The organism is Lacrimispora algidixylanolytica, from assembly GCF_003609635.1.
GTDB lineage: Bacteria > Bacillota > Clostridia > Lachnospirales > Lachnospiraceae > Lacrimispora > Lacrimispora algidixylanolytica.
In genome coordinates this window covers 57,672-173,014 of sequence record NZ_MCIA01000032.1, presented here as the reverse complement: position 1 = coordinate 173,014, position 115,343 = coordinate 57,672, and the positions used below count along the sequence as shown (strand labels likewise).

Here is a 115,343-nt window from a genome sequence, read left to right as displayed (position 1 = left end):
AGTCATATAGACGCCTGCTTTTTCAAGAGCTGGTCTACCGGCTGGGAAACGATCTTCCACTACAAGATACTGGGGAACCTCCGCATTTACAAAGGGAGCGATATAGGTGTTTTTGCTGGTGATGACCGGTGCCATATCCTCTATTCCGTCTTCCAATAGTGCTTTTTCCACTACCTCTGCTGGTCTTGGTGTGATTTTATCAATCATGGACCAAGGGAAGGATACTTTGTTCTCATCATCTACCCAAGCCTTAAATTCTGCTGGTACAAAGCCTGCAGTTACCCACGCCTCAGCGATCGAAACGACACTGGACTTAAGCTTTTCACCATTGTGACTGCAGTTGTCCATGCTAACCAGTGCAAGAGGAAATCCACCTGCCTGAAATCTCTCTAAAAGAAGAGCGGTTACCACACTCATGGCATGGGTTGCCTTATGGGGACCAGCTTCCATATCCTTCTTTACAAAAGGAAATAATTCTCCCTTAAAATCAGTGAGTGCATATCCTTTTTCAGTTATGGTAAAGCTCACCATCTGAAGGGAAGGATTCTTAAATGCTTTTACCAAGTATCCAAAATCAGCTTCATTGCTGATGTCTGCCTTTACTCCTTTAGCAATGCTTGCAATTACCTCCCGTTCCATGGTGCCATCGGGTTTTAAACGAACCATCATGGTCATGTTATCATAGGGAATATATATTTTATCAATGATATCAAAGTCAAAGGTATCTGCCGCAATGATGCCGCTTTCTTCCAGACCTTCTTCCAAAAGGCGTTGCTGCAGTTCTGCAATAAAACCTCTGAAGATATTTCCCGCTCCAAAGTGTATCCATCTTGGAGCTTCCTCTGTAGCCTGTACCATCTTATCCCAATCATAGTTTGGAAGCTTTACGGAAATCTTTTCAAATGATTCCCGGTTCTTCAAACAAGAACGATTCAATTTCATATTATTTCCCTCCTATCTTTTGTTTTTATGGGATTTCTCAACTGCCTCCCATAAACCAAGCAGGTAATTTGCGCCGATTGCTCGATCATACAGACCATAACCTGGGCGAGCCTGCTCCCCCCATATCATACGGCCATGATCCGGGCGAATATAACCTTCAAACCCCGATTCATAAAGAGCATTTACAATTTCATACATATCCAGATCCCCACAGGAAGAAAGATGGGCTGCTTCGTCAAAGTCTTTTTCAGATATGTGCTTTACATTGCGAAGATGAGCAAAATGAATCCGCTTCATTCCTCCAAACTCTCTCATCAGTGCAGGAATATCATTGCTTAAATCACTTCCTAAGCTTCCTGTACATAAAGTCAGACCGTTATATGGACTTTCATTCAAGGAAAGAAAAGTGCGAATATTCTCTGCATTTGTTATGACTTTTGGAAGACCGTAAAGAGGCCAGGGTGGATCATCCGGGTGAATGGCCATTTTAATATCGTATTTTTCCGCATAAGGAATCACTGCATCCAGAAAATACTTCATATTATCCCAATACTTCTCTCTTGTCATGCTTTGGTAAAACTCAATGTCCTGTGCCATGGCAGAAAGCCGCTCCGGTTCCCAGCCTGGTAAGGAGTAACCTCTTGCTTTTCCCTCCATTGCTTTTGCCATTTTTTCTGGATTCATCTCAAGTACTTCATCGTGACGGTAAGCCATTACACTGCTGCCATCTTCCGTAACGTAAGAGAGATCACTTCTTGCCCAGTCCATGACTGGCATGAAGTTATAGCAAAGACATTTAACCCCAACATCTCTTAGATGCTCCAGAGTTTTCTGATAAGCTTCAATATACTTATCTCTGGTGGGAAGGCCTTTTTTAATATCTTCGTGAATATTTACGCTCTCAATTACCTCCATCTCAAGACCTGCTTCTTGAATCTCATCCCGAAGTGCTTTTAACGTTTCAAGCGGCCAGACTTCTCCAACTGGAACCTTAGGAAGGCAGGTAGCCACTCCCGACACTCCAGGAGTCTGGCGGATCTGAGAAAGCGTAACGCTGTCATCCCCAAAAGGGAACCAACGCATAATCATTTTCATGGTTCTACTCCTCCTTTTTTAGAATATTTTGTATCTTGTCTATGAGTATACAACTTGTATACTAGTATTTCAATCTTTAAATTATATAAATAAAATAAATATTTCTATATAATCTGCACAAATTTAAACGTAATTTTTAAGCTCGGCTTAAAATCCCGGATACAAAAAACGGTAATAGAAGGAAAATCCCTTATATTACCGCATTCTTTTTATAGTATGGAAAAAATCACTTAAAATATCCTGGATACTCTTTGCGCAATGCTTCTTCATCAAATTTATATCTGGACAGATGTTTTTCCATGAGACGTTTTGCTTCCTCTCCACTCTTAGCCGCGATCGCCTCTACAATTTCTTTGTGATCAGAAATTGTCTTTAAGTCCTTAACGACTGCTAGGGACATTCTTCGTACCCGGTCAAAGTGAATGGTAATACTGTCTAGGAGATGGTAAACCTGATCCTTGCTGGTGATGTGAAACAGCATCTGGTGAAACTCATTATCAAGCTCTAAAAGCTTATCGGGAAACCTATTTTCCATATAGAATTCCTGAAGTCTTACATTCTCTCTAAGGTCCGATATATCTTTCTCCGTTGCCATACGACAAGCAAGTTCAACAACTGCCCCCTCTAGGACATCTCGCATAAACCTTGCTTCTTCCACCAATTCGTAATCTACAAATGCAACCGCACTTCCCTTCTGCGGATAAACCTCAACAATCTTTACCTTGGAAAGTTCAATCAAAGCTTCTCTCACAGGAGTCCGGGACAAATTCATCTCAGCGGATAGTTCATTTTCACTCAACATGCTTCCTGGTATGAGATCAAGGTTAATGATATTCTCCTTTAGCATTCGAAGGGCATATTCCCGCCCAGTTTCTTTTAAATTTCGTTCTGTCAGCCTCATTGTTTGCCCCCTTTTTTATCTGTTTTTAGAATAAGCGAAATCAGGACTGCTGTCAAGCACTGGTATACTAGTTGCCGCAAAAGAAAAAGTGCGATAGGACCAAAACTTCCTATCACACTTTCTTTTTTAGTTGTTTACCAGATCTCTTCTGAAATTTCTTTTACCAACTTTAATTTATTCCACTGCTCTTCTTCTGTTAAAACATTGCCTTCCTCGGTGGAAGCAAACCCGCACTGAGGGCTTAATGCAAGACGCTCCAAAGGAATATACTTTGATGCTTTTCTAATCTTTGCAATGATTTGCTCTTTTTCCTCTAACTTCGGTGATTTCGAAGTGATGAGTCCAAGAACAACCTGCTTATCTCCATCTACATACTTTAATGGTTCGAAATCACCGGAACGGTCATCGTCATATTCCAGATAATAGGCTGACACATGCTCCTCTCCAAATAAGTGAGGTGCAATGGGAGCATATCCGCCAGAAGATGCCCAGGTGGAATGGTAATTTCCTCTGCATACATGGGTATTAATAACAAGATCCTCTGGCTGCCCCTCTATGGCAAGATTGTTGATTCTTACATACTTTTTAGCTTCTTCTTCCACGGATTTTTTTCCACTCTGCCTTGCTTCCCAGTACTTCGCATCACAAAACATTCCCCAGGTACAGTCATCAAACTGTACATTTCGGCAGCCAGCAGCATAAAGGTCTGTTAGTACCGTACGGTAAGCGGCTGCAATATCCAAAATCAGACTTTCCTCATCCTCATAATAAACTCTGGTCTTATTCAGGTTTTCCCCTCTTTCAAGCTCTGCCAAAAACTGAGCCGGAGCAGGTATGGTCTGTCTGGCAACCACGCTATCATCTTCAAACAGCTTTACGAACTTAAAATGTTCCACAAAAGGATGATTTTCTCCTAAGATCTTACCAGTAAGCCCGGCAGACTCTCCTCTTGTCACTTCCCCCTGAAATACATAGCCTTTAGAAAGTTCCAGCTTTTCTACGCCCTGAAGCCCCCACATAAAATCAAGATGCCACCAGCTTCTACGAAATTCACCATCTGTAATTACTGGAAGGCCAACTTCTTTTTGCTTTTCAATCAATTCTGTAATTGCTTTGTCTTCTATATTTCTTAACTCGTCTGCGCTAACGGTTCCATGATTAAAACCTTCTCTTGCCTCTTTTAGATACTCCGGTCTTAAAAAACTACCAACGATATCAAATTTAAAAGGAGCTCTATTCTTTGTCCGACTCATATTTTAATCCTCCAGATTATATTTTGTTTGCTTACCTAAATAATATCTTATGACGGAGGAATTGTATAATTCTATAAAATTATGGCCTGATATAGTTTTAAACTATAGGGATCTGTGATAAACTACTAAAAACCACAGATGAAAGGAGCCTCTATGACCTTACAACAACTGCGTTACATCATTACCATTGTCAACTGCGGATCTATCTCAGAAGCAGCCAAACAACTTTATATCACTCAACCAAGCCTTTCCAATGCCGTAAAAGAGCTAGAACTAGAATACGGCGTTTCTATTTTTAACAGAACTTCAAAAGGCATTACGTTATCCTCTGATGGATCGGAATTCTTATCCTATGCCAGGCAGATTCTGGAGCAGACAGACTTAATGGAGCAACATTACTTGAATAAAAAGCCCTTAAAACGAATATGTTCTATCTCCACCCAGCATTATGCCTTTGCAGTAAATGCGTTTGTGAATCTGGTATCCAGACAAGAAAATGACGAATATGAATTCACCCTTCGGGAGGCTAGAACTCATGAAATCATAGAAGATGTGAAGAATTTCAGAAGTGAACTTGGAATCTTATATATGAATGATTTCAATGAGAATGTGTTAAGTAAGCTGTTTAAAGAAAGTGGTCTTATCTTTCACCCTTTGTTTGTGGCTTCTCCTCATGTATTTATAAGTTCCTCTCACCCCTTATCCTCTAAGGAATTTGTTACAATGTCTGATTTAGAGGAATTTCCTTTTCTTGCCTTTGAACAAGGAGAAAAAAACTCTTTTTATTTTTCGGAAGAGATTTTAAGTACAGTTCCTAGGAAAAAAATTATCTATGTCAGCGACCGCGCTACCCTTTTCAACCTGCTCATCGGTCTAAATGGCTATACCATATGCAGCGGAATCTTAAACAGCAATTTAAACGGGGACAACATCATCGCCATACCGCTTCATACTAAGGAATACATGAGGATCGGGTGGATTGCAAATCCAAGGGTACATTTAAGTATCTTTGCAGAGAATTATCTGGAAGAACTGAAAAATTTGATATCTAGTGACGGTCTTTTATTATGTTCCGAGGAATAAAAACTCAAGCAAAAATCAGCGTTTCACGATCTGTATGACTGTTTCTTACTTGGTTTCGATGTCTAATACCTCTAATTATTATATTGACAGGTTTAAAAATACGGACTATAATGGCATCAATTGAATAAAATCTTCGGGGCAGGGTGAAATTCCCGACCGGTGGTATAGCCCACGAACCGCAAGGTTGATTCGGTTAAATTCCGAAGCCGACAGTACAGTCTGATAGTAGAAGACAAAAGAAGTTTCGCGTTTTTACGTGGATATTTGAATTTACGCTCTGAAATGAATTGACATTTCAGAGCTTTTTTATATCCATGTAATATGATTGCGACACGTTTTATTAAGACGCCTTGAACAATAATATGTTCAAGGCGTCTTTTTACAAGACAGCTTCTATTTTTGACGCGGTAAAACCGTCGTGTAATTCTCCTGCCCTGAGCATTTTGTTCAGGGCATTTTTCATTATAAGGAGGTGTTAAATGGAGGAGATTTATTATATGCGTCTTGCAATAGAACTTGCAAGACAGGGTCGCGGATGGGTAAACCCAAATCCAATGGTTGGTGCAGTCATTGTAAAACACGGTAAGATCGTAGGTCAGGGCTTCCACAAAAAATGTGGAGGTCTACACGCGGAGCGAAATGCACTGGCAGACTGCCAGACACCGGCAGCCGGCGCAACCCTTTATGTTACTCTGGAGCCTTGCTGTCATCATGGAAGAACACCACCTTGTACCGACGCAATCATCAAAAGTGGTATCAGCCGTCTGGTCGTCGGTTCTTTTGATCCCAATCCAATGGTTGCCGGAAAAGGCATTTCAATTCTGCGTTCTCACGGCATCGAAGTAATAGAGAACGTTGCAAAGGAAGAATGCGACAAGCTTAACGAAAGTTTTTTCCATTACATTCAAAACAAAACGCCCTATGTTGTCATGAAATATGCCATGACCATGGACGGAAAGATCGCCACCCATACCGGTAGATCCCAATGGATTACCGGCTCGGAGGCACTCAAGCATGTTCATGAGGATCGGCACCGCTACTCTGCTATCATGGTGGGCCTAGGGACAGTACTCACAGATGATCCCATGCTGACCTGTCGGCTGGAAAACAGAAAAAATCCGCTGCGTGTCATATGCGATACCAACTTAAGAACGCCGCTGGGCGCAAAAATTGTCACCACTACCAATATCGCTTCCACTATAATTGCTACGACGATAATGGATACTAACAGACATCGTCCGTATCTGGAGGCCGGCTGTGAGATCATGGTAATTAGTCAAAAAGATAATCATATTGATTTATTCAACTTGATGCAAAGACTGGGCGAAAGGCAGATCGACAGCCTTTTGCTGGAGGGCGGAGGCACATTAAATTGGTCCGCCCTGCAAAGTGGCATCGTTAATAAGGTGCAAGCGTATGTCGCTCCTAAGCTCTTTGGTGGCAGTGGAAAAACTCCAGTAGGAGGTCTCGGAGTTGATTATCCTGAGGGAGCTTTTCAACTAAGCAAACCAGTCATCACACAAATTGGTGATGATGTTCTATTAGAAAGCGAGGTAATTCCTTGTTTACAGGATTGATCGAAGAAATTGGTAACATACAGGGCGTTAAAAAGGGGACAAATTCCGCTATCCTATCCGTTCAGGCATCAAAGATCATGGAGGATATCCATGTTGGTGACAGCATTGCTGTGAACGGAGTCTGCCTTACAGTTATTTCTATTTCCACAAATGGTTTTGCTGCAGATGTGATGCACGAAACTTTAAACCGATCCTCACTAGGAAAACTAAGGATTGGAAGCTTAGTTAATTTGGAACGGGCTATGCCAGCAAACGGGAGGTTTGGCGGACATATTGTTACCGGGCATATTGATGGCACCGGTACCATATCAGATATCCACAGAGATGATAATGCTGTTTGGTACACGTTAAAAGCTCCCTTGCCAGTTCTTCGTTACATCATTGAAAAGGGCTCCATTGCCATTGACGGAATCAGTCTGACCGTAGCAAAGGTTTATAAAGACAGCTTCCATGTTTCCATCATCCCCCACACAGCTACCAATACAACATTGTCCCTTCGTCGTATTGGGGATCTCGTCAATTTGGAAAATGACTGCATCGGCAAATACATAGAACGCCTGATGGAAAAAGAAATTCCAAACAACAATATTTCAGCCGGTTTTCTTACAAGACACGGCTTTTAGGAGGAATCAATATGTTCCAATTTAACACGATTGAAGAGGCGTTAAAAGACCTTCTCTTAGGAAAAATCATACTGGTGACTGACGATGAGGATAGGGAGAACGAAGGCGACTTTATCTGCGCTGCCGAGTTTGCTACCACCGAAAATGTGAATTTCATGGCGGTTCATGGGAAAGGCTTGATCTGTATGCCTATGAGCCAAGAACTTTGTCAAAAACTGCAATTTCCTCAAATGGTTAGCGACAACAAGGATAACCACGAGACTGCTTTTACAGTATCTGTGGACCATGTGGATACCACCACCGGCATTTCGGCAGCAGAACGAAGTATGACCGCAATGAAATGCGTGGCACAGGATGCCAAGCCAGAGGATTTCCGTCGCCCTGGCCATATGTTTCCCCTTTGTGCAAAGAAAAATGGTGTATTGGATCGCAACGGACATACGGAAGCTACCGTGGATTTGATGCGGCTAGCCGGGTTAAAGGAGTGCGGTCTCTGCTGTGAGATCATGGCAGAGGACGGTACCATGATGCGCACACCAGAACTAATGGAGCTGGCGCAACGGTGGGGAATTAAAATAATTACCATCAAAGCCTTACAGGAATACCGCAAAAGAAATGATAAACTTGTGGAACGGATAACTAATACCCTTATGCCTACAAAGTATGGTGATTTCAAGGCTTACGGATATATCAGCAAGCTAAACGGAGAGCATCATATAGCTTTAGTCAAAGGTGAGATTGGGGATGGCGAAAATTTGTTATGCCGTGTTCATTCTGAATGTCTGACGGGAGATGCCTTTGGTTCCATACGCTGTGACTGCGGACAGCAGTTTATCGCAGCTATGAAGAGAATCGAAAAGGAAGGCAGAGGCATTCTGCTTTATATGCGTCAGGAAGGCCGTGGAATTGGACTGATTAATAAATTGCGTGCTTATGAACTTCAAGATAAGGGAGTGGACACTCTGGAAGCGAATCTTGCCCTCGGCTTCCCTGGAGATATGCGAGAATATTTTATAGGCGCACAGATTTTGCAGGACCTTGGTGTCAAAACCATGCGCCTGCTTACTAACAATCCAGATAAAGTCTATCAGCTTTCCGGATATGGCATCGAAATTACAGAGCGTGTTCCAATTGAAATGGACGCTACTGACCACGACTTATTCTACCTGAAAACCAAACAGAAAAAAATGGGTCACATTTTACATTATTAAAAAATAAAGGAGATTTCAACAATGACAATTTATGAAGGAAAACTGGTATCCAAAGACATCCGAATTGGTATCGTTGCCGCTCGGTTTAATGAATTCATTACAAGCAAGCTCCTTGGCGGTGCTCTTGATGGACTAAAACGTCATGAGGTTAACGAAAACAACATTGATATCGCATGGGTTCCCGGAGCATTTGAAATTCCACTCATCGCTTCCAAAATGGCGAAAAGTGGGAAATACGATGCAGTCATCTGCCTTGGTGCCGTGATTCGCGGTAGCACCACCCACTATGACTATGTATGCAGTGAGGTATCTAAGGGAATTGCCCATGTATCCCTAAACAGTGACATTCCTGTTATGTTCGGTGTGTTAACAACCGAAAATATTGAGCAGGCCATTGAACGGGCTGGTACCAAGGCTGGAAACAAGGGCTTTGATTGTGCGGTAGGTGCAATTGAGATGGTGAACCTGATTCGAGATATGCAAGACTGATATATTCCTTATGAAACAAAAAGGATACCGTAACTAGAGCAAATTGATGTATTATTTCATTTGTAAAACAGACCTTAGAGCAAGAGAACAGCCGCAGGACTTAAGATCCTACGGCTGTTCTCATAAATTCAAATTATCCTTATTGAACCAGAAACTTATAACAATGTTACCTTTTAACGTTCCGTAACTGGACAGGTTTTATAATTTAGACCTTCCCGGAAGTATTTCACGATTTCTTCCACTGCCGTCCTTACTTCGATCCTGGGTCCGGTAAGGATTAAGGTACCACTGAACCGGTCCATAAAACCTATGATAACATCTCCACTTTTTACTGCGATATCAGCCGCTATGATTGTGGACTCGGGAGGTGTTATATGGACGGTTCCGATGGACATTCCCGTAAAATCCGCTCCTGCATTTGTACCGATATCAAGTCCCAGATTCTTATATATGGAAGCTTCGGATACACCGATCACATGGGCCAGAGATATCTCCCGTCCAGCTACTATCACTTTGACCACACGTCTTCGCTGGTTATTTACCGGTTCCATAACCCGTGCAAAGACTTCTTGTAACTCTTTATGGTTTCCAATACTATCTGTCATATTATCACACTCTCATCTTTGACGATTTCCTTTTATAGATCCCACTCACTAAGACCCATTTCCTGAGCTTCCATAATCTTGTCCCAAGTCAGCTTCTCTTTCTCATCTTTCTCATCTTTTAGAAAGTTCAAAAGATCTTCCATACCTTCCCTGCTCATGCTGCTAACGGGGAAAATCTTCTCACAGCCAGCCTCTACAAGCCACTGACGGACCATGGGGACATTGGCATCTGGACAGTCAATTTTCGTGATGATTCCAATGACAGGACGATTACAGGCAGCAGTCACTCCGGGAGGAAATAGATTAAAGGGTTCGTTGGCACTACACAATAATCCGATCACATCTGATTCATAGGAAAAACAACAAAGCCCCTGAAGCGCTATGTTCTTGTTTTCCATGTATTCCCCAGGCGTGTCTATGGTGATATCCCAATGATTTACATACTGAGTCTTATGATAAATCACTGGTTCTCCTTTTAACGCTTGCGTAAGAGAAGTTTTACCAGCTTCGCTCCTACCACATAAAAATAACTTTTTCATACTATCACCGCTTCGTAATAGGGCAGGTCACATATCCCAAAGAGTCATGAAAATAATTCACGATTTCCGTAATAGCGGTAATCACCTCTGCAATTTCCCCAGTTATAATCAGGGTTCCACTAAATCTGTCTGCAAAGCCAAGATAGATGTTTCCACTTTTCACTGCAATATCAGAAGCTATTACTGCGGATTCCGGGGGGGTCATATTCATGATACCAATTGCCGATGCGTGGTAATCAATCTCCGGATTAAGCCCAAGTTTACGATATACAATAGGCAAAGGTCCTCCAATGATATGTGCCAGTGTGATTTCTCTTCCTGCTACAGTTTCCTGTACAATACGGATCTGCTCACCGTTTTCTTTTTCCATTACAACCACCTCATTTTTTCCTGAACAATATAACTATAGCTTAATTATAACCATTGACCATGAGGGCAATGTCAATGATAATATGTAAGAATTTCTTATTTTTCTACTCTATTTCACTGTTTTTTAATGTTACAGATAAAGAAGTTATTAAAATCACCGGAGACTTCTTAGGCCGTTTCCCCCATACTCCACTTCATTAGCGATTTGGCAGAGAAACAGCAAAGAACCTTCCCCATATAAGGAAGGTTCTTTGTATCTCGCTCTATTAATATCTCATCGGAATCACATTCATGTAATCTTCTACGGTAGCTCCTTTGTAGAACATTTCAATGATCTGTTTTCCCAGAGGGTTTAACTCGTCTGTATTAAACTGCATAAGCTCTTGTTTAAAGAAATCTGTCAGTATCTTCGCACCAGCATCGTAGCCTTCCAGTCCAACTTCATGCTGGGTTTCTGGTCTTAAGAATGCTCTGCTGATATACTGTCCGTCAATCTTTAAAGATTCTAAGCCAAAACCTAAAAGGGGACAACGACATTCAACCAGATGCTCTGGTTTAAACTTTGCACTACCACGTCTTGCAATGTATTCCCTGGATACCCACTGTGGCATAAAGCTCACTTCATAAGCACCAATATGCTGATTCGGAATCAATACATAGCGGGTATTGCTTGAGTTGACGATCTGATCCAGAAGAAGATTTGCCTGTGTTACCTTTTTCCCAGTAGCAAACGGCCAGTAAGATCCAACACCTTCACTTGTCATCTCTAAAGTGTCAATAATACTTGGGTTGTTGTAACCACGAGGAGCAACCAGACGCCACAGCCATGCAAGTGCAGGTGGCAGAACCTGGAAGATACCCATAATACCGTAAGATGGATTCTCTTTGGTACATGCAGGTGTACGCACACCAAAGCTTCTTACATCGACCTCAACTGATCCCTTATATGCTTTTTCAATCATCTTTCTTGGAAGAATGACTCTTGGGTTTGGACATGGCTTACCATTAGAATCTAAGGTGTGTTCCCATGGAAGGGCGGTTGCACCAGGAATTGCCTTCATATTCAAGTATACAAGAGGCTCTTTTGTCTGGATCAGTAATTTTTCATACTGAGGAGAAGAACCATAGCTCTTAATATTGTCAAGACGAATGAACCAAGAAGACTCTGCGTCAGTTACAACCAGTTTTTTACTCTCATTTTGGATAGACGCTGGGCATAATGCCATATCATCCGTTACCGGAATCAGTTCGCAGGTCTCACTCAGTACAAGATAACTTTTCTCTCCTGTTACTGTGTTAACTCCAAATATGGTCCTGCCATCCATCTCTCTGTGAATATCCTCGATCATCTCACTCTTTCCGCCGCCGGAAGCACCTTCATGCATGATTACGATCTCATTGTCATAAGGAGTGATAACCTTAACCGTTGAAGCATGTGCTGTTACCCAGCCCTCAGATTCTCCAATGTCTAACAAAACGCTGTAAATACCTTTCTTTGCGCTTGGACCTGGATAAAGGTTATAGGAATAAACTTCATGGATACCGTCAAGACGGTTATGAATGACTGCCTGTCTTCCATTAAAATGGGTATGACGGAAAGGAGGTGCTAAATATACGATTGCTTTTAAATCAAAATCAGTGATATCGTCAATATTTTCAAATCCCTGAAGGTCTGCCAGTCCAGCTGCAAAAAAGCCTGCATTTACTGGAGCAATGAGTACAGAATCATAACCATATTCTACACCGCCTGATTTAAACGGGAAGAAAATTAATTCCTGGTCTTTGAGCCATTCATAGGTTTCTGCTCTTAAGGAATCAAAGCTGCTATTAAAAACCTCCTCATATCTTGGTTTATCAGTCGGTTTTTTATCTGCAATGTACATACAGTTTGGATCACGTCTTCTCATGTAATCTTCTACATAGTTAACTACAATACCGTTAGTACAGCGGGTAGCGGTTGCTTCCAATACCCTGCCTTTGCCCTTAACGTCATATTCAATGTTATATTCGTTATTTGTTCCATTTCCCATAGCAAGATCTAAAAGCTCTTCCCTCGTCTTTGGAACAATAACCCCTTTTGAATGGTTCAATATATCCAGTACATATTCCGGTAAATTTAATTTACGTAAACATTCAAGCATCTTTTCCTCCAATCCTGCGCACATTCATGCACATCTCACGTTTAAATCGAATATAACTTCGAAGCAAACGAAGTAACTAAGTACCCTATTTTCCCAAGTATTACAAATCCCCTTTACATAGCGAGAATACTACTTATCATATCCCTGAAATCCTTTTCCACCTTCATTAGAATCTTTTTTCCTGATTTTCTCTAAATGTAATGATCCATCTACCAGCCTCCTTTGCGGCTTATATTATAAAAGCCGATATCCAAAACTTGGATATCGGCTCACCTACAACTTAGAACAATCCCTACTTTGTGATGTTTTCTGGCACTATTTAACTGTATTAGGTAATATAATAATTCTATTCACAGTTATAAGAATAACCTTTCACCTGTTTTGGTTTTATATCAGAGTGGGTACTTGCGATGACAACATCCATGATATCCGTTACTATTTTCATAAGTTTGCTTCTATAAAATCAGTAGAAAATCCTGTATATAAAAAACCCATTGTAAAGGCTACGTCAATCGAAATCGGAAACAGCATACGCTTCCTATCGCTGACTGCTATCTTAATTCTTAATAAATTGGCTGATACAGAAATATAATATTAAGGTAACCATAAAAAGAAATTTCACATGACTTAGAAATGGTCGAAAAGCCTTTTATCACATACTCTATACACACCACATACTAAAAATAAGATACCATGAAATGAACATCATGTCAATGATTATTTAACAGTCTAGACGGATTTTATTAATATTTATTAAGGTTATCTATCTTTCCCTGACACGTCGTCTATGGCTTTTCCAATGTCATTTCTCATGTATTTATTCTCAAACGAAATCCACTCCGTTGCTTCATACGCATTTTTCCTGGCCTCCATTAAATCCGGCCCAAGTGCTGTAATTCCAAGGACTCTGCCACCATTTGTTACAGCCTCTTCGTTCTCATTGAAACAACTACCAGCATGAAATGCATAATACCCAGACTTATCACGAAACGCAGGCAGGCCCTTGATCGGTAGGCCTTTTTCATAATGCTCCGGATATCCTTCTGATGCCAGAACCACGCAGACAGCAGCATTGTCTTCAAACTCAAGATCTATTTGATCCAAATTACCATCAATACAAGCTTCAAATGCTTCCACGATATCATTCTTCATACGAGGTAACACTACTTGTGTCTCCGGATCCCCAAATCTGGCATTGTACTCAAGAAGTTTTGGCCCTTCCTTTGTCAGCATCAGTCCAAAGAAGATAATTCCTTTAAACTCAATTCCCTCCGCCTTTAAAGCCTGAACCGTTGGCTCATAAATATGCAATTGGCAGAAGTCAGCCATCTCTTTGGTATAGAATGGACTTGGCGAAAAGGTTCCCATACCTCCTGTATTAAGCCCCTGATCCCCGTCTTTTGCCCTTTTATGATCCTGGGCGGAAGTCATGACCTTAATGGTATTGCCATCTACAAAGGAGAGTACAGAGACCTCACGGCCAGTCATAAATTCTTCAACGACAATTCTGTCTCCAGAAGATCCAAACTGCTTATCTAACATGAGTGCTTTTACTCCGTCTTTCGCTTCCTCTCTGGTATTACATATTAAAACGCCTTTTCCAAGAGCCAAGCCGTCTGCCTTAAGTACGATAGGCATCTTTGCTGTTTCTAAGTATGTGAATGCATCCTCTGCCAAATCAAAGGTTTCGTAGGCAGCCGTAGGAATCCCATATTTTTTCATTAGATCTTTGGAAAAGGATTTCGAGCCTTCCAGGCGAGCCGCACTCTTGTTTGGTCCAAACACCCGAAGTCCTGCTGCTGCAAAAGCGTCTGCCGCTCCCGCTACTAGGGGATCATCTGGTCCGATAATGGTTAAGTCAATCTCATGTTCCTTTGCAAAAGCGATTTGCTTATCAGTATCCATGACCTTGATATCCACACATTCTGCAATTTCTGCAATTCCTGCATTCCCAGGCGCACAGTAAAGCTTTTGAACGCTAGGACTTTGAGCCGTTTTCCATGCAATTGCATGTTCTCTCCCACCGCCTCCTATGATTAGAACTTTCATTCTATCTCCTCCTGTCCATTGGCAATCATCTGTATGGCTTTTGGTAAAATAATCCACTCCGCTTCTTCCATCACTCGTTTTTGAAGTTCCTTAGGACTATCATCTTTAAGTACCTCTACGGCCTTTTGCAAGATAATAGGTCCCGTATCGGTTCCTTCATCTACATAATGTACGGTGGCTCCTGTTATCTTCACTCCCCGTTCCAAAGCAGCCTCATGAACGCTCAGCCCATAATATCCCACTCCGCAGAAAGAAGGAATCAGAGAAGGGTGAACATTTATAATACGATTTTGGTACTTTTTGATCATAGCTTCTGGTATTGCAACAAGGAATCCAGCAAGAACGATGAGGTCAAGCCGGTACTCATCTATTTTTTTAATGAGAGCATCGTGAAACTGTTCTCTACTTTCGAAATCTTTTGGTGAGATACAAACACGATCGATACCATTGTCCTCAGCCCGTTTCAGTGCATATGCATTTTTATTATTACTTATCACCACGCTTACCTCTGCATTGGTGATCGTTCCATCTTTTATAGCATCTAATACTGCCTGGAGATTGGTACCTCCTCCAGAAACAAGTACGCCAATCCTTAGCATAAAGTCACACCTTTTTCGCCAATTTCAGTACGTCCAATGATATGAGGAATCTCGCCAGCCTCACGGATGGCTTCCATAGCAGTATCCACATCTTTTTCATCCACTGCCAGAATCATTCCGATTCCCATGTTGTAGGTGTTATACATGATCTCCTCTGTAATATCACCCTTTTTTGCCATCAGTTTAAAAATTGCAGGTACTTCGTAACTGTTTTTATCTACAACGGCACAAATACCATCTGGAAGCATCCTTGGAATATTCTCATAAAAACCGCCGCCAGTAATGTGGCTACATGCCTTAATCAATACACCACTCTCTTTTACGCTTTTTAAAGCTTTTACATAAATCTTAGTGGGAACAATCAAAGCTTCTCCTAGTGTTTTTCCCAGCTCTTCATAGTAGGTATTAAGACTTTCCTTTGAAACGTCAAAAACCTTACGAACCAGGGAAAATCCGTTGCTGTGAACGCCAGAAGATTCCATTCCTATTAAAACTTCTCCAGCTTGTAATAAAGCTCCTGTAATTAGATCTTTTTCATCCACAACTCCAACAGCAAATCCAGCAAGATCATATTCATCTTCTGGGTAGAATCCTGGCATCTCAGCCGTCTCTCCACCAATCAAAGCAGCACCTGCCAGTTTACAGCCTTCTGCAACTCCACTGACTATTTCAGCAATCTTCTCCGGAAAATTCTTTCCGCATGCAATATAATCCAGGAAAAATAGGGGTTCTCCACCCGCACAAGCAATATCATTGACACACATCGCCACACAGTCGATACCAACGGTATCATGCTTGTCCATGAGAAAAGCAAGCTTTAGCTTTGTACCAACACCATCGGTGCCGGATACCAAGGTGGGTTTTTCCATATTTTTAAATGCTGACATGGAAAAAGCGCCTGAAAATCCTCCAAGACCTCCAAGAACCTCTGGCCTCATGGTTTCCTTCACATGCTTTTTCATCAGTTCTACTGACCGATATCCTGCTTCTATGTCAACTCCTGCATTCTTATAATCCATACTTTTTTCCTCCGTCTCCGATATTTACTATTTCATCTGGGATACATATTCTTTATATCCGATCTGATCCAGTTTCTCAGCCTTTTTTACTACATCATTCTTTAAATTTTCGGAATAATCCTTTAATCGTTTTAAAAGTTCATCATCACTGGTTGCCAGAATCTTTGCAGCCAGAATTCCTGCATTGGTCCCACCATTGATAGCAACTGTAGCGACTGGGATACCAGATGGCATCTGAACGATGGAATACAAAGAATCCACTCCGCCAAGATCAGAAGTCTTCATAGGAATACCGATTACAGGCATTGGAAAGAGTGCAGCACACATACCAGGAAGATGAGCCGCTTTCCCAGCTCCGGCAATCATTACCTTGATCCCTCTTGCCTCTGCTGTTTTCGCATATTCAAAAAATATATCAGGCTCTCTGTGAGCTGAAATGACTGTCATCTCAAATTCTACACCAAGCTTTTCTAACATCTCTGCCGCCTGAGCCATTATAGGCATATCTGAATCGCTTCCCATAACAATTGACACCTTTGCCATAGTAATTACTCCTTTTCACTTTGTATGATATGGTAATTCATTATTAACGGTTATATTATTAATTAGCTGTGTTAATATGTTTTACTTAAAAATTAATCGCTACTTATTAATTATAATACTAGTTTTTTGCTTCTTCGTCAATGGTTTTCTTTACAACTTTAAGTATATTCAAAGATGGCAAAACAATGGCGCATGGTAGGAAAGAAGTTCTCTCCACCATGCGCCTAATTATGTAATATTAGTATTTATTGCCGCCATAAGATGATGTATCTTCAAAATAAATAGGATCAATCTTTACCGTAGGAATCTCAACTTCTTCCTCATTGTAAGTAACCTGAGCCCGCGGTTCTTCTTTTACCTGCACAGTCTCACTGCCGTTATATAGATTAAACTGCTCTACCTGCCCTTTCATGATCTGAGCCTGGCCTGATAATTCCTCACTTGCTGCCGCACTCTGTTCCGCAGTGGCTGAGTTTGTTTGAACCACGCTGGAAATCTGATCAATTCCTTGAGTCACCTGATTTACTGCAACAGCCTGCTTGTCAGAGGCTTCTGCAACATTTTCTATAATCATTTTAATGCGTTTTGTGCTCTCCACCACCTGCTGCATGGATTTTGCGGTATCGGTAGAAATCTTTGTACCATTTTCAACCGCATGCATGCTCTCTTCAATCAGAAGAGTGGTGTTTTTGGCAGCGTCACCTGACTTGCTGGCTAGATTACGAACCTCGTCCGCAACCACCGCAAACCCTTTTCCTGCCTCTCCTGCTCTAGCAGCTTCTACAGCGGCATTCAAAGCCAATATGTTTGTCTGGAACGCAATATCTTCAATGGTCTTAATAATCTTACCTATTTCATTTGATTTGTCGCTAATCTGCGTCATAGCCTGATTCATCTCAACCATCTTCTGGTTGCTTGTCAGTACATTCTTCTCTGCACCCTCTGCTTCCTTACGAGCTTCTTTTGCATTCTGGGCATTGCTATTGATCTGATTTGATATATCATTAATCGTAGCTGCAAGCTCCTGAATGGAAGATGCCTGTTCTGTAGCGCCCTGTGACAAGGCCTGGGCACCAGAGGAAACCTGTTCGGAGCCGTTTGCGACCTGATCTGCAGATTCGTTGATGCGGAAAAGAGCGTCGCTTAGATTATTACGAATATTACGTAATGCTTCCATAATCGGCTCATAATCATAAACATACTGTTCCCTGCATTTGGAGCCCACCTGAAAGTCTCCTGATGCCATTGAACCCAAAAGATAAGTGATATCATCAATAATGTTACCAATATTAAATATGGTCTTTCTCATGCTATCTGCAAGATTACCAAGTTCATCTTTAGATTCGTAGCTTAATTCTACATGCAGACTACCCCTGGCCATCTCTCCTGCCGCCTTCTCAATTTCCTTCACAGGCTTCACAATACCTCTTGTGATGGTAGTTGCCAGCAATATCGTCGCTACTGCTCCAAGGATCTGGAACAATACGATAACGATCCCAGTAACTGTCATAAGGGACTGAGATTGTTTAAAGTCCGAATCTGCGCTTGCCTGAGCAGTACTACTGATATTGACCAGATCATCCTGGATTTTATTAAAAAGTGGTTCCAGTTTATCAAAGAAAAGATTGGATGCCTGACGGTTTTTATTTTCCTTAGACAGGTTATATACTTCCTCTTTAAACGGCTCCGCCTCTTTTAAGTTATTGGCAATATCATCAACTAACGCTTGATCCCCATTGAAGTTCTCTTTTAAATACTTAATTCCTTCTTCAAGCTTAGCAAAATCGCCTTCCGCAGTTTCAATGTATTTGGTCGTTGTATTCATATCCAAACTCATTGTGGCATAACTTACATTCTTAGCAGATGATTGTAAATCACGTCTCATCTCTACGGCTAACACGGTAATCTCGTGGCCGTTATTATAGAACTTAACAAATTTACTGTTATTTGTAATCAAGCCATACAAAGAAGTACAAGAAACAATTAAAAACAAAGCAAAAACAATTCCAAATGCAATTGTAATTCTTTTTCCAATCTTTAAATTTTTCATTTGGTACCCTCCATCAAATATCATCTTCCTTCGTATCTTATATGCCTTTATCGGCATCTTTACAAAATTCTTAAGCATTTCCACGAATTTTCTGGCAATAATTGTATTTTCTTGTCCAGTTTTCTTCTTTTTACTGGTTTATATCCAATAACGGAAGATTTAAGTCCTCAATTCCTTTTAATACAAACTGACCGTCTTTAATAATCAGTACTCTTTTCCCATCTGCGGTTACGGTTTCAATCTTATCAAGTTCTGCGTACGGTATGGTGATATCTGTGTGACAACTATAATAAGCCTTTGATAAATCCAGCTTCCTTAGTTCTGAAACCTCATTGTCCCTTGCAATCACTTCTTTTCCATTTGGATTATAGACTGGGCTATCCTCAGACCAGCTATAGCAGGTATCTCCCACCGCAAAATGAGGGCCCATCTTCTCTACAATTAAAATAGGAAGCTTGTCCAGGATTCCAAATTTTCTGGCCATTGCATAGGCTGTTGTATTGGTTCCAATTGCGAACTCTCCCATAGGAAGTGTATCATGATTCTTTAAGATAACTTGCTTAATCAGCGCTTTTCCTTGATTGGGATCTTCAAAGTTACTACAGGAATAATCCTTGATCATTCCATTTTCAAAGGTCATCATCAGGTCTTTAAACTGAAAATCAGCAATATAAACCGTGCTTACAAACAAGGTACCTTCGGTGCCAGCAAGCACAGGAGATGTAAATACTTCACCAAGAGGAATATTCACATCAGCGACACAGTTCTCAAAATTCGTTTCTTTTTCTCTGTTCTCTAAGTTATGAAGCGCCACTCTTAAGCTGGTTTTATTCTCTCCGCTACCAGTTATCTCCACATACTGTGCTTCATCAAGAGTATCGATGATAATCTGCTGAAGATCTTTATATTTTTCATAATCCAAAGTATTAATGGCTATGGTCTCTTCAAAGATTTCCTCAAACCGTTCCCCTATATCAGGAACTGGAAAAGCAATGATGGTAAAGCTGATCTCGTCTCCGCGGATAAATTGATTTAATATTCTGGAGGATTCGTTAGCCATCTCTGCCGCCAGTTTTTCCTGCTTTGCATCAAGAATATTGGCCTGCACCTTATTAACCGGCTTAAAACCTTCTTTTCCAAAGGTCTCTAAAACTGCAGGACCCGCATATTCAGAAGCTAGATCCTTATACGTCTCATACGCAACCTTCATAACGGAGGCTCTTCTGTCTTTGAATGCCTTATTTAAATAGATGGCATTATCATAGCGGTGATCGTAATCATACTGTCTGTTGGCAGGTGTTCCAAAATAACCACCTCTTCTGCCTACATTTACATTCACAGACCATACTGCCGCGCGACAGAGAATGATGTTAAGCCCCATCTTTTCAAAGTTTTCCATGGCATATTTTATCATGCGTTCAAAGCCAAGCTCATAACGAATCTGTACCGTTTTTTTCTTTGATAAATCTCTGCCCATTACCTCAAATCCCTTACGGTAACCTTCGGTGTAAGTATCTGCCATCAGGCGTACTTTCTCCTCTGGTAGAGAATTTAAAAAGCTAGCAACTTTAAGCTCTGAGTCAGAAATATAATCTCCAAAGTAATACAGGTAGCGAAGATCTGTTAAATCATTATCCTTAATAATATCCACTGCATAAGACAAGGACGGATCAAGACTTTCTCTAATCCGATAAGATATTGTATGATCTGTATAATCGCTGACAAACCAGTAAAGAAGCTCTTTTATGGTAGCTGCCTGAGGCATTTCTTCTTCAAACATATTATATATTTCGATAAAAGCTTCATTTAAGATAGTGATATCTGTCAGTCTATATTCATGGACAAATATAATATCTCCTCGTATTTCCTTGTACAAAAAGGAAAGGAGCTTGCCATATTCTTCTCCAAGCTTTTCAGTCGCATAAGCAGGATCGGCATAACTTTGCTCGTAATTACCTGGTAAAATATCCTCATAAAGTCTGTGGTTCCAATCCTTTAATTCATCGATGGAAGCACTTTTTTGATTTCCCTGTTCAAAGAACTGATAGTATTCTCCAATCATTTGAATGAATGAAGCAGTTCTCTTAAAATAATCCAAATACGGACCTTGCACCGTATCTTCTAAAAATATTCCTCGAATCCTGTCCATTGACAGTTCAAAACGTTCCATTACAATTTCATTGTCCTGCTGAAACATCTTACGATAGTCCAAATCGCTTACCCCCTTATTCCTATAATAATGAGAACTAACCAAAGAATGACAAGAGCAGCGCTAACTGCAATGCCAATCTGGGATAGTAAATATTTTTTCTCTTTTTCAAAAAAAGAAAGAACGCCGTAACCAATGGAAAAAAAGGATATCAGCAAACTGCAAAAACAGACAGCCGCAACATTAAGCTGCGTCTGGCCTCCTGCCATTACAGAGCTGGTAATCCCTATAATTCCCAAAACCAGCGCTCCAATAGAAAGCCCCAGTGACAGAAAACTCTTTCTGGCAAAGGGTTTTCTAATGTAGGATACTCTTTTTTGCTTTTTCACGTTTTTTCCTCCTTACTCTTATGTGCTGCACAATTTTATAAAGAATATAACCGAGGATACCTCCTGCCGTGTTTAAAATCATGTCGTCCACATCAAAGCTCCCAACCTTAAACACAAGCTGAATGGTCTCAATGCTTAAGCTAAAAAGAAAGCTTAACAGAACCGTATTAAAAAAACGGCGGCTCCTGCGGCTAATGACAGGTAGAAAAAAACCAAAGGGCATAAATCCAACTATATTTCCTACGATATTAAGAAGAAATGACTCAATTCCAACTACCTTACGGTAAACAATAAAACGCCGTATCTCCTTTAACGGGATCAGGTTGTAGGCATAGTCCTCCCGGATATGACTTCCTCTTCCGAAATAATCAGAAAAAAACAGAAAATAGACCAAAAGGATAACGTATAACAAAAAGATTACCCACCCCATCTTCTGCCGCCTTGTCGCATTTTTAATCATAACAGCTCCATCTTTATAAAAAGAGAAAGGCTGTTGGAAAACCATTTTTTTCCTACAGCTTCCTCTAAAAGTAATTATATTAGAATGTGATTTCAGATTTTCTTTTCAGCAAAAAGGATCCATTAATAATAGATATGATTCCCACTGCTAGGCCGATAACAGTTATAACAATTCCAACAGCAAGGCTCAGCGCTCCTGCATTTCTCATAGTCTTATAAACTCTTTCCATATCAGGCTCTCCTATCTTACTCCATATGTTTCATAATAAGTATCAATTGCAGCTTTTAAAGCATCGTCAATGATGATTGTGCCGTCATATTCCCTGTTGTACAAATGCTCAATGACCTCTTCCATAGAAACAATAGCTGATGCCTTAAACCCATACTTTTCCTGGATCTCATCAAGGGCACTTTTATCTCCCTTTCCTTTTTCCATACGATTTAAGGAAACCATAAGTCCTAATATTTCTACATCTCCCTGAGCTTTAATGATGGGAAATGTTTCTTCAATGGATTTTCCGGAAGTTGTTACATCCTCAATGATTACCACACGGTCGCCACTTTTAATGGGGCTTCCAAGAAGTATTCCAGTGTCACCATGATCTTTTACTTCTTTTCGGTTGGAGCAATATTTAATCTCTTTGCCGTAAAGATCCTGAAACGCAATGGTAGTTGCAACGCTTAATGGAATTCCTTTGTATGCTGGCCCGAATAATACATCAAAGTCAATACCAAAGTTTTCGTATATTGCCTTTGCATAGTATTCTCCCAGCTTTTTAAGCTGTGCTCCTGTTACATAAGAACCTGCATTCATAAAGAATGGCGATTTTCTTCCGCTTTTCAGTGTGAAGTCGCCAAATTTAAGGACTTTACAATCCACCATAAATTCAATAAATTCCTGCTTATACTGTTCCATTTTTATCCTCTCTATTCAAATAGTTCTTACTGAGACCCTTTTTATTTAACGTACTGCACCAATGAGATCATTGATGTCATCCACACCATACTTTTTCATATAAGCTTCAATGCCCTTTACCACTTCTTCTGTCGCATAAGGATTTCTGAAACTAGCGGTTCCAACAGAAACAGCAGTTGCCCCTGCCAGTATAAACTCAATGGCATCGTCTGCGTCCATAATTCCACCCATACCAATAATCGGAATCTTTACCGCATTTGCCACCTGATATACCATACGGACTGCTATCGGTTTAATGGCAGGACCAGAAAGTCCTCCTGTTTTATTGGCAACCGCAAAGGAACGGCGATTAATGTCTATCTTCATTCCAGTTAACGTGTTAATTAAGGAAAGCACATCAGCGCCTCCCGCTTCTGCTGCTCTTGCCATCTCTCCAATGTCTGTTACATTGGGGCTTAATTTCATAATCACCGGCTGTTTGGCATACTTTTTCACTTCACGGGTAATGGCTTCTACTGCTTTAGGATCTTGTCCGAAGGCAATTCCTCCCTCTTTTACATTAGGGCAGGAAATATTGATCTCCAACATGTCCACAGATTCATTGGAAAGACGTTCTACCACTTCAAGATAATCTTCGGTAGTCTTGCCACAGACGTTGACAATGATCTTTGTATCGTATTGTTTTAGAAACGGGATATCTCTTTGAACAAAAACCTCCATACCAGGATTCTGAAGACCAATGGCATTGAGCATGCCACCATGTGTTTCAGCAATTCTAGGCGTTGGATTGCCAGGCCAAGGGATATTTGCAACCCCTTTCGTGACCACGGCACCAAGGTGGTTTAAATCTATCATCTCACTATATTCTTCACCGGAACCAAATGTACCGGAAGCTGTCATCACAGGGTTTTTCAACTCAATTCCAGCCAGATTTACTTTTGTATTCATCTAAAAGTCTACCTCCTCTGCCTGAAATACTGGTCCGTCCTTGCAGACTCGCTTGTTGTGAACCTTGGAGTGATCATCGACCTCACTGCTTTTGCAGACACATGCAAGGCATGCTCCGATACCACATGCCATTCGTTCCTCCATAGAAAGATAGCACTCGATTCCATTTTCCTTTGCATATGCTTTTATGGCTTTTAACATAGGGGTGGGACCACAGGCAAAAATAACATCTGCACTTAATCCGTGCTCTTTTACCGCGTCTAATACATTCCCTTTTGTTCCTTCACTGCCGTCCTCTGTTGCTACATAAGTGACACCATATGGAGAAAACTCTTCCTTTAAAAATATACTGTCCCGGTATCCAAGAATAATCTGTTTTTCACAGGCAAGATGCTTTGAGAGCTCCAACATAGGAGGAATGCCGATACCACCACCGATTATAAAGGCCCGCTTCCCAGCAGCTCCGGCCTCTATAGAAAATCCATTTCCTAAAGGACCCAGAATCTCAATATAATCTCCTTCTTTATAACAGGAAAATTCCTCTGTACCACCACCTAGAACCCGGTATACAATTCGTATAAGACCCTTTTCCCTGTCAATTTCACAGATACTAATGGGGCGGGGCAGAAGCTTGGAATTATCCTTTGTATACAAAGAAATAAACTGGCCTGGTAATGCCTCCAAGGCAATCTTTTTTGTCTCGATCCACATGCTGTATACACCGTCAGCCAGTATAACCTGACTGGCAACTCTTGCTAATTCCATTACTTTCGCCATGATGTCCCCCTATAATACTCGGTTGATGTCAGCTACCATATCAATTACCGCCTGTCTTGAGGCCTCACCAAAGTTTTCTGCACCGATTTTTTTATATTTATCCTGTTTGTAAGCCGCGATGATTCCTCTGGAAGAGTTAATCACAGCTCCTAATCCATCTTCATTAAAGCATGGCGCTAGATCTTCTGCCGTTCCTCCCTGAGCACCATAGCCCGGTACAAGGAAATAAGTATTGGGCATAAGCTTACGAAGAACACTGCTCATTTCTGGGTAAGTAGCTCCTACCACGGCACCTACATTGCTGTAAGTTCCATCCATGGAGTCTGCGCCCCATTCCACAACTTTTTGTGCTACATGCTCATACAATGGTTGTCCATCGATGAGGCGGTCCTGAAATTCACCGCTGGAAGGATTGGAGGTCTTAACCAAAACAAAGAGTCCTTTGTCTTCTTCCTTACATACATCTACAAAAGGCTTTACTCCATCTGTGCCCAGATATGGATTAATGGTAAGAAAATCAGTTGCAAATGAAGATAAGCTTTTACTTCCTACTTTTACTTTACCGATATGAGCTGCGGCATAAGCGGACGAAGTGGAACCAATATCGCCTCTTTTCGCATCACCAATGACTAATAAATCTTTTTCATGACAATACTTTACTGTTTTTACGTAAGCCTTTAATCCTTCAATGCCAAATTGTTCATACATGGCAATCTGAGGTTTTACGGAGGGGATCAAATCGTATACATGATCTATAATTTCCTTATTATACTGCCAGATAGCTTCAGCAGCACCTTCCAGGGTTTCACCAAATTCATCCAATGCCCTTTTTAAGACATGCTCTGGTATATAGTCAAGCATCGGGTCAAGTCCTACACAAACCGGTGCCTTCGTCTTCTGGATTTTCTCAATTAATTGCCTGATCATTGTCTCCTCCTAGGTTCCAATTATTCTTATTATTCTCTATTCTTACCAATTCTATCATAAGAAGGAACTAGCTTCAAGCCTTCTTTCAAACTGACTAAAAAAATCCTGCTCCATATCATAAGGCATAAGATAGAAGTCTTTTAACACATGCATACTCACTTGATTGGTGAATGTGGGATCATTTTCTTTTTTGACCCGTTCTTCTAAATCCTTTAGATAGCGATACCACTGAAATACGAATATTTCATATTGTTTTACATCCGTCGTATCCAGCCATTTTTTGACCTTAACTTTTGATTTCCCTTCCATTTTGCACTCATTTGATTGAAGGAAATATCGAATGCCTTCTTCCTCGTATGCCCTGCCTAACGGGAAGAGGCGGCAGATCCCAGGACGGAAGCTATGAATTTGACACCGTCCCTCCTGACTTAAGAAGCTGCACCGCTCTTTTTCATCTGCCATCTTTAAATTAGGAATTACGATCCCAGCCACTACATTTAATTCAAGGTTATTCTGAAGTAGTGTTTCCATGGTGCAAGATAAATTTTTACACAAACGATAACAATCTAGAGGATCTAAAGTCACAGACTGTCCCATCCCCTGACAGCAGTCAGAACAGCCACGGCAGTCCTTGCAATCTGCCTTCACCATGTCATTTATTCCATATAATTTCCCATCGGAAATCTCACTTAAATCAACTTCCCGTTTCATGAATCTCATTCCTCACTTTTACATACTAAACATATGGTTGATGTATCTCCCATGGAGAATAGGTAATGGCAAAACCGATATGTTCTTATTGCTTGTACACATAAAAAGGAGAAGGCTCAGGTAATGAACAGGCCTTCCTCCTCGTTGTATGGCTGCTTTTAACAGTTAAATTCTTTGAAAAATGCAGTCGTTATATAGGTTCCACTTTTAAACGATTTTTTAAGCATAGCATCTTCCGCTTCCAACTTAATGTTCATCCACATTTCTTCTGCTGCGATGGTTAAATGGGACAACATGATCCCAATACTGATATCACGCATGGAAACCAGGGGAGCGGACGGTAAGAATTCTCTACAAGCAAAGATATAAATTCTATCATGGTATACGATAAACCGCCAAGGTTGGTTATTTACAGCAGATGGAGCCAATCTAGCCGCTTTTAAAATATTTTTCAGAGGTTCTTCTGCTTCCTCTTTGAATACACATAGTTCTTTTAATGGCAACCGCTTTGCCGTAGCAGGATCACGATACAACAGTGTTTTGGGATAACCAAAGGCAATTGTAATAACCTGTTTGACCCCATCCATCTCCTGACCTGAAATCTTTGTATTGCCCAAATAGCAGGAACCTATCCCTTTTCCTGTCATGTATAACAGAATTGGTTCTAAAATATATCCTGCATTGGTCAGATACCCCTCCTTTTCCTCGGAGTGAAATACCAGATAATAGGGAGCATCCACCTTCCATAACCCTTTCACAGAAAGATGACCATCCAAATTTTCGCATATTTCCATTTTCACCGAAATGTCCGCATGAAGCTTCAATACACAGTTCCCAAAATAAATGATATCCTTTAATAGCTGTTCTGGAATCTGTTCCCTTTTATATTTTCTGATGGATCTTCTTTTAAATATCATCTGATAAAGATTCATACTTGCTCCCCTCTTTTCAACCCGCAATCGGACCTAAATCAGCTCCCTCATTTCCTTCAAAAGCCCGGCAAACACCAAAAGGGCATCTTTCACCGGCTCTGCCGTGGACATATCTACTCCACAAAGCTTTAAAAGGTCTATGGGAGTCATCGAGTTTCCTCCGCTCAAAAATTCAAAATAACCCTTAATTACTTTTTCATCCCCAGAAAGGATTTTGCTACTAATAGCAACCGCAGCCGAAAAGCCTGTGGCATACTGATATACATAAAATGGAGTGTAAAAATGCGGAATCCTGGACCACTCGAAATCGATTTCCGGATCAATGATCATATCCGGACCAAAGTAAAATTCATTGAGTTTATGATATGTCTTACCCAGAAGTTCCCCAGTCAGTATCTGACCTTCCTTTACCAACCGGTGGGTTTCGTCCTCAAACTCTGCAAACATGGCCTGACGATAAAGTGTTCCACGGAAACTATCCATAAAATGATTCACCAGATAGGCTCGTTCATTCTTATCTTTTGTTGTCGCTAACAGGTGACGGATCAAAAGTGCCTCATTGCAAGTAGACGCAACTTCTGCCACAAATATCTTATACCCCGCATCCACATAAGTCTGGTTCTTATCAGAATACCAACTGTGAAGAGCGTGACCCATCTCATGAGCCAGAGTAAACACACTGTCTAAGGTTCCATTATAATTAAGAAGAACATAAGGATGGATTCCGTAAACTCCCCAGGAGTAAGCTCCACTTCTCTTACCTTCGTTCTCATATACGTCAATCCAGCGATTATCAAAGCCCTCTCTTAGCAGAGACAGATACTCTTCTCCCAAAGGTTTAAGACCTTCTAAAACCATACGTTTGGCATCCTCAAAGGGTATCTTCTTTTCTTCTAAGGAAACCATAGGTACGTATAGATCGTACATATGAAGTTCATCTACTCCAAGAGCTTCTTTTCTAATGGAAACGTATTCATGAAGATATGAGATATCTTCGTGTACCGCTTGGATCAGATTGTCATAAACCGTCTCCGGTATCTCATTCTCCCATAAGGAAAAAGCTCTTGCAGATGTGTAATTCCTAGCAGATGCATAGAAAGAGGCTTTCTTACCATTGGAGAAAAAGGTACTTGCCAAGGTGTTCCCAAACTGTTTGTAAACACTGTAAAGCGCTTCAAATGCAGATTTTCTTACTCTTCTATCCTGCTTCTCCATAAAAGCAATAAAATTACCGTGGGTAATTTGCACCGGCTTTTGATTCTCATCAAGAATTTCAGGAAATTTTGCATCTGCATTATTAAACATATTAAAGATATCCGATGCCCCTGACGTTGCTTCCAGAGATTTTGCTAAAAGTGCCTCTTCCGCAGCAGACAGGGTATGAGCCTTCTTATTCAAGATAATCTCAAGAGTTCTTTTATAACGACTAAGCTGGGGATAGTTCTCCTGATACTCACGCAGGGTTTCTTCTGGGAAGGATAATATCTCAGGCACCAAATAAGCCGACAGACCAGCAGCCTGATAAGATAAGGCTCTCGCTTTTGCTGCAAACTCCTGATATTTCGCATTCCCTGTATCTTCATCCGACTTTTGCTTTCCGTATACAAACAAAGTCTCTATCTTTAAGGACACCTCTTCGTCAAATCGCAGACAGGAAAAAAGCATCTCTCCAGAATCCATAAGATGTCCTTCAAATTCTTTATAACCCGAAAGTTCCTGCTCCGTCTCACGGAACAATTCTTCCCAGGCTGATTCAGACGGTAATATATCCGCCAGGTTCCAGGTGTCGCAAACCGGTATTTCATCTCTCTTTTTCAATGATATCCCTCCAACTGATTTACTTGTGTTTATTCTATCACCCATATTTCAAAGAAACAACTGGAAATATGGAAATATTTCATTGAATTTTAATGTTTTTTTGTATTATACTATAGGAAAACAAACTAGGAGCCCTGATATGAATATAATCCACACCGATACCTTAAACCAAATACAGAAAAACGACGCTATGGTACTGCAGGAAATCTGCAAAAATCATGATCATATTTCTTTGACATTACCAATAGAAGAAGATTGTATCTACTACTTATTATACGACGAAGGAAACCTCTTATCCGTCCTCTGCGCATTTATTACCGAAAATATGGATTATGAATGCAGTGGATTTACTCACCCCCTTCACAGACGAAAGGGACATTTTAAAAGACTCTTAAATGAGTTTTTAGAAAAGGCCGAAGAAAGCGATTTAATCTTTCCCGTGGACGAGTCCTGTGTTGGCACCGTTTCCACCTTAAAGGCCATGGACGCCTCCTTTTGGTATCAGGAACACATTATGGAGTTGCCACTTACTCAGTCCATAAAAATCAACCAACTAAAGAACGGATTTTCCTTTGAAACCCTCTCTCTTTCCATAGCATCCTCACCGGAGGAGACACCCATTCAATGCGTATTTTTATTAGATGGTAATCAAGTAGGATCCTGCTATCTGGATTCTTTAGAAAATGGAGCTTATTTATACGGATTTGAGATTGATGAAGCTTATAGAAATCGAGGATTGGGAAGTGCCTGCCTCTCACTTTTTTTAGATACATATTTCGCACACCCCAATGCAAGGCGTTTTAAAAAGCTGTTTCTTCAGGTTTCCGGCCTTAACAAGCCCGCTATATCACTCTATCAAAAAGCAGGATTCCAGATATTGGAAAGCCTGTCCTATTATGTATATTAACTCCTACTCCTATCACGTATCATACAATACTGTTTTAGGTTATCTAGCGTTTCAACGATTTCATATAATTCAAAGCCAAAATGCTCGTAGAATGACACATTTTTTTCGTTATGAGTTTCCAGAGAAACCATTAGCCTGTATTCATCTGCATAACCAATGGTCTCTCTTAAGAGATGAGTTGAAATACCGTGATGCTGCATGTAGGGCCTGACCGCAAGATAGATGAGATGCAGCCGATCTTTCGTATTAAGCGTTTCTGTCCATTTGGAATTTAAATAATCCTTGCCCTGGTAGAAGTTCCACAACGTTTTAAAAGAAGGATCTTCCTTGATCAGATATCCCTTTGTTTTTAAGTAAGCGGCTGCCTCTGAAATATAGTTTTTTAGTGAATAAGAGGATTCTGATTCATCCCCTACTACTATAATTCCATGAATCTCCTGGCTGTCCGCATAGATCTGACAGGTCTTAAGGAGCTCTTCCATATCGCAGGCAAACAGCTCAGGCAGCAGACGATCTCGTCTTTTTTTATCTGGAATTAGCCTGCAATAGAGAGGGTCAGATTCAAAACACTCAGTCAATAACTCCTTTAATTTTTCTAAATCTTCCTTCTTTACCCGATACAAATGGTCACAGTCCATGGTCTTAAGCCTCTTTTTTATATTTTTACAACAGCCGACTTGGTTCATTTAAGCACAATGGTTTACTCCGTTTAATGGATTTTCACAGACTATTCCCGGTTACCTCACTTGTATTTGTTCTATTATTATTATATAATAATATACATAATGGTTTCCAATTCTTATAGGGGAAGGGCGTGGAATACATATGATAGATCTTAGAAAATTCATCGACTTGGATTCTCTCCAAAAAATCCAGGATCAGTTTTCTGAAGCTACAGGGTTAGCAGCCATTGCAGTCGATGCAGAGGGGAAGTATTTAACAAAAGGAAGTAACTTTACAGATTTTTGTATGAAGCATACCAGAATGAATGAAGAAGGGGCAAAGCGGTGCCAGAAATGCGATGCCGAAGGAAGCGGAACTTATTACTGTCATGCGGGACTTATGGATTTTTCTACTGATATCATTATAAATGGGGAAAAGGTAGGTGCTATCATCGGAGGTCAAGTTCTCCCTGGAGTACCTGATGAGGACAAGTTCAAAACCATTGCAAGAGATCTCGGTATCGTAGAGGAACTGTATGTAACAGCGTTAAAAAAGGTTCCTGTGCGGTCGGAATCTATGATACGAGCCTCTGCAGATATGTTGGGTAATGTGGTAAACCAGTTAGTCAATTTAGAATATATAAAGACCATGACACAAAAAAGAAATAAAGCATTGGATAAAGAGATTGATACCATTGAGACTTCATTAAATGAAGTCACGGAAAAAACCAGTAATCTTCAAAAGATAGCCTCCATGGAAAAGATTCTTTCCATAAATGCCTCCATTGAAGCCGCTAGAGCTGGGGATGCGGGAGTTGGGTTTGCTGTTGTAGCCAGAGAATTTGGCGAAATATCAAAAAGCTCGGGAGACGTGTATCAACGGATTCATGAACTTGTAGGCACAATCAACAAGTCTGTTCGCAATTTAACGGTAGAGGTATAAAAAGAGGAGGAAAGCTTTGGCTTTCCCCCTCTTTTTTTATTCTTCCCAGTTATGGTAAGTTGCTTGTACGTCGTCTTCTGCATCTAGAAGATCTAAAATCTTGTTCATCTTTTTAATTGATTCTTCATCTGTAAGCTCTGCCCAGGTCTGAGGAATCATGGTGATATCAGCTTCTACCACAGGTACCCCTGCTGACTCCAGGGCTTCTCTTACACCACTGAATTCATCTGGGCCAGTGACTACTTCATAACTGTCCTCTTCCTCGGAAAAATCTTCAGCGCCCGCATCCAAAACAACCATCATCAGCTCATCTGGATCCATGTCACATTCTTCTTTATCTATAATAATCTGACCTTTTCTATCAAAAAGAAAGGAAACACAGCCTGGTGTACCAACATTACCGCCACCTTTTGTAAATGCGTTCTTTACATTAGCAGCCGTACGATTTTTATTGTCTGTCAGAGTATCTACGATGATCGCAACCCCATTGGGGCCGTAACCTTCGTATGTAATCGTCTCATAGTTGACAGAACCAGCTTCACCAGCTGCTTTCTTAATTCCGCGGTCAATGGTATCATTAGGCATATTATTTGCTTTTGCCTTTGCAATAATATCACGGAGCCTGCTATTATTTGCAGGGTCTGATCCGCCTTCTTTTACTGCAACAGCAATTTCTCTTCCGATAATTGTAAAAATCTTACCTTTTGCAGAATCGTTTCTTTCTTTTTTGTGTTTAATATTTGCGAACTTTGAATGTCCTGACATTGTTTATAGCACTCCTTTTCTTTCTCTGTTTCGTCCTTATTGTTTAAAAAAATACATCTTAACTATTTTAGCACTTATTAATTCTTCTTGCAAGAAAAAACAATACACAGCCTCCATAAATCACCTGCTTAACAGCAAGAAATTTATGGAGGCTGTGTCAGTATTATGACAGAGCTTCAGAGTGTTCGGGTCCTAGCTTATTAAGAGCATCCTCTTCTCCCTTTGGCTCATCTGCCTCTTGTTTTCGAACCAGTATTGATTGAATGATCTTATTTTTTACCAGAAGAATCTTAAATCGGTACCCAAGAACGGACACCTCAGTCTGTTCTCCCTCCTGAGGAATACGATCCAGTTTCGAGATCAAAAGGCCGTTTATCGTATCATAAGAATCATAATCTTCTTCTTCAAATTCGATATCCAAAACCTTTTCCACATCTTCTAAAAGAGTCATACCGTTCATAATATAAGAACCATCATCCGAGGAAACAATGTATTCCTCATCCACATCGTATTCATCCAAAATATTGCCTACGATTTCTTCTAGAATATCTTCCATCGTAACGACACCAGCCGTCTGACCATACTCATCCACCACAATTACCATATGAATCTTTTCAGACTGCATCTCTTTAAACAATTCATTGATATTTCTTGTTTCGGGAATAAAGACAGCCTCTCGTAAAAGTCCTTCGATCTCACAAAGTTTACGTGTCGCGTTCTTTCTATGTTCCACACAGATAAGGGCATCTTTCATATGAAGAATACCAATGATGTCATCCACATCTTTTTTATAGATAGGGTAACGGGAATTGAGCCCTTGCTTGAGTATGAAATCCACTGCCTCTCGAAGGGGCATATCTCCATCCAAAGCTACAAGGCTTTTTCGATGGGTCATGATGTCACCAGCTTCTTTGTCGTTTAATTCAAAGATATTGGTTATCATCTCAGCTTCTCTGGCTTCTAAAACGCCCTGCTCATGACCTTCGTTAACCATAGACATGATGTCTTCTTCCGTAACGTTCTCATTATCTGTTGCTATACCGATTCCAAACAGTTTCAAGATAAAGAAAGCAACCAGATTTGCAAGCCAGGCAATCGGCATTACCGGGATCATTAAAGTAGATACCATCGGCAGAAGTCCAAACCCCCACTTTTCAGGATTCTTTGCAGCACATCTCTTTGGAATTATAATTCCAAAACTGATTAATAACACGATCAATCCGACTGCGACTACAAAAAGGCTTAAAAACGACAGCCACCTTCCTGCTAAGGCATGATTCCCGATTAAGATCTTCTCAAAATTGGCTCCCAGCTCTTCTAATACAAAAGCTCCGGTTACCATACCGATTAAATTCGTTGTAATTTGAATGGTGTTTACGAAACGGGTAGGTCTGTTAACAATATGTAACAGCTTCCGGGCCTTTTCACTCCCATTCTCCATCTGGTGTTCCAGTTCGCTTGAATTCACATTTTGGATTGCTGCTCCAAAACCATAGAATATTGCGTCTAGTGCGATAAAAGCAATAAAAATAATCACGCGTATAAGCGGATTGCCATCGTCCATATTAACTATCGACTCCTTTTGTTCATCATCATTTGTATTTTAAATGAAACTAATTAGAAATATACCATTTTATCAGCATTCCGTCAATAATGAACTATGTACCCAGTTCCAGGCTGACCCTTAATGCACAGTCCACTTCCTGCTGAAGTTCTTCATCGATATGACAGATCTTTTCTTTTAGTCTCTGCTTATCAATGGTCCGCAGCTGTTCTAAAAGGATAACTGAATCTTTAATCATATCACATTTTTTCGTATCAAGCTCCACATGGGTGGGAAGCTTTGCCTTGTTCATTCTGGAAGTAATTGCAGCACAGATCACAGTTGGACTGTGCTTATTCCCTATGTCGTTTTGTATGATAAGAACCGGGCGAATACCGCCTTGTTCGGAACCTACTACTGGCCTTAGATCAGCATAATAAATGTCTCCACGTCTAATAATCACATTTTTCACACTCCGTCAATTTATTTAAGTCTATTATTGACCTTCTTTGACTCGTGTATACACTTTAGTTTTTCCGCCGCATACCTTATGATATGTTTTGGACATGGAGTTTGTTATCACACCTTTAAAAACCCTTTATAATTATCATCAAAATAATCCTTCGTCCCTACGATTTTGCCATCTTCATAGTACACTCTGGGAACACGTTTACCAATATCACATAAAATTTCATAATGAAATCCTCCGCTGGTATTCGCTAAGTCATCCACCGTAATCTCATGCTCCGCCTGTTTTCCAATCAATACAGCTTCATCGTCTTCCTCTACACCCTCTATGTCAGTGACATCTACCATAAACTGATCCATGCACACTCTTCCAAGGATTTTAGCCCTCTGACCTCGAATCAAAACCTCTCCTTTTCCAGAAAGGTTTCTTGGATATCCGTCTCCATATCCTACGGGTATGGTAGCTACCACCATCTCACGGTCAGCGACAAAGGTTCCTCCATAACTGACTGCCGTACCAGAAGTTATTGTTTTTATGTATGTGACCACACTTTTTAGACCCATAACAGGTATTAGCTTTACTGTGTTTTTATCCACCTGATCCGAAGGATATATGCCATAGATAGAAATACCCGCACGCACTGCATGAAAATTAGCTGCCGGAAGATCCAAAATCCCAGCGCTATTTGAACAATGAAGAATCGGAATTTCTAGGCCTCGTTCCATAAGCATATCTACAAATTTGCGGTAATGCTCCATCTGTCTGTTGGTTGCCGCCTTATCCGTTTCATCTGCCTTTGCAAAATGAGTAAATAATCCTTCTACTTCAATACCAGGAAGACTTTTGATTTTAACAGCCTCATCTGCTGCTTCCTCTGTAATACCAAGCCCTATTCGACTCATACCAGTGTCTGCAACCAGATGGATCACTGCCTTCGTTCCGTGCTTAAGAGCGGTCTCTGAAAGGCGGCAGGCTCTCTTATACTGGAATACTGCAGAAGCAATTTCGTATTCCACCAAAAGGTCATAACCATCATAAGGGACAACACCTAGCACTAGAATTGGCTTTTTAATACCATGTTTTCTCAAGATGACGGCTTCCTCCACTGTAGCCACTGCATATCCCCACACATAAGGGTCAATGGCTATTGCAACAGGAACGGCTCCGTGCCCATACCCATCGCATTTAACAACGCCAATCATCTTAGTTCCTTCTGCCAGATTTGCTTTCATGGCCTCCATATTGTGCCTGACTGCATCCAAATCTACCGTTTCATAAACTCTGCTGTATAATTTCATCTTCCTGCTACCTCGTTTGCTCCTGCAATATTGTATGGATTTCTTCTGTCAACTGGCTTGCCAAAAGGCTATAGCCTCCGTATTTTTCCTGTACCACATCTCCGGCCCGTCCGTGGAGCCAGACACCAAGAGCGGCGGCATCGGATTCTTCCAGACCAAGAGCCAGAAGTCCGGCAATGATTCCTGTCAAAACGTCCCCGGCCCCAGCTTTTGCCATAGAGCTGTTTCCAGAGGAATTCACATAAGTCCTCTGATCTTTTAATGCTCCTATTGTCACAGCGTCCTTTAAAACACATGTAATACCAAATCGATCCGCATATTCCCTTGCTGCAGCAATTAGATTTTTTTTGATGGCTTCTACCGAACTTCCAGTCAGCCTCGCCATCTCTCCCAAATGGGGTGTTACAATAATATTTTCTGTGAAATATCCGGTCAGATCAGGATTATCTGCGATGGCTCCCAAGCCGTCTGCATCAAGGATAATAGGAACGTATGCATTGGTAAGCACTTCTTCCACTAGATTTTTTACGTATGACTCCCGTCCAAGCCCTGGCCCTAGAACAATCACGCTGGCCCACTCACACTGTTTTCCTAGAAGCTCCTTAAAGGCTTCTGTACTTGCGTCAGCTTCCTTAGGATCATATGTTGCGATAATCGCTTCTGGCAACTCTGACTGTAGTATAGTTCGGTTTTCTTCTACTGTAAAGATCTTTACCAGGCCTGCGCCGGTGCGATAAGCTGCCAAAGAGCTTAAATAGGCAGCGCCGCTCATATTGCGACTTCCTGCAACAACTAAGACTTTGCCAAAACTTCCTTTGTTGGAATAAGCCGGACGCAAAGGGACCTTATTTGCATCTCCCGGTTCAAAGGTAAAGAACTCAGATTTTATAGTCGAAAGACTCTGTTCTGGAAAGCCTATCTCAGCCACAACAACCGTTCCGCTGTATTCCTTGCCCGGATAAAGCATAGTTCCAAGTTTCTCCCAACCAAACGTAACCGTTACATCTGCACGAAAAGCAATCCCCATAATCTGGCCAGAACCTGAATGTATGCCAGATGGAATATCTACAGCCACGGTAAGTGCAGGACCGCTTGCTATCACCTGATCCATAATCTCCCGGTAGGAACCAAGCACTTCGCGATTAAGCCCTAAGCCAAATAAGGCATCGACTAAAAGATCACACTCTCCAAAGGTAAAATCAGGATAATCCACGAGATCTACCCCAACCTTTTTGGCAATCTCCAATTGTATCATGGTCTCCCTGGTTGCACTCTCCCTCTTTCCAGCTAGTATTGCAGTGGTTCTATATCCTTTTAAATGAAGCATTCTGGCAATGGCTATGCCATCTCCGCCATTATTACCGTTGCCGCACAAAACCCAGATACGGCTTTTCTTATTCACAAGCTTTTCTATTTCACAAACCACTGCCAAAGCAGCCCGCTCCATAAGGACCAGAGAAGGAATTCCAATTGTATCTATGGTGTAATGATCCACCTCTTTCATCTGATCTCCTGTAACCAGATATCTCAAAATGCATTCACCTTTCTTTCCTATAGAAAAACAGCCGGCAGAAAAGAGTTATCCTCTTTGTCTGCCAGCAGGCTCTCTTTCTATTTAACCAGATTATTTGTCTTCCAGCTCTGTGCCACCATCTTGCATATTGCAGACACGATAGGACAACCGCATCAAGCTCTCTGATAAATGAACATTCTCTACCACAACATCATCAGGTACTGTTAAATCTGTGTGGGCAAAATTCCAGATAGCCTTAATACCTGCCTGCACAAGGAGGTCTGCAATTTCAGGCGCCTTCGTCTTTGGTATGGTAAGGGCTGCAATCTGGACATCATTATCCCGCACAAAGGCCTCTAAATCATCCACGCCCCGAATCTCTATTCCTCGGACTACCAGCCCGATTAGACGCGGATTGATATCGAACATTCCTTTAATCAGGAAACCACGCTTCTCAAAATTGGCATAGTTGGCAATCGCCTGGCCTAAGTTACCAGCGCCAATAATGACAATATTATGCTGCCTGTCGATCCCCAGTATCTTTGCTATCTCCGTATAAAGATATTTTACATTATAGCCATAGCCCTGTTGACCAAATCCACCGAAGTTATTCAGGTCCTGACGGATCTGAGAAGCGGTCACCCTCATTCGTATGCTTAAATCATTGGAGGAAATCCGTTCCACTCCTTCTTCCAGCAGCTCTCCTAGATATCGGTAATATCTAGGAAGCCTGGCAATCACTGCTTTTGAAATTTCTTTATCTGCCACATCTTCACCTTCTTTTACTCAGAATAAACTACCATTATTATAACTTCACGTCAAAATAATGTCAAACTAGTTTTTCCAATGTATCCTTGAAAAAATAAATGACCTATATTATACTAATCCTATTGTCATACACTTACACGGGAGGAAATAAAACCATGATTCTATCATGCAGTAACATAAGCAAAGCCTTTGGAAGCAATGAAGTGATTAAACACGCTTCCTTTCATATAGAGGAAAATGAAAAGGCGGCTATCGTAGGAATCAACGGTGCCGGTAAGTCTACACTCTTAAAAATCATCATCGGGGAACTGCCTGCCGACGAAGGTGAGGTGGTTGCCTCAAAGGGTAAAACCATCGGTTACTTATCTCAACATCAGGACCTTTCCGGAGAGCGAACCGTCTATGAAGAGGTCCTTGAGATCAAACGGCCCATCATCGAAATGGAAGCCAAAATTCGTCAGATGGAACTGGATATGAAACACCTTACAGGTAGCGAGCTTGATAATATGCTCTCCTCCTATAGCCGGCTAAACCACGAATTTGAACAGCAAAACGGTTATGCCTATCAAAGCGAGGTCACTGGTGTTTTAAAAGGTTTGGGCTTTACAGAGGAAGATTTCAAGAAACCTGTCATAGCCTTATCTGGAGGACAAAAAACAAGGGTTGCCTTAGGACGCCTTCTTCTTTCAAAACCAGACATTATCTTACTGGATGAGCCTACCAACCATCTAGATATGGAATCCATCGCTTGGCTGGAAGGTTATCTGGTCAATTACGATGGCAGCGTTATCATCGTTGCTCATGACCGTTACTTTTTAGATCGGGTGGTCACCAAAATCATTGAACTTGATAATGGCATTATGAATGTCTACCAGGGAAATTATACGGAATACAGCGGTAAGAGGGCTATGATTCGGGAAGCAAAGATGAAAGCGTATTTAAACCAGCAGCAAGAAATCAAACATCAGGAAGAAGTTATAACCAAATTAAAATCCTTTAACAGAGAGAAATCCATTAAACGCGCAGAAAGCCGGGAAAAGATGTTGGACAAGATTGATCGTCTGGATCGGCCTACAGAGGTCAATGACGAGATGAAGATCCGTCTGGAGCCTAATATTATCAGTGGTAATGATGTCTTAACTGTTAGAGACCTTAAAAAAGCCTTTGACCAAAATCTTTTATTCGATCATGTGAATTTTGATATTAAAAGAGGAGAACGAATTTCTATTATTGGCGGCAATGGCACGGGGAAAACCACTATTTTAAAGATGCTTAATGGCATTCTGGGTGCAGACCAGGGTGAGATTGTCTTAGGCTCCAAAGTACATATTGGGTACTATGATCAGGAACATCAGGTTCTCCATATGGAAAAGACACTTTTTGATGAGCTCCAGGACACGTACCCTTCCATGAACAACACTCAGATAAGAAATATACTGGCTGCATTCTTATTTACTGGCGACGATGTGTACAAGCGGGTCAAGGATCTAAGCGGTGGAGAACGAGGACGTGTGTCTCTTGCAAAGCTCATGCTTTCTGAGGCCAATTTTCTAATCCTCGATGAGCCTACCAACCATTTGGACATTACGTCAAAAGAAATCCTGGAAGAAGCGCTTAACAACTATACCGGTACAGTACTTTACGTATCCCATGACCGTTATTTTATTAACCGAACCGCCACAAGAATCCTTGATTTAACCAATCAGACTGTGGTTAATTATATCGGTAATTATGATTATTATTTGGAAAAGAAAGATCTAATGACCAGTCTATATGCCGCTTCCCCTATAACAACCTTAGAAGCTAAGGAAGAGACTTCTGAAACAAAATCGGACTGGAAGTCTCAAAAGGAAGAACAGGCACGACTTAGAAAGCGTCAGAATGAGCTTAAAAAAACAGAGGATGAGATTCATAAACTTGAAACCAGAGATGGAGAAATTGATGAACTTCTTGTAAAAGAAGAAATCTTCACCGACGTACCAAAGCTTATGGAACTAAATCAGGAAAAAGATGCCATTGGAAAACAACTGGAAGCGCTTTATCAACAGTGGGAAGAACTGGCGGAATAAAAAAATGCAGGCAGCCAAATGTTTCGGCTGCCTGCATTTTTTCTTTATTTGTCATTAGATAATTTCTGTTTCTTAATGGTTGGATATACCTCAGGATAGTAAACACTCTGGTAAATACTAGAAGTGAACTTGCTCCAGTTTCCTTCCTTCTCCCGTCCAACTTCTGCCAAATAATCTTCCATGTCCTTATCGTACTGATCAATGGACTCTAACAATCCATCGGAATGATAAAATTCCTCATGCTTAAAGGTATCAAGGGGAAGTCTAGGTTTCTTATGGGAATGATCCTTTGGATAGCCTAAAGCAAGACCAACAGCAGGGAAGGTATATTCAGGAAGCTTTAACAATTCAATCAACTCTTCTGGGTTTTTACGTACGCCTCCAATAGGAACAATTCCAAGTCCCAGAGATTCTGCTGAAATAATAGCAGCTCCCATCTGAAGGCCAGCATCAAAGGTTCCAACCATAGTTCCTTCTACGCTTTCATGTATGACCTGAGTAAGACCATTCTTCTCAGCACCTAATTTTGTCTTGTAAAAATCAATGAGAAACAGCAAAAATACAGGTGCTTCCTCTATCCAGGTTTGGTTACCGGTAAGCTGGGCAATCTTTTTCTTGGCGTCCTTATCTCTGATTACAATAACTGAGGTCTGCTGTCCATTGATCGAATTTGGCATGGCCTGAGCCGTTTTTAAGATCTCATCTATAACGGCATCGTCAACATCCTTATCAAGAAAACTCCTTATAGATCTGTGGTCCTGTATTAATTTGATTGTCTCGTTCATGGTTTATTTCTCCTCTTTTTTTTGATTTAATGAATTAATATGACTCCTAAAAGCACCAGTAATGCCGGCAGTGCCTGTTTGAAAAAAATCGACTTCGAGGAAGTCAGAGCACCGTAACTTCCAGCAAAAACAACGCATGACAGGAAAAATACGGCTATGTTCTTTGCCCATAATACATCCCCTATGAATAAGGACCAAATGAGTCCAGCAGATAGGAATCCATTATACAATCCTTGATTTGCTGCAAGACCCTTTGTTTTTTCAAAAAGCGTATGGTCTATCGAAGTAAATATACGCTTACCTGTCGTCGTCCATGCAAACATCTCTACCCAGAGAATATACAAATGTTCGGCTGCAATGATAGCAACGAATACCTTAGCCAATAATGCCATCTTTTCACTTCCTTTAGTTTTATTAAATTAAATTGTGCTAAACCTTTAAATTGATAATATACCATTTACTAACATTTGTCAATAAAAATTATAACTTTTTATACGACAAAAGCGGCCCCGGTTCGCCCAAAGCCGCTTACTTATCCTTTTTCTGCTCATATAAAATGTTTTTTAAGATACTTACCGCCTCTGGGGATGCCACTTCCATCTCTGATCGTGTGTAAGGAGATTCTACATAGGTACCTATCAGTTTACCAAAATAAAATGCTATGTCATCGGAATAATAATCCGGCACATAGATAAAATCCTCCAGGGAATCCCGGTACATCATTAGGTCCGTGCCTAATTTACTGTTACTTTTATAACAGCCTGAGGCGTACCCAATATACTCGCCGAATGCCTCCGCCAACTCTCCAGGGTTGCAGATCTTAATTTTTTTATAATTCATATCCAACTTATGACCAACATAATAGATCCCGTTTCCTGTCATTGGTGCTGAAAAATATTGCTTATCCGGATAATAAAGAATTTCCCAGCCCTGGTCAATAAATTTCTTTACCCACTGCCTTGGAACATTTTTAGAAGATTCTGTAAACGCCTCTTTTACCTCAGCAGGAAGAGAATAGGAACCTTTCTTACCTTTTACACTGATATCCAGCTCTCGGTTTCGTACTCCTTTTTCATCCATATAGGCCAGTCCTACATACTGATTGGCCGCCATCTGTCCGTTATCAAAAAAATAGTATCGGTTTCCAGATATGTTCTTATAACCAGAGGAAACCATCTCTCCTCTCGTAGAGAACCAATACCAGCTTTCGTCTACATCCTGAAACCAGCCTTTTTGCACTTTCCCATCCTTGCCGTAATAATGCCACTTTTCATCATCCTCATTGTAGCACCAGCCAATCTCCTGCTCACCACTTTCTAAAAAGTAGTATTCCACTCCCTTAATCTTCACCCAGTCCGTGGTCATATAACCATCATTGTCAAAATAATACCAGCTACCGTTTATATCTTCCCAGGTATTCTTTTTAAAGCCCCCCTGGCCATCTACATACTTCCAACCATCAAAATCCTTCTGCCAGCTCCATTTCGTTTCCGGTGTTAAAGATTTGCCACCGGAGGGTGTGGAAACTGCCTCCTCTGCTGAAGAAACCGTGATACAACCCAGGCTTATAAGGATACAGACAGATACCGTAATCCACGTTTTTTTCAAGGATTGTAACACCCCTTCCATACTGTCCCTGTTATTTAATAGAAATTCTACTATAATTTAGGAGAAAAGTACAGGTCATAAGCTATAACTTTTTATTAAGATTCTCTAAGGGCTTCTTTCCAATCTTCATTTTATGAGATATAATAGAAACTATATCAGGTTTAGAAAGCGAGGGATTTCACCCATGAACTTAAAACGCCCACTGGCAATGATTGGAGTTATTTTAATCGTCTCCATGTATATCATTGCATTGTTCTCTGCATTTTCCCATCATCCAGATTCAAAGAACTGGCTGATGGCTGCTATTTTCTCAACCGTTGCTGTTCCTGTCTTTCTTTATGTAGTACAACTGGTGGCCCGCGTCTTAAAGCCAGATGAACGTAATAAAACACGCAACGGGGAAGACGAATAAAGTTATCTTCACAGGCTGCATACTCGCTCTAAGCGAAGATGCAGCCTGTTTGTTGCAAACAGTCTATTTCGCAGTTTGCGTGTAGTTTATATCAGCTAGCTAGGGGCTTTTTAGAAAAATATAAAAAGCTAATTAAAACAATCCTACAATCGAATTTATGAATTTCGGAACCACGCCAACTAATGCATAAATGGTTACAAATAAGTAGAATATGTAACTAATCGTCATACAAATCTGAAGTGCTCTTGGTTCCTTAATTCCACGGTTAATATCTTTTCTCCAGATCATCCGAGTGATAAACAATCCAGCAACTGGTGTTGCTATACCTGTTGCAACATTAGATAAATAGATTAATTGTACCGGAGATTTCCCATAACTAAAGCAAATGGCGGTACCGATTGCAAGAACAATCATAGAACCAATTTTAATATTTTTTCCATCTAATGCCGTTGGCTGATTAACACCTGCATTTAACAATACAACTCCTCTTGCAGTATTTCCTAATATAGCGGAGAAAGCTGCGGAAAGTAAAGCGATTCCCATAACCAGCGGAGCAGCATCACCCAGTACAGGAATCAGCATAGCTGCCAGATCTGCAGGAGCGTTTATCGTAGCCCCCGTCGGATTCATTACAATCGCGCCAACCAGAATAATTGCAATACTGATAACTATAACACCAAAAATATGTGCGGCTGCATCGGTCATCATTACACCGTTGAATAAATCCTGTTTCTTCCACTTCTTTTCATTGCCAAGATAAGTTCCATAAATACCTGTAGTTAAAGAAGCACTGGAACCAATGAATCCTATAATCATCGGAAGACTTCCTGCTGGAAACTTCCATTGAACCAGTCCCCTGGCAGATTCCCTGGCATCAGGTCCACCAGACATGATTAAAACGAACAGAAATGCAATTGTCATTGCACATAATGCAACCATAATTCCTTTTTCTATTTTGTTATAAACATTTTTAGAAAAATAACAAAATATTACCGCAGCCATGATAATAACCGCCCCAAGCTTCCAGTTTATCCCAAAAACCAGATTCATTCCCGCTCCAATACCAGAGATGTTACCGATTGTGAAAAACATACAGGCTAAAAATGTAGCAATGCCAACAAAACCAGCAGCCGTCTTACCATAATAATGACGGATTGCGTGAATGGATGGCATTCCGGTCAGCATGGACAGTCTATAAGTTGTTAACATGAATGTAGTTCCCATAAACAAAACAGGAATCATGATCCACAGCAAACGGTATCCGTATTGAGCACCCATCATGGCTGATGTCGTTAGAGAACCAGGTCCAAGTACAATGCCTGCTAAAATAAACCCTGGTCCCACCTTTTTTAATAGTTCCCCTGTGGGAAGACGTTTAACAGTCTTTGGATCAAACCCCAATACATTATCAGCAGCCTCGATCATATTATTGGACTCCTGAGTCATTACTAAATCCCCCGCATAATTACTTTCCATAAATACCTCCTTAACATTCAAGTAAAATCAATAAGTATAAATTGTGTAAATCAACCAACAAACCTGCATGCAATCGTTTGTTTTTGTTGGTTCATTTTATAACAAACTTCATACATTCGTCAATGTTTACAACTAATCCTGCAATATGTTGCACTTATTGATAATTGTGCACAATTTTTATAACTACAAGCAAGCCCTTACCCAATGTAAGACGAATTCAGTATTGGACATCATATGCTCATAACAGGTCAGTTACGAAAGAAGGCCGATCTCGGATGATCATATCCTCAATCGGCTTTCTTTCATATATTTGATAAATAAAAACGTTTATGTTTCAACTATCTGGATTAATCCAGAAACTGATTCATATCGATTTTTTCAAGTTCACTGCGCTCAAGACCCTGCGCAATCCAATCTTTTTCTTCCTTATTCAATGGCAATACAGGTTTACGCATGAGTCCGGAAGTAAATACTCCTCGCTGTACCAATGCTTCTTTCAAACGCGCATGAGCTTCGCCAGACGGCTGCCCTCCACCATAGATTGCCTGTGAAATATGGTAAATACGATCGGACCAGTTCTGTGCTTCTTTCAAAGTATGTTTATCAGGATTCTTAAATACATCCCATGCCGGACAGATTATTTCAGGAACGCAGCCAGCAAATCCGATTAAAGCTCCATCCATTCCAGGGAACCAGCTCACGCACAGTGTTTCATCGTGACAAGTGATAAGAGAAATATCTGGGCACTCCTGGCGAAGCAAACGTACATCATGCTCATAGATGGAAGTAACACGGGTTCCCATCTTGATACATTTAACATGATCAATTTCTTTGCACATTTTAATTAAAGTTTGTACTGGATAAAATGCCTTACTAATTGCTGGATATAAGTGAATGATGATGTCAATATCAGCACCTTCCGCTACATCTTTTACGTACTCAAATGGTGCATCCTCACTCATTCCAAAACGAAGCCACATATGAGGAGGCATTAACAAAATTCCATCTGCACCAGCTTCCTTTGCTTCTCTTGCCATTTCAATAGACTCTACGGTATTTTCGCAGTTAATACCGGAAACAATTGTCATTACATCACCGCATTCTTCGCTGCAGATTTCAACAACACGTTTCCGTTCTGTACGTGTCAGACCTGTTACTTCTCCAGTATGTCCATTACATACTAACCCCTCAATCCCCTTACCATAAAACGTTTTAATCCAACGAAGATATGCACGAAATTCTTTTTCATCAATAGAATAATCATCTTTTAACGGAACAGATACAGCTGGGAATATTGTTTTAAAGTTTTTAGTTTTTGCCATAATTTTTTTCTCCTTTAATTCGACCATTTGTTTGATATGTAAGCACTGCGCATATGCTCCAAGTTTTAATACAAACGTTTGCATTTCTTGTGTAACTCATTTATATCATGCCGGATGTATGGAGTCAAGACGACGGAGGTTTCCTGCAATTTTTTGCATGTATCAAGAAAACTTTTGAACTATTAGCAAAAACGAAAGGTGGAATAAGTACCATGATTGAGAAAGTATAATATCGCACAAAAGCCAGTAAACAAAGGGGGTTAAGCGTTTTTTATGCTAATGTGACTACATGTGAATACCTAGATAATAAAGATTATTATAGTGTAAATAAGTATAAAAACCCAAAAGCAAGCCGTTGGTGGTACATGTACAGGCATTGACACAAAAGGACTGAAATACTATAATGATTGCATGAATAACAAACGTTTGCAGAGGCTTATATTAACGATTACAAACAGGCTTTATCAACCTATACATAGAACGTACTCCCGGAATAAAAAACGATTAATACTTTAATCTAATAAAATCAGAAAGGAGGTGCCTCTATATGGCCACTCTAAAAGATGTCGCTAAACTGGCCTGTGTTGATGTCAGTACTGCCTCCAGGGCATTAAATAATACTTCTTATGTACATCCGGAAACAAAGGCAAGAATTTATGCTGCGGTCAAACAACTGAGTTACCATCCTAATTTATTGGCCAAAGGACTTCGACAGGGTAAGCGCCATACCATAGGCGTGGTGGTCCCCAGTATCAGCATGTCAGTTTTTTCGGAGATTACCCAGGGAATAGAACTGGAAGCCCGCAAGTTCGGTTATGAAACATTAATCTGCTGTACCAAAGATGATCCGAATGTGGAAAAAGAGTGTTTGAATCGATTGAGAAATGGGTTTGGAGACGGTATTATCATTGCTTCAACGGGAGAGAATGCCCGTCTGATTCGGGATATCAGAGACAGTGGAATATCTGTTGTCCAAGTGGTACGTCGACAGGATAAAACCATGAGCAGTGTAGTAACTGATTATCACGAAATTGCTTATAACGGAGTGAAATATCTGGTTTCAAAGGGCTGTCGCCACATTGGCTTAATTAATGGTTTTTCAAAACTTATTCCATACCGAGATCGCTATCGCGGCTATTATGATGCAATTAGCGAAAGTGGTTTTACAGAAAATGTGGTTGGTCTTTCTGGCCCCTCCCGTAATTATTTTAACGAAGGCTACGAAGGGGTATATCAGCTGCTTAAACAGGATCCTAAGCTAGATGGCATTATGGCTGCGGTAGATATGCATGGGATCGGTGCCCTCAGAGCATTGAAAAAAGAGGGACTGAATTTTCCAGAACAAATCAAGGTCATGAGTCTAACCGGACATTGTATTGGTGATATGCTTGAAACTTCCATGACATCTATGGAGATGCCAGCGTTTGAAATGGGGAGCAAAGCGGTTCAGCTTTTAATAGGAGAAATGGAAACAGAGCAGGAAATAGTACCGGCATATCAACATATTATGTTTCACGCTTCTTTAGCAGAAAGAGAAACTACATAATCGACAATGAGCAATTTAAAAAACAGAGAACAGGACCGGGCACATCCCCTTATCCTTGTTCTCCGTTTTTAATTATTTCTTACTTGCGGTAAATAATCTCATCTCTGCCAGGACCGTTAGATACCATAGTAATTGGTGTCTCTAGTTCCTTCTCAATGAATTCAATATATTTTCTGCAGTTTTCTGGAAGATCTTCGTATTTTGTAATACCACGTGTCTCACATTTCCAGCCTGGAAGGGTGGTGTACACAGGTTTTGCTATATTAAGCTTAGAAGTTGTTGGGAAATCCTTTGTCACTTCTCCGTCAATCTCATATCCGATACAGATAGGAAGCTCATCAAGATATCCCAATACGTCAAGAACGGTCAGTGCAACTTCTGTAGCGCCCTGAATACGGCAACCATATCTGGAAGCAACCGCATCAAACCAACCCATACGTCTTGGTCTTCCTGTGGTAGCTCCGAATTCGCCGCCATCGCCGCCTCTACGTCTTAATTCATCTGCCTCATCACCAAATATCTCACTTACAAATGCACCAGCGCCTACTGCACTAGAATAAGCCTTCACGACTGTTGTAATATTCTTGATTTCATATGGAGGGATTCCTGCTCCAATGGCACCGTAAGCTGCAAGTGTAGAGGATGAGGTTACCATAGGATAAATTCCATGATCCGTATCCTTTAAGGATCCAAGCTGACCTTCTAAAAGAATGGTCTTCCCTTCTTTAATTGCATCATGAAGGTATTTGGAAACATCGCATACGAATGGTTCAACCATCTCACGGTATTCCAAAAGTGTCTGGAATAATTCATCTGAATTAATCGCTGGCTTATGATATAAGTGCTCTAAAAGTATATTCTTTGTCTCGCAAACACGAGCTATCTTTTCCTTTAAAGCTTCTTCATCAAAAAGCTCACTAACCTGAAAACCAATTTTAGCATATTTATCTGAATAAAATGGAGCAATCCCTGATTTTGTAGAACCAAAAGACTGTTTGCCTAGACGTTCTTCTTCATACTGATCGAAAAGAATGTGGTACGGCATAAGAATCTGTGCACGGTCAGATACAAGAATCTGTGGCTTTGGCACACCTTTGCTTACCAAATCATTAACTTCCTTTACAAGAAATGGAATGTTTAATGCCACACCATTGCCTATGATACTTGTCGTATGATCATAAAATACGCCAGAAGGCAGAAGATGAAGCGCAAACTTGCCATAATTGTTGATGATAGTATGTCCAGCGTTGCTACCCCCCTGATAACGTACGATAATATCAGATTCCTTCGCCAGCATGTCTGTAATCTTGCCTTTTCCTTCGTCGCCCCAATTGGCGCCTACGATTGCTCTTACCATTTGATTGTTCCTCCTTCGAGTGAATAATACCTTTTACTTCTATATGATACCGCAAAGAGTTGCATAAGTAAAATCAATATTATTTATATTTGACATAAGCTCAGCTTATGTCGTTCTTCATAAGCTGTAAAAGTCCTTTACCGGCTGGTGAAACAGGCGTTTTCTTATCCGTGATAATGGAGAAATGACGTTTGGGCATTTCTTCTTGGAATTTTAATTCCATAAGATTTCCTCTTTCCAGCTCCACCTTTGCAAATCCCGACATCACACAACCAATGCCCAGATTACGCATGGCAAACTGAACGATCATATCACTGGTTGACAGTTCAAATTCCGGTTCCACTTCCACACCTCTTTCCGCTAGAAACCGATCCATAAAGGCTCTGGTACTGGTATTCTTTTCAAGAAATATGCAGGGTAGCTCTTTTAGAATTTCATAACCAAGCTTTTTTCCTTGCAGGTAGCGGAACTTATCTCCGGCCACAAAAACATTCTCTACTTCCTTTACCGGCATGATGGTCACTTCTGGTCTTGCATCAAAAGGTGTACTGACAACTCCAAAGTCGATTTTCCCTTCATACAAAAAACGCAGGGTTTCCGAGGTCGGTCCATTGGAAACAGTCACCTTAATCCCAGGATGAAGCTCATGGAACCGTTCCAGATAAGGAAGAAGATAAAATTGCAGAGTCATATCGCTGGCTCCGATCCGAACTTCTCCCGTATCCAGATCCTTCATACGTCTAAGCATATTTTCTCCATGCCATATGCTGTCCAAACCGGTTTTGATATAATCATAGAAAAATTCTCCCTCTCTAGTTAGGCGAACTCCTTTTGAAGTTCGTAAAAACAACTGGCTGTCCAAGGACTGTTCCAGCTGCCTTACTGCCTGGCTCACCGCCGGTTGAGAGATACATAATTTTTCCGCTGCTAATGTTATACTTCCCATCTGAGCCACATAATAAAACACTTTATAGTATTCCAAATTAATGCTCATGAATTCCTCCTGACAAAGACAAAAAACAGGCAGACCTTAACAAATTCAGTCTGCCTGCACCATGACTATACGTTAATTTCCGCTGTCATACCAAGAATCTCTTTATTTCTCTCAAGCAAAGGATTGATTCGTTCGCTTAAATAATTTGTTACTTGATAAGGAGCACATCCAACGTATTTTTTCATCTCCATGCTCTGATTCAAATCTTCAAGAGTCAGATTAAAGGTTGGATCCGCTGCAATCAACTCCAAAAGATTATTCTCAAGTCCGCGTTCTTTTACATTACGTCCCGCTTCCATGGATAATTCACGAATTTTTTCGTGAAGTTCCTGGCGATCTCCACCGGCTTTAACAGCATCCATCATAATGTTTTCTGTTGCCATAAAAGGAAGCTCTGCCATCATGTGTTTTTCAATCACCTTTGGATAAACCACAAGTCCATCTACAACATTTAAATAAAGATCCAAAATTCCATCAATGGCTAAAAAGCCTTCCGGAACGCTAAGTCGTTTGTTAGCCGAATCATCCAGAGTACGTTCAAACCACTGAGTAGAGGAAACCAGCATGGGGTTCATCACATCTGCCATAACATAATTGGACAAAGATGCAATTCTCTCGCTTCTCATTGGGTTTCTCTTATATGCCATGGCCGAAGAACCGATCTGGCTCTTTTCAAAGGGCTCTTCAATTTCCTTTAAGTGCTGTAACAGACGGATGTCATTGGAGAACTTATGAGCACTCTGTGCAATTCCTGCCAAGACATTCACCACACGGCTGTCCACTTTTCTGGAATAGGTCTGTCCAGAAACTGGATAACAACCAGCATAACCCATCTTATCTGCAATGAGGGTATCCACCTGTTTCACTTTTTCCATATCTCCGTCAAACAGCTCTAAAAAGCTTGCCTGAGTTCCTGTGGTGCCCTTGGATCCAAGAAGGCGGATAGAGTCTAAAAGATAATCCAGATCTTCTAAATCCATTACCAGATCATGAATCCAGAGTGTTGCACGCTTTCCTACTGTCGTAGGCTGTGCCGGCTGGAAATGAGTGAATGCAAGAGTAGGAAGATCTTTATATGAATCTGCAAATGAAGCTAATTCTCCAATTACATTGATCAGCTTCTTTCTTACTAGCTTAAGAGCCTCTGTCATTACAATAATATCCGTATTATCTCCAACGTAGCAGGAGGTTGCTCCTAAATGAATGATACCCTTTGCTTTTGGACACTGGACGCCGTATGCGTATACGTGGGACATAACATCATGACGGACCTCTTTTTCCCTCTGTATGGCCACATCGTAATTAATCTCATCCTGGTGCGCCTTTAATTCTTCTATCTGCTCTTGTGTAACAGGAAGACCCAGCTCCTTTTCCGCTTCCGCAAGTGCAATCCAGAGCTTTCTCCATGTCCTGAATTTCTTATCCGGTGAAAAAATGTACTGCATCTCTTTGCTGGCATATCGCTCAGATAGCGGGCTTTGGTAACGATCTGTCATGTCTCTTATATTCCTCCTTGGTTCGTATTGGTTTAATGGTATCATATATTTGAACGTTTGGGAAGAGGTAGAAAAACCGTCTGAGGGCCCTTCTTTGCAGGCAGACAAACGGTCCTTCCAATCACTTCAAAATATTACCTGTTATATTCTCCCCTAATATCCTCTTTTGGAGGCTCAATGGGATAATTTCCACTAAAGCATGCCGTGCAGATAGGCAAACCCTCTGCCATATCAGCTAACCGCTCAATCTTTAAATAGGATAAGGAGTCCGCTCCCAATAATTCTCTTACTTCATCCGTGGTACGATTATGTGCGATCAACTGATCCTGATCTGGTATGTCCGTTCCAAAGTAACATGGATGGAGAAATGGAGGCGCACTGATACGGACATGAACCTCTTTTGCTCCCGATTCCCGCAGCATATTAACGATAAGTGCACTAGTTGTTCCTCTGACAATAGAATCATCTATCATAATGACACGTTTTCCTACGACCGCTTCTTTTAAAACATTCAGTTTAATCCGTACAGAGGATTCCCGGTTGCTTTGCTTTGGCTTAATAAAGGTTCTGCCTACATAGGAGTTCTTTATAAACGCAGTCCCATAAGGGATACCCGACTGAAGGGAATAGCCAAGAGCTGCTGCATTGCCTGATTCAGGAACCCCAACCACAAGATCTGCTTCTACAGGTGAATCTATTGCCAGGGCACGGCCAGCACTAATCCTTGCATGATAAACGCTGACACCATCAAATACACTGTCTGGTCTTGCAAAGTAAATATATTCAAAGACACATCTAGCTTCCTTAGATTTATCTTTGGGACAAAGACTGGTATCGGATTTTATTCCTTCCTTTGTTATGGTTACAATCTCTCCCGGCTGAACATCCCGGACAAACTCAGCTCCAATGGTATCAAGAGCGCAGCTTTCTGAAACTATGATATAAGCATTGTCCCTTTTCCCGATGCATAAAGGCTTAAATCCATAAGGATCTCTTGCTCCAATTAGCTTACGTGGACTCATTACCACAAGAGAATATGCTCCCACGATCTTTTTCATGGCATTTGCCACAGCCGCCTCTACCGATGGGGCTTTTACTCGTTCTCTTGCGATATGATAGGCAATTACTTCAGAATCTATGGTGGTCTGGAAAATAGCTCCGTTATACTCAAGCTCCTTACGTAGCTCCAATGCATTCACCAAATTGCCATTGTGAGCCATCGCAAGAGTTCCTTTTAAGTAATTAAGGACAAGAGGCTGTGCATTCTCTCTTGTACTGCTTCCTGCAGTGGAATAACGAACATGACCTACTCCGATATTGCCATGAAGACCTTCTAAAATCTCTGGAGTAAATACCTCATTACATAATCCCATCCCTTTATAAGCATTTACTTTTCCCTTAGGACCTTCTGTATCGCTGACGGCAATTCCGCAGCTTTCCTGGCCTCTATGCTGTAAAGCAAATAATCCGTAATAAATGGTAGATGCAACGTCAGCGCCGTCAAAATCATACATACCGAGGACGCCACATTCTTCGTGCAACTCTTCCTCAATGTTGAAGTTTAATTCGTTACTCATCTAGTGTTTTCCCTCTCTGTGCGTTTACTGAATCCCAAGACGGCGGAAGACTTCTTCATATGCATCTTCCACATTTCCCATATCCCTGCGGAAACGATCCTTGTCCAGTTTTTCATGGGTATCTTTATCCCACAGTCTGCAGGTATCCGGTGAAATCTCGTCAGCCAGTATAATAGTTCCGTGATAGCGGCCAAATTCAATCTTAAAATCGATGAGATCTATATTTAAAGCTTCAAAATATTCAATCAATGCTTCATTCACCATAAATGCATACTTTGTTATGGCCTCAATCTCTTCTTTGGTGGCAAGATTTAAGGCAAGTGCATAGTAATCATTGATGAAGGGGTCTCCCAGTTCATCATCTTTATAGCTGAATTCAAGAGTTGGACAAGAAAACTTTACGCCTTCTTCCATTCCCATCTTTTTGGCGAAGCTGCCGGCGGAGAAATTTCTAACGATTACTTCTAGAGGTACGATCTCCACTTTCTTTACCGCTGTCTCACGGTCATTTAATTCTTCTACCAGATGAGTGGGAACACCTTTGGCTTCTAATTTCTTGAAGATAAAATTGGTCATCCGATTGTTAATTGCACCTTTTCCAACAATCGTACCCTTTTTAAGACCATTCAACGCTGTAGCATCATCTTTATATGAGACAATTAATACGTCAGAATCTTCCGTCGTATAAACTTTCTTTGCTTTTCCTTCATACAGCATTTCTTTTTTCTCCATGGTAGCCACCTGTCCTTTTCTGAATTAATTTATAAGTCTTTCAAATAAAACTCTGGTGTTTCAGTAGAAATTATAATACACCGAAAATAGGATTGCAACTGATTTTCTTATTATAAATACTAATGACCAAACCATGGTTCTGTTTCTCAATCAGGTTTTTGATACACCACTCGCTCTACTTTCTTCCAGATTTTGACCTTTCCTTCTTTCAAATCAAGGAAAAATCCATTCTCCTTCGTTTCCCCTTCATTCCCCCTGTTAGTATCATTACTTTTGGTCTGGAGTTCCAGCTCCTGATTGATAGAAAACAGATATTTCGTATAAAAAAGTAAGTCTTCTTTACACCGAGGGATCAGAACAGAGGCTTCTAAAAAGACAAGCAAAAGCAGGCACAACCTGACAAAATACAAAAAGCATTTCTTTTTGTAAGCAATCAATTGCACCTTTCTCCAAGGTTTTCTTGTATTATTGTACCGGTATACCCTATATGTTTTGTAACTATTTGTCATAAAAAATCGCCTCCTAAAGTAAGGCTTTCGTTATTAGGGAATCAAAGGAATAAAGCAGTGACTAGAAAAGAGCAGCCATAAACTATGGCAAGATATGTTGCACCTTATTATAACCTATAACAAAAAAAGCTTCAAGCATAAAATCTCTGCCTGAAGCTTTTTTTGTAAGAATCTAGATTATTTTGCTGTTGTACTTTCAGTTGTTGGCTGGCCATTGCTTTCGCCTGTAATCTTGTCAACACCTTTTTCTACATCATTTACTACACCGTTGACAACTCCAGTGCTTTCAGTTCCTGCTCCAGCACCTCCTGCAGCGGTTGTTGTAGCAGCATCCTTTTTTGTAGCTGCTGCTGTCGTCTGTGTTGTTGCTCCAGTCGTAGCTGCAGAAGTACCTCCATTCTTATTCGGTGTTCCGCAAGCAGAAAGAGACATAACGGTAATGATTACCAGAAGGGCAATTACATATGGTTTTATTCTTTTCATAATACATTCTCCTTTCATTTTCTACAATTAGTATGTGTAAAGGTTAAATGAATTATGGTGGGAAATTTTGGAATAATTATGATTCAATCACATCTTTCATTGTATATAAACCAGGGCCTTTTCCAGCCAAATATTTTGCTGCTGATACTGCACCTTGGGCAAAAATCGTTTTGGAATAAGCTGTATGATTAAAAGTAACTACTTCGTCTTTTCCTGCAAAAATCACATCATGCTCTCCAACAATGGTTCCTCCACGAACAGCCTGAATTCCGATTTCTTTTTTATCTCTAGCCTTTCTTAACTGGCTTCTGTCATAAACATAATGATATTCCTGATCCATGGCTTCGTTAATTGAATCTGCCAGTGCCAGCGCCGTTCCACTTGGGGCATCTACTTTTTTATTATGATGCTTTTCTAAAATCTCAATATCAAATCCAGCAATTGCAAGAACCTCTGCAGCTTCCTTCACCAGCTTCATAAGAAGATTTACGCCCAAAGACATGTTGGCTGACCTTAGTACGGCAACATGATTAGAAACTTCTTCTATCTTTTTGATTTGCTCTTCTGACAGACCGGTAGTGCATACTACCACAGGTATTTTCTTTTCCCTACTGTAGTCAAGAAGTCCATCCACTGCCTTGACAGAAGCGAAATCAACAATCACATCGGCCAGAATATCACACTCTTCAAGGGAAGGAAACACTGGAAAAGAATCATTCTTCCTTTCACTGGGATCAATTCCTGCTACGATCGTAATGTTCTTTTCTTCTGCCACAAGTCCGGTGATCACTTGTCCCATTGCTCCGTTGCAGCCGTGCATTATAATCTTAATCATGTTATCCTCCTAAGTATATCTTTTACCTTTTATAAAATTCCATACTCCATCATTGCCTTTTTCAGACACACCTGATTGTTCTCTTCCATCTCAGTAAGTGGCAAACGTAATGGTCCTGCGTTCTTACCCATGAGATTTAGAGCTGCCTTTACTGGAATTGGATTTACTTCACAAAAGAGAGCATTAATAAGAGGGATTGCATCAATCTGTAATTTAGCACTGAGTTTTACATCTCCGTCAAAATAAGCCTGGCAGATCTGGTGTGTTTGGGAAGGTGCCACATTGGACAGAACGGAAATTACACCTTTTCCACCCAGGGATAAAATAGGTACAATTTGATTGTCATTGCCAGAATACACATCTACATTCCCATCGGTAAGGTACATTAAGTCTGCTATTGCACAGAAATTGCCACTTGCTTCCTTTACTCCCAGAATATTTGATACGTTCTTACATAGATCGGCTATGGTTTCCGCCTTAATATCCACTCCAGTTCTAGAAGGCACGTTATATAAAAGAATTGGGATTTTCACATTATCTGCAACTGCTTTAAAATGTATCTTTAAGCCTTTTTGAGTCGCTTTGTTGTAGTAAGGAGACACCAAAAGAAGTCCGTCTGCTCCACATTTTTCTGCCTCCCGGGACAAATAAATGGCAGTATCCGTACAATTAGAACCAGTTCCTGCAATCACAGGGATTCTCTTGTCAGTGACTTCGCATACGTATTTAATAACGGACACATGCTCTTCATGTGTCATCGTGGAAGCTTCCCCAGTTGTACCGCAGGCTATGATGGAATCCGTTCCTCCCGCAATTTGTTCCTCAACCAGTTCTTCCAGCTTCTCGTAGTTTACTTCTCCGTTTTCCTTAAATGGTGTTACCAGCGCAACACCGGCACCCTCAAAAATTGCCATGATCTCATCCTCCTGATCCATTTTCATCATACATAGTAAACCTTCATCCGGCAGAAGCCTTCTTTTTGTTTTCCTGTAGGCAGCCTAGGAAAATCGTCAGATTTGGATTCCTTGACGCATTTGCTAGCTGTGAACGAAAAAACAGAGCTGACAGCAGGGTCAGCTCTTAAAGTGCAGAATTTGGTAATATCATCTCTCTTTAAGTAGCTCCCCATCCAACTTGGATGACAGTCATATGGCTCTTAACCATATGCCCAGATGGATACGCTCAGAACGTACCTATCTTCGGCGTCTCTTCCTTCCCTCTGCCCTCATCTGTACCTGATACATCGGACAGAGTACTAATAAGCGACGCAACCTCTACTCTATTATGTATGTTACCATACTATCATTATTGTTTTGTGTTGTCAACTTTAACGTGATTGATTTCTAAAATGCTGTCAACATAAGGTTCTATTTCTTTAGAGAATACCTTGCCTGTCAAAACAACTTCCATATCGTCAACCTTTGACTGCAAAAGCCGGATCAGCTCCTGCGCCTCTATTATGTTTTGATCTAGTATTCCTAGAATCTCATCAAGAATAAGCAAATCGCATTCCCCTGTGGAAACGACTTTCCTAGCAAAATTCAGACCATTGCGGATATTCATCTGCTCCTCTTCTTGCTCTTCTTTTGACAGATTTTCAAAAAGACCGTCACATTTTTCAAATCGGAATATCTTCAACTCCGGTTCCAGGCGCTTGATAATATCAAGTGAACCTCGACCGGTACAGCCTTTTAAAAACTGTATGATGATAACATTCCTGTTCTTCATCAGAGCTTCGATTCCCATACCAAATGCAGCAGTGGTCTTTCCTTTCCCTTCGCCGCATATTACTTGTATCGTACCTCTATTCATCCTTTCGCACCTCATAACAGCTAAAATGCAATAACATACATATTACGTTAGAACCTGCTTATAGTATCATAAATTTAAAACTTTTGCAAGTTTTCTTACCATTTTCTTAATATATGAATTACAGTTTTTACTCTGTACATTCCAGCTTGCTGACGGAGACTTCATATGCAATGCGCTTTTCACATTCTGTCTCTGTTAATTTTTTAGTGTACTCCCTGCTTTGGACTCTTCCCCATACTCGAACTCTGGTGCCCACATTAAAACTGGAAGCAAATCTTGCATTTCTTCCCCAAGCGATACAGGGTATGTAATCGGATTTTCCATAAGGCCGGTTTACTGCCAGGAGCAAATCAGCGATCTCCCTTCCAAGAGGAGTCTTTCTGTAGATTGGAGCTTTACATATGTATCCATCTAGTATAATCTGATTGGTCTTCGTATAATCGGTAAATTCTTCCATAAAGTGAATTTCTCTTACAAAAACAGAAAGCACCAGGCGGTTTTTCGTTCCTTCATGACGATTGTAAGAACGGAATTGACCAACGGACTCGATGGTACAGCCAGAATAATCTCCATTGACGTCAATCAAACGTTCTGAAATCATGAGAGGAATGACATCAGCTTGGTCACTTAAACGGTTTACTGCTAGATCCACCATATAGAATCCTTCTCCAAATACCTCGTGGCTGAAGGTGAAGCCGGAGACAATCTCCCCGATAACGCTTACTTTGTTGTTCTCAATCATTTTTTCTGACATTGTATTTCTCCTCTTCTTTCACTTAATTTACTTATACGCTTTGCAGCTAATATTAAATTTATGTGATAGATTACACAAAAATGATAAAAAACAATCCAAAAATATCGACAGGACCAGGCATAATGCACAAAAAAAAAGGAGAATGCTGGTCCATTGCCAATTTCTTGGCGATGAATGGCAGCATTCTCCATTATATTACAGATTAACCTAAAGCTTTTTTATTTGAAGTATTTCTTTTTCTAACAGTTGGATCAAGAACCTTCTTTCGAATTCGAAGACTTAAAGGAGTGATTTCTAAAAGTTCATCTGTATCGATGAAATCAAGACTCTGCTCCAGACTCATTTCTTTTGGAGTTGTCAGCTTAAGAGCATCATCTGCACCAGAAGAACGAGTATTCGTAAGTTTCTTTGATTTGCAGACATTGATTTCCATGTCTTCTGCCTTTGGATTTTGTCCGATGACCATACCAGAGTAAACCTTTACTCCTGCTCCAATGAAAAGAGTACCTCTTTCCTGAGCGTTATAAAGACCGTAGGTAATGGATTCTCCTGACTCATAAGCGATTAAGGAACCAGTCTTTCTATAAGAGATCTCTCCCTTAAATGGTGCATAACCGTCAAAAGCAGTATTCATAATACCATTTCCCTTAGTATCTGTCATGAATTCACCACGGTAACCGATAAGACCTCTGGAAGGAATAGAAATCTCCAGTCTTGTGTAACCACCATTTGAAGGACTCATGCCCTGAAGTTCACCTTTACGGCTAGTAAGCTTTTGAATAACAGCTCCCGTAAATTCTTCTGGTACATCGATATAAGCAATTTCCATTGGCTCAAGCTTCTGGTTTCTTTCATCAAAATGATAGAGAACCTCTGCCTTACTAACTGCAAATTCAAAACCTTCTCTTCTCATGTTTTCAATTAAAACGGATAAATGAAGCTCTCCTCTTCCAGATACTTTAAAGCAGTCTGGGGAATCGGTTTCTTCTACACGAAGGCTGACGTCTGTATTTAATTCTCTAAATAAACGCTCTCTGATATGACGGGAAGTAACAAACTTTCCTTCCTGGCCAGCTAGAGGGCTGTCATTGATAATAAAGTTCATGGCAATCGTCGGCTCGGAGATCTTCTGGAAAGGAATGGCCTCAGGATTCTCTGTAGAGCAAAGGGTGTCACCGATATGGATATCAGCAATACCAGATATAGCTATAATCGCACCGATTGATGCCTCCTGAACCTCTACCTTATTAAGACCTTCATACTCATAAAGCTTTCCAACTTTTACCTTGCGGAATTTGTCGGGTTCGTGGTGGTTTACGATGACGCATTCCTGATTTACACGAATTTTACCGTTATCCACTTTACCTACACCAATACGTCCTACATACTCATTGAAGTCAATGGTGCTTATTAAAAGCTGAGTAGAAGCTTCTGGATCACCTTCAGGAGCTGGAATGTGATTAATTACAGTCTGGAATAAAGGAGACATATCCTCAGATGGGTCATCTAGGGACATCTTAGCAAATCCTGTCTTTGCAGAAGCATAAACAAAAGGACAGTCAAGCTGCTCTTCGCTAGCATCAAGATCCATAAGAAGCTCTAATACTTCTTCCTCTACTTCCTCAGGTCTTGCTTCAGGACGGTCTATCTTATTAATACAGGTAACTACGGAAAGGCCTAGTTCCAGTGCTTTTCTAAGAACAAATTTAGTCTGAGGCATTACACCTTCATAAGCATCTACTACGAGAACAACGCCGTTAACCAATTTTAATACACGCTCTACTTCACCACCAAAATCGGCATGTCCAGGTGTATCAATGATATTAATTTTAGTGCCTTTGTAATGAACTGCTGTATTTTTGGACAGGATCGTGATACCACGCTCTCGTTCAATATCATTGGAGTCCATAACGCGCTCCATAACTTCCTGATTTTCACGGAAAACACCGCTTTGCTTTAACAGGGAATCCACCAGTGTAGTTTTACCGTGGTCGACGTGGGCAATAATTGCCACATTTCTTACGTCTTCTCTTTTCATCATCATAAAATGTACTCTTCTTTCTCTTCGTTCAACAAAGATTGCCCCCAGCTGCCAAAAAACACAAAGCCAGAGAACCTTTTATAATACAGGATCAGCCATCCTATATCATAAAAAACTAAGGACATTTTTGCCCTTAGTTCTATTAACATTATCACAATTAGCAAGTATAGCATCATGTTTTTCATATTGCAAGATTTTTTTCTTGTTTTTTTTCAAATACTTCACTAAATATTGAATAATATCGCTTCTTTTTCCAGCATGCTATAATAAACATCCTCAAGCTCTAAGATAGCAGCTTTTCCGCTTGTAACCTCAGTTATTTCGGCCTCTAAACTGACAATTTTCTCATCTGGCACAAGTACAATCAAACCCACTTTGTCTGTATATTCGCTTTCCAGTATTTTCATCTCCTGCTGCAAAAGAATATAATGAATCTTACCAATTCCGTTGTAATCCGTGGTTATTGAAATTTTCTTTGCTGGTTCAACCGTAAGTATAGTACAGGACTCAAGCCCCTCCTTTACGGCACTAGAATAAGCTCTCACAAGTCCGCCTGTCCCTAATAAAGTTCCACCAAAATATCGGGTCACCACCACACAGATATTGACGATTTTTTCTCTTTCTAGCACTTCAAGCATGGGTTTTCCTGCCGTTTGGCTTGGTTCTCCATCATCGCTTGAGCGTTTTTCTTCTCCGTTTTTTCCTATTACCCAGGCGTAGCAGTTATGGCTGGCATCCCAATATTTTTTTCTAAGTTCATCTATAAAGGCCATTGCCTCAACTTCTGATTTCACCGGCCGGAACGTTGCAATAAAACGGGATTTTTTCTCTGTGATCTCCCCAACTGCTCCTTCATATAAAACCCGATAAGCCTGTCTCATAAGCATCCTCATTTCTATATTATATCCAATCATCGGAAATTTCTCTCATTATATACAAAATAAAGTCTTCAATCAAGTCTCCATGTATATTTCTCCCTTTTTCTTCCGAAAATGGTAAGTGTTGAATTGCTATATAATTTTTGGTATAATGGACCGGTAAAGGAGGTTTCCTATGAATTACGGCAAACAATCGACAGAGAAAAAAATTCGATCTACCAATTCAAAAACAAGGAAATACGCCACTAAAGTTTTTCTGGCTTTTATTAAAAGTCTGTTTGTACTTTGCTTATTCGTGGGCATCGTTGCCGCCAGCGTCGGAATCGGCATGGTAAAAGGGATCATAGACAATACTCCTAATGTAGATATTTCCACAATCGTACCAAATGAATACGCTTCCACAGTCTATGACAGCGCCGGCAAAGTAACGGAAACCCTGGTTACAGCTGGTTCTAACAGAGAGGAAGCCACTTATGAGGAACTTCCAAAAAATTTAATAAATGCGTTTGTTTCTTATGAAGATTCCCGTTATTGGGAACACAACGGCATTGATATGCGGTCCATTCTTCGTGCAGTAAAAGGCGTTTTAACCGGCGATTCCTCTGCTGGAGGTGGGAGTACCATTACTCAACAGCTCATTAAAAACAGTGTGTTTGGTGGTGGTATGGAGAAAAGCTTTGGAGAACGGCTGGAGCGGAAACTTCAGGAATGGTTTTTGGCCGTCAAGCTAGATGGTGTCATGTCCAAGGAACAGATTATTACGAATTATCTAAACACCATCAATCTAGGCAACAATACCCTAGGAGTAAAGGTGGCCGCCAAAAGATATTTCAATAAGGATGTAAAGGACCTGACTTTATCAGAATGCGCTGTTTTAGCAGGCATAACCCAGAACCCCTCTAAATTTAACCCAATCACAGAGCAAAAGAATAACGCTGCCAAGAGAAAAGTAATTCTTCAATATTTGAATGATCAGGGATATATCTCCAAGGAAGAAGAAGAAAAAGCTCTGACTGATGATGTCTATTCCAGAATTCAAAATGTGGACATGGCCGCAAAGGAAACTTCTACCCCCTATAGTTATTTTACGGACGAGTTGGTAGAACAGGTCATCATAGCCATGAAGAGTCAGCTAGGGTATACGGAGACTCAAGCACACAACATGTTATACAGTGGCGGATTGTCCATATATACCACCCAGGACCCAAGCATACAAACCATTGTTGATGAGGAAATTAACAATCCTGAGAATTATTCAGCCGCCCGCTATTCCATTGAATATCGGCTTTCTGTAACCCATAAGGATGGCACTACCAAGCATTATTCCGATAAAAACATTAACAGTTACCACAGGGAATATAAGGATCAGACATTTGATGGTCTCTATAACAGTGAAGATGAAATAAATGCTGATATCAATGGATATAAAGCAGAAATAGTCAAAGAAGGAGATACCATAATTGGCGAAAGCCTCCATAAGACATTGGAACCTCAGGCCTCTTTCGTTTTGATGGATCAAAAAACCGGAGAAGTAAAAGCAATTAGTGGAGGTAGGGGCCAAAAACTGGCAAGCCTTACTCTTAACAGGGCTACGAACACCTATCGTCAACCTGGTTCTACCTTTAAGATACTCACTGCCTTTGCACCCGCTTTGGACACCAGCGGATCTACACTTGGAACGGTTTACTATGACTCGCTTTATAAAGTAGGAAACAAAACATTTTCCAACTGGTATAGTTCCGGCTATCAGGGCTATTCCAGTATCAGGGAAGGAATTATTTATTCCATGAACATCGTTGCTGTTCGCTGTCTGATGGAGACGGTAACACCTCAGCTTGGCGTAGAATATGCTAAGAACTTTGGTATTAACTCTCTTACCGATACCGATTTTAACCCTGCTCTCGCACTAGGTGGTATTACAAAGGGTGTGTCAAACCTGGAGCTTACCGGCGCCTTTGCTACGGTAGCCAACGGCGGCGTATATACAAAACCTGTATTCTTTACAAAGATTTTAGATCATGATGGAAAAGTCTTAATCGAGAACAAACCAGATACTCATCGAGTTTTAAAGGATTCCACTGCATTTCTTTTAACAGACGCCATGGCGGACTCCATGAAGAGCAGCCGGAAATTCTCTAGCAATGGCCCTTCCTCAACCAGTACAGCAGCCGGAATACCTGGTATGTCGGCCGCTGGAAAAAGTGGTACCACATCTGCAAACAATGATATCTGGTTTGTAGGATATTCCCCCTACTACACGGCTGGAATCTGGGGCGGATGCGATGATAACCAGAAGCTTAACAAGCAAAACGGCGGCGCCTCTTTCCACAAGGCCATTTGGCGTAAGATCATGACCCGTGTTCATGAGGGGATGTCAGATCCCGGATTTCCAGTGCCAGACAGTATAGAAACCGCCCAAATCTGCAGAAAATCAGGAAAACTTGCTGTTACGGGAGTTTGTACCGATGATCCCAGAGGCAATGCAGTTTATACCGAATATTTTGCAAAGGGTTCTGTCCCTACGGAAGTATGTAACAACCATGTTAGAGCTACGGTTTGTGCAGTATCTCACAAGCTTCCAAGTCCTTATTGCCCAGTACGGACAACGGCCGTATTTATAGCGCTTCCTACTGGAGATGAAACCGGCACAGATGATTCCAAATATGCGATGCCAGGATACTGTACCATCCATTCGGCAAATTCATTCATCATACCACCGGGAAATGAACCTGAAAGTTCCGGATCGTATGAAAACGGACCTCAACAGTCAGCCCCTGGTAACGTACCTCAGACTCCTGGAGGAGTGTTTGGACCGTGGGGATTTTAATAAGCATAAAAAAGAACGCTGAAGTCATATTTCAGCGTTCTTTTACTATTAGCTTTTCATTCTAGGTTTAAAAATAACGGAACCAAGATAACCAAAAATTAATGCACCAGATATTCCCACGGAACTGGCAGTAAATCCGCCTTTAAAGATTCCAATAAATCCATCTTCTCCAATGCTCTTCCATACACCCTTCCAAAGGCTGTTTCCAAAGCCTAGTAGTGGAACTGTGGCTCCTGCTCCTGCCCAGTCGGCAAAAGGCTGATATACTCCAACTGCACCTAATATGCTTCCAACGACTACAAGGAGCACCATGATGCGTCCAGGCATCAGCTTCGTGTTGTCCATAAGGATTTGGATCACTACGCAGATCAGCCCTCCTACAACAAATGCTTTTACATAATCCATAGTTTTCTCCTTTTCTCTTATGATTAATTCCCGATATGCTCAATCACAACTCCATGGGCGATGCCGGGAATGGTTTCTCCTTCATTGAAGCTGACAGTAGAAAGCAGAGCGCCTGTGGGTACGAATAGAACACGCTTCCACTCTCCACTTTGTACCTTTGGCAGAATGTAAGAACAAAGAACGGATGCAGAGCAGCCACAGCCACTTCCGCCTGCATGGGTGTCCTGCGTTTCGCTGTCAAAGATTTCCAGACCGCAGTCCGTATGAACAGATTCCAAATTATGTCCTTTATTTTTCATAAAATCCAATAATATCGTACGGCCGACTTTTCCCAAATCGCCGGTTATTATTTTGTCATAATAAGACTCATCTACCTGAAAATCATCAAAATTCTGTTGTATGGTATGGAATGCAGATGGAGCCATAGCAGCTCCCATATTCATGGAATCCCTGATACCCATATCAACCATACGTCCGGTAGTAATTCCGGTGATTGCTGCAATTCCTTCTTTTTTATGTTTTCCAAGAACAACAGAGCCACAGCCAGTCACTGTCCATGAGGACGAATATGGTCTTTGGTTTCCATAACCCAAAGGAAAACGAAACTGCTTTTCCGCTGTTGCAAAATGACTGGAGGCCATTGCCATTACTTTGTCCGCGAAACCTCCTGCTATTGCCATAGAACCAAGATTTAAGGCCTCGCCCATGGTGGAGCACGCACCAAATAATCCAAATAGTGGAATCTCTAAATCAACCGTTCCAAAAGATGTTGCAATGAGCTGTCCCAGCAGATCACCTGCAAAAAGATAACGAATGTCCTTTCTCCTGATATCTCCCTTTTCAATTGCAAGGTCTGCGGTTTGCTTTTGTAAGGTACTTTCTGCCTTCTCCCAGGTATCAGCACCAAACATATCATCTTGCTCAACCATATCAAACATTTTTCCAAGGGGACCTTCCCCTTCTTTTTTACCAACAATGGAAGCCATGCTTAAAATGACCGGAGGTTCTTCAAATTTAACACTTGCTTTTCCTAGCTGCATCTTCTCTCTCCATTTCTCTGCTTGTTCATTCCTACAGTATGCCAAAAGCCATCAATACATAGGCGATGACTCCAAGAATCCAGGAGCTTAAAATCCCATATAAAATAACAGGACCGGCTATGGTAAATATCTTACAGCCGATACCAAATATCTGTCCTTCTGACTTAAATTCAACGGCAGGAGCTACCACTGAATTGGCAAAACCTGTAATGGGTACCAATGCACCAGCTCCTCCGAATTTTACAATTTTAGGATAAATGTTTAAACCAGTTAAAATTACACTGGAAGCAATTAAAATTAAGGTGGTCCAAGCAGAAGCTACTTCTTTTTCAAAACCGCCATTTATAAATAGGCTCGTGCAGAGCTGACCTAACGTACAAATAATTCCTCCCACAAGAAATGCTCGAAAAATGCTAGGCCATCTCTTGTGTACTGGTGTTACCTCTTTTACATATGCCTCGTAAGCTTTTTTATTTATTTCCATTATTTACCTCTATTCTGTATGATCTTTTCTGTCTATTTTCCCAATCGTTCTGCAAAAAACACAAGGGAACCCAGTAACTTTCCTGCTCCTATGGATAAAATGATATACTGCAAACCAACTCCTAGATTGATTCTTCGGCTAAATATTGGAAGTGCCTTAAGTGTTTCTGCCAGTGACATAACCAGGCATCCGATGAATATTCCTACCGATATACCGTAAATGCCCATCACTAGATTCCCTCCATAACCGATAGGGAATTTATAGATATCCAGAACATTTCCAATAATTCCTCCTAGGATGATGCACGTTTCAAAAAGCAGAATGTGTTTGTTAGTCCGTGTATAACCTATAAGCCTAGGGAAAATTCCAATCATTACCAGGAAAGCAAAAACGCCGGCCGCTACAATGCCGCCAGCGCTTAACCCGATAAAGCAAAGAAATATTTCTTTAAGAAACATCGATGTCCTGCTCCTTTCTTCCATCGTTCTGAATCAGGGTTTCGCTGACGTTATCTTCGTAAATCCGCATTTCAACTTCAATCGGTGTTGGGTCAGTAGTAAACTTGTACTTTGTGAAATGATTAAAAAATACAATAATTCCAATAGCCAGGCCCACAGAATAGCTTAATTCCAAGATTGTAAATCCACTGGATTCTTTTCTCATAACAATCTTGTAAATTTCCTTAAAAACATCACCAACGCTGACATCATTGTTAAATGTCATAATAGCAAATGAAGCACCACAGAAACAAACAATACATACAAAGATGGTTTTAGTCCATTGCCAGACCCAGTTAGGGGCCTTCTTTTTGTGGTAATCAATGATATAATTTACTTCTCCAACATTATTTACAGAAATAGATGGGTCCATTTCCACAAGTTTCTTGATGACATCAAGCGTACTTTCAATATATCTTTTGTTTCGCTCCTCGTGTATGGTCTTGATGCGCAGCGCTTTGCATTTATTCGTTACGGCAGAATCATCACAATAAACATCTGCCACATCTTTTAGCTGGACTTCTTTATGATGGACTTCAGTGATTTGGTTAATATTTAAGTAAACCGTTTTGCTCATGAAATCATCATCTCCAATCCTGGAAATGCCTCCACAAGAGTCCCTTCCTTTTCAAGCCCATCCGGCATAACAACAATCATGTACCAGATAGCTACCGCAATTGCAATCAGGCACAAAACAAGAAGAGCCATGACAAGCTTATGTTTTACGGATTCCATACGTGCTCACATCCTTTACTCTGGTTTTTCAAAGTTAGTATGAGCCGTACAATTTTTTTTATTCTATAATTTTTCTCTCATTTGCTTTAGAATCTTTTTTTCTAATCTGGAGACCTGAACTTGTGAAATTCCAAGTTTTGTAGCAATTTGACTTTGCGTTTCATTGTAATAGTATCTTCGAATTATAATTTCTCTATCCTTATCAGAGAGCTGTATAAGCAAGTCTCGAAGTACCATACGATTAATAAGTTCTTCCTGGGCAGAACTTTCCTCTTCGATCTTATCAATGAGCAAAATACTGTTTTCGTCATTTTTATTGACGGAACGATATAAGGACTCCACTTCTGCTCCAGCTTCAATGGAAGCTGCCACTTCTTCTCTACTGGCCCCTATTTCGCCAGCAATCTCTTCTACCGTTGGTTCTCGTCCAAAACGAAATACAAGCTCCTCGCGTACCCGTTTCACCTTAAGAGCCATCTCTTTAATGGACCGGCTGACTTTAATAATTCCGTCGTCTCTTAAAAAACGTTTAATTTCTCCTGTTATCATAGGAACAGCATACGTAGAGAATTTAACGTCATAGGACATATCAAACTTGTCGATTGCCTTCATAATACCGATGCATCCAATCTGGAATAAATCCTCTGGCTCATAGCCGCGCCCCATAAATCTGCGCACAATACTCCAGATCAAACCAAAATTTTCGGTTACAAGCTGATCCCTTGCCGCTTTATCTCCCTCGTGAGCCATTTCTATTAATTTCATGGTCTCATCCATAAGGCTCACCCGCTGATTTTCTTTTTCATGGTTACGGCAGTTCCTTCTCCAGGAACCGACTGTACCTCCACCTGATCCATAAATGCTTCCATAAAGGAAAATCCCATTCCAGTTCGTTCTCCATCGGGGTCTGTGGTATACAATGGCTCCATTGCCTGCTTAATATCTGGTATGCCAATTCCTATATCCCGGATGGTGATCGTAAATTCTTGATCCATGACTTCCACTTCCAGGTAAATCATTCCACCCTTTCCCTGATATCCATGAATGACTGCATTGGTAACCGCCTCCGACACGGCTGTTTTTACATCATCCACCTCTTCCAGAGTCGGATTTAACCTTGCCAGAAAGACAGCTACTGCGACCCTGGCAAACTCCTCATTCTTTGATAATGCCTCTACTTCCATTTTTAGAATTTCTGGTTTATTCTGTTCAGACATATGTTCCTCCTCAACCTGTGACTGCAGCTTCTTTTGAGTCATATAGTTTCATTAATTTTAAAATGCCTCCCATTTTAAGAATGCGGAGAGCTTGGGCTCCAGCACCATAGATTGCAACTGTTCCCCCGCTTAAAGCCATTTGTTTATAACGATTCAATAAAATTCCTAACCCCGATGAATCCATAAATCTGGTTTTTGAAAAATCAAACAAAATTCGTCTGATATAATTTTCAGATAAAATGATATCGGTTTCGTATTTCAGCCCTGAGCAGTTATGATGGTCCAGCTCCTCCGGCAAATGTACGATTAGGGTATTACCTTCTGCCTCATATGTAAAGTGTGGTTGATTCATATGCAATCTCCTCCATTCCTTATTTTCTGCCCGTAATAGAAAAAAAAGACACTACAAAAAAAGAGTTTTCTTCTGTAGTGTCTTTCTTTAATACTGCATCTTAAAAACCACGTTCGGTTTTTGCCTTTGTTGCTAATTCTACGTCTTTGCTGTTATTGATGACATCTGAGAACAGTCCATTGGCCTGGTCTTTTTCTCCCATTGCTTTATAAATCATGGCAGCCTTATATTTCGCCTGCCAACTTGCGGGCTTTAATTCAAAACACTTAGAGTAGTAAACAAGTGCGGTAGGACTGTCACCAGCCGCCATAGATTTATCTCCAAGGCCTTCCAATACGGTTATGCCATTCTCTGACATATCCTTTCTAATCTCCCCAATGACAGCCTGTACCCCTTCCGAGGTGATGAGTGTAGAATCCAGGCCAGCATATAGTTTAACGACGGTAGGGAAATCGTTCTTTTTATATGCATTTAAAATTCCAATCACAGTCTGATACTGAGCTAAAATGCTATCTGCATTATTCGTCAGGGAAGCAAGAGAATCCTCTGTTGCTTTTTTCTCTGTTTTTAAGGTTTCAAGCTGGTCATTAAGGCTGGTGGATTTTTTGTTGGCTTGACTGAGCTGTTCACTGTATTTTGAGATTTCTTTATTATGATTCTCATTTATGCTTTTTGTTTGAGCTGGCATGACCAGAAAAAGGACAACCGCAGCTCCTAAAACTAAACCTGCCAAAATATTTAAGACTGCCTGATCCTTCGTATTCTCCCGGTAGCTAGGGGGGATAATTACATCATCATCTTCCATCTGCCTATGGGATACCACATTTTTAAGCTTTCGCTTTTCCGGCTCCGGCTTTGCATTAACTCCTGAGGCTTTTAATAATGATTTATAATATAAGGCTTTGGAATTGTTGCAGTCGATCTGTAACACTTTGCTTACGGCTTTTGAGGCTTTTTGGTAATCCTCTCTTGCAATACAAAGGAGTGCAAACAAAAGCTGTGCCTTAACGTAACCTGGTTTTCCTTCCACAACTTTGTTAAGCTGCATAATAGCCAGATCTTCGCTGCCATTTTGAGCATATACCAACGCCTGATTAAATCTACGAACGGCACGGCGCTCATTATCCATAGTACCCTTTTTTCGTTGTATTTCTCCCAGATAATAATCGGCCCGATTGTCTTCCGGCTGCAAGTTCATGCTGATTACCCACTGGACAAGGGCATCTCCCACCTCACCGACCTCATAATAAATCAGTCCCAAAAGGTTTCTGGCATCTGTCATATACTTATTAAAATGCAGACTTTTTTTCAGGCATTCTGCCGCTCCGGACAAATCCCGCAGCCTGGCTCGTTCCAGCCCCATGTTGTAATAGCTGTTTGCAATCACACGGGTTTTTCTTCCATAATCCATATTCTAACCGCCTATTCCTTGCTGACTTCTTTTATAAGACCCATCATGATATCATTCATGTCTGTAAGATCACTTTTAACAATGGCATCTTCCACCGCATCTACTTCAAGGCTTGGCCTGTATTCATTTATTTCCGCTTCAAAATCCATCATATTTGTTCCTCCTTAAAACCGTTTTTATCTCACCCATCAAATAGAGAGAACCTACACAGAAAATCAGACGGTCTTCAGCCCTTTCCTGAAGCAGGAATGATAAAGCCTCTTCAATAGAAGAAAATCCCTTTACCTGACTTCCACAGACTTCCTGAAATTCCTTAAGAAGTATTTCTGTCTTAAGACCCCTTTCCGAATCAATATGCGCTACTGCCACATGATTGAGGGGGAGTGTATTTGCAACCTTTTTTATCATCAAACCGTAGTCTTTATCAGATACTGCCGAAAACATGATATCTGCCTTCTTTTGCCTTGTCTGACAAAGCATTAATGCCGCTTCTAAAAACGCTTCAATTCCTGCCGGATTATGAGCCCCGTCTAAAAACACACCTGGCATAACCTCTTCCATCCTAGCAGGCCACTGCATATTAGAAAACCCTTCCTTTATACTCGTTATGGCACCTAATCCAGCCGCTTCCAATGCTCGGAAGGATAAAAGGGCGTTCATTACCTGATATTCTCCATGAGATGGAATCATTAATTCATGATTTTTCCCATTTGTGTCCAAAAATCGAACACGAAATCCTATATCATTGGTATCAATTATTTTATAATCTTGCTTGTCCACCTGATCAAAAGAGACCAAAAGCTCCTTAGCCCTACTTTTTATAACAGCAGAGGCACTAATATCATTTCCATCAAAAACGACTGGAACACCTTCTTTTATGATTCCGGCTTTTTCCCGCGCTATTTTCTCTATGGTATCTCCAAGATATTCCGTATGATCCAAACTAATGGAGGTAATTATTGAAACAAGAGGGTGCCTTATAACGTTGGTGGTATCAAGTCTCCCCCCTAGTCCGGTTTCCAAAATAACATAATCTACTTCTGCCTGATCAAACATGTCCATCGCCATATAAAAGAGAAACTCAAAATATGAGGGATGGCAAAATCCCTTTTCCATCATGCGCTTAGAAAGCTTTTTCACTCGCTCACAGCTTTGGGAAAAGGTATCTTCTGAAACCATCTCTCCATTGATACAAAAACGTTCCTTAATATCAATTAGATGGGGTGAGGTAAACGTGCCAGCTCGGTACCCGGCGTTTATTAAGGCAGACTGGAGAAATGCACAAACGGACCCTTTGCCATTGGTTCCGGCTACATGAAAGATCTTCATACTTTCATCAGGTTCTCCCATTTCGTACAAGAATCTACGGATATCTTCAAGGGAATTCTTTTTTCTTGCCCACATTGGAATCTGGTTTATGTATTCTTCTGCCGTTTCATTCACATTCATCGTAAGAGTACCAACTTCCATTATTAAATTAATCTTGATTTTCTTCTTGAAGGTAAAAACTTCCATTCGATTGATATAAGTACCTATCGAACTTCCTCAATTTATTATAATATAAGTCCGTCAATATGCAACCCATTTCTTTCGCAAAAAGCCCTTAATTTCTACAAGTGGACCCGATTTGCTTCATTTAGACAGTCCATTACAAAAAGAGAGTACCGCATCCTGACATGCCTGTACTCCCTTTTATCCTTAGTAACGCTTCGTTTATTCTAGTTTTTATTCTCCGCAGTAAGCGACTGCTTCGATTTCAATTAATGAGTCTTTTGGTAATGCTGCAACTTCAAATGCCGCCCTTGCAGGACATGCACCTTCAAAAAAAGTTGCATACACTTCATTCATCGCGCCAAAATCGCTGATGTTTTTCAATAACACAGTTGTCTTTACGATATTTGCCATAGTAAGACCATCGCTTTCAAGGATAGCGCGGATGTTTGTCAAAGATTGTCTTGTCTGAGAAACAATATCTTCACCTGCAAAAGCGCCTGTAGCTGGATCAATTGGTAGCTGACCTGATACAAATACCATATCTCCACAACGTACACCCTGGGAATATGGCCCGATTGCTGATGGAGCCTTTTCTGTCGCAATTACTTTTTTCATGATTGTGTATCTCCTCTCCTATGCGAAATGAATAGTTTTAGATTAGCATACATTCTTTAAATGTCAAGAATATCTTATTTATCGCCTTTTACCTCTTGTCATCTGGTATTGAATACTATATAATATGACAAAGGGTATGATCCCTTATGTGGGGGCATTCTGCACACAGAACGGAGGAACACATGAAAACAAACGACGAAAGAATGCAGGATATTTTAGAGCACCTGAAATCAATTCAGCACATTAAGCCGGAAACCATCCCTAATATAGATTTATATATGGATCAGGTCACCACATTCATGGATGCGCATTTAAAAGACACCAAGCGCTATTCAGATGACAAGGTTCTTACAAAAACCATGATTAACAATTATGCGAAGAATAACCTTCTCCCAGCTCCAAACAAGAAGAAATATACGAGAGAACATATTCTTTTGCTCATATTTATCTATTATTTTAAGAATCTTCTTTCTTTTCATGACATCGAACAGCTATTTAAGCCCATTACAGATAAGCACTTTAATACTCCCGATGATCTGCCCTTAGAAGACATCTACAAAGAGATTTTTTCTCGGGAAGAATCAGATCTAGACCGTATTCAAGCAGACATTATGGATAAATTCGAAAAATCCAAGACTGCCTTTACGGATAAGAATTTAGATCCTGAAGATCTGGAATATCTACAGCTTTTTTCTTGGATCTCCGGACTTTCCTTTGATGTATATTTGAAAAAGCAGGTAATAGAAAAGCTCATTGACGATTTATATGAAACAGGGCCTGGAAAAAAGAAAAAGTAAAAAAATGGGGACAGAGCAATTAAGCTTGTCCCCATTTTTTATTCCTGTCTTTTATCCTCTAAACGTTTAAAGACCATGTCATACCCGTCATTTCCATAATTCAATGAGCGGTTAACACGGCTTATGGTTGCAGTGGAGGCACCTGTCTTCTCTGCTATTTCCAGATAAGTACGACCCTCCCTCAGCATTTTAGCCACTTCATACCTTTGAGATAAGCTTAAAAGCTCATTCACCGTACAAACATCCTCAAAGAAGATGTAACACTCTTCTGGTGTCTTTAAGGTCAAAATGGCTTCAAACAGATGATCAACTACATCTGTCTTAATTTTTTTATTCATAGTATTATTCAATCCCCTTTTTTTCACTTTTACTATTAGGTACATTTTAACATATTAAAGTTGTAAAATCCACCCCTGACTATCAGGAAAGCATAAATTTTTCTATTACATGAGCAACTCCATCGTCGTTATTCGAATACGTGATATAATCTGCTGCCTTCTTTACTGGAAGAACTGCATTTTCCATAGCAACTCCAAGGCCTGCATACTCAATCATAGATAGATCGTTATATCCATCTCCACAAGCAATCATCTCATCCTTGTTCATAGAAAGACGGGAAAGCAAGCGTTCCAAACTGGCTGCTTTATCAATTCCTTTTGGAAGAATTTCTAAAAAGTAAGGCTCAGAACGATAAACGCTGTAGTCACGACCCAAAAACGACTTTACCTTTGGCTCTACCATCTGAAGAATCTCTCCTTCTTCAAGCATCATGAATTTAACAACTGGAAATCTTGCGTAAGCTTCCATATCCTGTACTTCTTTTACCTTTAACTTATTAATGAATGCTTCCTTCTGGACATATTCATCTAAGGCATTGGGCGTAATAATCACGTCATCCTCATAAGTTAAGACATTCACTCCATAGTCTTTGGATAGCTTTATAATCTTTTCATTTGATTCTACAGGTAGTTCTTTTGAAAATACCGCTTCTCCTGTACTTAAGTCTATAATTCGGCCGCCATTATAGGATAAAATATATCCTCCTGTCTCATGAAGCTCTAATTCTCTGGCAAGAGGCATGATGCCATAGGTGGGTCGCCCGGAAGCCAGGACAATGATACCCCCCTGCCGTTTTAATTCAAAAAGTGCCTCTTTGGTTCTAGATGTGATCACCTTATCCTTATTAGTCAAAGTCCCATCCAAATCCAGCACAATCATCCGATAGTTCATTACATTTCTCCTGCTTTTGCTGATTTACCATAGCAGTATACCACAGTTTGTCCTCTTATTCCATTTCATTTTTATTAAATATAGAAATGCCAGAACAAAGGCAAGCGTGCCTTCATACAATGCTACCAGAACAACGAAAGAAGGGGGAACCTTGTGAATCGGATCATCGTTATAATACTGGCTTCTTTCATGGTGGTTGCTTCTTTAACAAGCTGCAGGCACTCTTACCGAAAACAAATTAGACCACTTTTCTCTTATATCTCATATGAGAACGTAAAAATATAATTTTTTTAAAGACAAGGTACCATTTCACTACTGATTAATACAATGTAGTATTAGATTCCCTAAGGAGGATTGTATGAGAAAGGTTCTACACTTTTTTCTGACTGCCATATTCACCGGGGCTGCCATCGTAAGCCTGACCGGCTGCGGATCCAAAGGAAAGCCATCCGATTTAACTCCGGTAACTTTAAATGAAGTTGCCCATTCCATCTTTTATGCACCACAATATGCAGCCCTTGAGCTTGGATATTTCAAAGATGAAGGCATTGACTTGACCCTAGTGAATGGAGCCGGGGCTGATAAAGTCATGACTGCCCTGATTTCTGGAGATGCTGATATTGGATTTATGGGGTCAGAAGCCAGCATTTATACTTATGCCAACGGTTCTGATGATTACGCCGTTAATTTTGCACAGCTAACCCAGCGTGCTGGTAATTTCCTGGTTGGAAGAAGCAGCCAGCCAAGTTTTAAATGGACGGATTTAAAAGGTAAAAAAGTACTTGGAGGAAGAGCAGGGGGAATGCCCCAGATGGTATTTGAGTATATATTAAAGAAAAACGGCATTGATCCTGCTACAGATCTTGCCATTGACCAGAGCATTCAATTTGGCCTGACTGCTGCCGCTTTTACCAGCAATGACGCCGACTATACCGTTGAATTTGAACCATTTGCTACAGGATTAGAAAAAGAAGGAAGTGGATTTGTAGTTGCTTCCTTAGGCGTTGATTCTGGATATGTTCCTTATACGGCGTACAGCGTAAAGAAAAGTTATTTAAAAAAGAATCCAGAGACCGTTCAAAAATTCACAAATGCGATCCAAAAAGGAATGGAGTTTGTAAACACACATTCTTCCGATGAAATCGCAAAGGTAATTCAGCCTCAATTTAAGGAAACCGATGTTAAGACCATTGCTGCCATTGTAGATCGTTACAAATCACAGGATTCCTGGAAAAAGGATACTGTGTTTGAAAAAGACAGCTTTGAGCTTCTGGAGAATATTTTAGAAGAGGCAGGTCAGTTAAAGGAACGGGTTCCTTATGAAGAATTGGTTACAACTGAGTTTTCTGAGAAAGCAGCAAAATAAGCAATAAAACAATAAAGGGGGCGTTGCAACATGCAATTGTCCCCTTATATCTCTTTATTGCTATGAAAGCCACATTATGAGGTATAATCCATGGATATTCCATTAAATCAGGTAATGAATCCTACCAATGAACAGCGACATGAAATGATTAGAGATTCATTAGAAACGGCCGGTCGGCCGGAAGATTACGACTATATTGTTCCTTTGCTAAGTCCTCCCCCAGATATTACAAATTATGCTTTGCCAGGAGATCTAAAAGGTGTAAAAATAGGTGTCATAGGAGGAGGCCTTTCCGGTTTATCCGCTGCATTTGAGCTTCGCAAGCTGGGAGCCGATATTACCATTCTAGAGGCCAACGATAAAAGAATCGGAGGTAGAGTTTATACCTACTATTACGACCAGGAAGGTAGATACTATAATGAATTTGGTGCTCAAAGAATACCGGCATCCCATGAAACCACCTGGCACTATATCAATTCGTTTGGTCTAAATACCCGTCCTCTGTCTCTAAGGCGGCGCAATAATTTTTTATACGTACATAATACCCGCTTGAGAACATCAGATTCCATTGAGCAGATGCTCTATCCCTTATATGATTTGACGCCTCAGGAAAGAAATACTCCCTGGGCAGAGCTTGATGACTATGCCTTCTTGTACATGATGATGCAGCTTCCACCTGATATCCGGTCGGAGCTAATACAAATATTACCAAAATATTCCCCGGAATATCTGCCATTTACAAATTATTCCATTCGACAGACTCTGGAAAATCTGGGATTAAGTCAGGGGGCAATCAGCTTGATCTCAGGAGTCGATCCAGGGACTGGAGCATTGTTTGATACCAGCTATGCGGAAACCGTCCACGAGGAATACACCATGGACTACCGCAACACCTATACCATTGAGGGCGGCATGGTAAACTTGCCCTATGCTTTTATAAAGTCCTTCTTCACGGACAAATCGCCTCAGTATCAAGATATTCCGTCTTCTCAGCTTGGCACAGTTACTTACCTATCTGGTCAGACGGTTACAGGCATTTATCAGCAGCAAAACAGCAATCAAATTGTTCTTGCTCATCGCAATGTTCGGACTTTAAGCAAAACGAACGACGTTTTTGATTACGTTATATGTGCAATTCCTTTTTCCACTCTGAGGGAAGTTGAGATTAAACCACTTTTTAGCAATCCTAAGATGCAGTCCATCTTAGAATTTAATTATACGAATTCGCAAAAGACATCATTTTTATGCAAAGAGCGCTTTTGGGAACAGGATGCCGATTACGGACGTATGGTGGGAGGTTTTTCCCAGACAGACCTACCCATTCAGTATATCTTCTATCCGAGCGATCACATTCTGTGTCCTGATGTATCCTCCTGTTCGCCAAATGAACCGGGTGTGCTGGTAGCTTCCTATAATTATCATTTAAATGCGACAAGAGTGGGAAATATGGAAGAAACACTCCGGTTTGATCTGATAAAACAAAATGTGGAGGAAGTTCACGGATTGCCAAGGGGATTCTTAGATTCTATTGTAAAAGACCATAAGACGGTGGTATGGGATAATCAGCCTTATAACCGAGGAGCTTTTGCTGTGGCACTCCCAGGTCAGAAAGAATTATTTTCTTATGAGATGCTAAAGCCTGAATATAATCAGAGGATTTACTTTGCTGGGGAGCACCTATCCACAAAACATGGCTGGATGCAGGGGGCATTGTATACAGGTATGGAAGCCGCGAACCAGCTAGCCAGTTCTTTTCACAGGCGACTTTCGTAACATTATAGATTTACATGGGAAAATATTTATTGGCAACAGTGCATTACAATAAAAGGCTACCAAATAGAACAAATAGGTATTTAAAAATCCCCTATGCAACAGCTAAGAATAAGCTGGATACATAGGGGATTTTAATATTTTAAACATTATACGAACTAAGGCTGCATGCTGCCTTTTTGCTCTCAAACCATTAAGCGTAGTTGACTTAGATCCTATTTTATCGTATGTCTAAAATATGATTATTTAGCCATTATTTTGTTTTTTATATACACTCTTATAAAGGAATGTCAACAAAAGACCTATTACTGAAATTGCCATTGCAAACAGGAATGCCTTTTGGTAGGATCCACTGGCATCGAATATTAAGTTTAAAATAATTGGACCAATCGTACCTGCTACTGCAAAACCAATAAACATGATACCATAGTTTACACTATTATTCTTTGGACCAAACTGGTCAGCCGTGAAGCCTGGGAATACGCCCATAAAAGAACCAAAACTAATTCCGATAATACAAATGGCGATATAAAATGTGGTGACCGTGCCTTCCCCTGAAATATACATCAATATAAGAGCAAAAATTGATAATATATAGGCAAGTGTCAACGTATTGATACGGCCGATTTTATCAGAAATCGTACCTGCAAGCACTCTTCCCAATACATTAAACAACGCAAGTGTAGATACAGCAGCGGTTGCAGCAGGTGCTGACATACCAATCATCTTCTGAGCAATTGGGGATGCCAAAGGGATAAACATTAATGCTGCAAATGCACCGCATGTTAATATTACGATCATAATATAAAAGATTGGTGTTGAAAGCATACCTTTCCAATCCATGTTCACAGCAGCTTTTGCCTTTCCAGTAGGAACTGGAGGTGTCCAGCCATCTGGAACAAAATCAGCAGGACATTTTTCAATAAAGAATGCACTTCCGCAAACGATAACAGCAAATACAACACCAATAATTTTAAATGCTGCTGTTGGTCCGGTAGTTGCCATAATAGCAGAGGCAACTGGAGGTATAATCACAGAGCTAATTCCAAAGGTTGCAGTTGTCAAACCACCTACAAGACCTCTTTTATCTGGGAAAAACTTAATGGAAGTACTGATGGTTGTACCATATACCATTCCTAATCCCAGACCAAGCAACAGAGAGTAGGTGAAAATCAGGAAGCCTACGCTGTGTGCAAAGCCAGATAAAAACATACCGCCGCCAAACATCAAGCCTCCGATAAATACTACCAGCTTTGGTCCAAATGTATCATTGACCTTACCCCCAGCAATCATTGTAATCGGTCCAACTGCGTTGGCGATAACGAAAACTATGGACAAATCTCTTGCAGTTAATTTCACCCCGTTTAACTGACTTAGATATTCTGCCATTGGGCCTGCCAATACACTCCAGGCGTACAGGGAGCCGATGCAAAGATTGATAAAACAACTTGCAATTAAAATGGTCCAACGCTTTTTTGTAAAGTTCATTTGATACCCCTCCTACATTGTTATTTTTATAACAATATTTATAACACAAACCACGAATCATGTCAATGTATACATGTTTAGTTGTCTATTTTTGTCTATTCCAAATTGAGATGATTCATTGACATGTCATGCAAATATGATATAGTTGATAAAAAAGAATGGGAATGCAACGAACATTCCATCTAGTTATTTATTTAACATTTACATATGAAAAGGATTGAGACTATGCGAGCTTTAAAGTATGCCATTTTAGGACTTTTAATCAAACGACCGATGACCGGCTATGAGATTGCAAAAGAATTTAGTTATGAACTGGCTGAATTTTGGTATGCAAATCATAGCCAGATCTACCCAGAACTAAAAAAGCTAACATCAGAAGGACATGTGGTTTTTAACATTGAAATTAGCGGAGACATACTAGAAGCCAAACGATATACCATTACCGATAAAGGAATAAAAGATTTCACCCAGTGGATTCTCAAAGATGAAAATTTACAAAGAACACCAAAAGATATTTTCCGTCTTCGCATGTACTTCTCAAACAATTTAGAGGTCGGCAGCAGAATCCATCTTCTTGAAAACCAGCGTCTCCAGCACGTAAATCGTCTCAATACCTTAAAAAAGATATTTGAGCAGTACCTAGAAGTTCCCTCTGCCTCGTCTGATCGGTTCGGTGACTTTTTAGTACTTCGAGGTGCAATTATGAGGGAGGAAAATTATATCGCATGGATTGATGAATGCATTATGTACTCAAAGGAAAACCCGCAAACATCACCAAAGTAACCCCTCTCCTCTTTTTAATTCATTGCCCCGGTGGTATAATCAAATATGCAGAGCCTTTATTTCTTTGGTTTCTAAATTATAAAAAGATGGGAGTTATGCTTATGAATATCGTATTGTTAGAATCACTTGGAATTCCAAACAACCTGTTAATGGATTATGCCAAACCTCTTATGGAAGCAGGACATAGCTTTACTGCCTACGAAAAAGACACGAATCCACAGGTTCAGATAGAACGTGCCAAAGAAGCAGATATCATTATAATCGCCAATATGCCTCTTACCGGAGAAGTAATATCCTCCTGTAAAAACCTTAAATTCATTGATGTGGCTTTTACGGGAGTCGACCACGTAGACCTCTCGGCTGCAAAATCAAAAGGAATCCAGGTAAGCAATGCCGCCGGATACTCCACTCAAGCCGTAGCAGAATTGACCATCTGCATGATGCTCTCTCTCCTTAGAAATATTCCTCAGGTAGAAGCACGTTGCCGGGAAGGAAAAACGAAAGATGGTCTGGTGGGAAGCGAAATCATGGGAAAAACCGTGGGAATAATAGGCATGGGGGCCATTGGAACAAGAACTGCGGATCTTTTAAACGTATTTGGCTGTCACATTTTGGGAAACAAACGGCATATAACAGGAACAGAGCCTTCATTTATAGAATTCACTTCTTTAGAAGATCTCCTATCCCGCTCTGATATCGTAAGCCTTCACTGCCCTCTTAATGAGGACTCAAGACATCTAATTAATAGGGATACCATTGGCAAGATGAAACAGGGCGCTTACTTAATCAATGCATCTAGAGGCCCTGTTGTAGATTCTCAGGCGTTGGCAGATGCATTAAATTCCGGTTATCTTTCTGGTGCAGGGATTGACGTATTTGAAAGCGAACCTCCACTAGATACCAGCCACCCTCTCCTCAACTGCAAAAATACCATGGTAACGCCCCATGTTGCATTTGCTTCTGTTCAGTCCATGGAAGCAAGAGCTAAAATCGTATTTGATAACATTGCTACGTGGATGGAAGGCAATCAGACCAACATAGTATTATAGAAATCACACAAAACTTTCATAACATTCCCAGCCTGAGTGTGCAGATTCTACTTGTATTTCAAAATCTTAGTGCTATAATCTAGGCAAGGGGATATAGCTCAGATGGGAGAGCGATGCGTTCGCAACGCATAGGTCACGAGTTCGAGTCTCGCTATCTCCAGAATAAGAAGTATAGCTCAGCCGGGATGAGCGTTCGCATTACACGCGAAAGGCCATGGGTTAAACCCCCTTTACTTCCAGTTCTAATAAACAGCCAAGACACCGGGATTTCCTTATTTAGAGGGAATTCCGGTGTTCTTGTTTTATCAACATTTCCAAATTGTTTAATCTTACTATCCTGAGCACTTTTATAAAGTAGCCAGTTACGAAATCCCATTAATAACCTTTCAAAACTTTACCTTTTGCTTTAACACTTGCTGTTTTTTTATACCCTATTTATATAAAAAAGTGCTGTCTTCCTCTTTGCATTTTATAAATACAATGTGTTATACTGCTAATATGACACAGCATGAGGAGGAGTACAATGAAGATCACCGTAATTACTGGCACCGAACAAAAGGGCTGCACCTATCGCATCAAAGAGATTTTCTTAAATGCACTTGGTACAGGCCATGAAATTACACAATATTACCTCCCAAGCGATCTGCCTGATTTCTGCTGTGGATGTAAGATATGCTTTCTGCACGACGAAAACCTTTGTCCTCATGCGGCTCACGTTGTACCGATCTGGAATTCTTTGTTGGAATCTGATTTGCTAGTCTTTGCATCCCCTGTTTATGCACTGAGGACCACGGCGCAAATGAAATCACTGCTGGATCATTTATGCGTCCATTGGATGGTACATCGACCAGATGAGCGCATGTTTTCTAAAAAGGCGGTCATTCTTACAAATGCAGTAGGACCAATTCAAAAAGGGGCACAAAGTGATATTGCTACCAGCCTTAGATGGCTTGGAGTCTCACAGATTCGCACACTGGGTATCGGATTGATGGAAGGTATTATCTTTAACCAATTGTCTGACAAACGTCAGAAGGACATCACAAGAAAAACAGTTAAATTCGCAAAGAAATTTAAAAATCCATCCCCGCCCCATAACGGACTAAAAGTCAGGGGACTCTTTGCCCTTTGCAGACTTTTACACCAGCAGGCTGCAAGGAAAGAGGTCATACTATCTGCCGACAATCGGTACTGGGTTGAGAAAGGCTTTATAAAACCTTCCATAAAAAAGCAAGGATAAACAGTTTTTTGCCGCTCATATTAAATTCCTGTCTGCATAATATAGAACAAATGCATCTTTTGGATCAGGCTGGTGGGTAAATTTGGAAAAAATTATAGATAATAACTATTATGATCTTATTATCAATAACGTCTCGATTCCCACATATGATTCGGGCGATAACATAACCTTGCTTAATTTAAGACATTCTCTGTTAAATGTCCCGGTTGCAGAATTTGATCCTTGCATTCTCGGGAGTTTTCCTTATAATAATTTTCCTACTTTATATACTCTTACCTCTACAATCAGCATTGAAAAATCAGGAATTGGAACGGTTCAGCGAAATCCTTTTCTTGGTCTTTTCGGCAGAGGTGTTATCATTGGTATCATTGATACAGGGATTGATTATCTCCATCAAGCTTTTTTGCATAACGACAATACCACAAGAATACTTTCCATCTGGGATCAGACCATTCAGGACGGCCCTCCTCCTCAAGGCTTTACATTCGGAACGGAATACAACAGGGATACAATCAATCTCGCATTAAGATCTGAAAATCCTCGTACCATTGTCCCAACTACGGATACCAATGGCCATGGTACTTCTATCGCAAGTATCATTGCTGGAAGGCCAAACGAGGAGAACACATTTTCAGGAGTCGTACCTGAATCAGAACTAGTCGTTGTAAAGCTTAAAGAGGCAAAGCCAATCAGTAAACAAATCATGTTTGTACCGGAAGATAAGCTTTGTTATCAGGAATCCGACATCATACTGGCACTACGTTATATGGAGACTTACGCTTCAACCTCAAGCCGCCCTATTGTCATCTGTATCGCCTTAGGCAGCAGTATGGGCTCACACGATGGAAGCAGTGCCGTTAGCAATTACGTGAATTATCTGGCAAGGGTCCCTGGAATTGGTTTATCTGTTTCAGCAGGCAATGAAGGAAGCAGCCGCAGGCATTATTTCAACAGTACCACAACTGCCCCATTTTATAACGATTTCGAATTACGAATTGGGGAAAATGACAAGCTTTTTTCCATGGAAATCTGGCCCTACGCTTTAGGTCGTCTCTCAATTGACATCTCCTCCCCGAACAGAGAATCCACACAGCAGGTTTACCCTGCTATTAGTGATTGTAGAATGTTCGACTTTATATTTACTCCCAGTGTCTTATGGGTTAACAACTTTATTTTCGAGGAAGAAACTGGTGATCAACTGATACTAGTTCGCTTCCAGAATGCTCTTTCCGGAGTATGGAGAATCCGAATTCAAAGCCTGGATAATTCTCCGTTGTCCTTTCATGCATGGATGCCCTCAGGAAATCTAATTTCCAATGAAACTTTTTTTCTTAACCCAAACCCAGATACAACCATCACGTCTCCTGGAAATGGGGTCAGTCAGATGACCGTTACCGCATACAATCAGTTTGATGAAAGCATCCTATTAGAATCAAGTAGAGGTTATGCCAGAAATGGTCTTGTTACACCAGATATCGCTTCTCCTGGATATCAAATCCCCTGTGCTTTGCCTGGAAATATATACGGAACTTTGACTGGGACTGGTGCCGCAGCAGCCCATGCTGCTGGAGCCATGGCTATGCTTATGGAATGGGGAATTACAAGGGGAAATTACACCTTGATGAGCGGATTCGATGCTAGCCGGCTTATTATAAGAGGGGCAAGGCGTGATAGTTCCCTGGTCTATCCCAATAATATTTGGGGATATGGAAAACTGGAAGTAAATAGCTTATTTGAACGTCTTACAAATATCTGATGCCTTCTTGTACTATCTGACCGCTCATAAAGGTCATTGCCTTGCATAATATATATTATACGCTTCATCAGATTAGACAGGAGGCTGGAACTTGAGCAAAATTCTAGACAATGATTATTACGACATAATCTTAAGCAATATATCTGTCCCAGCCTTTGACAAGGGGGATAATATTACCTTTCTCACTGAACGCAACTCTTTAGTCCATGTCCTAAGAACCGATATGGATCCTTGTAGTTTAGGAGGCCAGCCATACAATGCATTTCCTGCCCTCTATACCCTTGAATCAACTATCAGCATTGAAAAATCAGGGATTGGAACGGTCCAACGAAATCCCTTTCTCGGCCTGTTCGGCCGTGGGGTTATGATTGGTGTTATTGACACCGGTATCGATTACCTTCATGAGGCATTCCGAAATAACGACGGGACTACCCGCATACAAACAATTTGGGATCAGACCATACAAACAGGTACCCCGCCTGATGGATTTACCTTTGGCAGCGAGTACAACCGGGATACGATCAATCAGGCTTTACGCTCTGAAGATCCTCTTTCCCTTGTTCCCTCTGTGGATAGCAACGGCCACGGTACCGCTATTACGAGCATCATTGCAGGAAAGCCCAATGAGGATCTAACCTTTTCTGGCATTGTTCCAGAATCTGATATTGTGATTGTAAAACTTAAAGAGGCTAAGAAAAATTTAAAAGAATTATTTTTTGTCAAGCCCAACGCTTATTGCTTTCAGGAGTCAGATATCTTGCTTGGTACAAGGTATCTTCAACTTATATCACAAAAAATAGGCCGTCCAATCGTCATATGCGTGGCCTTAGGGAGCAATCAAGGGGGGCATGACGGGCGAGGTATCTTAAGCAGTTATTTGACCTATGTGGTACAACTTCCTGGAATCGGAGTCACTGTCTCGGCCGGTAATGAAGGAAATAAGCGGAGGCATTATTTCAACAGTACTACCACTCCCCCATTATACAATGATTTTGAATTAAGAATTGGGGAAAATGAGCCTCTTTTGTGGATGGAGATATGGCCCTATGCACCGGAACGAATCTCCATAGATGTCTCTTCACCTAACAGGGAATCTACCCAGAGAGTTTTTCCTACCATCAACGAATGCAGAAAATTTGAATTCATATTTACTCAAAGTATTGTATGGGTCAATAATATTGTTTTAGAGGAGGAAACCGGTGATCAGCTAATTCTCATCCGTTTTCAAAATCCGGCGGCTGGTATCTGGTATTTTCGTGCTCAAAGTGTTGGAAATGAACCTTTTTCCTTTCATTGCTGGCTTCCTAGTGGGGATTTAATTTCAAATGATACCTTTTTTCTTAACCCAAATCCAGATACTACTATTACTTCCCCAGGAAACGGTGTCAATCAACTGACGGTTACTGCCTATAATCAACTGACTGACAGCATATTAGGTGAATCTAGCAGGGGGTATGCTAGAAATGGGCTTGTGAAGCCTGATATTGCCGCACCTGGCTTTGAGCTTCCCTGCGCAGTCCCAGGTAACCTTTACGGAACAGCTACGGGAACAGGAGCCGCCAGTGCTCACGCAGCAGGAATTGTGGCTATGGTTATGGAATGGGCCGTCCCAAGAGGAAATTATCCATCTATGACTGGCAATGATATCAACCGTCTGATTATTCGCGGCGCAAGACGTTCGACTACTGAAGTTTATCCCAATAACGTATGGGGCTATGGTCAGATAGATATCAATAACTTATTTCAGGGACTTACTAACATATAAACTTATGAAACATGGCATCATCTTAATGAGAAGGAGGAAACACATATGAAAAAATACGTTGTAATTATCGGAATCTTATTCGTATGGATTATAGGGACATTGTTTCATTTCGTATATGAATGGTCAGGCGAAAATTTGATTGTGGGACTTATTTCCCCTGTCAATGAATCCGTTTGGGAACATATGAAACTAATCTTTTTTCCTATGTTACTATTTGGTTTGCTCACAAAGAATAAGGATACGAATCCTTGCCAGACCTCGGCCTATTATGCCGGCATGTTAATTGGCACTCTTCTCATACCTGTTATGTTTTACCTCTACACCCCCATACTTGGAAAAAGCAGCCTGGTTATTGATATTCTTATTTTCTATCTATCTGTTTTTATTGCCTTTGCATTCAGTTATTATTTATCAAAAAACTGCTTGCTCCGTAAGTACAATGGTCTTTTGTTCTTTGCCGTCACGCTACTTATGCTACTGTTTTTTATATTTACTTTTGTACCACCCCCTCTTCCTATATTTAGTACTCCGTAATCAGCTATGTAATGTTGTCCATATTTATCTTCAATTTTTGTGCAAGTTTTCATAGAAACTTCCTATTTTTCACACATACTAAGTTTAGAAAAACAGGAGGTATACCATGTTCCCGGATAAAATTTATTATGAGCCCGACTCTCTCCAATATGAGCTAGGCCAACATTTAAAAGAAAAATACAGTGACGTTCCCTGGGTCCCTATTGAAACACACAATAAGATTGATGAACTCAGAACCCGTCCTAATAAAGATTTTCCATCCTTAAAGCAAGTTATTGTCATTGGGGTACGAAAGACCCACAACTACGTTCCAAATCATAAAGTGTCTGATTTTCTAGTTCCCTATACATCGTCGGGCTGTACCGCCATGTGTCATTACTGTTACTTAGTATGCAATTATAATAAATGTGCTTATCTTCGCCTGTTTGTAAACCGAGATCAGATGCTGAAAAAGATCATTGATCATGGAATCCGTTCTCAAAAGGATTATACCTACGAAATCGGCAGTAACAGTGACTTAGTTCTTGAGAACACCATAACTGGAAATCTATCTTGGACAATTGAAAATTTCAGTAAAAGTCAATACGGTTCTCTCACCTTTCCCACTAAATTCAACCAGGTTGAGCCTCTTTTGGGTTTAAATCACAGGGGCAGAATTATTATTCGAATGAGTGTAAATCCCCAATCCATTATCAGCCGCTTTGAACCGGGCACCTCAAACTTAAATGCCAGACTAACGGCCTTAAACCGCATGTGTGATGCCGGTTATCAGGTTGGGCTATTAATTGCTCCTGTCATATTAACAGAAGACTGGAAAACCCTTTATACAGAGCTTATTGACACCCTCTCGATGCAGTTAACTGATAAAGCGAAAAAACAAGCTCCCATTGAAATCATCTTCATGACCTATAGCTATGTCCATAATGCCATCAACACAGAAGCATTCCCTCAATCTGAACAACTTTACTCCAAAGAGCTAATGACTGGACGGGGCAGGGGAAGATACTGCTACCGAAATGAATTAAAGGCGGACGGTGAGATATTCTTAAGACAAATGATTGAAACAAAATTAAAAGAAATGACAATCCTATACGTAGTTTAACCTTACAAAAATGCCCGGACTTTTTCCTGGCATTTTTTTTATTTTCATTTTATTTATAATAAAATACCGTTACAATTTGTACATTAATATGAAGTACGCATAATTATAGTAACTTTTTTTCATTTTTCCTATTATTTTTTTGTCGATTCATGTCGAATATACTCATGTTGAGCAGATATAATCTGAATTAAAATAAGAAAGGAGGTTATTCTCTTATATTCACTCAAAATCTTACTGCAACTCGTGCAGTATATTTTTTGTCTAATTAATGGTAAATTTATCCAACAAAACTATATAGCGCTGCGCAGGGAGGTTCGTTTATTTACCAATTTATTTAATTAAGGGAGCATAACACTATGAAAAACAAGAAAAAATTGAATTTCAACGATTTCAAGCTTGCAACAAAAATGTCCATCGTAACGGGCGTTATCCTTGCAGTGAGTTTGACTCTGTTGATCGCAATCTCTGCCATGCAGACAAGCATCTCATTATCAAAAGCAATTAACGGGGAATTTAGCGGAATCGCCGGCAAAAATGGCCTTATGGTTCAATCCATGGTCAGTGGCGCTTCAGGCTCTGCAAAAGAATTACAGGAATACTTAAACAATGTATACGGCGGTAACAAATTGGCTGCCGGAGATTGGAATGGGGAAGGAATTCAAAGTCATATTTACAACGCACAACTAACAGAATCCAATTATGCAATTGAGACCTATGTAATGAATTCTGCATGGGCAGCCCTTAACAATAGTGCTGATCTTTACGGTATCGGTGCTTTTTTTGAGCCAGGCCAGTTTGATTCTTCTGTTAAGGATTACTCTGTTTATATTGATCGAGATAATGCAAAAAATAAAACAGCTCAATCTCTTGGGGCATACAGTGAGTATTCAAAGAACGCTTACTATAAAGTTGCTAGGGATACCAAAGCTCCTTTTATTACTGATCCGTTTGATTACAAAGGAACCATGATGAGTACAGTCGCCTACCCGATCATGAAAGGGGACAATGTAATTGGAGTCGTTTTGGCAGATATCAGTCTTGCAAATTTCTCCAAGATAAAGACAACAGATGCAAAATATCGTACTATGTATGTAGATATTTACACAGAAGGTAATATCATCTCTTTTGACAGCAAGTCCAGTGACAATATTGGGAAAAAGCTGGAAGAAATGCTGCCTGCTTCTGAATACAGTAAAATTGTGGAGGCTCAGAAAACAAAGCAGGAATTTCATGTTGATACAAGAAGAGCTGACGGCACCTTTGAATCCAGACATTACTACCCCATTACCTGTGAATCACAGACCTGGTGGGCATCAAGCAGTCTGGATAAGAGTGATTTAAATAAAGATGTATACTTAATTGTGGCTGTGATGCTTGTTATGGCTGTTCTTGCAACCGCTGTTATCATTTGTGTAGTTACCTTTGTTATGAAGAAGACTCTTCGCCCAATTGAAGGAGTTGTGACGGCCGCTTCTAATATTGCTGCCGGTAACCTTGATATACAGTTGGATATCAAATCCAATGATGAGATTGGAATTCTTTCTAAGAATTTCGTTTCTATGGCAGATAACTTAAAGCTAATTATTGAAGACATTAACTACGTTTTGGGTGCGATGAGCAATGGTGATTTCACGGTAACTACCACGAAAGAGGATAAATACGTTGGTTCCTACCGTTATATCCTGGAAGCGATGCACAACATTCGTTTAACCTTAAGCAATGCTCTCTTAGAGATTGATCATGCCTCTGAACAAGTATCAACCGGTGCTTCCCAGGTATCTGACGCTGCCCAGGCCTTAAGCCAGGGTGCTACGGAACAGGCATCAAGCATTGAAGAATTATCTGCAACGATTACAGATATCTCCGACCGTATTAACCAAAATGCGTCCAACGCATTAGAGGCCAATACACTGTCTCAGGAAGCCAGCGAAGGCGTATTGGCCGGCAACCAGAAGATGAAAGATATGATTGCTGCTATGAATGATATCGCCAGCACCTCCAATGAGATTAGTAAGATCATTAGAACCATTGATGATATCGCTTTCCAGACCAACATCCTGGCTCTAAATGCGGCTGTAGAGGCAGCAAGAGCCGGTTCTGCCGGAAAGGGCTTTGCCGTAGTTGCAGATGAAGTCCGTAATTTAGCAGGAAAGTCTGCAGAGGCTGCAAAAAACACCACAACCCTGATTGAAAATGCCATTACTGCAATTGGAAATGGCACAAAGATTGCTGGGGAAACCGCTGATGCTCTTCGACTGGTAGTGGAGAAGTCAAATACCTCTGCGGTTCGCATTGCTGAGATAGCAGAAGCTTCCACAGCCCAGGCAGACGCTGTAATGCAGGTCACAACCGGCATTGATCAGATCTCTGCTGTGGTACAGACTACCTCTGCAACATCAGAAGAAAGCGCTGCTACCTCTGAAGAATTATCTGCTCAGGCAGTAACCTTAAAATCACTGGTAGGAAAATTCAAACTGATGGATTCTCAATCAAACGATTATACTCAGTTATCAGAACCAACTACAAAGTTAGAAGATACTTTTGAGGATGATTATAAGAATCATACAAACAGCAAATATTAAAAAGTTTAATTAAACAGGTGTCTGCAAGGTATGTTTTAAAACTTGCAGATGCCTGCTTTTTATTTATTCCTTCCCCCTCATTGTCAATCTTTACTTTTATAACTACTTATGATAAAGTAAACCATATCTGATTTTTGATAAAACAATTTGCTATGCTCTAACGAAAAGGAGAAACCAATGCTCACAGATGATTACGCAACAAGGATGACCAATAGTGCGGTAGGCACCTTATTAAAGCTGATTTTTAATATAGAACTTGGTAAAAATGAAGAGAATGCATGGAAAGATGAAACGTATCTTAATCTCTATCATGAGCTGACGAAGATGATTGATGACGGAAACATAAACGATGCAGAAAATAAACTGTTTGATTTATTAGATCCAGCCAACATGGAGATTTTTAAGCTTTCACTTATGTTCTATTATTATATGAATGATATGGACGGAGCCTTTCTTGAAAAGAATGATTATACCAAATTAGAGATTACAGATGGTCTAAGACACGTATCAGGCCTTTACGGCTATGAAAGTATGGCAGGAGCCCTTTTTGGACATGCTTCTGAATAAAAATAAGACTGCACCGATTCAAAGATAAATTCCTTTGAACCGATGCAGTCTTTTCTTTTTCTAATACATTACTTTGTCATGTGGCTATTGAGTTTTTCTACTAATGGTTCTACTGGAACGCCATGTACCATACAAGCCTCTTCCAGACTTTCCATGGTTGAGGAAGGACATCCTAAACAGTGCATTCCCATTTCAAAAAAGTAAGGTGCTGTAGACTGATCCTCTCTTAAGATCTCTCCAATTAAAGTTTCTTTTGTCACTGTCATTTAAATTACCTCTCTTCTTAAATTTGTTTTACCAGAATCAAATGCTTCTAAAAAACGTCCGCTTCCTTCTTTTTGCATTAACACCTGCTCAAGTCTTGGAAGGGAAATACCAAGTGTTTCTCTTAGCACATCCTCTACGGTTTCCACTGGTATGATAGTTAGCTGTTCTTTGATTTCTTCAGGTACATCTTTTAAATCTACCAAGTTATCTTTTGGAATCAGAACCTTTTTTATACCTGCCCGCTGAGCTCCTAAAAGCTTTTCCTTTAATCCGCCAATGGGAAGTACTGCTCCACGCAAGGTAGTTTCACCTGTCATTGCTAATCTAGAATCCACCTTATGGCCTGTTACCAAAGATGCTAGTGCCGTAAAGAGTGCAATTCCAGCAGACGGTCCGTCTTTTGGTACGGCACCTGATGGCACATGAATGTGTAAATCCTTTTCCTTAAAATTAAAGGTGTTAAGAGGCAGCCTTGATTTTAAAAGGCTAAGGGATATCCTTGCGGATTCTTTCATAACATCTCCCAATTTACCAGTTAAGATCACGTTGCCACTTCCAGGCATATCAGTGGCTTCAATAAAGAGAATTTCTCCTCCCACTGGTGTATAGGCAAGTCCTGTTACCACTCCAGGTGGATTGTCATTTTGTGCCTTTTCATGGCGGGAAACTCTTCTTCCAAGTAGATCTTCCAGATCCTCTTCCTTAACGGTAAAAGGTCCTTCGCTCTTTTTGGAAACAATTCTCTCGCCTACAATTCTGGCCAGAGCAGCAAGCTGCTTTTTAAGGCCTCTTACACCTGCTTCCATGGTATAATCACTGATGATTTTTTTAAGGACAACATCTTCTAATACAATCTGATCCTTTGGAATACCATGGTCTTCTAACACTGCCGAGAGAAGGTGGTCTTTACCAATATGGAACTTTTCTTCTATGGTATAGCTAGAGATTGGAATCACTTCCATACGGTCCAAGAGAGGCAATGGAATGCTCTCTAGAGAATTGGCAGTTGCAATAAAGAATACATCGGATAAGTCATAAGGAAGATCCAGATAGTGATCTGTAAAGGTGGAATTTTGTTCCGGATCTAGAACCTCTAACAATGCACTGGAAGGATCTCCGTGAAATCCGCCAGACATCAGCTTATCTACTTCATCAAGAACCATAACCGGATTGGTATGCCCTGCCTTTTTTAGACTCTGAATAATTCTACCTGGCATAGCTCCTACATAGGTTCTGCGGTGACCACGTATCTCTGATTCATCTCTTACACCGCCTAGGCTTAGCCTAACGTATTCTCTTCCAAGAGCTTCTGCTATACTTTTTCCAAGGCTTGTCTTTCCTGTACCAGGAGGACCTACTAGTAATAGGATTGAACCTTTTTTATTCTTATTTAACTGCATAACTGCAAGGTGTTGTATGATTCTCTCTTTCACCTTTTCAAGACCATAGTGTTGCTGATTTAATATCTGTCTGGCTTCTTCAAGATTGACCGCTTTTGCCTCTTCCTTTTTCCAAGGAAGCTGAACCAAAAGATCTAAATAATTTTTAATTACATTGTAATCTGGCTTATTTGGTCCCTGTTCTTCCAGTTTATTAAATTCCTCAATGGCAGCTTCCTTAACCTCCTCAGGCATTCCTGCCTCTTCAATTTTGGTTAAATAATCCGCGTCTTTTTTCCCACTTTGTTCTTTACCTTCGTTTAACTCTTCTTGAATTGCCTTAAGCTGTTCTCTTAATACTGTCTCCCTATAGTAACGATTGGTCCGCTCAGAGAATTTTTCTGAGATTTCCATCTGGAACTGAATCATCTCTTTGTTCTTTAGAAGATGATCCAAAAAGCGAAGGCCTCGCTCCTTTTCCGACTTCAACTCTAAAAGTTCATACCGCTCAATGGCAGGAATCTGGAGAAACTGAGACAAGTATACGATCAAGGAATTTAAATCCTCAAAGCCTTCTACGATTCTTTGATACTGTTCTCCGCCTGTAAACTTAGAGCTGATCTCGCCACTGGTCTTCTTAACGTATCCTACCATCTCTTTTTTGCTTTTCTCGTCCAAATCCATTACACCAGGGGAAATGTCATAAGCGGCCAGCATAACGTCTTCTTCTTGCAATAATTCTTTTATTTCAACTCGCTCCAGAAGTTTTACAGAAAGTCTTACTCCTTTTTCGGTTCTTTCAAGACTTATTACCTCAAATGTAACTCCAGTACGATAAAAGTCTTCTTCTATCTTTTTTGATTTGCCGAAATTCTGTTTCAACGGCACCGCTATCTTTACAACCTCTTCGTTCTCCAAATACTCCGCCAGAGCATCATCCAAAGATTCCATTTGAATCGAAGTTACGACATTAGGCAATAAAACCTTATATGAAACTGGAAATACAATTCCTAATTGTTTATTTAAGTAATTTTTCATAGTTTTATCCTTTCTGTGCGTATTCTAAAGTGAATATTCATTTATAATAGAATATTTTTTTGCGAGATTTCTTGCAAATCCTAATGCAAAACAATCCCGCCTTATAACTATCGCAATATCGCATACTGTATGATATTAATCATCTCTTCCAGTAGCTCTTCCTTTTGTGCCTTTGTTTTTCTGTTATCAACTGCTATTGCCTTAACCGGTTGAAACATAATCGCCAAAATATTATCTTCTCTGTAATCCTTAATGATATTTTGTACTTTCATCTCTTCCACAAGGCTGTAGATATTACAGATTCCCCGTTTTCCGGTACACTTACCTCCAAGAGAGGGACAATTGGAAAACTGTTCCACAAAACTAAATATCTCTTTGTTATCTAAAATATAGCTGTAATAACTGCGTATGAGAATTTCGATCTGCTTCTGCCCTTCCATCTTCCTGTCTATGCTGTCCAAAAGGTATGCATAAATCTCTTCTGAATATTCTATATAGATATCATGAAGCATAACGTCTTTATTCTCAAAGTAAATGTATACCGTCGCCGGCGAAACCCCTGCCATCTTAGCGATTTTAGAGACAGAAGTGCCATGAAAGCCCTCCTGCAGGATCAGCTTAATTACTGCTTCTTTTATGCTTCTCACTTTTTCGTCGTCTTTTTTTCTCATGTCATCACCTCTATGGTTCTATAATAAATGATCGTTCACTTATTGTCAAGTTATTTTTCACTAACTCACATGGTACTTTTATATTCTTATTAAGGCAGTTGTCAAATCTAATTACAAAAAAGCCTCCGGGCGGCTGTTTCCAGCTCTCCGGAGACTTTTTGTCTAAACCTGTTGTTATATCATAACACTCCCCTTGCAATCAATCACAACAGATACGTTTCTCTTATACTGCTTCTTTCAATTCTTCGATATAAGCAGTCAGGGCATCCATACCACCCATTTGGTAACGCTTAATAAATTCAGTTCCTATAATCGCACCATCGGCACCGTTTTTCACCACTTCTTTCACATCCTTAGAAGACTTAATACCAAAGCCTACAAAAGCGGGAATAGAAGTTAAGCCTTTCACCCGTTTTATCACCTCAATATACTCCGTCGGGAGAGATTCAAAAGAACCAGTTTTCCCCTCTCCGGAAACAACATAGGCAAATAGCTGGTTATGCTCAAGGGCTACTGAAAGTGCTCTGTCATCATAGGATTTACTTATTACAGAGATCTGGTTTGGAAAGGTTCCTGTTGGGTAATCACCATCCACACATAGAAAACCATGATACAAATCCTTAGAGACCTCACTTAGGCGGAAATGCTCCACGCCTTCTTTGTAGGTCATGAGTACTACTTTAAACCGGAAACGTCTTTTTATTTCTTCTAATGTGTCTACCACATCCTCAGGGGTGATATCTCGGGCCAATGTTTCCTTATTAATTTCTTTAATTACGTCACCATCCATAAAGGGATCGGAAACCGGTATGCCTATTTCAAGATATCCGGCTTCTTCCTGATCCAGAAGCTCCAGTATTCGGAAGAAACCTTCTCTATCCGGATAGTGTAGCGTAAGGTAAAACACAAGATTTTTCATTACATACCTCCAAATAATTTAAGCACCAAACCTAAAATCGGGCCGTAGAAGGAGTAATCTGTCTCGCTTAAGATACGCATGATCGGCGCATAGCTTCCGATCATTGGAAGAAGAAGCGCCTGTCCGAAAATCAGGATCAGACCGTTTACAAAGGAACCGATAATGGCACCTCTGCGTCCTCCGTGGGCATTACCAAAGATAGCTGTAATCGCACCAGTGAAAAAGGTAGGAATCAGTGCCGGGAATACCACTACCGGATAATTCATCATTCCAAGAATCATCATTCCGATCAGGCCTGCAATCAAACTGGTAAGAAAACCTACGATTACGGAATTTGGATAGTTAGGGAATAACAGTGGAATATCAAGTCCTGGTACGGAATTAGGAATGATTTTGTTGGCAATTCCGTGGAATGCTGCAATAATTTCAGAAAGCATCATTCTTACACCAGTAATAATAACAGTGATCCACATACCAAAGGATACTCCTCGTAAAATACTAAATACTACGATATCCTGACCGCTTGTTACATTTTCACGAACCCATGTTGGCCCGGCTATGAGGCATAATACAAAGAACAAAATCGTCATTACAATGGTCAGTGAAATAGTCATTTCTCTTAAAAAGTTAAGCTTCTTTGGTACCTTAATATTCTCAAGATCATTTTCCTTGTTTCCAAAGGCTTTACCAAGGAGAGAAGAAATAAGAATTCCAACAGAGCTGGAATGAGCAAGAGTAAAGCCCTCTCCACCTTTTACTTCTTTCATAAACAGTGCAACATATGCACAAGAAAATGTCATATACACTCCAAGGATTACAGAACCAATTAAAACCAGCGGAACAAAGGAAAGACTAGTTCCGAATTTCAGCAACGCTGCGATTAGACCTGCGTAAAAGAAGGATACGTGTGCTGATAAGTGAACGTATTTAAAACGGGTAAATCTTGCAAGAAGAAGATTTACGAGAAATCCTAAAGCAAAAATCAGTGCCATCTCAGTTCCGATTCCAGTAAGACTTTCGCTTTGAGCCGCTCCGATATCCGCAGATACGGCAGGCACATTGAAAATTTTAGAAATCAAACTCTGGAGAGGCAAAAGTGCCATACCAAGGGTCTGTCCTCCTACGTTGATCATGGTAAAGCCGATCATGGTCTTGATTACGCTTGGAAGAATCTGATCCCAGGTTTTCTTCTGAGCCGCCATACCAACGATGACTACGATTCCAATGATGAATACGGCCTGGCTGAAAACATTATTAATCAGATACATTAATACTCCCATTTTTATCTCCCTTCTAAGGCTTACCTAAGCCCCCTTAAGTGAATTACTTCTTGTTAATTGCCTCAAGAAGCTGTTCTTTTAAATACTGTTTGTCCATCATATTGTCGATTCGGATAATATGAGCCTTTGAATCTCTGAGTACATCAGCAAAATCTGAAGTAGTAATTAGTATGTCATATAAATCCGGACTAACTGATCCGATATCCGAAGCATCAACCGTTGCTTCTATTTTTTCAGCATCAAGAATCTGCTGGGTGAACAAACGAAGCATCATTGAACTACCTACACCTGCACCACATACTGTTACGATCTTAATCATAATGATTCCTCCTTAATAATATCTAAGATTTGTTCTGCATTTTCCGCCATAATCAGGCGTTCCACTTTATTTTCATCCATCAATATATCTGCAAGCTCTGTCAGGGCCTTTAGATGGGACTGATGGTCAATGGCACATAAGCCTACGACGATCTTAACTGGATCGTTCTTTGGATGACCGAATGGAATCGGCTCTTTTAATGTTACAATGCTAAGTCCTATATCCAGAGCGCCTTCCTCTGGTCTTGCATGAGGCATTGCAATTCCTGGTGCAATGACGATATAAGTGCCGTTTACCTCGACATTCTTTATCATGGCACGAATATAGGCTTCCTCAGCCAGCCCTTTATGAACCAGAAGCCTTCCGCTTTCCGTTACGGCTTCATCCCGGCTGGTAGCTTCAAATTTCGCTGAAATCAGTTCAGTGGTCAAAATTTCTTTTAACATAGGTTGATATATTCCTTTCTTTAATTGTGATTTTTCTGTAATTCCCAAATAGATACTCAATTCGTTCTTTAAGTGAGGCAGTTGATCCTCCTCCACCTTAACGTATTTGTGAATGATATTCATCACATCTGATATATGAATCCTTGCCGTGAGAAAGGACAATTGATTCTGTATTTCTTTGATATCATAGTCTGAAAGGTATGGAGTCACCTTAATGACTGGGATATCTCTGAATCTAAATGGTACGGTTGAAATGATAAAATCAGGATAGTGTTCCTTAAGCCACAGGGCGGCATTCCTTACACCAAAGGTTCCAAGAATGTTTACATGGAAGATGGATTGAAGCCTGCTCTTTAATATCTCAGAGGTACTAATACCCGCATTGCATACAATAATCACATTGGGTGTCCTGCGGACCTGTTTCTCATTGCGTTCGATGACAGAGGCGAAAAATAAAGTAAAGTAAGATATTTCATGCTCATGAAACGTTACCTTTAGCTTGTCCTCTAATACCTTGGCACCCTTTTCCACTGCCTTGTTAAGCCTTGAAAAATGATCTAACACGTATTGAAGCAATGGATTTTCTGCCCATTCCGAAGACAATGCCCTCTTATAGGCAGGACGCAGATGATTGAGAAGTCCCTCATAAAGTTTGGAATCCGTTAAAAATGCCTCAAAACCATATTCCTTTTCTACTGCTTCAATAAATTCATTTGTAACGAGATGAAAGGGAAGCCATTTTTCAGATAGCAGCTCCTCGTATTTAACTACGGAAGCTTCTCCTAGTTTATTGGCCAGATAAAAGCAGTCATCCACTGGTACCTCTTTGCCAAAGAGTTCTTCCAGCTCCTTCTTTCGTTCTACAAAGGTGATTTCTTCCCTGGTCAGGGGCTCCCTGGGACCTTCTGGAAACCATTTTCCGATGGAAAGTCTGGCATAGGTGACCCAAACAGTTACTAACATTCTCTGAAACGATACATCGCTTAATTCTACATTCAGCCGTTTTGCCACATCATCTAGAAATGCTTCACAGGAATAAAGGAACTGGGAATTGCGTTTTTCTAATTTATCCTCAAAAAACAATGGATCTTCGCTGATTGTAAGGATGAGTAAATTTCTTATACTTCTCTCATTTCCAGTGATTTGGTATCCCTTAAAGGGTAAGGCCTCCATCCCTATGGTGTGGAAACGAAATATCTCCTTTATCTCCTTTAGATCTCCAAGGAGCGTATTTCTGGATATGTCCAGCTCTTTGACTAAATCTTCTACCGTAAAATGGTCTCCGGATAATAAGATGGATTCTATCACACGTAGCCTGCGAAATCTCTGGTTGGATAAGACAAAATTAGAGGTTGAACCAATTAGCTCCTCAAATTCAATGATTAAAGGCTCCTCATAGATCAGTTTACCTTTATCTGCATTAATGACTGGATACCCGGCAGCCTCTAGCATCTCATTTAATTTTTTTATATCGCTGTATATCGTCCTGGTACTTACAGCCATCTGCAGCGCCAGCTCCCGGACTGTGAATTCACGTTTGTTCTGGCATACTAGCAGGAATATGTTTGGAAGTCGATTCTCCATTGGTTCCTCCTTTATGATGAAAGTATAACATTTGTGCAAAACCATCAACAAATCCAATTTGTTTCAATAATTTTGAACAGATATGTATATGATGTGTAAATATAATATTTTCTATCGCTAAAATATCTGATTTTTCATTTTTTATCCTTTTTTCTTGGATTTGAAGGAAACCAACCCTTTTCCACTCGTTTCTCCTGCTCGAATAATTCTCCAATACTCCAGAGCAGGGAGAACCCCATTACCGCGGATACACAGGAGGCAGCAATGTGAGCGAGAAAAAGAGACAAACCAATAAAAACAATTCCAGAAACCAGAAACAAAGGCCATACCTTCGTTCCAAAGTAATACTCCGATTTGATTACAACCGGATGCAGCAGCCCTATGATAAGAAAGGTTCCAATTCCGGTTATGATTCCTAAATAATTCATACGTCCCTCCCTACGGATCTCCCATGATATTAACAGAAAGATCTTTTTCGCTTTATATGTTATCTTATTTTCAATTGGATGGAATTATACAATATCCCATGGCTTATGAATAGACGCAAAAATCGAAGGCATGCATCTACATACCTTCGATCGTTTTACGCTCACATACTTATCTGTTTTTCTTAAATAAAACTATGGATCAGGTTATCAAGGACACCCTTATCCCGCTCCTGATCAAGCAGAGGTTTTCCGTCCTTTAGCAGAACATGCTTCTTATGGAAATCTGGTTTATCCTCTCTATAAATAATTCCAGTAGGAATTTTATCATCTAATCCCATTGCAATTCTCATAGCCTCCAGCTTATCTGACGGATCATAATCCTCTGGAAGAGGTTTGACTGCATTTTTATAATAAGCGAAGGTATTTATCTTATTAAAGGTGATACATGGCTGCATGATATCCACATAGGCGTACCCTGGATATTCGATTGCCGCTTTCATAATGGCAGTCAACTGCTTTGCATCTCCGCTAAAACCTCTCGCCACAAAACCAGCTCCTGACGCCAAAGCCAAAAGCATAGGATTTAAAGGAGCATTGATATTACCTTCTGTCTGCACTACGGTCACATGACCTTCTGCTGTGGTTGGAGATGCCTGCCCTTTGGTTAGACCATAAATCTGATTGTCATGTACAAAGTGGGCGATATTAACGTTTCTTCTTATATTGTGAATAAAGTGATTTCCACCCTCCCCATAAGAATCCCCGTCTCCGGAATTGACGATTACGGTAAGGTCCTCATTGGCTATTTTAGCTGCCACTGCTGCTGGAAGTGCTCTGCCGTGAAGGCCGCAAAAGCTATTGGCACTGATATATTGAGGTGTTTTCGCCGCCTGTCCGATGCCGCCAAGCATTAGAACCTCATGGGGACTTTTTCCTAACTCTTCTAAGGCCGTTTTTAAACTGTTTAATATGGAAAAATTACCGCAGCCAGGACACCAGGCTGTTTCATATGTTTTAAATTCACTCATGACTTTTGACCTCCTTCCAGAAGCTGTGCTACAATTTCTTCCCCAGTGATCTGGCGTCCATCGTATTTTAAGATGCTATCATGACATGCAATTCCAGTTTCTCCACGGATGAGGGAAGCTAGTTGACCCGTTGCATTTTGCTCTACATTAATTAATGTTCTGCCTTCAGTATATTTTTTCAGTTGTTTTTGAGGAAGTGGATAAATATCACCAAACACAAGGGCTCCATAGCTTCCTCCATTCCGATTTAAAGTTTGCACTGCTTCCTTTAAAGGACCAGAGAGAGAACCCCAGCCAAGGAGAAGCGTGGTACAATTCTCAGCTCCCATAAATTCTGGTTCCAAAAGTTCATCACAAAGGCCATCTAATTTCTTCATACGCTTTTCCACCATCTGATTTCGAACAGTGGCGGATTCTGTGATCCAACCTCTTTCATCATGCTCATCACTGTCTGCTGCTACCAGATGTTTTGTCTTACCTGGAATCAGACGTTTTGAGATGCCATCCTCCGTAAGTCTGTAACGAAGGTAGTCCCCTTCTGTTTCTGTGTCGTAATTTACCATAGAGATCTTTGATACGTCGTAAGGCTTCACACAGGCGGTTGTGTCACCAAGATACTGATCACTTAAAAGAATGATCGGAATCTGATATTTTTCTGCTAGGTTTAAGGCTCTGGCTGTTTGGTAAAAAGCATCTTCCTGAGTTCTTAGAGCAATCACCATACGAGGGAATTCTCCCTGGGAAGCAGAGACAACGAATTTCAAATCACTTTGTTCTGTTCTGGTAGGAAGACCGGTTGCAGGACCTGGCCTTTGTACATCCACGACCACAAGAGGAATCTCTGCAATTCCAGAAAAACCTAAGGCCTCCACCTTAAGACAAAATCCACCGCCGCTGGTCCCTGTCATGGCTCTCGCACCTGCAAAGGAAGCACCCAGGGCCATGTTAACCGCCGCTATCTCATCCTCTGCCTGTTCCACTAAAACCTTTGCAGAGTTTCCTACTGATGCTAGATATTCAAGAACCGCTGTGGATGGAGACATTGGGTAAGCAGCATAAAATTTAAGCCCTCCTGCCACCGCTCCCAGTCCTAAGGCTTCACTTCCTGAAATCAACATATAGTCCGAAAATCCACCCTCTAGATGTTCGAATAACGATTCCACGCTTTTATAACCAGCATCTGCGGCTTTAACATTCACTTCAAGAATCTTATCTTTCATCTGACTGGTCATAACCTCTTCCACATAGGAAAATGGTTCTCCAAACAACTTTAAAACGGCACCAACGGCGACGCTACCTGAGGCCCTTATATTTCCCAGCTCTTTTGCGATCTGAGTCATGGGAATTTTTATAATGTTTAAGTCCGGATCTGAATATTCTAGACTGCTATCACATAAAATAAAACCTTTCTTATTTAGTTTGTCCTTATGTAATTCTATGGTCTCTTCATTCAGTGCAATGATTCCATCGAGAATATAACTATGAGAAGTAATTTCCTCTGTTCCAAACCGGAGCAAAGAAAAGTTATGGCCACCGCGTACACGGGACATGAAATCTCTGGTTGTAAAAATATAGTAACCGGAACGCTTTAAAAGCTTTTCCAGAATCGATACTGTGGTGTCAATGCCCTGTCCTGCTGCACCGCCAACTAAAATATTATACATATGCTTACCTCCTTTAATTCTTTTGTTAATCATAACCTATTTCAACAGAATTTGCAATATTTATCGCAATTGCAATAGAAGTTTAATTATTCGTTTATTAATTCTTTATTTTTATTATATTTATTTGGTATTCTCATACAAAAACAGGAGAAACAATCTAAGTATTTCATCTCTTAACAAAATAAAATCTTGACTCATCTTCCTCCGAGAAGCTTTGTATTTTCACGCCAAAGGTTTCTCCAATTCGCTCATGAAGTCTCTGATCCGTAACCAGATTAGATCCCTTAATCCTTCCCTTATTCATTAATATGATATTGTCCGCATAATTTAATGCCAGATTCATATCATGAAGAACCATTATCACAGTCTTTCCCACTTTTTGATTCATGTCACGAATCAATTCCATCATCTCATAAGATACATTGATATCCAGATATGTGGTTGGCTCATCTAGAAATATGATATGGGTATCCTGTGCCAGAATCATAGCAAGAAAAACCCTTTGACATTCCCCCCCGGATAGTTGACACATACGCTTCTCTCTTAAGACTTTGCAATCAGCCATATCTATGGCCTGATCAATCATGAGATGATCCTCTTTGGTAGCTGGCTTTAAGAATGACTGGTGGGGATATCTTCCGGATAAGACAGCCTGTTCCACTGTCATGTCTGGTATATGACCATTTTGCAACAACACGGAGATCTCTCTCGCAAAAGACTTTCTACGGATTGAACTGATTTCCACCCCATGTAACAAGATCCTTCCGCTATGGGGCTTTAACAAGCGGGACGCCAGCTTAATCACCGTGCTCTTTCCACAGCCGTTTGGACCAATGACTGCAGTTATCTTGCCATCTTCAAAACATAGATTCATATCCTCAATGAAAGGAGTTTTATTGTACGAATACGTTACGTGCTCAAATTGAATCATATCATAATCTCCTTTCCTTATCCTGTGAAGCCATTTCGTTTGTACTTTAACATCAAATATAGAAAACACGGGCTTCCAATCAAAGATAGGAAAATACCTACAGGCAGTTCATAAGGCAAAAATATGACTCTCGCAAGTAAGTCACAGACAATGACGAACAAACCTCCAGTGAGAGCACTTGCAGGAATCACAAACCGGTTATCTGAGCCAATGAGTAATTTAACGCCATGAGGAACTAAGAGCCCTACAAAACCGATTAATCCACAAAAGCTAACGGCTGCACCAGCTAGAATAGAAGCTACAAAAAGAAAAGCGCATCGGCTTACGGTCACATTCATTCCAAGGGTCTTGGCATAATCCGCTCCAAGATTTAAAAGATTCAGGCCTTTGGCGCACAACATTGCCAGGATTAGACCAAGAATGATGAAAAAAGAGGGGCAGGCAATGGCCCTTAAAGTTACAGAAGACAATCCTCCTGCTAAAAAATTGCCTGAGCCCACATAGGCATCTGGATACAAAATCATAATCACATTCATTCCAGCGGTGAATATGCTATTTACCACAAATCCGATTAATACCAGCATAAGCTGTGACATCTGGCCCAAAGCTCCTGCTAATAGCACCACGATGCAGGCAAGTAGGGAACCGAAAAATGCAGCGATGGGTAGCAAGTAAGTGGAAGGTGGAAACATAGCAGAAGCCAATAAAACAAAGAATCCAGCTCCCGCATTAACTCCAATGATGTTGGGACTGGCGAGGGGATTATTTAATACAGACTGAATGATGGTACCTGAAACTGCCAGCCCACTTCCTGCTAAAAGTGCACCAAGGACTCTTGGCAACCGTACCGTCATAATAATTCGGTATAAAAAATCATCCGAATTCTTTTGATTTAGGGTTTTTAAGAACAAGGATAGTTTCATTGGATTGGCTCCCAGACACAATCCTGCTCCCACACCAATGAGTAGCCCTATGGATGCCCAAAGTAGAAAAGCCCAAGCTTTACGATTTTTCCCCTGAAAGAATCTTTGAAAGATATTCATAGCTCTCTCCCCATCTTGCATCTGGTTTATAAAGAAACTTTTCTTTTGGTAAGATAATATACTTACCATTCTTTACTGCCTGAAGACCATTCCAGGCAGAATTGCTTTCTATCGTTTCTTTAAGATTCTTTTTTGCCAGCGCTTCATCATTTCCCATGGGCACCACAAAAATATAATCCGGGTCGTCCTTCATGATGGATTCCATGCTAAATTCCTTTAATAGACTTTTGTCCTCATCGGCAATGTTATTGCAACCTAAGTCCTTTAGCATCTTACCAGTCATGGACTCAGAGTTCTTTACGACTGCTCCACCGGAGTATGTAACGAGAAAGAGAATAGAGGGCGAAGGTAAGCTGCTCTTTTTTGATATGATGGAATCAATTTTTTCTTTTACCTCTAGACCGTTCTTTATATAAAGATCCTCTCGTCCTGTAATATCTGTACAGACCTTAAGCATCTTTAGATAGTCCTCAAAATAGGTTACCTGAAAGTAGGCAGAAGGGATTCCTGCCTGTTTTAAGGTATCTTTGATTGCTACATGCTCCCTTGTTTCCGAAGACAGGATCACCAAATCCGGCGAACACCCTATGATTTTTTCCACGTTGGGACTGTTATATGTCCCAACGGTTACCATATCCTTTGAAAGGGCAAGCCCTCTTTCGTCAAAGGCATCATCAGTAACTGCCGTCAATTCTCCCCCTGCATTCAGCCAGGTTTCCGCAAAGCTTCCCATAAGAGCCACCACCTTCTTTGGGTTCTTAACCGTGATTTCCTGTCCCAGCGCATCGGCAAACCGGTAACCTTCTAAGGTAGGAGCTGGTTCTTCTGTCTTGGGATTGCAGCCAGACAAAAGCATTGCAAGCAGTAACAGAACAAATGGTATTATGATGGATTTTAGTTTCACGCCAAAGTCCCTCCTGTCTCCAATTGTTTCCCATAGGCACAGTAGCTGTCCTCTGCCATATAATCACCTTCGTGGTAATATCCTGCTCTTGCCCGACATCCACCGCATTCTTTTTCATAGGTGCAGCCACAACATGTCCCTTTGTAATGCTGTGTCCTCAGATGGTTTAAGAGATGGCTGTTCTTCCATATCTCATCAAAGGGTTCCTCTCGCACATTCCCCGCCTCCTCCGTCATGTAGGCGCAGGGCCTTACATTTCCCAAAGGGTCTATAATGCAATAGGATAATCCAGCAAGGCAACCTCTTTGGAACCTGGTTTTTACGTCCATTTGATTGGCAACACGAATAAACTGGGGGGCGCAGGTAGGTTTGATATCAATAGGCACTTGTTTTTGTTTTTCCATAATGGTCATTAAGAGCTTTTCATATTCTACTACCTCAAGCGCTGTTTCTTCCAGGAATTTACCTCTGCCAACAGGGATAAGGAAGAATAGGTAACAGGCAATGGCTCCTACCTTTACACTAAAATCAATAATGTCACATACTTCATTCTGATTCCAATCCATAACGGTGGTATGTATCTGAAAGGGCAGATCTGCCTTTTTGCAGTTTTCTATGCCTTCCATGGTCAGTTGAAATGCGTCCTCTTTTCCTCTAAAATAATTGTGTTTTTCCTCCTCTAAGCTATCAATGCTGATTCCCATTGCTTTTGCACCCCAACTCTTTAGCTTTTTTGCTGTCTCTTCCGTAATCAGAGTTCCATTGGTGCCAAAAACAGGACGCAGTCCCTGTAAAGAGGCATAGGATACCAGCTCATAGATGTCAGGGCGCATCAGCGGCTCTCCTCCACTAAATATCATAATCTTAAAACCAGCAGATTTTATTTCCTCGATCATTTTCTTTGCTTCTTCTGTGGTCAGCTCTTTTGCAGATTTGCTTCCCGCATCCTGATAGCAATGCCTGCATTTTAAATTGCACTGATTGGTGGTCAGCCATGATACAATCATTCTTTTTCTCCTTCCATTCCTGTCCATACCGTTTGCCGCAAAGCCAAAAAGTATATGCTATTATATGTCAATGACTTGACCCATAGAATCAAAGCTTCTTTGAAATAATAAAGCTGATATTTACATTTTCACTGAGAATGGTATAATGAAATGAGTGATTTGGATACCTGATATACTTTCTATACTGAAAAGAGGTGCTTTCTTGTCTACAAATGTGATCTGCAGCAAACCCATGCATGAAGAATGTTATATGAAAAATCAATGCTTAAAATACAATGTCTGCCCCATGGCTATGGTACAGGACTTGGTTTCTGGTAAGTGGAAAATCCTGATTCTCTGGTACTTAAGCAGCAACACCTTACGTTTTAGTGAGATAAAGAAACGACTTCCCCAGATTACCCAAAAGATGCTCACCTCTCAACTACGCAGTCTGGAAGAGGATAAATTGGTGAGTCGCAAGGTCTATCCCGTGGTCCCCTCCAGGGTAGAATACAGCTTAACAGGCTTAGGGGAAAAGATTATTCCAATTCTTGAGCTGATGCATACGTTTGGCAGCCAGTACCTAAATGCAGAACTTGATACAGAATCTGATCAGGAAGAACGTATCGCGCAAATTTAAAAGCCCCAGGATCCTTGGGACCGATTAACGGTCCTAAGAATCGTGAGGCTTTTAATTTGCTGTATTATAATTGAATTTAATTATTTGATAGATTGATGACAGTTACTTTTGGCCTTGACATGGACTCGATGGAGTAGCGGATTCCCTGAGTTCCAATACCGGAAGCTTTTACTCCCAGGAATGGAAAATGGTCTGGTCCTCTCTCTGTTTTGTTGTTGACCTGAACCGTACCTACCTCCAGCTTATTTGCTACATAAAAGGCATTGTTGATATTCTGGGTAAAGACTGCGGATTGTAAGCCATATTCTGACTCATTGGCCAGCTTTATGGCCTCATCTTTGTCTTTGACTCTGATAATAGGGAGAACAGGGCCAAATGGCTCTTCCCATGCCAAACGCATATCAGTTGTTACATTGTCAAACAAGGTTGGCTGAATAAGATTACCTTCTCTATTACCACCAAACAATAACTTGGCGCCCTTTTCCTTGGCATCAGCAATTAGCTCGCAGACAAAATCTGCTGCGTTGGTACTGATCAGGGGAACGATATCTACATCCCTATCCAAGGGATTTCCCATCGTAAGCTTTTCTAGTTTAGGTAGGATTTTTTCAATTAACTGGTCAGCTACCTCTTCTACCACAAGGATTCTCTTTACTGCGGTACATCTCTGTCCGGAATAAGAATAGCCGCCTGCAACGATATTACTAGCTGTCAGTTCCAGATCTGCATCCTCTAATACGATAGCCGCATCCTTTCCTCCAAGTTCCATTAACAACGGTACCATACTGGTTATACTGGAGATATGGGCGCCCACCTCAGTACTTCCAGTAAAGTTAATAAAATCAATTCCCTTATGAGTGGTGATATAATCTCCAATCTCACTGCCTTTTCCAGTCACAGTATTTAATACTCCAGCGGGAACTCCAGCCTCTTGAAACGCTCTGGCCAGATACAGACCGCACAGGCAACCCTGAGAAGCAGGCTTTAAAACAATAGAGTTACCAGCCATTAAGCCTGGCGCAATTTTGGAAGCTGCAAGATTTACTGGATAGTTAAATGGAGATATTGCTAAGACAACTCCTAAGGGCTCTCTTCTTACGATGGATACTTTATTGTTTTTTCCGCCTGGGAAGCTGTCTCCTGGAATGCTTTCACCAGAGATGTTCTTTCCAGTATCTGCAGTGAACCGGATAAAGTCAGCCGTTCTTTCCACCTCGGAATAACAGCTTTTTCTATCCTTTGAGATCTCGCGGACCATTAATTCTGCCAGTTCTTCTTTATACTTTAGCAGGATATCTGCTGCCCGGTATAAGATCTCTGCTTTTTCATCTGTGGTTACATTTCTCCATTGCTTTTGCGCTTTTTTCGCTGTCTCAATGGCCATATCCACCTCTTCCTTTGACATGGCTGGTACCATTCCTAAGACAGTATCGTCTATTGGCGATTTTATTGTAATATAAGTATCATTCCTGCTTTCGACCCATTGGCCGTTTTGCAGATTTCTGTATCTGTTCTTCTCGTCTCTAATGGCTGTTATCATGAAACCACACTCCTATCTTTTTATTTATATTATGGATGCCTAAAGTCCAGGCTGTTACTTTTTACTGATTGCCTTTTCTAGACAGTATCCTTTTCTCTGTCTCTATAGTTCATATTATAACATTTACATTGTTTTATCCAGTAGGCACTATTTTGACACACAGTATCAAAAAAGTAACTATGAAAATCAAACGAACAATTTGATGGCTTTTTTAGTACCTTATTGACAAAAAATCGCACCTACTAACATTATGATCCTAAATAGATGAAAAAATGTAAAAATCACCTCCTGAGCTATTTACATTTTTAATAGGAAAGGATACAATTATTTATAAGAAAATAAAACCTAATTACGGCGCCTTTTTTAATGGAGCCGTTTTCCTGATATTTGGTCGGGAAGCTATCATACGTACCAATTCTATATGATGTGTTTACAGGTTATAACGCAAAGGAGTAAATTATGAGTGATTATTCTATATCTAAAGTTTCTTCAAATGATAAAAGGAGCAACCAGCTCATTGATCAGCTTCTCTTAGGTGAAGGAATACGAAGAGATAAGAATCTGGATTATACATGCGCTATGTTTGACGAAGATTTTAATGTTGTGGCTACAGGAAGTTGCTATGGCAATACTTTAAGATGTCTTGCTGTAAGCAGTGAGCATCAGGGGGAAGGTCTGATGAACCAGGTGATGTCCCATCTCACTGAGGTGCAGTTTTCTCAGGGCAACTCTCACATTTTCCTATATACAAAATCATCTGCCGCCAGATTTTTCTCTGATTTAGGTTTTTATGAGATCGTAAGGATTGAAGGCAAAGTTGTTTTTATGGAAAATAAGAGAAGTGGCTTTAAAGATTATATCGACCGTCTTGGTACCAATAAAAAAGAAGGAGATAACGTTGCTGCCATTGTAATGAATGCCAACCCTTTTACTCTGGGACATCTTACCCTTGTTGAAAAGGCAGCGACTGAAAATGATATGGTTCACTTATTTATTGTCAGCGAGGATGTAAGCTTGATCCCATTCTCAGTAAGAAAACGTCTGATCCTAGAAGGTACCTCTCATCTCACCAATATCTGCTATCATGATAGCGGCCCTTATATCATTAGCAACGCCACCTTCCCAAGTTATTTTCAAAAGGATGATAATGCAGTCATTGAAAGCCATGCACTTTTGGATCTGGGTATCTTCATTAAGATTTCAGAGTCTCTTGGTATTAACAGAAGATACGTTGGAGAAGAGCCTACAAGTCTGGTCACAGCCCTTTATAATGATATTATGAAGGAAAGGCTGCCTCAAGCAGGAATTGAATGCATTATCATTCCCAGAAAGGAAGCTGCTGGCGCCCCAATCAGTGCATCAACCGTTCGAACGCTGATTAAAGAAGGGGATTTCTCTCATTTAAGCAACTTTCTACCGGAGACTACCTTACGCTTTTTCCAAAGCGAGGAGGCTCAGCCTATTATTCAAAAAATCAAAGAAGCAGATCAAGTCATCCATTACTAAAAGAATGAACGGCGGTTCTCAAAAGGAACCGCCGCTTTTTTTAATTCTTTATTTAGAAGGTCTCTGCAATTTTCTTAGCTTCTTCAATTTCTTTTGCTACTATTTCCTCTACATCGACTCCTACCACATCAAGCTGCTCGGCAGCTATGGTAGTAAAGTCAAGGACTCCCATAAAGCCTAAGATAGTTCTCAGATATTTATCTCCCAATTCATACTCTTTTGCTATGGCAGAGCTGTAATTTCCACCTCTGGTGGTAATGTTAATTGCCTTTTTACCATTGCAAAGGCCAGCAGGACCCTCAGCCGTATAATGAAAGGTGATACCGGAGACGCAGATATAATCAATGTAAGCTTTTAAGATAGCTGGGATGCTCAGATTCCATAAAGGCTCTGCAAATACGTATTTGTCTGCCTCTAAAAACTGATAAGCATATTTTAAAACTGGATGATCCTTTCCTACACCAGGTGCTGGATTATGATATTCAAGATCCTCTCCCTCTAGAAAATGAATCCCAAGTTTATATAAATCGAGAACTACCACATTATCTTCTGGGTGATGTTTCTTATACTGCTCCACAAATGAGTCTGATATCTGAAATGTTCTTGAAACTCCATCTGGTTTTGAATTTGCTTTGATATATAGAACTTTACTCATAGTTATAATCTCCTTTTTGATAAATATTTGACAAATGGATGGTCACTTTGTTTACGTCTGCCATCTATTGGATAATTTTATTATAACACTCCAACAAAAATACGCAAGTAGGCACAATTTAGTGGTGTGGTTACCAAAAAGATACTACCACAATTATTATGCTTGTTTTACCAATTACTATGTATCTTGGTGGTATCAATTAAGTAACTTAGTAACTTATTGGTGCCTACTTTACTGGGGCGGAAGACGGTATTATAATAAGAAATATACTTTAACTGACGAAAAGTCAAAGATTACATACTAATATAATGGCACGTATTTTCTATTTAAGAATGGAGGTGTTTGAAATGCTAGCTACCATCATTATTTTTGCTCTCATTGCAGCTTATGCTGGTTTTATCGTTATAAAAGGTATTCGGAAACTCAAACGTGGAGAGTCTGGGTGCGGCTGTGGGTGCTCAGATTGTTCAAAAAGCAAGGAATGATTTATAAGGAATCTTAGATAAAAAACGTACCAAGGGTGGTTCATACAACACAAGCCCTCGGTACGTTTTCTTTTTTTATTTCATGAAACGAAAGCCCTTGCTGCCTCCGTCTCCAATGTAGAGTACCTCATCAAATGCATTTGGATTCAGACGTCCGGATTCACTTAAGTAAGACTCTGCCACAAGACGGCCTTTAATCTTCGCCAAAATGTTGGTAATCCCATAATGGTTCTGACTTTCAAACACATCGGTCAGCCTGCATTCAATAGAGATCGGGCATTCTTCGATGATTGGAGCACTGATCACTTTAGACGGTACTGGAGTCAGGTTAATGCTGTCAAACTTCCTACATTCCGCTCCTGTATTCTTTCCGCAGAAATTAATCGCCTCAATTTGGCTGCTGTCTGCAATATTGACTACAAAATCAGATACTTCTTTAATCCGGTTCAGAGCGTAACCCTTTGTGCTAAATCCCAATGCCATCATATCCCTTAAGGTATAGGATGAGGACACGGTAGTCACATTGGGTGTGCCGTCCGTATCATAATAACTTACAAGAATGACGGGGAAGCCGTAATACAGCTTGTCATAAAATACATTTACTTTTTTCATGATTACCTCCACTAACTAAAATTGTTTAAAAGTTATTGTAAGCCAGCACTTACCTCATTTACTATCAAAAAAACAGGTCAGGGACATTGCCTGTGCAACGTCTATGACCTGCTAATATTGAAATAATTATGCGTTCATGAATAATTCCATATCTTCATCCACGCTTCCGATTCCAGCAATACCAAAGGTATCTACAAGAACATTAACAACATTAGGGGATAAGAATCCTGGTATTGTTGGGCCTAAGTGAATGTTCTTTACACCTAAGTGAAGAAGTGCAAGAAGCACGATTACAGCCTTCTGCTCATACCAAGCGATATTGTAAGCGATTGGAAGTTCGTTAATATCATTAAGCTCGAATACTTCTTTTAACTTAAGTGCGATCAGTGCAAGAGAATAGGAGTCATTACACTGTCCTGCATCTAATACTCTTGGAATACCGCCGATATCGCCAAGCTCAAGCTTGTTGTATCTGTATTTTGCACAACCAGCAGTTAAAATAACAGTATCTTTTGGAAGCTTATCAGCAAACTCTGTATAGTAGTCTCTGGATTTCATTCTTCCATCACAACCTGCCATTACAAAGAATTTCTTGATTGCGCCGGATTTAACAGCGTCAACAACCTTATCAGCAAGTGCGAATACCTGATTGTGAGCAAATCCACCTACGATAGTACCTGTCTCGATCTCATCTGGGCTTGAAAGAGTCTTAGCAAGAGCGATGATTTCAGAGAAATCCTTCTTACCACTCTCGTCCGCTACGATGTGCTTGCAACCTGGGAAACCTGTAGCCCCTGTGGTGTAGATTCTTCCAGCAACTTCTGGATTCTTAGGAGGAACGATACAGTTCGTTGTAAACAGGATTGGTCCACGGAAGGATTCAAATTCAGTCACCTGTTTCCACCAAGCATTTCCGTAGTTTCCTGCGAAGTTATCATATTTCTTGAATGCTGGATAGTAGTGAGCTGGAAGCATCTCGCCGTGTGTATAAACATCAACGCCTGTTCCCTTAGTCTGCTCTAAAAGCTGTTCCATATCAGTTAAGTCATGACCAGAGATAAGGATAGCTGGGTTCTTCTTAACGCCGATATTAACAGTTGTGATCTCTGGATTTCCGTAACGGGATGTATTAGCTTCATCAAGAAGCGCCATAGCACTTACGCCAAGCTCACCTGTCTTTAAGGTTAATGCAACCAGATCATCTGCTGACAGAGAATCATTCAAAGTTGCTGCAAGAGCTTCGTAGGTAAATGCATAGATATCGTCATTTTCTTTTCCAAGGTTCAGGGCATGATCTACATAAGCTGCCATTCCCTTAACACCGTAGATGATCAGTTCTCTTAAAGAACGAACATCTTCGTTTTCAGTTGCAAGAACACCAACACTAGCAGCCTTTACAAGCATAGACTCTCTTGAGCTTACAGTGAAAGTTGCTGCATCATTATTTCCCTGATAGCCAGCATCTTTTGCCAACTGATCTCTTAATCCAAGTACGTTTACGATCTGAACTTCAATGGCATCTGCATCAAAGTTTGCGTTTGTGATTGTGATAAAAAGGCTCTTAATCACTTCATGGTTGATCTTAGCAATGTCAGCAACGCTAGTATTTGTCTTAACTACAATTTCAGAAATACCTTTTACCGCATAAATAAGAAGATCTTGAAGATTAGCTACCTCTTCTGTCTTACCACATACACCCATAACTGTACAACCCGTGTTCTTTGCCGTCTCCTGGCACTGATAACAAAACATGCTCATATTCATTACCTCCTAAAGTAAATTATTATGCACAGCACCTTTTTAATTTGGTGCAAATACTCTTCAACATTTTGTTGAGTTTCATATGGAAGAGGTTCCTTAGGCACTTGCCTTGCCCTCATTCCTTGTACAGGATAACATTATAAAGGAATCATGTCTGTTGTTATTACAACGTACTGCAATCTTTTTAATTTTTTATTTTAAAATGCTATAAAAGCATGGAATAGAGTATGTTTCGTATAACTTCTCTTTTATCAGAAATAATAAGTAGAAAACGAAAGGGAGAAATCCTAATGAAACATAAAACAAAAGGTCTTAGCGCGAGCCGCTTAACAATGATGGCTCTAGGAACCGTAATCGGTGGTTCTTTTTTCTTAGGTTCATCGGTTGCCATACAAGCCGCCGGACCAGCAATAATACTCTCTTATCTGATTTGCGCAGTCATGGTTTATTTCATTTTATTTGCACTTTCAGAAATGACAGTATCAAATCCTGATTCCGCATCCTTTCGCACATTTGCCTCTCAGTACATCAATAAAGGGACGGGCTTTGTGGTTGGCTGGGTGTATTGGACCGGAATGGTCATTTCCATGTCCAGTGAGGCTACTGCTGTTTCTTTATTGTTTCGAACTTGGTTTCCTGGCATCTCAATTCCTATCCTGGGTACCGTTCTCATTGTAGGGGTGACGTTATTAAACCTATTAGGTGCAAAACAGCTAAGCCATTTGGAAAGCATTCTATCTGCCATTAAGATCATAGCGATCATCGGATTTATCTTATTAGGATGTCTCATCGTGTTTGGAATATTACCAGGCGTTCGCCCGTTGGGAACAAGTATCCTGCGCTCAGAGCCCTTTCTCCCCGGCGGTTTGAAAAGCCTGGCAGGAAGCATGCTAATCGTTCTATTCACCTATGCTGGTTTTGAAATCATTGGACTAGCCGCCAGTGAAACAGAGAACAAGCAAAAGGATGTGCCCCGCGCCATTCATCTAACCGTATTCTGGCTTGTGACACTATATATTCTCTGTATTTCCGTACTTTTGCTGCTGATACCCACAGGATCTTTAAGTGAGGAAGTCAGCCCCATGGTTACAGCCTTAAACCGCTATCAAATGACCTGGGCTGGTACTGCCATGACCATAATCTTAATCAGCGCAATCTTATCAACGATGTTAGCTGCCATGTTTGGAATCGGAAGAATGCTTCGGTCTCTTGTGGAGGAGGGACTCGGACCAACCTTTTTAAGAGATAAAACTGACGTTCCTTACCGGGGGATCTTATTTTCCGGTCTCTCCATGTTGCTGTTTCTCTATGTGGGATTATTATTCCCCGAAGTTTATTTGTTTTTGATCAGCTCCGGTGGATTTGCACTGCTTTTCACTTATATTATTCTCATGTTCACCCACATCCGTTTTCGGAAAAAGAACGGGAAACCAAAAGGAAACTGTCGGCTTTGCGGATTTCCGTATAGTTCTGTGTTTACCTTAGCAGGACTTATCATTGCCATGTTCAGCATGCCCTTTTTAAAGGGGCAGACACTGGGATTTCTTGCAGGGATTGCTCTCGTCATCTTCTTCACAGTTTGTTATGGATTTGTAAAAGCAGCAAACAAGCGAAAGCTAATTAAGCAGAATTCATATTTGCAAGGTACACCAGGGCATCGTCGTATCCTAACCGAATTTTCAGAAGAAATCTATGACCCGGATGAAAAAAAAGATAAAACCAATTAAAAAAAGGCCTTAGAAGACCAAAGAAGCTGGTAAATGACGGAACCTTCCCCTCATTTACCAGCCTGATTTAAATACTTAGTTTTGTTAACTGTATCATTACATCCTAAAGCATTTGAACTGCGTTTAAATAAGAATCCATATGCTTTTGAAATGTAGATAGTGCCTGATTTAGAGAACCACTGCGGCAGGCATCAACAATCTTCTGATGCTCTTCGTATTTTTCCTCAGCAGAACCTAAGGTGGAAGCATCCTTATTCATAGCAGCCAGTAATTGAAAGTACTGGTTTTGTAAAATATCGGCTCTTCGAAAGCTTTCTGATTTCTTCCAGAAAAATTCATGAAATGCAAGATCATAAGTATTAAAAATAAATTTTTTCTCTTTCTCATCTGAAATAGTATCTTCGTCTAACGATATCATTTTCTTATTCAGAGCTTCCAGATATTCCAGGTCTTTCTCATCTAAGAGTTCCTTCTCAAATATAATGGTAAGTACCTGCATTTCCAAAGGAATTCGAATGGAAAAAATCTCTGCAATATCTTTCATATCCAGATTTAGAATCTGACTTCCCTTTTTCGGTGAAAACAAAAGAAACCCTCTCATATGAAGTTCTCTTAACGCCTCCCGTATTGGTGCTCTGCTTATCTGAAGTTCTTCGGACATGTCTGTTTCAACCAAACGGTCCCCACTTTTCAATTCTCCCGTAAGAATCTTGTTTTTCACATAAGTTACTACAATCTCGCTTAGATTGGATTTGGAATATGTGATCATGTTATTTATCTCATACGAATTAAATAGCATCTGTCCACCTCTCAATGTATTTTATGCCTCTAACAGAACATTATACTATAGATGGAAGGCAAATCAAATTAAGATTTTATCTTTTATAATAATTCTTTGCATAATTTATAAATAATTCCTGTGCTGGTGTTAAGATCATATCTTTCTTTAATACGTAAAAGATATCTCGACTCAATTCTTCCGATTCAATTTCCACCATATTTACTAAATTCAAACGCTTATAAATCGAAGCTGCTGCTTTTGATACAAATGAAATACCCAAACCTTTTGATACCGCTTCCACAATACCCTGTGTGCTGCTAAAGTAAGCAACAATTTTCATATCTTTTTCATACATTTTGTTTTGATTGAGAAACAATTGCATCTTTGCCCTGGTACCAGATCCTAGCTCACGCATAATAAAGTTCTTATTGCTGATAAAAGATACAATATCCGAAGCGTTACGGCATCCCGTGTATCTCATACTTTTGGGAAGTACTAATACTAGCTGATCTTTACAGAAAGCAGTCAATTTATAGCGACTGCTTTCTGTTTCCGTGCCAACAAAGCCAATATCATACTGATATTGGCTTAACTCTTCAAAAACCACTCCACTATCTCTCTGGTATAATCGAAAGACAATGTTTGTATATTCTTTATTGAAATCAGAAATCAACTGTGGCAGTAAATATTGGGCCGGAACACTAGATGCAAGAATATTAATTTCTCCCGCACATTCTTTCGTGAATTTACCCATTTCAAACAAAGACTGATCTCGCAATGCCAGCATGTTCTGAGCATGTTCGTAAAATTTTACTCCTGCCTTTGTTGGATAGATCTTTTTCGTAGAACGAACTAACAACTGCGTCCCAATCTCTTTTTCCAGTATATTGATCTGATTGCTCAATGTGGGCTGAGTTAAAAATAAAGCCTCCGATGCTTTCGAAAAACTCTGCAGTTTGGAAATTTGTACAAATGCTT

At 40.5% G+C, this 115,343-nt stretch carries 111 protein-coding genes, 2 tRNA genes, 1 pseudogene and 2 riboswitches (2 of these 116 cut by a window edge); of the genes and pseudogenes, 29 read left to right on the top strand and 85 right to left on the bottom strand.

Annotated features, from left to right (window positions below; all coding sequences use genetic code 11):
* From BET01_RS17840 to BET01_RS17825, 4 genes are all read right to left on the bottom strand, one after another.
* Positions 1-942, bottom strand: partial view of a mannitol dehydrogenase family protein gene (locus BET01_RS17840; RefSeq protein ID WP_120198227.1) — the 5' portion only. Its footprint begins 681 nt before the window's first position; only the first 942 of its 1,623 coding nucleotides appear in the window; its start codon is at positions 940-942; its stop codon lies beyond the left edge, outside the window.
* 12 nt (positions 943-954) lie between these two features.
* Positions 955-2,037 carry a mannonate dehydratase gene (gene uxuA, locus BET01_RS17835; RefSeq protein WP_120198226.1) on the bottom strand — a complete coding sequence of 361 codons (1,083 nt, stop codon included), beginning with the start codon at positions 2,035-2,037 and terminating at the stop codon, positions 955-957.
* A 226-nt stretch (positions 2,038-2,263) separates the two neighbouring features.
* Entirely contained in the window at positions 2,264-2,938 is a 675-nt protein-coding gene (locus tag BET01_RS17830) for a GntR family transcriptional regulator (RefSeq protein ID WP_120198225.1), read from the bottom strand.
* 134 nt (positions 2,939-3,072) lie between these two features.
* A complete protein-coding gene (locus BET01_RS17825) occupies positions 3,073-4,191 on the bottom strand; it encodes a 5-methyltetrahydropteroyltriglutamate--homocysteine S-methyltransferase (protein WP_120198224.1) in 1,119 nt (372 codons plus the stop codon).
* Positions 4,192-4,344: 153 nt separating this feature from the next.
* Here BET01_RS17825 and BET01_RS17820 point away from each other — a divergent pair, with 153 nt between their 5' ends.
* The 5 genes from BET01_RS17820 (at position 4,345) to ribH (ending at position 9,174) form a co-directional block, all read left to right on the top strand.
* Positions 4,345-5,274, top strand: coding sequence for a LysR family transcriptional regulator (locus tag BET01_RS17820; protein ID WP_120198223.1), 930 nt, complete (start codon positions 4,345-4,347; stop codon positions 5,272-5,274).
* A gap of 125 nt (positions 5,275-5,399) precedes the next feature.
* Positions 5,400-5,512, top strand: a riboswitch (FMN riboswitch).
* A 241-nt stretch (positions 5,513-5,753) separates the two neighbouring features.
* Positions 5,754-6,851, top strand: coding sequence for a bifunctional diaminohydroxyphosphoribosylaminopyrimidine deaminase/5-amino-6-(5-phosphoribosylamino)uracil reductase RibD (gene ribD / locus BET01_RS17815; RefSeq protein ID WP_120198222.1), 1,098 nt, complete (start codon positions 5,754-5,756; stop codon positions 6,849-6,851).
* On the top strand, positions 6,836-7,474 hold the full coding sequence (locus BET01_RS17810) for a riboflavin synthase (protein WP_120198221.1): 639 nt from the start codon (positions 6,836-6,838) through the stop codon (positions 7,472-7,474). The genes ribD and BET01_RS17810 overlap by 16 nt, the downstream gene beginning before the upstream one ends.
* Before the next feature lie 11 nt (positions 7,475-7,485).
* Positions 7,486-8,685, top strand: coding sequence for a bifunctional 3,4-dihydroxy-2-butanone-4-phosphate synthase/GTP cyclohydrolase II (locus BET01_RS17805; protein ID WP_120198220.1), 1,200 nt, complete (start codon positions 7,486-7,488; stop codon positions 8,683-8,685).
* 21 nt (positions 8,686-8,706) lie between these two features.
* The gene (gene ribH, locus BET01_RS17800; RefSeq protein WP_120198219.1) at positions 8,707-9,174 is read left to right on the top strand and encodes a 6,7-dimethyl-8-ribityllumazine synthase; all 468 of its coding nucleotides are present in this window, start codon (positions 8,707-8,709) and stop codon (positions 9,172-9,174) included.
* Positions 9,175-9,347: 173 nt separating this feature from the next.
* Here the strand turns inward: ribH and BET01_RS17795 are convergent, their stop codons facing one another.
* The 20 genes from BET01_RS17795 to pepF all read right to left on the bottom strand — a co-directional run bounded on the left by BET01_RS17795 (position 9,348) and on the right by pepF (position 29,114).
* The gene (locus BET01_RS17795) at positions 9,348-9,779 is read right to left on the bottom strand and encodes a BMC domain-containing protein (protein ID WP_120198218.1); all 432 of its coding nucleotides are present in this window, start codon (positions 9,777-9,779) and stop codon (positions 9,348-9,350) included.
* A 32-nt stretch (positions 9,780-9,811) separates the two neighbouring features.
* Complete coding sequence (locus tag BET01_RS17790; protein WP_120198217.1) at positions 9,812-10,318, bottom strand: EutP/PduV family microcompartment system protein; 507 nt, start codon at positions 10,316-10,318, stop codon at positions 9,812-9,814.
* Positions 10,319-10,322: 4 nt separating this feature from the next.
* On the bottom strand, positions 10,323-10,688 hold the full coding sequence (locus tag BET01_RS17785) for a BMC domain-containing protein (protein WP_120198216.1): 366 nt from the start codon (positions 10,686-10,688) through the stop codon (positions 10,323-10,325).
* A gap of 265 nt (positions 10,689-10,953) precedes the next feature.
* Positions 10,954-12,828, bottom strand: a complete 1,875-nt coding sequence (locus BET01_RS17780; protein ID WP_120198215.1) for a DUF4914 family protein — start codon at positions 12,826-12,828, stop codon at positions 10,954-10,956.
* A gap of 759 nt (positions 12,829-13,587) precedes the next feature.
* On the bottom strand, positions 13,588-14,877 hold the full coding sequence (gene purD, locus BET01_RS17775; RefSeq protein WP_120198214.1) for a phosphoribosylamine--glycine ligase: 1,290 nt from the start codon (positions 14,875-14,877) through the stop codon (positions 13,588-13,590).
* Positions 14,874-15,476 carry a phosphoribosylglycinamide formyltransferase gene (gene purN / locus BET01_RS17770; RefSeq protein WP_120198213.1) on the bottom strand — a complete coding sequence of 201 codons (603 nt, stop codon included), beginning with the start codon at positions 15,474-15,476 and terminating at the stop codon, positions 14,874-14,876. Before purN ends, purD begins: the two co-directional genes overlap by 4 nt.
* A complete protein-coding gene (gene purM, locus BET01_RS17765) occupies positions 15,470-16,495 on the bottom strand; it encodes a phosphoribosylformylglycinamidine cyclo-ligase (RefSeq protein WP_120198212.1) in 1,026 nt (341 codons plus the stop codon). Before purM ends, purN begins: the two co-directional genes overlap by 7 nt.
* A gap of 27 nt (positions 16,496-16,522) precedes the next feature.
* On the bottom strand, positions 16,523-17,038 hold the full coding sequence (purE, locus tag BET01_RS17760) for a 5-(carboxyamino)imidazole ribonucleotide mutase (protein ID WP_120198211.1): 516 nt from the start codon (positions 17,036-17,038) through the stop codon (positions 16,523-16,525).
* 238 nt (positions 17,039-17,276) lie between these two features.
* A complete protein-coding gene (locus tag BET01_RS17755) occupies positions 17,277-19,088 on the bottom strand; it encodes a methyl-accepting chemotaxis protein (RefSeq protein WP_158585098.1) in 1,812 nt (603 codons plus the stop codon).
* A 130-nt stretch (positions 19,089-19,218) separates the two neighbouring features.
* Positions 19,219-21,300 carry an aminopeptidase gene (locus BET01_RS17750; RefSeq protein WP_207667650.1) on the bottom strand — a complete coding sequence of 694 codons (2,082 nt, stop codon included), beginning with the start codon at positions 21,298-21,300 and terminating at the stop codon, positions 19,219-19,221.
* Between the two features lie 5 nt (positions 21,301-21,305).
* Entirely contained in the window at positions 21,306-21,626 is a 321-nt protein-coding gene (locus BET01_RS17745; RefSeq protein WP_120198209.1) for a calcium:proton exchanger, read from the bottom strand.
* Positions 21,595-22,086 (bottom strand): VanZ family protein, encoded by a 492-nt coding sequence (locus tag BET01_RS17740; RefSeq protein WP_120198301.1) that lies wholly within the window; start codon positions 22,084-22,086, stop codon positions 21,595-21,597. The genes BET01_RS17745 and BET01_RS17740 overlap by 32 nt, the downstream gene beginning before the upstream one ends.
* Before the next feature lie 79 nt (positions 22,087-22,165).
* Positions 22,166-22,315 carry a hypothetical protein gene (locus tag BET01_RS21765; RefSeq protein ID WP_166428744.1) on the bottom strand — a complete coding sequence of 50 codons (150 nt, stop codon included), beginning with the start codon at positions 22,313-22,315 and terminating at the stop codon, positions 22,166-22,168.
* 11 nt (positions 22,316-22,326) lie between these two features.
* Positions 22,327-23,001, bottom strand: a complete 675-nt coding sequence (gene pyrE, locus BET01_RS17735) for an orotate phosphoribosyltransferase (protein WP_120198208.1) — start codon at positions 22,999-23,001, stop codon at positions 22,327-22,329.
* Positions 23,002-23,046: 45 nt separating this feature from the next.
* Positions 23,047-23,949 carry a dihydroorotate dehydrogenase gene (locus tag BET01_RS17730; protein ID WP_120198207.1) on the bottom strand — a complete coding sequence of 301 codons (903 nt, stop codon included), beginning with the start codon at positions 23,947-23,949 and terminating at the stop codon, positions 23,047-23,049.
* The gene (locus BET01_RS17725; protein ID WP_120198206.1) at positions 23,950-24,726 is read right to left on the bottom strand and encodes a dihydroorotate dehydrogenase electron transfer subunit; all 777 of its coding nucleotides are present in this window, start codon (positions 24,724-24,726) and stop codon (positions 23,950-23,952) included. It abuts the gene before it with no gap.
* Between the two features lie 9 nt (positions 24,727-24,735).
* Positions 24,736-25,653 carry an orotidine-5'-phosphate decarboxylase gene (gene pyrF, locus BET01_RS17720; protein ID WP_120198205.1) on the bottom strand — a complete coding sequence of 306 codons (918 nt, stop codon included), beginning with the start codon at positions 25,651-25,653 and terminating at the stop codon, positions 24,736-24,738.
* Between the two features lie 54 nt (positions 25,654-25,707).
* A complete protein-coding gene (locus tag BET01_RS17715) occupies positions 25,708-26,364 on the bottom strand; it encodes a YkgJ family cysteine cluster protein (protein WP_120198204.1) in 657 nt (218 codons plus the stop codon).
* A 158-nt stretch (positions 26,365-26,522) separates the two neighbouring features.
* On the bottom strand, positions 26,523-27,296 hold the full coding sequence (locus BET01_RS17710) for a nitroreductase family protein (protein WP_120198203.1): 774 nt from the start codon (positions 27,294-27,296) through the stop codon (positions 26,523-26,525).
* A gap of 33 nt (positions 27,297-27,329) precedes the next feature.
* Positions 27,330-29,114 carry an oligoendopeptidase F gene (gene pepF, locus BET01_RS17705; RefSeq protein WP_243117267.1) on the bottom strand — a complete coding sequence of 595 codons (1,785 nt, stop codon included), beginning with the start codon at positions 29,112-29,114 and terminating at the stop codon, positions 27,330-27,332.
* Positions 29,115-29,253: 139 nt separating this feature from the next.
* Here pepF and BET01_RS17700 point away from each other — a divergent pair, with 139 nt between their 5' ends.
* Complete coding sequence (locus BET01_RS17700) at positions 29,254-30,021, top strand: GNAT family N-acetyltransferase (RefSeq protein WP_120198201.1); 768 nt, start codon at positions 29,254-29,256, stop codon at positions 30,019-30,021.
* Here BET01_RS17700 and BET01_RS17695 read toward each other — a convergent pair.
* Positions 30,018-30,659, bottom strand: a complete 642-nt coding sequence (locus tag BET01_RS17695) for a GNAT family N-acetyltransferase (RefSeq protein ID WP_120198200.1) — start codon at positions 30,657-30,659, stop codon at positions 30,018-30,020. The genes BET01_RS17700 and BET01_RS17695 overlap by 4 nt on opposite strands.
* A gap of 187 nt (positions 30,660-30,846) precedes the next feature.
* On the opposite strand from BET01_RS17695, the gene BET01_RS22270 reads away from it, so the two are divergent.
* Complete coding sequence (locus tag BET01_RS22270) at positions 30,847-31,626, top strand: PocR ligand-binding domain-containing protein (protein ID WP_120198199.1); 780 nt, start codon at positions 30,847-30,849, stop codon at positions 31,624-31,626.
* A gap of 36 nt (positions 31,627-31,662) precedes the next feature.
* Here the strand turns inward: BET01_RS22270 and BET01_RS17685 are convergent, their stop codons facing one another.
* From BET01_RS17685 to BET01_RS17660, 6 genes are all read right to left on the bottom strand, one after another.
* Complete coding sequence (locus BET01_RS17685; protein ID WP_120198198.1) at positions 31,663-32,391, bottom strand: YebC/PmpR family DNA-binding transcriptional regulator; 729 nt, start codon at positions 32,389-32,391, stop codon at positions 31,663-31,665.
* A 163-nt stretch (positions 32,392-32,554) separates the two neighbouring features.
* Positions 32,555-33,955: a hemolysin family protein gene (locus tag BET01_RS17680; protein ID WP_120198197.1), complete on the bottom strand. Its 1,401-nt coding sequence runs from the start codon at positions 33,953-33,955 to the stop codon at positions 32,555-32,557.
* A 94-nt stretch (positions 33,956-34,049) separates the two neighbouring features.
* On the bottom strand, positions 34,050-34,397 hold the full coding sequence (locus BET01_RS17675; RefSeq protein WP_024835362.1) for a type II toxin-antitoxin system PemK/MazF family toxin: 348 nt from the start codon (positions 34,395-34,397) through the stop codon (positions 34,050-34,052).
* A 116-nt stretch (positions 34,398-34,513) separates the two neighbouring features.
* Positions 34,514-35,701 carry an alanine racemase gene (alr, locus tag BET01_RS17670; protein ID WP_120198196.1) on the bottom strand — a complete coding sequence of 396 codons (1,188 nt, stop codon included), beginning with the start codon at positions 35,699-35,701 and terminating at the stop codon, positions 34,514-34,516.
* Between the two features lie 7 nt (positions 35,702-35,708).
* Positions 35,709-37,232, bottom strand: coding sequence for an NAD(P)H-hydrate dehydratase (locus tag BET01_RS17665; RefSeq protein WP_120198195.1), 1,524 nt, complete (start codon positions 37,230-37,232; stop codon positions 35,709-35,711).
* Positions 37,233-37,325: 93 nt separating this feature from the next.
* Positions 37,326-37,982 carry a redox-sensing transcriptional repressor Rex gene (locus BET01_RS17660; RefSeq protein WP_120198194.1) on the bottom strand — a complete coding sequence of 219 codons (657 nt, stop codon included), beginning with the start codon at positions 37,980-37,982 and terminating at the stop codon, positions 37,326-37,328.
* Positions 37,983-38,137: 155 nt separating this feature from the next.
* On the opposite strand from BET01_RS17660, the gene abc-f reads away from it, so the two are divergent.
* On the top strand, positions 38,138-40,051 hold the full coding sequence (abc-f, locus tag BET01_RS17655) for a ribosomal protection-like ABC-F family protein (protein WP_120198193.1): 1,914 nt from the start codon (positions 38,138-38,140) through the stop codon (positions 40,049-40,051).
* A 44-nt stretch (positions 40,052-40,095) separates the two neighbouring features.
* Here abc-f and BET01_RS17650 read toward each other — a convergent pair whose 3' ends face one another.
* The 3 genes from BET01_RS17650 to BET01_RS17640 form a co-directional block, all read right to left on the bottom strand.
* The gene (locus tag BET01_RS17650; protein WP_120198192.1) at positions 40,096-40,836 is read right to left on the bottom strand and encodes an NADPH-dependent oxidoreductase; all 741 of its coding nucleotides are present in this window, start codon (positions 40,834-40,836) and stop codon (positions 40,096-40,098) included.
* Between the two features lie 26 nt (positions 40,837-40,862).
* Positions 40,863-41,228 carry a DUF1304 domain-containing protein gene (locus BET01_RS17645; RefSeq protein WP_120198191.1) on the bottom strand — a complete coding sequence of 122 codons (366 nt, stop codon included), beginning with the start codon at positions 41,226-41,228 and terminating at the stop codon, positions 40,863-40,865.
* Positions 41,229-41,364: 136 nt separating this feature from the next.
* A complete protein-coding gene (locus BET01_RS17640) occupies positions 41,365-42,444 on the bottom strand; it encodes an N-acetylmuramoyl-L-alanine amidase family protein (protein ID WP_120198300.1) in 1,080 nt (359 codons plus the stop codon).
* A 184-nt stretch (positions 42,445-42,628) separates the two neighbouring features.
* Here BET01_RS17640 and BET01_RS17635 point away from each other — a divergent pair, with 184 nt between their 5' ends.
* Positions 42,629-42,856: a hypothetical protein gene (locus tag BET01_RS17635; RefSeq protein WP_120198190.1), complete on the top strand. Its 228-nt coding sequence runs from the start codon at positions 42,629-42,631 to the stop codon at positions 42,854-42,856.
* 132 nt (positions 42,857-42,988) lie between these two features.
* Here the strand turns inward: BET01_RS17635 and BET01_RS17630 are convergent, their stop codons facing one another.
* Both BET01_RS17630 and BET01_RS17625 read right to left on the bottom strand, forming a co-directional pair.
* On the bottom strand, positions 42,989-44,332 hold the full coding sequence (locus tag BET01_RS17630) for an Nramp family divalent metal transporter (RefSeq protein ID WP_243117266.1): 1,344 nt from the start codon (positions 44,330-44,332) through the stop codon (positions 42,989-42,991).
* Between the two features lie 347 nt (positions 44,333-44,679).
* Entirely contained in the window at positions 44,680-45,654 is a 975-nt protein-coding gene (locus BET01_RS17625; RefSeq protein WP_120198189.1) for a dihydrodipicolinate synthase family protein, read from the bottom strand.
* 547 nt (positions 45,655-46,201) lie between these two features.
* Between BET01_RS17625 and BET01_RS17620 the strand changes: the two genes are divergently transcribed.
* Positions 46,202-47,200, top strand: a complete 999-nt coding sequence (locus tag BET01_RS17620) for a LacI family DNA-binding transcriptional regulator (RefSeq protein WP_120198188.1) — start codon at positions 46,202-46,204, stop codon at positions 47,198-47,200.
* A 79-nt stretch (positions 47,201-47,279) separates the two neighbouring features.
* Here BET01_RS17620 and BET01_RS17615 read toward each other — a convergent pair whose 3' ends face one another.
* The 13 genes from BET01_RS17615 to BET01_RS17545 all read right to left on the bottom strand — a co-directional run bounded on the left by BET01_RS17615 (position 47,280) and on the right by BET01_RS17545 (position 60,671).
* Positions 47,280-48,557 (bottom strand): adenylosuccinate synthase, encoded by a 1,278-nt coding sequence (locus tag BET01_RS17615; RefSeq protein WP_120198187.1) that lies wholly within the window; start codon positions 48,555-48,557, stop codon positions 47,280-47,282.
* Positions 48,558-48,657: 100 nt separating this feature from the next.
* Positions 48,658-49,551 carry a LysR family transcriptional regulator gene (locus BET01_RS17610; RefSeq protein WP_120198186.1) on the bottom strand — a complete coding sequence of 298 codons (894 nt, stop codon included), beginning with the start codon at positions 49,549-49,551 and terminating at the stop codon, positions 48,658-48,660.
* A 65-nt stretch (positions 49,552-49,616) separates the two neighbouring features.
* Positions 49,617-51,047, bottom strand: coding sequence for an adenylosuccinate lyase (purB, locus tag BET01_RS17605; RefSeq protein WP_120198185.1), 1,431 nt, complete (start codon positions 51,045-51,047; stop codon positions 49,617-49,619).
* A gap of 134 nt (positions 51,048-51,181) precedes the next feature.
* Positions 51,182-52,624 (bottom strand): amidophosphoribosyltransferase, encoded by a 1,443-nt coding sequence (gene purF, locus BET01_RS17600; RefSeq protein WP_120198184.1) that lies wholly within the window; start codon positions 52,622-52,624, stop codon positions 51,182-51,184.
* 24 nt (positions 52,625-52,648) lie between these two features.
* Positions 52,649-53,356 carry a phosphoribosylaminoimidazolesuccinocarboxamide synthase gene (purC, locus tag BET01_RS17595; RefSeq protein ID WP_120198183.1) on the bottom strand — a complete coding sequence of 236 codons (708 nt, stop codon included), beginning with the start codon at positions 53,354-53,356 and terminating at the stop codon, positions 52,649-52,651.
* A 146-nt stretch (positions 53,357-53,502) separates the two neighbouring features.
* Positions 53,503-53,865: a hypothetical protein gene (locus tag BET01_RS17590; protein WP_120198182.1), complete on the bottom strand. Its 363-nt coding sequence runs from the start codon at positions 53,863-53,865 to the stop codon at positions 53,503-53,505.
* A 177-nt stretch (positions 53,866-54,042) separates the two neighbouring features.
* A complete protein-coding gene (locus BET01_RS17585) occupies positions 54,043-54,348 on the bottom strand; it encodes a hypothetical protein (protein WP_120198181.1) in 306 nt (101 codons plus the stop codon).
* Positions 54,349-54,424: 76 nt separating this feature from the next.
* Complete coding sequence (gene dapB, locus BET01_RS17580; protein WP_120198180.1) at positions 54,425-55,183, bottom strand: 4-hydroxy-tetrahydrodipicolinate reductase; 759 nt, start codon at positions 55,181-55,183, stop codon at positions 54,425-54,427.
* Positions 55,184-55,212: 29 nt separating this feature from the next.
* Entirely contained in the window at positions 55,213-56,097 is an 885-nt protein-coding gene (gene dapA, locus BET01_RS17575) for a 4-hydroxy-tetrahydrodipicolinate synthase (RefSeq protein WP_120198298.1), read from the bottom strand.
* A gap of 196 nt (positions 56,098-56,293) precedes the next feature.
* Positions 56,294-56,468, bottom strand: a riboswitch (Lysine riboswitch).
* A gap of 20 nt (positions 56,469-56,488) precedes the next feature.
* Entirely contained in the window at positions 56,489-56,995 is a 507-nt protein-coding gene (locus BET01_RS17570) for a cob(I)yrinic acid a,c-diamide adenosyltransferase (protein ID WP_120198179.1), read from the bottom strand.
* Positions 56,996-57,122: 127 nt separating this feature from the next.
* Complete coding sequence (locus BET01_RS17565; protein ID WP_120198178.1) at positions 57,123-57,749, bottom strand: single-stranded DNA-binding protein; 627 nt, start codon at positions 57,747-57,749, stop codon at positions 57,123-57,125.
* Between the two features lie 202 nt (positions 57,750-57,951).
* On the bottom strand, positions 57,952-59,793 hold the full coding sequence (gene typA / locus BET01_RS17555; protein WP_120198176.1) for a translational GTPase TypA: 1,842 nt from the start codon (positions 59,791-59,793) through the stop codon (positions 57,952-57,954).
* Between the two features lie 221 nt (positions 59,794-60,014).
* The gene (locus BET01_RS17545; RefSeq protein ID WP_120198174.1) at positions 60,015-60,671 is read right to left on the bottom strand and encodes a YigZ family protein; all 657 of its coding nucleotides are present in this window, start codon (positions 60,669-60,671) and stop codon (positions 60,015-60,017) included.
* 172 nt (positions 60,672-60,843) lie between these two features.
* On the opposite strand from BET01_RS17545, the gene BET01_RS17540 reads away from it, so the two are divergent.
* Positions 60,844-63,495 (top strand): transglycosylase domain-containing protein, encoded by a 2,652-nt coding sequence (locus tag BET01_RS17540; protein ID WP_120198173.1) that lies wholly within the window; start codon positions 60,844-60,846, stop codon positions 63,493-63,495.
* A gap of 48 nt (positions 63,496-63,543) precedes the next feature.
* Here BET01_RS17540 and spoVAE read toward each other — a convergent pair whose 3' ends face one another.
* From spoVAE to BET01_RS17485, 13 genes are all read right to left on the bottom strand, one after another.
* Complete coding sequence (gene spoVAE / locus BET01_RS17535) at positions 63,544-63,900, bottom strand: stage V sporulation protein AE (protein WP_120198172.1); 357 nt, start codon at positions 63,898-63,900, stop codon at positions 63,544-63,546.
* A 23-nt stretch (positions 63,901-63,923) separates the two neighbouring features.
* On the bottom strand, positions 63,924-64,940 hold the full coding sequence (spoVAD, locus tag BET01_RS17530) for a stage V sporulation protein AD (protein WP_120198171.1): 1,017 nt from the start codon (positions 64,938-64,940) through the stop codon (positions 63,924-63,926).
* A gap of 31 nt (positions 64,941-64,971) precedes the next feature.
* Positions 64,972-65,424: a SpoVA/SpoVAEb family sporulation membrane protein gene (locus tag BET01_RS17525; protein WP_120198170.1), complete on the bottom strand. Its 453-nt coding sequence runs from the start codon at positions 65,422-65,424 to the stop codon at positions 64,972-64,974.
* Positions 65,425-65,456: 32 nt separating this feature from the next.
* Entirely contained in the window at positions 65,457-65,882 is a 426-nt protein-coding gene (locus BET01_RS17520) for a stage V sporulation protein AB (protein WP_120198169.1), read from the bottom strand.
* Positions 65,872-66,498, bottom strand: coding sequence for a stage V sporulation protein AA (locus BET01_RS17515; protein WP_120198168.1), 627 nt, complete (start codon positions 66,496-66,498; stop codon positions 65,872-65,874). Before BET01_RS17515 ends, BET01_RS17520 begins: the two co-directional genes overlap by 11 nt.
* Positions 66,495-66,656: a hypothetical protein gene (locus BET01_RS21760; RefSeq protein WP_166428743.1), complete on the bottom strand. Its 162-nt coding sequence runs from the start codon at positions 66,654-66,656 to the stop codon at positions 66,495-66,497. The genes BET01_RS17515 and BET01_RS21760 overlap by 4 nt, the downstream gene beginning before the upstream one ends.
* Before the next feature lie 63 nt (positions 66,657-66,719).
* Entirely contained in the window at positions 66,720-67,433 is a 714-nt protein-coding gene (gene sigF, locus BET01_RS17510) for an RNA polymerase sporulation sigma factor SigF (RefSeq protein ID WP_243117265.1), read from the bottom strand.
* Positions 67,434-67,438: 5 nt separating this feature from the next.
* Complete coding sequence (gene spoIIAB / locus BET01_RS17505; RefSeq protein WP_120198166.1) at positions 67,439-67,873, bottom strand: anti-sigma F factor; 435 nt, start codon at positions 67,871-67,873, stop codon at positions 67,439-67,441.
* A 10-nt stretch (positions 67,874-67,883) separates the two neighbouring features.
* Complete coding sequence (locus BET01_RS17500) at positions 67,884-68,225, bottom strand: STAS domain-containing protein (RefSeq protein ID WP_120198165.1); 342 nt, start codon at positions 68,223-68,225, stop codon at positions 67,884-67,886.
* Between the two features lie 100 nt (positions 68,226-68,325).
* Positions 68,326-69,636 carry a tetratricopeptide repeat protein gene (locus BET01_RS17495; protein ID WP_120198164.1) on the bottom strand — a complete coding sequence of 437 codons (1,311 nt, stop codon included), beginning with the start codon at positions 69,634-69,636 and terminating at the stop codon, positions 68,326-68,328.
* An 11-nt stretch (positions 69,637-69,647) separates the two neighbouring features.
* Positions 69,648-69,788, bottom strand: coding sequence for a hypothetical protein (locus BET01_RS21755; RefSeq protein WP_166428742.1), 141 nt, complete (start codon positions 69,786-69,788; stop codon positions 69,648-69,650).
* On the bottom strand, positions 69,775-71,106 hold the full coding sequence (locus tag BET01_RS17490) for a bifunctional folylpolyglutamate synthase/dihydrofolate synthase (RefSeq protein WP_243117264.1): 1,332 nt from the start codon (positions 71,104-71,106) through the stop codon (positions 69,775-69,777). Before BET01_RS17490 ends, BET01_RS21755 begins: the two co-directional genes overlap by 14 nt.
* Positions 71,107-71,361: 255 nt before the next feature.
* Positions 71,362-71,745, bottom strand: coding sequence for a RidA family protein (locus BET01_RS17485; protein WP_120198163.1), 384 nt, complete (start codon positions 71,743-71,745; stop codon positions 71,362-71,364).
* A 182-nt stretch (positions 71,746-71,927) separates the two neighbouring features.
* Here BET01_RS17485 and BET01_RS17480 point away from each other — a divergent pair, with 182 nt between their 5' ends.
* Entirely contained in the window at positions 71,928-72,542 is a 615-nt protein-coding gene (locus BET01_RS17480; RefSeq protein ID WP_120198162.1) for a DUF1836 domain-containing protein, read from the top strand.
* Between the two features lie 38 nt (positions 72,543-72,580).
* Here BET01_RS17480 and BET01_RS17475 read toward each other — a convergent pair whose 3' ends face one another.
* Together BET01_RS17475 and BET01_RS17470 are read right to left on the bottom strand one after the other, a co-directional pair.
* Positions 72,581-72,880 carry a YerC/YecD family TrpR-related protein gene (locus tag BET01_RS17475; RefSeq protein ID WP_120198161.1) on the bottom strand — a complete coding sequence of 100 codons (300 nt, stop codon included), beginning with the start codon at positions 72,878-72,880 and terminating at the stop codon, positions 72,581-72,583.
* Positions 72,881-72,962: 82 nt separating this feature from the next.
* Positions 72,963-73,772, bottom strand: coding sequence for a Cof-type HAD-IIB family hydrolase (locus tag BET01_RS17470; RefSeq protein WP_120198160.1), 810 nt, complete (start codon positions 73,770-73,772; stop codon positions 72,963-72,965).
* Positions 73,773-74,130: 358 nt separating this feature from the next.
* Here BET01_RS17470 and BET01_RS17465 point away from each other — a divergent pair, with 358 nt between their 5' ends.
* Together BET01_RS17465 and BET01_RS17460 are read left to right on the top strand one after the other, a co-directional pair.
* Positions 74,131-75,138: an ABC transporter substrate-binding protein gene (locus BET01_RS17465; RefSeq protein ID WP_120198159.1), complete on the top strand. Its 1,008-nt coding sequence runs from the start codon at positions 74,131-74,133 to the stop codon at positions 75,136-75,138.
* 90 nt (positions 75,139-75,228) lie between these two features.
* Positions 75,229-76,911, top strand: coding sequence for a flavin monoamine oxidase family protein (locus tag BET01_RS17460; protein WP_120198158.1), 1,683 nt, complete (start codon positions 75,229-75,231; stop codon positions 76,909-76,911).
* Positions 76,912-77,154: 243 nt separating this feature from the next.
* On the opposite strand, the gene BET01_RS17455 is transcribed toward BET01_RS17460, so the two are convergent.
* On the bottom strand, positions 77,155-78,396 hold the full coding sequence (locus BET01_RS17455; protein ID WP_120198157.1) for an L-lactate MFS transporter: 1,242 nt from the start codon (positions 78,394-78,396) through the stop codon (positions 77,155-77,157).
* 225 nt (positions 78,397-78,621) lie between these two features.
* Here BET01_RS17455 and BET01_RS17450 point away from each other — a divergent pair, with 225 nt between their 5' ends.
* The 11 genes and pseudogenes from BET01_RS17450 (at position 78,622) to BET01_RS17400 (ending at position 89,771) form a co-directional block, all read left to right on the top strand.
* Positions 78,622-79,179: a PadR family transcriptional regulator gene (locus BET01_RS17450; protein ID WP_120198156.1), complete on the top strand. Its 558-nt coding sequence runs from the start codon at positions 78,622-78,624 to the stop codon at positions 79,177-79,179.
* A gap of 101 nt (positions 79,180-79,280) precedes the next feature.
* Entirely contained in the window at positions 79,281-80,228 is a 948-nt protein-coding gene (locus BET01_RS17445; RefSeq protein ID WP_120198296.1) for a 2-hydroxyacid dehydrogenase, read from the top strand.
* A gap of 87 nt (positions 80,229-80,315) precedes the next feature.
* Positions 80,316-80,388: transfer RNA gene (locus BET01_RS17440), tRNA-Ala, on the top strand.
* A 6-nt stretch (positions 80,389-80,394) separates the two neighbouring features.
* Positions 80,395-80,467 (top strand) — tRNA-Val (locus BET01_RS17435).
* Positions 80,468-80,751: 284 nt separating this feature from the next.
* Complete coding sequence (locus BET01_RS17430; RefSeq protein WP_120198155.1) at positions 80,752-81,465, top strand: flavodoxin family protein; 714 nt, start codon at positions 80,752-80,754, stop codon at positions 81,463-81,465.
* Between the two features lie 82 nt (positions 81,466-81,547).
* Complete coding sequence (locus tag BET01_RS17425; protein ID WP_120198154.1) at positions 81,548-83,221, top strand: S8 family peptidase; 1,674 nt, start codon at positions 81,548-81,550, stop codon at positions 83,219-83,221.
* Between the two features lie 91 nt (positions 83,222-83,312).
* On the top strand, positions 83,313-84,986 hold the full coding sequence (locus tag BET01_RS17420) for a S8 family peptidase (protein WP_120198153.1): 1,674 nt from the start codon (positions 83,313-83,315) through the stop codon (positions 84,984-84,986).
* A 42-nt stretch (positions 84,987-85,028) separates the two neighbouring features.
* A pseudogene (locus tag BET01_RS17415) lies at positions 85,029-85,520 on the top strand (DUF6512 family protein); the annotation flags it as partial.
* A gap of 106 nt (positions 85,521-85,626) precedes the next feature.
* Complete coding sequence (locus BET01_RS17410) at positions 85,627-86,622, top strand: SPL family radical SAM protein (RefSeq protein ID WP_120198151.1); 996 nt, start codon at positions 85,627-85,629, stop codon at positions 86,620-86,622.
* A gap of 356 nt (positions 86,623-86,978) precedes the next feature.
* Complete coding sequence (locus BET01_RS17405; RefSeq protein ID WP_120198150.1) at positions 86,979-89,204, top strand: methyl-accepting chemotaxis protein; 2,226 nt, start codon at positions 86,979-86,981, stop codon at positions 89,202-89,204.
* A gap of 177 nt (positions 89,205-89,381) precedes the next feature.
* Positions 89,382-89,771, top strand: a complete 390-nt coding sequence (locus tag BET01_RS17400) for a DUF6483 family protein (protein ID WP_120198149.1) — start codon at positions 89,382-89,384, stop codon at positions 89,769-89,771.
* Between the two features lie 68 nt (positions 89,772-89,839).
* Here BET01_RS17400 and BET01_RS17395 read toward each other — a convergent pair whose 3' ends face one another.
* From BET01_RS17395 to nirJ2, 14 genes are all read right to left on the bottom strand, one after another.
* Positions 89,840-90,037, bottom strand: coding sequence for a DUF1858 domain-containing protein (locus BET01_RS17395; protein ID WP_120198148.1), 198 nt, complete (start codon positions 90,035-90,037; stop codon positions 89,840-89,842).
* Positions 90,038-92,455, bottom strand: a complete 2,418-nt coding sequence (lon, locus tag BET01_RS17390; protein WP_120198147.1) for an endopeptidase La — start codon at positions 92,453-92,455, stop codon at positions 90,038-90,040.
* Positions 92,456-92,562: 107 nt separating this feature from the next.
* Positions 92,563-93,126: a TetR/AcrR family transcriptional regulator gene (locus BET01_RS17385; RefSeq protein WP_120198146.1), complete on the bottom strand. Its 564-nt coding sequence runs from the start codon at positions 93,124-93,126 to the stop codon at positions 92,563-92,565.
* Positions 93,127-93,349: 223 nt separating this feature from the next.
* The gene (locus BET01_RS17380) at positions 93,350-94,045 is read right to left on the bottom strand and encodes a tryptophan synthase subunit alpha (protein WP_120198145.1); all 696 of its coding nucleotides are present in this window, start codon (positions 94,043-94,045) and stop codon (positions 93,350-93,352) included.
* Positions 94,045-95,325, bottom strand: coding sequence for a PTS ascorbate transporter subunit IIC (locus BET01_RS17375; RefSeq protein ID WP_120198144.1), 1,281 nt, complete (start codon positions 95,323-95,325; stop codon positions 94,045-94,047). Before BET01_RS17375 ends, BET01_RS17380 begins: the two co-directional genes overlap by 1 nt.
* 43 nt (positions 95,326-95,368) lie before the next feature.
* A complete protein-coding gene (locus tag BET01_RS17370; protein WP_120198143.1) occupies positions 95,369-95,644 on the bottom strand; it encodes a PTS sugar transporter subunit IIB in 276 nt (91 codons plus the stop codon).
* Positions 95,641-97,674, bottom strand: a complete 2,034-nt coding sequence (locus BET01_RS17365) for a BglG family transcription antiterminator (protein ID WP_158585097.1) — start codon at positions 97,672-97,674, stop codon at positions 95,641-95,643. The genes BET01_RS17370 and BET01_RS17365 overlap by 4 nt, the downstream gene beginning before the upstream one ends.
* 134 nt (positions 97,675-97,808) lie before the next feature.
* The gene (locus tag BET01_RS17360; protein ID WP_120198141.1) at positions 97,809-98,102 is read right to left on the bottom strand and encodes a DUF4491 family protein; all 294 of its coding nucleotides are present in this window, start codon (positions 98,100-98,102) and stop codon (positions 97,809-97,811) included.
* A gap of 182 nt (positions 98,103-98,284) precedes the next feature.
* The gene (locus BET01_RS17355) at positions 98,285-99,130 is read right to left on the bottom strand and encodes a 2-oxoacid:ferredoxin oxidoreductase subunit beta (RefSeq protein WP_120198140.1); all 846 of its coding nucleotides are present in this window, start codon (positions 99,128-99,130) and stop codon (positions 98,285-98,287) included.
* Positions 99,127-100,794 (bottom strand): 2-oxoacid:acceptor oxidoreductase subunit alpha, encoded by a 1,668-nt coding sequence (locus tag BET01_RS17350; RefSeq protein ID WP_120198139.1) that lies wholly within the window; start codon positions 100,792-100,794, stop codon positions 99,127-99,129. Before BET01_RS17350 ends, BET01_RS17355 begins: the two co-directional genes overlap by 4 nt.
* A gap of 166 nt (positions 100,795-100,960) precedes the next feature.
* Entirely contained in the window at positions 100,961-101,725 is a 765-nt protein-coding gene (locus BET01_RS17345) for an ABC transporter ATP-binding protein (protein ID WP_120198138.1), read from the bottom strand.
* 17 nt (positions 101,726-101,742) lie between these two features.
* Entirely contained in the window at positions 101,743-102,768 is a 1,026-nt protein-coding gene (locus BET01_RS17340) for a FecCD family ABC transporter permease (protein WP_120198137.1), read from the bottom strand.
* Positions 102,728-103,672: an ABC transporter substrate-binding protein gene (locus BET01_RS17335; RefSeq protein ID WP_243117263.1), complete on the bottom strand. Its 945-nt coding sequence runs from the start codon at positions 103,670-103,672 to the stop codon at positions 102,728-102,730. Before BET01_RS17335 ends, BET01_RS17340 begins: the two co-directional genes overlap by 41 nt.
* Entirely contained in the window at positions 103,669-104,679 is a 1,011-nt protein-coding gene (nirJ2, locus tag BET01_RS17330) for a putative heme d1 biosynthesis radical SAM protein NirJ2 (protein WP_120198136.1), read from the bottom strand. The genes BET01_RS17335 and nirJ2 overlap by 4 nt, the downstream gene beginning before the upstream one ends.
* A gap of 250 nt (positions 104,680-104,929) precedes the next feature.
* Between nirJ2 and BET01_RS17325 the strand changes: the two genes are divergently transcribed.
* Positions 104,930-105,298, top strand: coding sequence for a winged helix-turn-helix transcriptional regulator (locus BET01_RS17325; protein WP_158585096.1), 369 nt, complete (start codon positions 104,930-104,932; stop codon positions 105,296-105,298).
* Positions 105,299-105,374: 76 nt separating this feature from the next.
* Here BET01_RS17325 and BET01_RS17320 read toward each other — a convergent pair whose 3' ends face one another.
* Positions 105,375-106,838 (bottom strand): NADP-dependent glyceraldehyde-3-phosphate dehydrogenase, encoded by a 1,464-nt coding sequence (locus BET01_RS17320; RefSeq protein ID WP_120198135.1) that lies wholly within the window; start codon positions 106,836-106,838, stop codon positions 105,375-105,377.
* A 459-nt stretch (positions 106,839-107,297) separates the two neighbouring features.
* Between BET01_RS17320 and citC the strand changes: the two genes are divergently transcribed.
* Positions 107,298-108,344, top strand: coding sequence for a [citrate (pro-3S)-lyase] ligase (gene citC, locus BET01_RS17315; protein ID WP_120198134.1), 1,047 nt, complete (start codon positions 107,298-107,300; stop codon positions 108,342-108,344).
* Between the two features lie 52 nt (positions 108,345-108,396).
* On the opposite strand, the gene BET01_RS17310 is transcribed toward citC, so the two are convergent.
* On the bottom strand, positions 108,397-108,999 hold the full coding sequence (locus tag BET01_RS17310) for an FMN-dependent NADH-azoreductase (protein WP_120198133.1): 603 nt from the start codon (positions 108,997-108,999) through the stop codon (positions 108,397-108,399).
* Positions 109,000-109,346: 347 nt separating this feature from the next.
* Between BET01_RS17310 and BET01_RS17305 the strand changes: the two genes are divergently transcribed.
* Complete coding sequence (locus tag BET01_RS17305) at positions 109,347-109,484, top strand: FeoB-associated Cys-rich membrane protein (RefSeq protein WP_120198132.1); 138 nt, start codon at positions 109,347-109,349, stop codon at positions 109,482-109,484.
* Between the two features lie 75 nt (positions 109,485-109,559).
* Here the strand turns inward: BET01_RS17305 and BET01_RS17300 are convergent, their stop codons facing one another.
* Positions 109,560-110,096 carry a flavin reductase family protein gene (locus BET01_RS17300; RefSeq protein ID WP_120198131.1) on the bottom strand — a complete coding sequence of 179 codons (537 nt, stop codon included), beginning with the start codon at positions 110,094-110,096 and terminating at the stop codon, positions 109,560-109,562.
* A gap of 126 nt (positions 110,097-110,222) precedes the next feature.
* On the bottom strand, positions 110,223-111,860 hold the full coding sequence (gene hcp / locus BET01_RS17295; protein WP_334295073.1) for a hydroxylamine reductase: 1,638 nt from the start codon (positions 111,858-111,860) through the stop codon (positions 110,223-110,225).
* Between the two features lie 287 nt (positions 111,861-112,147).
* On the opposite strand from hcp, the gene BET01_RS17290 reads away from it, so the two are divergent.
* A complete protein-coding gene (locus tag BET01_RS17290) occupies positions 112,148-113,584 on the top strand; it encodes an amino acid permease (RefSeq protein ID WP_120198129.1) in 1,437 nt (478 codons plus the stop codon).
* A gap of 103 nt (positions 113,585-113,687) precedes the next feature.
* Here BET01_RS17290 and BET01_RS17285 read toward each other — a convergent pair whose 3' ends face one another.
* Positions 113,688-114,383 (bottom strand): GntR family transcriptional regulator, encoded by a 696-nt coding sequence (locus BET01_RS17285; protein WP_120198128.1) that lies wholly within the window; start codon positions 114,381-114,383, stop codon positions 113,688-113,690.
* Between the two features lie 76 nt (positions 114,384-114,459).
* Positions 114,460-115,343, bottom strand: partial view of a selenium metabolism-associated LysR family transcriptional regulator gene (locus BET01_RS17280; protein WP_120198127.1) — the 3' portion only. The gene runs 19 nt beyond the window's last position; 884 of the gene's 903 nt are visible here — the last part of the coding sequence; its start codon lies beyond the right edge, outside the window — the gene reads right to left on this strand; the stop codon is at positions 114,460-114,462.

Bases quoted from the DNA above. Each gene is read 5' to 3' on its own strand.
- dapA (WP_120198298.1), bottom strand. From the start codon at position 56,097: ATGGCAATTTTTGAGGGTGCCGGTGTTGCGCTGGTAACACCATTTAAG.
- BET01_RS17680 (WP_120198197.1), bottom strand. From the start codon at position 33,955: ATGGACGATGGCAATCCGCTTATACGCGTGATTATTTTTATTGCTTTT.
- BET01_RS17565 (WP_120198178.1), bottom strand. From the start codon at position 57,749: ATGTCAGAAAAAATGATTGAGAACAACAAAGTAAGCGTTATCGGGGAG.
- BET01_RS17790 (WP_120198217.1), bottom strand. From the start codon at position 10,318: ATGAAAAAGTTATTTTTATGTGGTAGGAGCGAAGCTGGTAAAACTTCT.
- BET01_RS17455 (WP_120198157.1), bottom strand. From the start codon at position 78,396: ATGAACTTTACAAAAAAGCGTTGGACCATTTTAATTGCAAGTTGTTTT.
- BET01_RS17340 (WP_120198137.1), bottom strand. From the start codon at position 102,768: ATGAATATCTTTCAAAGATTCTTTCAGGGGAAAAATCGTAAAGCTTGG.
- dapB (WP_120198180.1), bottom strand. From the start codon at position 55,183: ATGATTAAGATTATAATGCACGGCTGCAACGGAGCAATGGGACAAGTG.
- BET01_RS17375 (WP_120198144.1), bottom strand. From the start codon at position 95,325: ATGGGAGTATTAATGTATCTGATTAATAATGTTTTCAGCCAGGCCGTA.
- BET01_RS17305 (WP_120198132.1), top strand. From the start codon at position 109,347: ATGCTAGCTACCATCATTATTTTTGCTCTCATTGCAGCTTATGCTGGT.
- BET01_RS17405 (WP_120198150.1), top strand. From the start codon at position 86,979: ATGAAAAACAAGAAAAAATTGAATTTCAACGATTTCAAGCTTGCAACA.
- BET01_RS17650 (WP_120198192.1), bottom strand. From the start codon at position 40,836: ATGAACGAGACAATCAAATTAATACAGGACCACAGATCTATAAGGAGT.
- spoVAE (WP_120198172.1), bottom strand. From the start codon at position 63,900: ATGGATTATGTAAAAGCATTTGTTGTAGGAGGGCTGATCTGCGTAGTG.
- BET01_RS17490 (WP_243117264.1), bottom strand. From the start codon at position 71,106: ATGGAAGTTGGTACTCTTACGATGAATGTGAATGAAACGGCAGAAGAA.
- BET01_RS22270 (WP_120198199.1), top strand. From the start codon at position 30,847: ATGATAGATCTTAGAAAATTCATCGACTTGGATTCTCTCCAAAAAATC.
- BET01_RS17430 (WP_120198155.1), top strand. From the start codon at position 80,752: ATGAAGATCACCGTAATTACTGGCACCGAACAAAAGGGCTGCACCTAT.
- spoIIAB (WP_120198166.1), bottom strand. From the start codon at position 67,873: ATGTCTGAACAGAATAAACCAGAAATTCTAAAAATGGAAGTAGAGGCA.
- BET01_RS17500 (WP_120198165.1), bottom strand. From the start codon at position 68,225: ATGAATCAACCACACTTTACATATGAGGCAGAAGGTAATACCCTAATC.
- spoVAD (WP_120198171.1), bottom strand. From the start codon at position 64,940: ATGCAGCTAGGAAAAGCAAGTGTTAAATTTGAAGAACCTCCGGTCATT.
- BET01_RS17825 (WP_120198224.1), bottom strand. From the start codon at position 4,191: ATGAGTCGGACAAAGAATAGAGCTCCTTTTAAATTTGATATCGTTGGT.
- BET01_RS17710 (WP_120198203.1), bottom strand. From the start codon at position 27,296: ATGAATCTTTATCAGATGATATTTAAAAGAAGATCCATCAGAAAATAT.
- sigF (WP_243117265.1), bottom strand. From the start codon at position 67,433: ATGGATGAGACCATGAAATTAATAGAAATGGCTCACGAGGGAGATAAA.
- BET01_RS17465 (WP_120198159.1), top strand. From the start codon at position 74,131: ATGAGAAAGGTTCTACACTTTTTTCTGACTGCCATATTCACCGGGGCT.
- BET01_RS17610 (WP_120198186.1), bottom strand. From the start codon at position 49,551: ATGAGCATTAATTTGGAATACTATAAAGTGTTTTATTATGTGGCTCAG.
- purM (WP_120198212.1), bottom strand. From the start codon at position 16,495: ATGGATTATAAGAATGCAGGAGTTGACATAGAAGCAGGATATCGGTCA.
- BET01_RS17715 (WP_120198204.1), bottom strand. From the start codon at position 26,364: ATGAAACGGGAAGTTGATTTAAGTGAGATTTCCGATGGGAAATTATAT.
- BET01_RS17470 (WP_120198160.1), bottom strand. From the start codon at position 73,772: ATGAACTATCGGATGATTGTGCTGGATTTGGATGGGACTTTGACTAAT.
- BET01_RS17625 (WP_120198189.1), bottom strand. From the start codon at position 45,654: ATGGCAAAAACTAAAAACTTTAAAACAATATTCCCAGCTGTATCTGTT.
- BET01_RS17480 (WP_120198162.1), top strand. From the start codon at position 71,928: ATGAAAACAAACGACGAAAGAATGCAGGATATTTTAGAGCACCTGAAA.
- purF (WP_120198184.1), bottom strand. From the start codon at position 52,624: ATGAGTAACGAATTAAACTTCAACATTGAGGAAGAGTTGCACGAAGAA.
- BET01_RS17460 (WP_120198158.1), top strand. From the start codon at position 75,229: ATGGATATTCCATTAAATCAGGTAATGAATCCTACCAATGAACAGCGA.
- BET01_RS17795 (WP_120198218.1), bottom strand. From the start codon at position 9,779: ATGACAGATAGTATTGGAAACCATAAAGAGTTACAAGAAGTCTTTGCA.
- uxuA (WP_120198226.1), bottom strand. From the start codon at position 2,037: ATGAAAATGATTATGCGTTGGTTCCCTTTTGGGGATGACAGCGTTACG.
- BET01_RS17820 (WP_120198223.1), top strand. From the start codon at position 4,345: ATGACCTTACAACAACTGCGTTACATCATTACCATTGTCAACTGCGGA.
- BET01_RS17520 (WP_120198169.1), bottom strand. From the start codon at position 65,882: ATGTTTCTTAAAGAAATATTTCTTTGCTTTATCGGGTTAAGCGCTGGC.
- BET01_RS17805 (WP_120198220.1), top strand. From the start codon at position 7,486: ATGTTCCAATTTAACACGATTGAAGAGGCGTTAAAAGACCTTCTCTTA.
- BET01_RS17310 (WP_120198133.1), bottom strand. From the start codon at position 108,999: ATGAGTAAAGTTCTATATATCAAAGCAAATTCAAAACCAGATGGAGTT.
- BET01_RS17475 (WP_120198161.1), bottom strand. From the start codon at position 72,880: ATGAATAAAAAAATTAAGACAGATGTAGTTGATCATCTGTTTGAAGCC.
- typA (WP_120198176.1), bottom strand. From the start codon at position 59,793: ATGATGATGAAAAGAGAAGACGTAAGAAATGTGGCAATTATTGCCCAC.
- abc-f (WP_120198193.1), top strand. From the start codon at position 38,138: ATGATTCTATCATGCAGTAACATAAGCAAAGCCTTTGGAAGCAATGAA.
- BET01_RS17385 (WP_120198146.1), bottom strand. From the start codon at position 93,126: ATGAGAAAAAAAGACGACGAAAAAGTGAGAAGCATAAAAGAAGCAGTA.
- BET01_RS17515 (WP_120198168.1), bottom strand. From the start codon at position 66,498: ATGAGCAAAACGGTTTACTTAAATATTAACCAAATCACTGAAGTCCAT.
- BET01_RS17545 (WP_120198174.1), bottom strand. From the start codon at position 60,671: ATGAGACAGGCTTATCGGGTTTTATATGAAGGAGCAGTTGGGGAGATC.
- BET01_RS17395 (WP_120198148.1), bottom strand. From the start codon at position 90,037: ATGACAGTGACAAAAGAAACTTTAATTGGAGAGATCTTAAGAGAGGAT.
- BET01_RS17345 (WP_120198138.1), bottom strand. From the start codon at position 101,725: ATGATTCAATTTGAGCACGTAACGTATTCGTACAATAAAACTCCTTTC.
- BET01_RS17370 (WP_120198143.1), bottom strand. From the start codon at position 95,644: ATGATTAAGATCGTAACAGTATGTGGTGCAGGTGTAGGTAGTTCAATG.
- BET01_RS17525 (WP_120198170.1), bottom strand. From the start codon at position 65,424: ATGGAAATAAATAAAAAAGCTTACGAGGCATATGTAAAAGAGGTAACA.
- BET01_RS17540 (WP_120198173.1), top strand. From the start codon at position 60,844: ATGAATTACGGCAAACAATCGACAGAGAAAAAAATTCGATCTACCAAT.
- BET01_RS17495 (WP_120198164.1), bottom strand. From the start codon at position 69,636: ATGGATTATGGAAGAAAAACCCGTGTGATTGCAAACAGCTATTACAAC.
- BET01_RS17635 (WP_120198190.1), top strand. From the start codon at position 42,629: ATGAACTTAAAACGCCCACTGGCAATGATTGGAGTTATTTTAATCGTC.
- BET01_RS17410 (WP_120198151.1), top strand. From the start codon at position 85,627: ATGTTCCCGGATAAAATTTATTATGAGCCCGACTCTCTCCAATATGAG.
- BET01_RS17485 (WP_120198163.1), bottom strand. From the start codon at position 71,745: ATGAAAAAAGTAATTGCGACAGAAAAGGCTCCATCAGCAATCGGGCCA.
- BET01_RS17615 (WP_120198187.1), bottom strand. From the start codon at position 48,557: ATGGTAAGAGCAATCGTAGGCGCCAATTGGGGCGACGAAGGAAAAGGC.
- BET01_RS17365 (WP_158585097.1), bottom strand. From the start codon at position 97,674: ATGGAGAATCGACTTCCAAACATATTCCTGCTAGTATGCCAGAACAAA.
- BET01_RS17700 (WP_120198201.1), top strand. From the start codon at position 29,254: ATGAATATAATCCACACCGATACCTTAAACCAAATACAGAAAAACGAC.
- purE (WP_120198211.1), bottom strand. From the start codon at position 17,038: ATGGCAAAGGTGTCAATTGTTATGGGAAGCGATTCAGATATGCCTATA.
- BET01_RS17290 (WP_120198129.1), top strand. From the start codon at position 112,148: ATGAAACATAAAACAAAAGGTCTTAGCGCGAGCCGCTTAACAATGATG.
- BET01_RS17400 (WP_120198149.1), top strand. From the start codon at position 89,382: ATGCTCACAGATGATTACGCAACAAGGATGACCAATAGTGCGGTAGGC.
- BET01_RS17730 (WP_120198207.1), bottom strand. From the start codon at position 23,949: ATGAATACAAAAGTAAATCTGGCTGGAATTGAGTTGAAAAACCCTGTG.
- BET01_RS21755 (WP_166428742.1), bottom strand. From the start codon at position 69,788: ATGATGGATTTTGAAGCGGAAATAAATGAATACAGGCCAAGCCTTGAA.
- BET01_RS17445 (WP_120198296.1), top strand. From the start codon at position 79,281: ATGAATATCGTATTGTTAGAATCACTTGGAATTCCAAACAACCTGTTA.
- ribH (WP_120198219.1), top strand. From the start codon at position 8,707: ATGACAATTTATGAAGGAAAACTGGTATCCAAAGACATCCGAATTGGT.
- BET01_RS17585 (WP_120198181.1), bottom strand. From the start codon at position 54,348: ATGAAAAGAATAAAACCATATGTAATTGCCCTTCTGGTAATCATTACC.
- BET01_RS17570 (WP_120198179.1), bottom strand. From the start codon at position 56,995: ATGAATAGAGGTACGATACAAGTAATATGCGGCGAAGGGAAAGGAAAG.
- BET01_RS21765 (WP_166428744.1), bottom strand. From the start codon at position 22,315: ATGGAAAGAGTTTATAAGACTATGAGAAATGCAGGAGCGCTGAGCCTT.
- BET01_RS17785 (WP_120198216.1), bottom strand. From the start codon at position 10,688: ATGGAAAAAGAAAACGGTGAGCAGATCCGTATTGTACAGGAAACTGTA.
- BET01_RS17645 (WP_120198191.1), bottom strand. From the start codon at position 41,228: ATGGCATTATTGGCTAAGGTATTCGTTGCTATCATTGCAGCCGAACAT.
- BET01_RS17695 (WP_120198200.1), bottom strand. From the start codon at position 30,659: ATGGACTGTGACCATTTGTATCGGGTAAAGAAGGAAGATTTAGAAAAA.
- BET01_RS17685 (WP_120198198.1), bottom strand. From the start codon at position 32,391: ATGTCAGGACATTCAAAGTTCGCAAATATTAAACACAAAAAAGAAAGA.
- pyrF (WP_120198205.1), bottom strand. From the start codon at position 25,653: ATGATCAGGCAATTAATTGAGAAAATCCAGAAGACGAAGGCACCGGTT.
- BET01_RS17320 (WP_120198135.1), bottom strand. From the start codon at position 106,838: ATGATAACAGCCATTAGAGACGAGAAGAACAGATACAGAAATCTGCAA.
- BET01_RS17620 (WP_120198188.1), top strand. From the start codon at position 46,202: ATGGCCACTCTAAAAGATGTCGCTAAACTGGCCTGTGTTGATGTCAGT.
- BET01_RS17830 (WP_120198225.1), bottom strand. From the start codon at position 2,938: ATGAGGCTGACAGAACGAAATTTAAAAGAAACTGGGCGGGAATATGCC.
- purD (WP_120198214.1), bottom strand. From the start codon at position 14,877: ATGAAAGTTCTAATCATAGGAGGCGGTGGGAGAGAACATGCAATTGCA.
- lon (WP_120198147.1), bottom strand. From the start codon at position 92,455: ATGAAAAATTACTTAAATAAACAATTAGGAATTGTATTTCCAGTTTCA.
- pyrE (WP_120198208.1), bottom strand. From the start codon at position 23,001: ATGGAACAGTATAAGCAGGAATTTATTGAATTTATGGTGGATTGTAAA.
- BET01_RS17590 (WP_120198182.1), bottom strand. From the start codon at position 53,865: ATGACAAATAGTTACAAAACATATAGGGTATACCGGTACAATAATACA.
- BET01_RS17725 (WP_120198206.1), bottom strand. From the start codon at position 24,726: ATGGCGAAAGTAATGGAATTAGCAAGAGTTGCCAGTCAGGTTATACTG.
- BET01_RS17450 (WP_120198156.1), top strand. From the start codon at position 78,622: ATGCGAGCTTTAAAGTATGCCATTTTAGGACTTTTAATCAAACGACCG.
- BET01_RS17780 (WP_120198215.1), bottom strand. From the start codon at position 12,828: ATGCTTGAATGTTTACGTAAATTAAATTTACCGGAATATGTACTGGAT.
- BET01_RS17380 (WP_120198145.1), bottom strand. From the start codon at position 94,045: ATGAAAAATCTTGTGTTTTACCTTACGCTACACTATCCGGATAGAGAA.
- ribD (WP_120198222.1), top strand. From the start codon at position 5,754: ATGGAGGAGATTTATTATATGCGTCTTGCAATAGAACTTGCAAGACAG.
- hcp (WP_334295073.1), bottom strand. From the start codon at position 111,860: ATGAATATGAGCATGTTTTGTTATCAGTGCCAGGAGACGGCAAAGAAC.
- purC (WP_120198183.1), bottom strand. From the start codon at position 53,356: ATGGAGAAAAAAGAAATGCTGTATGAAGGAAAAGCAAAGAAAGTTTAT.
- BET01_RS17325 (WP_158585096.1), top strand. From the start codon at position 104,930: ATGAAAAATCAATGCTTAAAATACAATGTCTGCCCCATGGCTATGGTA.
- BET01_RS21760 (WP_166428743.1), bottom strand. From the start codon at position 66,656: ATGGAATCCGTAAAACATAAGCTTGTCATGGCTCTTCTTGTTTTGTGC.
- BET01_RS17755 (WP_158585098.1), bottom strand. From the start codon at position 19,088: ATGAAAAATTTAAAGATTGGAAAAAGAATTACAATTGCATTTGGAATT.
- purB (WP_120198185.1), bottom strand. From the start codon at position 51,047: ATGACAGATCGTTACCAAAGCCCGCTATCTGAGCGATATGCCAGCAAA.
- BET01_RS17350 (WP_120198139.1), bottom strand. From the start codon at position 100,794: ATGTATAATATTTTAGTTGGCGGTGCAGCAGGACAGGGCATTGACACC.
- nirJ2 (WP_120198136.1), bottom strand. From the start codon at position 104,679: ATGATTGTATCATGGCTGACCACCAATCAGTGCAATTTAAAATGCAGG.
- purN (WP_120198213.1), bottom strand. From the start codon at position 15,476: ATGCTAAGGATTGGCGTACTTGTTTCTGGAGGAGGTACCAATCTCCAG.
- BET01_RS17740 (WP_120198301.1), bottom strand. From the start codon at position 22,086: ATGATTAAAAATGCGACAAGGCGGCAGAAGATGGGGTGGGTAATCTTT.
- alr (WP_120198196.1), bottom strand. From the start codon at position 35,701: ATGAAATTATACAGCAGAGTTTATGAAACGGTAGATTTGGATGCAGTC.
- BET01_RS17630 (WP_243117266.1), bottom strand. From the start codon at position 44,332: ATGGAAAGTAATTATGCGGGGGATTTAGTAATGACTCAGGAGTCCAAT.
- citC (WP_120198134.1), top strand. From the start codon at position 107,298: ATGAGTGATTATTCTATATCTAAAGTTTCTTCAAATGATAAAAGGAGC.
- BET01_RS17285 (WP_120198128.1), bottom strand. From the start codon at position 114,383: ATGCTATTTAATTCGTATGAGATAAATAACATGATCACATATTCCAAA.
- BET01_RS17300 (WP_120198131.1), bottom strand. From the start codon at position 110,096: ATGAAAAAAGTAAATGTATTTTATGACAAGCTGTATTACGGCTTCCCC.
- BET01_RS17355 (WP_120198140.1), bottom strand. From the start codon at position 99,130: ATGAGTGAATTTAAAACATATGAAACAGCCTGGTGTCCTGGCTGCGGT.
- BET01_RS17360 (WP_120198141.1), bottom strand. From the start codon at position 98,102: ATGAATTATTTAGGAATCATAACCGGAATTGGAACCTTTCTTATCATA.